The 113,170-nt window shown below is 62.5% G+C and carries 119 protein-coding genes (1 of these 119 cut by a window edge); 34 read left to right on the top strand and 85 right to left on the bottom strand.

Features of this window, described 5'->3' with window-relative positions; all coding sequences use genetic code 11:
* The 5 genes from O148_RS15755 to O148_RS0108640 all read left to right on the top strand — a co-directional run.
* Positions 1–1,705, top strand: partial view of a Pls/PosA family non-ribosomal peptide synthetase gene (locus O148_RS15755; protein WP_051620030.1) — the 3' portion only. 2,237 nt of this gene lie to the left of the window's left edge; the window shows 1,705 of its 3,942 coding nt (coding positions 2,238–3,942); its start codon lies off the left edge, out of view; its stop codon occupies positions 1,703–1,705.
* Complete coding sequence (locus O148_RS0108655; RefSeq protein ID WP_084157225.1) at positions 1,702–3,141, top strand: M1 family metallopeptidase; 1,440 nt, start codon at positions 1,702–1,704, stop codon at positions 3,139–3,141. Before O148_RS15755 ends, O148_RS0108655 begins: the two co-directional genes overlap by 4 nt.
* Before the next feature lie 153 nt (positions 3,142–3,294).
* On the top strand, positions 3,295–3,636 hold the full coding sequence (locus O148_RS0108650; protein WP_026530594.1) for a hypothetical protein: 342 nt from the start codon (positions 3,295–3,297) through the stop codon (positions 3,634–3,636).
* The gene (locus tag O148_RS0108645) at positions 3,633–4,868 is read left to right on the top strand and encodes a cupin domain-containing protein (protein ID WP_026530593.1); all 1,236 of its coding nucleotides are present in this window, start codon (positions 3,633–3,635) and stop codon (positions 4,866–4,868) included. Before O148_RS0108650 ends, O148_RS0108645 begins: the two co-directional genes overlap by 4 nt.
* Positions 4,869–4,934: 66 nt before the next feature.
* Complete coding sequence (locus O148_RS0108640; RefSeq protein WP_026530592.1) at positions 4,935–5,852, top strand: sucrase ferredoxin; 918 nt, start codon at positions 4,935–4,937, stop codon at positions 5,850–5,852.
* A gap of 11 nt (positions 5,853–5,863) precedes the next feature.
* On the opposite strand, the gene O148_RS0108635 is transcribed toward O148_RS0108640, so the two are convergent.
* Genes O148_RS0108635 through O148_RS0108625 form a run of 3 tightly spaced genes read right to left on the bottom strand, consistent with a single transcriptional unit; the run spans position 5,864 to position 7,373 of the window.
* Positions 5,864–6,190, bottom strand: a complete 327-nt coding sequence (locus O148_RS0108635) for a transcriptional regulator (protein WP_026530591.1) — start codon at positions 6,188–6,190, stop codon at positions 5,864–5,866.
* Positions 6,177–6,623, bottom strand: coding sequence for a hypothetical protein (locus O148_RS17545; RefSeq protein ID WP_157374591.1), 447 nt, complete (start codon positions 6,621–6,623; stop codon positions 6,177–6,179). The genes O148_RS0108635 and O148_RS17545 overlap by 14 nt, the downstream gene beginning before the upstream one ends.
* A gap of 57 nt (positions 6,624–6,680) precedes the next feature.
* Positions 6,681–7,373: a 4'-phosphopantetheinyl transferase family protein gene (locus O148_RS0108625; RefSeq protein WP_026530589.1), complete on the bottom strand. Its 693-nt coding sequence runs from the start codon at positions 7,371–7,373 to the stop codon at positions 6,681–6,683.
* 43 nt (positions 7,374–7,416) lie between these two features.
* Between O148_RS0108625 and ppk2 the strand changes: the two genes are divergently transcribed.
* The 3 genes from ppk2 (at position 7,417) to O148_RS15740 (ending at position 10,989) form a co-directional block, all read left to right on the top strand.
* On the top strand, positions 7,417–8,340 hold the full coding sequence (ppk2, locus tag O148_RS15750) for a polyphosphate kinase 2 (protein ID WP_157374590.1): 924 nt from the start codon (positions 7,417–7,419) through the stop codon (positions 8,338–8,340).
* 151 nt (positions 8,341–8,491) lie between these two features.
* Complete coding sequence (locus O148_RS15745) at positions 8,492–9,964, top strand: sulfatase-like hydrolase/transferase (protein ID WP_084157223.1); 1,473 nt, start codon at positions 8,492–8,494, stop codon at positions 9,962–9,964.
* Positions 9,965–10,530: 566 nt separating this feature from the next.
* On the top strand, positions 10,531–10,989 hold the full coding sequence (locus tag O148_RS15740) for an endonuclease domain-containing protein (RefSeq protein ID WP_169737521.1): 459 nt from the start codon (positions 10,531–10,533) through the stop codon (positions 10,987–10,989).
* 121 nt (positions 10,990–11,110) lie between these two features.
* On the opposite strand, the gene pheT is transcribed toward O148_RS15740, so the two are convergent.
* Together pheT and pheS are read right to left on the bottom strand one after the other, a co-directional pair.
* The gene (gene pheT / locus O148_RS0108605; protein ID WP_026530588.1) at positions 11,111–13,627 is read right to left on the bottom strand and encodes a phenylalanine--tRNA ligase subunit beta; all 2,517 of its coding nucleotides are present in this window, start codon (positions 13,625–13,627) and stop codon (positions 11,111–11,113) included.
* A gap of 2 nt (positions 13,628–13,629) precedes the next feature.
* Positions 13,630–14,670 carry a phenylalanine--tRNA ligase subunit alpha gene (gene pheS / locus O148_RS0108600; protein ID WP_026530587.1) on the bottom strand — a complete coding sequence of 347 codons (1,041 nt, stop codon included), beginning with the start codon at positions 14,668–14,670 and terminating at the stop codon, positions 13,630–13,632.
* A 332-nt stretch (positions 14,671–15,002) separates the two neighbouring features.
* Here pheS and O148_RS17085 point away from each other — a divergent pair, with 332 nt between their 5' ends.
* On the top strand, positions 15,003–15,542 hold the full coding sequence (locus tag O148_RS17085; RefSeq protein ID WP_157374589.1) for a hypothetical protein: 540 nt from the start codon (positions 15,003–15,005) through the stop codon (positions 15,540–15,542).
* Between the two features lie 16 nt (positions 15,543–15,558).
* On the opposite strand, the gene O148_RS0108590 is transcribed toward O148_RS17085, so the two are convergent.
* The gene (locus O148_RS0108590) at positions 15,559–16,092 is read right to left on the bottom strand and encodes a GNAT family N-acetyltransferase (RefSeq protein WP_026530585.1); all 534 of its coding nucleotides are present in this window, start codon (positions 16,090–16,092) and stop codon (positions 15,559–15,561) included.
* Positions 16,089–17,093 carry a hypothetical protein gene (locus O148_RS0108585; protein ID WP_026530584.1) on the bottom strand — a complete coding sequence of 335 codons (1,005 nt, stop codon included), beginning with the start codon at positions 17,091–17,093 and terminating at the stop codon, positions 16,089–16,091. The genes O148_RS0108590 and O148_RS0108585 overlap by 4 nt, the downstream gene beginning before the upstream one ends.
* Positions 17,094–17,230: 137 nt before the next feature.
* Between O148_RS0108585 and O148_RS0108580 the strand changes: the two genes are divergently transcribed.
* Complete coding sequence (locus O148_RS0108580; protein WP_026530583.1) at positions 17,231–17,881, top strand: SIMPL domain-containing protein; 651 nt, start codon at positions 17,231–17,233, stop codon at positions 17,879–17,881.
* A 29-nt stretch (positions 17,882–17,910) separates the two neighbouring features.
* On the opposite strand, the gene O148_RS0108575 is transcribed toward O148_RS0108580, so the two are convergent.
* Positions 17,911–18,525 (bottom strand): pyroglutamyl-peptidase I, encoded by a 615-nt coding sequence (locus O148_RS0108575; protein WP_075204331.1) that lies wholly within the window; start codon positions 18,523–18,525, stop codon positions 17,911–17,913.
* A 56-nt stretch (positions 18,526–18,581) separates the two neighbouring features.
* On the opposite strand from O148_RS0108575, the gene O148_RS0108570 reads away from it, so the two are divergent.
* Positions 18,582–18,950 (top strand): bleomycin resistance protein, encoded by a 369-nt coding sequence (locus O148_RS0108570; protein WP_026530581.1) that lies wholly within the window; start codon positions 18,582–18,584, stop codon positions 18,948–18,950.
* Between the two features lie 10 nt (positions 18,951–18,960).
* On the opposite strand, the gene O148_RS0108565 is transcribed toward O148_RS0108570, so the two are convergent.
* Complete coding sequence (locus tag O148_RS0108565; RefSeq protein WP_026530580.1) at positions 18,961–19,404, bottom strand: (deoxy)nucleoside triphosphate pyrophosphohydrolase; 444 nt, start codon at positions 19,402–19,404, stop codon at positions 18,961–18,963.
* A 70-nt stretch (positions 19,405–19,474) separates the two neighbouring features.
* Between O148_RS0108565 and O148_RS15730 the strand changes: the two genes are divergently transcribed.
* The gene (locus O148_RS15730) at positions 19,475–20,749 is read left to right on the top strand and encodes an MFS transporter (protein ID WP_075204330.1); all 1,275 of its coding nucleotides are present in this window, start codon (positions 19,475–19,477) and stop codon (positions 20,747–20,749) included.
* Here O148_RS15730 and O148_RS15725 read toward each other — a convergent pair.
* The 5 genes from O148_RS15725 to infC all read right to left on the bottom strand — a co-directional run bounded on the left by O148_RS15725 (position 20,746) and on the right by infC (position 25,063).
* Complete coding sequence (locus O148_RS15725) at positions 20,746–21,705, bottom strand: cation diffusion facilitator family transporter (RefSeq protein WP_051620027.1); 960 nt, start codon at positions 21,703–21,705, stop codon at positions 20,746–20,748. The two genes, O148_RS15730 and O148_RS15725, sit on opposite strands and share 4 nt — an antisense overlap.
* Before the next feature lie 64 nt (positions 21,706–21,769).
* On the bottom strand, positions 21,770–22,723 hold the full coding sequence (locus O148_RS15720) for a TrmH family RNA methyltransferase (protein ID WP_035745551.1): 954 nt from the start codon (positions 22,721–22,723) through the stop codon (positions 21,770–21,772).
* Between the two features lie 237 nt (positions 22,724–22,960).
* Positions 22,961–23,662, bottom strand: a complete 702-nt coding sequence (gene rplT / locus O148_RS0108545) for a 50S ribosomal protein L20, sunset domain variant (RefSeq protein WP_026530579.1) — start codon at positions 23,660–23,662, stop codon at positions 22,961–22,963.
* Positions 23,663–23,729: 67 nt separating this feature from the next.
* The gene (rpmI, locus tag O148_RS0108540; RefSeq protein WP_026530578.1) at positions 23,730–23,924 is read right to left on the bottom strand and encodes a 50S ribosomal protein L35; all 195 of its coding nucleotides are present in this window, start codon (positions 23,922–23,924) and stop codon (positions 23,730–23,732) included.
* A gap of 44 nt (positions 23,925–23,968) precedes the next feature.
* The gene (gene infC, locus O148_RS15715; RefSeq protein ID WP_240470832.1) at positions 23,969–25,063 is read right to left on the bottom strand and encodes a translation initiation factor IF-3; all 1,095 of its coding nucleotides are present in this window, start codon (positions 25,061–25,063) and stop codon (positions 23,969–23,971) included.
* Positions 25,064–25,425: 362 nt separating this feature from the next.
* Here infC and O148_RS0108530 point away from each other — a divergent pair, with 362 nt between their 5' ends.
* Together O148_RS0108530 and O148_RS0108525 are read left to right on the top strand one after the other, a co-directional pair.
* A complete protein-coding gene (locus O148_RS0108530) occupies positions 25,426–25,842 on the top strand; it encodes a DUF1844 domain-containing protein (RefSeq protein ID WP_026530577.1) in 417 nt (138 codons plus the stop codon).
* Between the two features lie 245 nt (positions 25,843–26,087).
* Positions 26,088–27,089 (top strand): NAD-dependent epimerase/dehydratase family protein, encoded by a 1,002-nt coding sequence (locus tag O148_RS0108525; RefSeq protein ID WP_026530576.1) that lies wholly within the window; start codon positions 26,088–26,090, stop codon positions 27,087–27,089.
* Here the strand turns inward: O148_RS0108525 and O148_RS15710 are convergent.
* The 7 genes from O148_RS15710 to O148_RS0108490 all read right to left on the bottom strand — a co-directional run bounded on the left by O148_RS15710 (position 27,028) and on the right by O148_RS0108490 (position 32,782).
* Positions 27,028–28,314, bottom strand: a complete 1,287-nt coding sequence (locus tag O148_RS15710; RefSeq protein ID WP_051620026.1) for an MFS transporter — start codon at positions 28,312–28,314, stop codon at positions 27,028–27,030. The two genes, O148_RS0108525 and O148_RS15710, sit on opposite strands and share 62 nt — an antisense overlap.
* Positions 28,311–29,165 carry an SseB family protein gene (locus O148_RS0108515; protein ID WP_026530575.1) on the bottom strand — a complete coding sequence of 285 codons (855 nt, stop codon included), beginning with the start codon at positions 29,163–29,165 and terminating at the stop codon, positions 28,311–28,313. Before O148_RS0108515 ends, O148_RS15710 begins: the two co-directional genes overlap by 4 nt.
* The gene (gene priA, locus O148_RS0108510) at positions 29,155–29,919 is read right to left on the bottom strand and encodes a bifunctional 1-(5-phosphoribosyl)-5-((5-phosphoribosylamino)methylideneamino)imidazole-4-carboxamide isomerase/phosphoribosylanthranilate isomerase PriA (protein ID WP_026530574.1); all 765 of its coding nucleotides are present in this window, start codon (positions 29,917–29,919) and stop codon (positions 29,155–29,157) included. Before priA ends, O148_RS0108515 begins: the two co-directional genes overlap by 11 nt.
* 46 nt (positions 29,920–29,965) lie before the next feature.
* On the bottom strand, positions 29,966–30,598 hold the full coding sequence (gene hisH, locus O148_RS0108505) for an imidazole glycerol phosphate synthase subunit HisH (RefSeq protein WP_026530573.1): 633 nt from the start codon (positions 30,596–30,598) through the stop codon (positions 29,966–29,968).
* 1 nt (position 30,599) lies between these two features.
* A complete protein-coding gene (gene hisB, locus O148_RS0108500; protein ID WP_026530572.1) occupies positions 30,600–31,211 on the bottom strand; it encodes an imidazoleglycerol-phosphate dehydratase HisB in 612 nt (203 codons plus the stop codon).
* Positions 31,208–32,350 (bottom strand): histidinol-phosphate transaminase, encoded by a 1,143-nt coding sequence (locus O148_RS0108495; RefSeq protein WP_026530571.1) that lies wholly within the window; start codon positions 32,348–32,350, stop codon positions 31,208–31,210. Before O148_RS0108495 ends, hisB begins: the two co-directional genes overlap by 4 nt.
* Before the next feature lie 84 nt (positions 32,351–32,434).
* On the bottom strand, positions 32,435–32,782 hold the full coding sequence (locus O148_RS0108490; protein ID WP_026530570.1) for a LysM peptidoglycan-binding domain-containing protein: 348 nt from the start codon (positions 32,780–32,782) through the stop codon (positions 32,435–32,437).
* A gap of 298 nt (positions 32,783–33,080) precedes the next feature.
* Here O148_RS0108490 and lexA point away from each other — a divergent pair, with 298 nt between their 5' ends.
* Positions 33,081–33,821 carry a transcriptional repressor LexA gene (gene lexA / locus O148_RS0108485; protein WP_051620024.1) on the top strand — a complete coding sequence of 247 codons (741 nt, stop codon included), beginning with the start codon at positions 33,081–33,083 and terminating at the stop codon, positions 33,819–33,821.
* 9 nt (positions 33,822–33,830) lie between these two features.
* Here the strand turns inward: lexA and O148_RS0108480 are convergent, their stop codons facing one another.
* Positions 33,831–35,864, bottom strand: coding sequence for an ATP-dependent DNA helicase (locus O148_RS0108480; protein WP_240470840.1), 2,034 nt, complete (start codon positions 35,862–35,864; stop codon positions 33,831–33,833).
* A gap of 34 nt (positions 35,865–35,898) precedes the next feature.
* Entirely contained in the window at positions 35,899–37,305 is a 1,407-nt protein-coding gene (gene hflX, locus O148_RS0108475) for a GTPase HflX (protein WP_420805778.1), read from the bottom strand.
* Positions 37,306–37,547: 242 nt separating this feature from the next.
* On the opposite strand from hflX, the gene O148_RS0108470 reads away from it, so the two are divergent.
* The gene (locus O148_RS0108470) at positions 37,548–38,177 is read left to right on the top strand and encodes a class I SAM-dependent methyltransferase (protein WP_026530566.1); all 630 of its coding nucleotides are present in this window, start codon (positions 37,548–37,550) and stop codon (positions 38,175–38,177) included.
* Here the strand turns inward: O148_RS0108470 and dapF are convergent.
* The 7 genes from dapF to O148_RS0108435 form a co-directional block, all read right to left on the bottom strand.
* Entirely contained in the window at positions 38,143–39,087 is a 945-nt protein-coding gene (gene dapF / locus O148_RS15705; protein ID WP_051620023.1) for a diaminopimelate epimerase, read from the bottom strand. The genes O148_RS0108470 and dapF overlap by 35 nt on opposite strands.
* Entirely contained in the window at positions 39,084–40,049 is a 966-nt protein-coding gene (miaA, locus tag O148_RS15700; protein ID WP_035745549.1) for a tRNA (adenosine(37)-N6)-dimethylallyltransferase MiaA, read from the bottom strand. Before miaA ends, dapF begins: the two co-directional genes overlap by 4 nt.
* A 32-nt stretch (positions 40,050–40,081) precedes the next feature.
* Positions 40,082–41,635, bottom strand: coding sequence for a tRNA (N6-isopentenyl adenosine(37)-C2)-methylthiotransferase MiaB (miaB, locus tag O148_RS0108455; RefSeq protein WP_026530565.1), 1,554 nt, complete (start codon positions 41,633–41,635; stop codon positions 40,082–40,084).
* 241 nt (positions 41,636–41,876) lie between these two features.
* On the bottom strand, positions 41,877–43,265 hold the full coding sequence (locus O148_RS17975) for a coiled-coil domain-containing protein (RefSeq protein ID WP_051620022.1): 1,389 nt from the start codon (positions 43,263–43,265) through the stop codon (positions 41,877–41,879).
* Between the two features lie 13 nt (positions 43,266–43,278).
* The gene (locus O148_RS15695; protein ID WP_035745588.1) at positions 43,279–43,770 is read right to left on the bottom strand and encodes a regulatory protein RecX; all 492 of its coding nucleotides are present in this window, start codon (positions 43,768–43,770) and stop codon (positions 43,279–43,281) included.
* Between the two features lie 4 nt (positions 43,771–43,774).
* Positions 43,775–44,836 (bottom strand): recombinase RecA, encoded by a 1,062-nt coding sequence (recA, locus tag O148_RS15690; protein ID WP_035745548.1) that lies wholly within the window; start codon positions 44,834–44,836, stop codon positions 43,775–43,777.
* Positions 44,837–45,035: 199 nt separating this feature from the next.
* Entirely contained in the window at positions 45,036–45,272 is a 237-nt protein-coding gene (locus O148_RS0108435) for a DUF3046 domain-containing protein (RefSeq protein WP_026530563.1), read from the bottom strand.
* Between the two features lie 128 nt (positions 45,273–45,400).
* On the opposite strand from O148_RS0108435, the gene O148_RS0108430 reads away from it, so the two are divergent.
* The gene (locus O148_RS0108430; protein ID WP_026530562.1) at positions 45,401–45,889 is read left to right on the top strand and encodes a MarR family winged helix-turn-helix transcriptional regulator; all 489 of its coding nucleotides are present in this window, start codon (positions 45,401–45,403) and stop codon (positions 45,887–45,889) included.
* A gap of 56 nt (positions 45,890–45,945) precedes the next feature.
* On the opposite strand, the gene O148_RS0108425 is transcribed toward O148_RS0108430, so the two are convergent.
* The 4 genes from O148_RS0108425 to O148_RS0108410 all read right to left on the bottom strand — a co-directional run bounded on the left by O148_RS0108425 (position 45,946) and on the right by O148_RS0108410 (position 50,554).
* Positions 45,946–46,380: a helix-turn-helix domain-containing protein gene (locus O148_RS0108425; RefSeq protein ID WP_026530561.1), complete on the bottom strand. Its 435-nt coding sequence runs from the start codon at positions 46,378–46,380 to the stop codon at positions 45,946–45,948.
* Positions 46,381–46,548: 168 nt separating this feature from the next.
* On the bottom strand, positions 46,549–47,076 hold the full coding sequence (locus O148_RS0108420; protein WP_026530560.1) for a CinA family protein: 528 nt from the start codon (positions 47,074–47,076) through the stop codon (positions 46,549–46,551).
* Positions 47,073–47,654, bottom strand: a complete 582-nt coding sequence (gene pgsA / locus O148_RS0108415; RefSeq protein WP_026530559.1) for a CDP-diacylglycerol--glycerol-3-phosphate 3-phosphatidyltransferase — start codon at positions 47,652–47,654, stop codon at positions 47,073–47,075. The genes O148_RS0108420 and pgsA overlap by 4 nt, the downstream gene beginning before the upstream one ends.
* 113 nt (positions 47,655–47,767) lie before the next feature.
* Positions 47,768–50,554, bottom strand: a complete 2,787-nt coding sequence (locus O148_RS0108410; RefSeq protein ID WP_026530558.1) for an FtsK/SpoIIIE family DNA translocase — start codon at positions 50,552–50,554, stop codon at positions 47,768–47,770.
* A 108-nt stretch (positions 50,555–50,662) separates the two neighbouring features.
* Here O148_RS0108410 and moaC point away from each other — a divergent pair, with 108 nt between their 5' ends.
* Genes moaC through O148_RS0108385 form a run of 5 tightly spaced genes read left to right on the top strand, consistent with a single transcriptional unit; the run spans position 50,663 to position 52,761 of the window.
* A complete protein-coding gene (gene moaC / locus O148_RS15685; RefSeq protein ID WP_075204328.1) occupies positions 50,663–51,211 on the top strand; it encodes a cyclic pyranopterin monophosphate synthase MoaC in 549 nt (182 codons plus the stop codon).
* Positions 51,208–51,708, top strand: a complete 501-nt coding sequence (locus O148_RS0108400) for a MogA/MoaB family molybdenum cofactor biosynthesis protein (RefSeq protein WP_026530557.1) — start codon at positions 51,208–51,210, stop codon at positions 51,706–51,708. The genes moaC and O148_RS0108400 overlap by 4 nt, the downstream gene beginning before the upstream one ends.
* Complete coding sequence (locus O148_RS0108395) at positions 51,698–52,141, top strand: molybdenum cofactor biosynthesis protein MoaE (RefSeq protein WP_026530556.1); 444 nt, start codon at positions 51,698–51,700, stop codon at positions 52,139–52,141. Before O148_RS0108400 ends, O148_RS0108395 begins: the two co-directional genes overlap by 11 nt.
* A gap of 56 nt (positions 52,142–52,197) precedes the next feature.
* A complete protein-coding gene (locus O148_RS0108390; RefSeq protein WP_205618177.1) occupies positions 52,198–52,476 on the top strand; it encodes a DUF6582 domain-containing protein in 279 nt (92 codons plus the stop codon).
* A gap of 18 nt (positions 52,477–52,494) precedes the next feature.
* Positions 52,495–52,761, top strand: coding sequence for a MoaD/ThiS family protein (locus O148_RS0108385; protein ID WP_026530554.1), 267 nt, complete (start codon positions 52,495–52,497; stop codon positions 52,759–52,761).
* Between the two features lie 32 nt (positions 52,762–52,793).
* Here O148_RS0108385 and O148_RS0108380 read toward each other — a convergent pair whose 3' ends face one another.
* The 11 genes from O148_RS0108380 to O148_RS0108330 form a co-directional block, all read right to left on the bottom strand.
* A complete protein-coding gene (locus tag O148_RS0108380; RefSeq protein WP_026530553.1) occupies positions 52,794–53,612 on the bottom strand; it encodes a hypothetical protein in 819 nt (272 codons plus the stop codon).
* 449 nt (positions 53,613–54,061) lie between these two features.
* The gene (locus O148_RS15680; RefSeq protein WP_051620019.1) at positions 54,062–54,487 is read right to left on the bottom strand and encodes an RDD family protein; all 426 of its coding nucleotides are present in this window, start codon (positions 54,485–54,487) and stop codon (positions 54,062–54,064) included.
* A gap of 27 nt (positions 54,488–54,514) precedes the next feature.
* A complete protein-coding gene (locus tag O148_RS0108370; protein ID WP_026530552.1) occupies positions 54,515–56,209 on the bottom strand; it encodes a ribonuclease J in 1,695 nt (564 codons plus the stop codon).
* A gap of 15 nt (positions 56,210–56,224) precedes the next feature.
* On the bottom strand, positions 56,225–57,139 hold the full coding sequence (dapA, locus tag O148_RS0108365) for a 4-hydroxy-tetrahydrodipicolinate synthase (RefSeq protein ID WP_026530551.1): 915 nt from the start codon (positions 57,137–57,139) through the stop codon (positions 56,225–56,227).
* Positions 57,140–57,306: 167 nt separating this feature from the next.
* Positions 57,307–57,609: a DUF4190 domain-containing protein gene (locus O148_RS15675; protein WP_051620018.1), complete on the bottom strand. Its 303-nt coding sequence runs from the start codon at positions 57,607–57,609 to the stop codon at positions 57,307–57,309.
* Positions 57,606–58,085, bottom strand: coding sequence for a hypothetical protein (locus tag O148_RS0108355; protein ID WP_026530550.1), 480 nt, complete (start codon positions 58,083–58,085; stop codon positions 57,606–57,608). Before O148_RS0108355 ends, O148_RS15675 begins: the two co-directional genes overlap by 4 nt.
* A 6-nt stretch (positions 58,086–58,091) precedes the next feature.
* Positions 58,092–58,847 (bottom strand): 4-hydroxy-tetrahydrodipicolinate reductase, encoded by a 756-nt coding sequence (dapB, locus tag O148_RS0108350; RefSeq protein ID WP_026530549.1) that lies wholly within the window; start codon positions 58,845–58,847, stop codon positions 58,092–58,094.
* Positions 58,848–58,859: 12 nt separating this feature from the next.
* Complete coding sequence (locus O148_RS15670) at positions 58,860–60,329, bottom strand: alanine/glycine:cation symporter family protein (RefSeq protein ID WP_035745543.1); 1,470 nt, start codon at positions 60,327–60,329, stop codon at positions 58,860–58,862.
* A 109-nt stretch (positions 60,330–60,438) separates the two neighbouring features.
* Positions 60,439–60,963, bottom strand: a complete 525-nt coding sequence (locus O148_RS15665; RefSeq protein ID WP_051620017.1) for an SRPBCC family protein — start codon at positions 60,961–60,963, stop codon at positions 60,439–60,441.
* Position 60,964: 1 nt separating this feature from the next.
* Complete coding sequence (locus tag O148_RS15660; protein WP_157374588.1) at positions 60,965–61,318, bottom strand: ArsR/SmtB family transcription factor; 354 nt, start codon at positions 61,316–61,318, stop codon at positions 60,965–60,967.
* 40 nt (positions 61,319–61,358) lie between these two features.
* Positions 61,359–62,711, bottom strand: a complete 1,353-nt coding sequence (locus O148_RS0108330; RefSeq protein ID WP_084157219.1) for a M16 family metallopeptidase — start codon at positions 62,709–62,711, stop codon at positions 61,359–61,361.
* A 57-nt stretch (positions 62,712–62,768) separates the two neighbouring features.
* Between O148_RS0108330 and O148_RS0108325 the strand changes: the two genes are divergently transcribed.
* A complete protein-coding gene (locus tag O148_RS0108325; RefSeq protein ID WP_026530547.1) occupies positions 62,769–63,986 on the top strand; it encodes a heparan-alpha-glucosaminide N-acetyltransferase domain-containing protein in 1,218 nt (405 codons plus the stop codon).
* 82 nt (positions 63,987–64,068) lie between these two features.
* On the opposite strand, the gene O148_RS17780 is transcribed toward O148_RS0108325, so the two are convergent.
* From O148_RS17780 to O148_RS0108255, 14 genes are all read right to left on the bottom strand, one after another.
* A complete protein-coding gene (locus O148_RS17780) occupies positions 64,069–64,353 on the bottom strand; it encodes a hypothetical protein (RefSeq protein ID WP_157374587.1) in 285 nt (94 codons plus the stop codon).
* Positions 64,354–64,647: 294 nt separating this feature from the next.
* Positions 64,648–66,924: a polyribonucleotide nucleotidyltransferase gene (locus O148_RS0108315; RefSeq protein WP_026530545.1), complete on the bottom strand. Its 2,277-nt coding sequence runs from the start codon at positions 66,922–66,924 to the stop codon at positions 64,648–64,650.
* 254 nt (positions 66,925–67,178) lie between these two features.
* Positions 67,179–67,448 (bottom strand): 30S ribosomal protein S15, encoded by a 270-nt coding sequence (gene rpsO, locus O148_RS0108310; RefSeq protein ID WP_026530544.1) that lies wholly within the window; start codon positions 67,446–67,448, stop codon positions 67,179–67,181.
* A 307-nt stretch (positions 67,449–67,755) separates the two neighbouring features.
* Positions 67,756–68,730 carry a bifunctional riboflavin kinase/FAD synthetase gene (locus O148_RS15650; protein WP_035745539.1) on the bottom strand — a complete coding sequence of 325 codons (975 nt, stop codon included), beginning with the start codon at positions 68,728–68,730 and terminating at the stop codon, positions 67,756–67,758.
* Positions 68,731–69,300 carry a DUF4345 domain-containing protein gene (locus O148_RS15645; RefSeq protein WP_051620016.1) on the bottom strand — a complete coding sequence of 190 codons (570 nt, stop codon included), beginning with the start codon at positions 69,298–69,300 and terminating at the stop codon, positions 68,731–68,733.
* A 37-nt stretch (positions 69,301–69,337) separates the two neighbouring features.
* Positions 69,338–69,715 (bottom strand): hypothetical protein, encoded by a 378-nt coding sequence (locus tag O148_RS0108295; RefSeq protein ID WP_420805777.1) that lies wholly within the window; start codon positions 69,713–69,715, stop codon positions 69,338–69,340.
* Between the two features lie 109 nt (positions 69,716–69,824).
* Positions 69,825–70,190 carry a hypothetical protein gene (locus O148_RS0108290; protein WP_026530542.1) on the bottom strand — a complete coding sequence of 122 codons (366 nt, stop codon included), beginning with the start codon at positions 70,188–70,190 and terminating at the stop codon, positions 69,825–69,827.
* Complete coding sequence (gene truB / locus O148_RS0108285; protein ID WP_035745537.1) at positions 70,190–71,137, bottom strand: tRNA pseudouridine(55) synthase TruB; 948 nt, start codon at positions 71,135–71,137, stop codon at positions 70,190–70,192. Before truB ends, O148_RS0108290 begins: the two co-directional genes overlap by 1 nt.
* Positions 71,127–71,708 carry a TetR/AcrR family transcriptional regulator gene (locus O148_RS0108280; protein ID WP_026530540.1) on the bottom strand — a complete coding sequence of 194 codons (582 nt, stop codon included), beginning with the start codon at positions 71,706–71,708 and terminating at the stop codon, positions 71,127–71,129. Before O148_RS0108280 ends, truB begins: the two co-directional genes overlap by 11 nt.
* Before the next feature lie 49 nt (positions 71,709–71,757).
* Complete coding sequence (gene rbfA / locus O148_RS0108275) at positions 71,758–72,195, bottom strand: 30S ribosome-binding factor RbfA (protein WP_026530539.1); 438 nt, start codon at positions 72,193–72,195, stop codon at positions 71,758–71,760.
* Positions 72,196–72,288: 93 nt separating this feature from the next.
* Positions 72,289–75,138, bottom strand: coding sequence for a translation initiation factor IF-2 (gene infB, locus O148_RS0108270; RefSeq protein WP_026530538.1), 2,850 nt, complete (start codon positions 75,136–75,138; stop codon positions 72,289–72,291).
* 151 nt (positions 75,139–75,289) lie between these two features.
* A complete protein-coding gene (locus O148_RS15640; protein ID WP_035745535.1) occupies positions 75,290–75,601 on the bottom strand; it encodes a YlxR family protein in 312 nt (103 codons plus the stop codon).
* A gap of 239 nt (positions 75,602–75,840) precedes the next feature.
* A complete protein-coding gene (gene nusA / locus O148_RS15635; protein WP_084157218.1) occupies positions 75,841–76,890 on the bottom strand; it encodes a transcription termination factor NusA in 1,050 nt (349 codons plus the stop codon).
* Positions 76,891–77,433, bottom strand: coding sequence for a ribosome maturation factor RimP (locus O148_RS0108255; RefSeq protein ID WP_026530537.1), 543 nt, complete (start codon positions 77,431–77,433; stop codon positions 76,891–76,893). It lies immediately after the preceding gene.
* Positions 77,434–77,542: 109 nt separating this feature from the next.
* On the opposite strand from O148_RS0108255, the gene O148_RS0108250 reads away from it, so the two are divergent.
* Both O148_RS0108250 and O148_RS0108245 read left to right on the top strand, forming a co-directional pair.
* Complete coding sequence (locus O148_RS0108250) at positions 77,543–78,628, top strand: DUF4439 domain-containing protein (RefSeq protein WP_157374585.1); 1,086 nt, start codon at positions 77,543–77,545, stop codon at positions 78,626–78,628.
* The gene (locus tag O148_RS0108245; protein ID WP_026530535.1) at positions 78,625–79,716 is read left to right on the top strand and encodes an aminoglycoside phosphotransferase family protein; all 1,092 of its coding nucleotides are present in this window, start codon (positions 78,625–78,627) and stop codon (positions 79,714–79,716) included. Before O148_RS0108250 ends, O148_RS0108245 begins: the two co-directional genes overlap by 4 nt.
* A 13-nt stretch (positions 79,717–79,729) precedes the next feature.
* Here O148_RS0108245 and O148_RS0108240 read toward each other — a convergent pair whose 3' ends face one another.
* From O148_RS0108240 to O148_RS17775, 8 genes are all read right to left on the bottom strand, one after another.
* A complete protein-coding gene (locus O148_RS0108240; RefSeq protein WP_026530534.1) occupies positions 79,730–80,512 on the bottom strand; it encodes a TSUP family transporter in 783 nt (260 codons plus the stop codon).
* 9 nt (positions 80,513–80,521) lie between these two features.
* A complete protein-coding gene (locus O148_RS0108235; protein ID WP_026530533.1) occupies positions 80,522–82,327 on the bottom strand; it encodes a proline--tRNA ligase in 1,806 nt (601 codons plus the stop codon).
* 95 nt (positions 82,328–82,422) lie between these two features.
* Positions 82,423–83,313: a GNAT family N-acetyltransferase gene (locus tag O148_RS0108230; RefSeq protein WP_051620015.1), complete on the bottom strand. Its 891-nt coding sequence runs from the start codon at positions 83,311–83,313 to the stop codon at positions 82,423–82,425.
* 30 nt (positions 83,314–83,343) lie between these two features.
* Positions 83,344–84,510 (bottom strand): flavodoxin-dependent (E)-4-hydroxy-3-methylbut-2-enyl-diphosphate synthase, encoded by a 1,167-nt coding sequence (gene ispG / locus O148_RS0108225; RefSeq protein ID WP_026530531.1) that lies wholly within the window; start codon positions 84,508–84,510, stop codon positions 83,344–83,346.
* A gap of 121 nt (positions 84,511–84,631) precedes the next feature.
* The gene (locus O148_RS0108220; protein ID WP_026530530.1) at positions 84,632–84,916 is read right to left on the bottom strand and encodes a YciI family protein; all 285 of its coding nucleotides are present in this window, start codon (positions 84,914–84,916) and stop codon (positions 84,632–84,634) included.
* Positions 84,917–84,925: 9 nt separating this feature from the next.
* A complete protein-coding gene (locus O148_RS0108215; protein WP_051620014.1) occupies positions 84,926–85,426 on the bottom strand; it encodes a hypothetical protein in 501 nt (166 codons plus the stop codon).
* Positions 85,423–86,046 carry a hypothetical protein gene (locus O148_RS15630; RefSeq protein ID WP_051620013.1) on the bottom strand — a complete coding sequence of 208 codons (624 nt, stop codon included), beginning with the start codon at positions 86,044–86,046 and terminating at the stop codon, positions 85,423–85,425. Before O148_RS15630 ends, O148_RS0108215 begins: the two co-directional genes overlap by 4 nt.
* Positions 86,047–86,253: 207 nt before the next feature.
* Entirely contained in the window at positions 86,254–86,784 is a 531-nt protein-coding gene (locus O148_RS17775) for a hypothetical protein (protein ID WP_157374584.1), read from the bottom strand.
* Here O148_RS17775 and O148_RS17770 point away from each other — a divergent pair.
* Positions 86,758–87,222, top strand: a complete 465-nt coding sequence (locus O148_RS17770) for a hypothetical protein (protein ID WP_157374583.1) — start codon at positions 86,758–86,760, stop codon at positions 87,220–87,222. The genes O148_RS17775 and O148_RS17770 overlap by 27 nt on opposite strands.
* A gap of 76 nt (positions 87,223–87,298) precedes the next feature.
* Here the strand turns inward: O148_RS17770 and O148_RS0108200 are convergent, their stop codons facing one another.
* From O148_RS0108200 to O148_RS15610, 10 genes are all read right to left on the bottom strand, one after another.
* Positions 87,299–88,711: a M50 family metallopeptidase gene (locus O148_RS0108200; protein ID WP_026530527.1), complete on the bottom strand. Its 1,413-nt coding sequence runs from the start codon at positions 88,709–88,711 to the stop codon at positions 87,299–87,301.
* Between the two features lie 45 nt (positions 88,712–88,756).
* Complete coding sequence (gene dxr, locus O148_RS0108195; protein ID WP_035745533.1) at positions 88,757–89,953, bottom strand: 1-deoxy-D-xylulose-5-phosphate reductoisomerase; 1,197 nt, start codon at positions 89,951–89,953, stop codon at positions 88,757–88,759.
* Between the two features lie 124 nt (positions 89,954–90,077).
* On the bottom strand, positions 90,078–91,367 hold the full coding sequence (locus tag O148_RS0108190; protein ID WP_026530525.1) for an ABC transporter ATP-binding protein: 1,290 nt from the start codon (positions 91,365–91,367) through the stop codon (positions 90,078–90,080).
* A 19-nt stretch (positions 91,368–91,386) separates the two neighbouring features.
* On the bottom strand, positions 91,387–92,223 hold the full coding sequence (locus O148_RS0108185; RefSeq protein WP_026530524.1) for a carbohydrate ABC transporter permease: 837 nt from the start codon (positions 92,221–92,223) through the stop codon (positions 91,387–91,389).
* A 2-nt stretch (positions 92,224–92,225) separates the two neighbouring features.
* Positions 92,226–93,215 carry a carbohydrate ABC transporter permease gene (locus tag O148_RS0108180; RefSeq protein ID WP_026530523.1) on the bottom strand — a complete coding sequence of 330 codons (990 nt, stop codon included), beginning with the start codon at positions 93,213–93,215 and terminating at the stop codon, positions 92,226–92,228.
* The gene (locus O148_RS0108175) at positions 93,212–94,495 is read right to left on the bottom strand and encodes a sugar ABC transporter substrate-binding protein (RefSeq protein WP_035745530.1); all 1,284 of its coding nucleotides are present in this window, start codon (positions 94,493–94,495) and stop codon (positions 93,212–93,214) included. The genes O148_RS0108180 and O148_RS0108175 overlap by 4 nt, the downstream gene beginning before the upstream one ends.
* 80 nt (positions 94,496–94,575) lie before the next feature.
* Entirely contained in the window at positions 94,576–95,979 is a 1,404-nt protein-coding gene (locus O148_RS15620) for an MFS transporter (protein ID WP_051620012.1), read from the bottom strand.
* Between the two features lies 1 nt (position 95,980).
* Positions 95,981–96,367 carry a fumarylacetoacetate hydrolase family protein gene (locus tag O148_RS18185; RefSeq protein ID WP_276203066.1) on the bottom strand — a complete coding sequence of 129 codons (387 nt, stop codon included), beginning with the start codon at positions 96,365–96,367 and terminating at the stop codon, positions 95,981–95,983.
* A complete protein-coding gene (locus tag O148_RS18180; RefSeq protein WP_276203065.1) occupies positions 96,327–96,851 on the bottom strand; it encodes a fumarylacetoacetate hydrolase family protein in 525 nt (174 codons plus the stop codon). The genes O148_RS18185 and O148_RS18180 overlap by 41 nt, the downstream gene beginning before the upstream one ends.
* A gap of 88 nt (positions 96,852–96,939) precedes the next feature.
* Positions 96,940–98,160 carry an FAD-dependent monooxygenase gene (locus tag O148_RS15610; protein ID WP_035745528.1) on the bottom strand — a complete coding sequence of 407 codons (1,221 nt, stop codon included), beginning with the start codon at positions 98,158–98,160 and terminating at the stop codon, positions 96,940–96,942.
* A 47-nt stretch (positions 98,161–98,207) separates the two neighbouring features.
* Here O148_RS15610 and O148_RS15605 point away from each other — a divergent pair, with 47 nt between their 5' ends.
* From O148_RS15605 to O148_RS15600, 3 genes are all read left to right on the top strand, one after another.
* Positions 98,208–99,020, top strand: a complete 813-nt coding sequence (locus tag O148_RS15605; protein WP_051620011.1) for an IclR family transcriptional regulator — start codon at positions 98,208–98,210, stop codon at positions 99,018–99,020.
* Positions 99,021–99,112: 92 nt separating this feature from the next.
* Complete coding sequence (locus O148_RS0108150; protein WP_026530521.1) at positions 99,113–100,237, top strand: cupin domain-containing protein; 1,125 nt, start codon at positions 99,113–99,115, stop codon at positions 100,235–100,237.
* Positions 100,238–100,240: 3 nt separating this feature from the next.
* A complete protein-coding gene (locus O148_RS15600; RefSeq protein ID WP_051620010.1) occupies positions 100,241–101,044 on the top strand; it encodes a maleylpyruvate isomerase family mycothiol-dependent enzyme in 804 nt (267 codons plus the stop codon).
* Here the strand turns inward: O148_RS15600 and O148_RS0108140 are convergent.
* Positions 101,004–101,417: a hypothetical protein gene (locus tag O148_RS0108140; protein ID WP_026530520.1), complete on the bottom strand. Its 414-nt coding sequence runs from the start codon at positions 101,415–101,417 to the stop codon at positions 101,004–101,006. The genes O148_RS15600 and O148_RS0108140 overlap by 41 nt on opposite strands.
* A 241-nt stretch (positions 101,418–101,658) precedes the next feature.
* On the opposite strand from O148_RS0108140, the gene O148_RS0108135 reads away from it, so the two are divergent.
* The 3 genes from O148_RS0108135 to O148_RS15595 all read left to right on the top strand — a co-directional run bounded on the left by O148_RS0108135 (position 101,659) and on the right by O148_RS15595 (position 102,686).
* Complete coding sequence (locus O148_RS0108135) at positions 101,659–101,886, top strand: hypothetical protein (protein WP_026530519.1); 228 nt, start codon at positions 101,659–101,661, stop codon at positions 101,884–101,886.
* A 96-nt stretch (positions 101,887–101,982) separates the two neighbouring features.
* Positions 101,983–102,177, top strand: coding sequence for a hypothetical protein (locus tag O148_RS0108130; RefSeq protein WP_169737519.1), 195 nt, complete (start codon positions 101,983–101,985; stop codon positions 102,175–102,177).
* Positions 102,178–102,203: 26 nt separating this feature from the next.
* Positions 102,204–102,686, top strand: a complete 483-nt coding sequence (locus O148_RS15595) for a MarR family winged helix-turn-helix transcriptional regulator (protein ID WP_051620009.1) — start codon at positions 102,204–102,206, stop codon at positions 102,684–102,686.
* A 14-nt stretch (positions 102,687–102,700) separates the two neighbouring features.
* Here the strand turns inward: O148_RS15595 and O148_RS0108120 are convergent, their stop codons facing one another.
* From O148_RS0108120 to O148_RS0108090, 7 genes are read right to left on the bottom strand one after another with little or no spacing between them, the layout of a single operon-like run.
* A complete protein-coding gene (locus O148_RS0108120) occupies positions 102,701–103,519 on the bottom strand; it encodes an HpcH/HpaI aldolase/citrate lyase family protein (RefSeq protein ID WP_035745526.1) in 819 nt (272 codons plus the stop codon).
* On the bottom strand, positions 103,516–104,034 hold the full coding sequence (locus O148_RS15590) for a MaoC family dehydratase (protein ID WP_035745524.1): 519 nt from the start codon (positions 104,032–104,034) through the stop codon (positions 103,516–103,518). The genes O148_RS0108120 and O148_RS15590 overlap by 4 nt, the downstream gene beginning before the upstream one ends.
* A complete protein-coding gene (locus tag O148_RS0108110) occupies positions 104,031–104,666 on the bottom strand; it encodes a CoA transferase subunit B (RefSeq protein WP_026530516.1) in 636 nt (211 codons plus the stop codon). Before O148_RS0108110 ends, O148_RS15590 begins: the two co-directional genes overlap by 4 nt.
* Positions 104,667–104,669: 3 nt before the next feature.
* Positions 104,670–105,422 (bottom strand): CoA transferase subunit A, encoded by a 753-nt coding sequence (locus O148_RS0108105; protein WP_026530515.1) that lies wholly within the window; start codon positions 105,420–105,422, stop codon positions 104,670–104,672.
* 35 nt (positions 105,423–105,457) lie between these two features.
* Entirely contained in the window at positions 105,458–106,621 is a 1,164-nt protein-coding gene (locus O148_RS0108100) for an acyl-CoA dehydrogenase family protein (protein ID WP_026530514.1), read from the bottom strand.
* 8 nt (positions 106,622–106,629) lie between these two features.
* Positions 106,630–108,672 (bottom strand): acetyl/propionyl/methylcrotonyl-CoA carboxylase subunit alpha, encoded by a 2,043-nt coding sequence (locus tag O148_RS15585; RefSeq protein ID WP_051620008.1) that lies wholly within the window; start codon positions 108,670–108,672, stop codon positions 106,630–106,632.
* 12 nt (positions 108,673–108,684) lie between these two features.
* Positions 108,685–110,286 carry a carboxyl transferase domain-containing protein gene (locus tag O148_RS0108090; protein WP_026530513.1) on the bottom strand — a complete coding sequence of 534 codons (1,602 nt, stop codon included), beginning with the start codon at positions 110,284–110,286 and terminating at the stop codon, positions 108,685–108,687.
* A 114-nt stretch (positions 110,287–110,400) separates the two neighbouring features.
* Here O148_RS0108090 and O148_RS15580 point away from each other — a divergent pair, with 114 nt between their 5' ends.
* Both O148_RS15580 and O148_RS15575 read left to right on the top strand, forming a co-directional pair.
* Positions 110,401–111,045 (top strand): TetR/AcrR family transcriptional regulator, encoded by a 645-nt coding sequence (locus tag O148_RS15580; RefSeq protein WP_035745521.1) that lies wholly within the window; start codon positions 110,401–110,403, stop codon positions 111,043–111,045.
* Between the two features lie 311 nt (positions 111,046–111,356).
* Positions 111,357–113,170, top strand: a 1,814-nt coding sequence (locus O148_RS15575) for a DUF222 domain-containing protein (RefSeq protein WP_035745519.1), incomplete at its 3' end; no start/stop codon positions are given.

Raw genomic sequence — 113,170 nt, 5'->3', positions numbered from 1 at the left:
GGACCTTTCCGGCTACTGGATCGACGGCGACCTTATTCACATTGGCCCAATCCAAGTTGGTAAGGGTGCGAGCGTCGGCGCCCGCTCCACGCTACTGCCTGGCAGCAAGGTCGGCGCTGGCGCGTACATCGAACCGGGGAGCGCCCTCGTGGGAACGGCGAAACCGGGTATGCACTATTCGGGCTCCCCTGCCAAGCGCAGCGGCCGGGTGAAACCCGAGTGGCCGTCCTCGCGTCCCAAGAAATCCTGGCTGTGGCCGGTCCTCTATTTCGCCTCGTCCAGCGCCCTAGCGTGCATACCCTATGCCGCCGCGGTCCTTGCCGGCGCCGCCGCGGTCCCCTTCCTCGGCGGCACCGATTCGCTGCACAGCGCCATCTGGCGGCTGTTGGCGCTGTCCCCGCTCATCGCCCTCGTCTGGTTTCTCGCCAATGCGCTCCTCATTGCCGGAACCACGAGGCTCCTAGGTCTTGGTCTGAAAGAAGGTCACGTCCCTGTCCGCTCCCGCATCGGCTGGCAGGTGTGGGCCACCGAGCGCGTCTTGGACATGGCCCGCGACCTCCTCTTCCCGATCTACGCCTCCCTCTTCACACCCACCTGGCTGCGCATTTTGGGCGCCAAAGTGGGCAAAGACGTGGAAGCCTCCACGGTCCTGCTTGTCCCGAAAATGACCACGATCGGCGACGGCGCATTCCTTGCCGATGACACCATGGTCGCCTCCTATGAATTGGGCGCCGGATGGATGAAGGTCGCCCCGGCAAAGGTCGGCAAACGCGCCTTCCTGGGCAACTCCGGGATGACCGCGGCGGGCCGATCGGTCCCCAAGAATTCACTTGTTGCGGTGCTCTCGGCGACCCCGGCCAAAGCGAAGGCGGGCACCAGCTGGCTCGGCAGCCCGCCGGTGCGCCTGCGCCGTCAAGCCATTGCCACCGATGACAGCCGCACCTACAAGCCGCCGAACAAACTCAAGGTGGCGCGCGGACTCTGGGAAGTGTGCCGTTTCCTGCCAGTGGCCCTGACCGTGGTCATTGCGATCGGCGTCATGGCATCCATGGACGCGATCGTGTCTCTGGTCGGCAACGCCTGGGGCTACCTTCTCGCGGCGCTGCTAGGCGGCGTAATCATGCTCGCCGCCGGTGCCCTCGCCGCGCTCAGTTCGGTCCTGGCGAAGTGGGCGCTGGTCGGCAAAATCACGGCCGGTGAGCACCCGCTGTGGTCCTCGTTCATCTGGCGCAACGAGGTCGTGGACACGTTTGTGGAACTGGTGTCTGCGCCATGGTTTGCCCGCGCCGCCTCCGGCACCCCGGCGCTCGTGTGGTGGCTGCGCGCTCTCGGCGCCAAGATCGGCAAGGGCGTGTGGTGTGAGAGCTATTGGCTGCCCGAAGCGGACCTCGTCTCCCTCGGCAACGGCTCCACCGTCAACCGCGGGTGCGTGGTGCAGACGCACCTTTTCCATGACCGGGTGATGAGCCTGGATACGGTTACCCTGCAAGACGGTTCCACCATGGGGCCGCACAGTGTGATCTTGCCGGCGGCCACCCTTCAAGAGTCGGCCACCATCGGTCCAGCTTCGCTCGTCATGCGCGGCGAATCGGTGCCGGCGCACAGCTATTGGATGGGGAACCCCGTGGGACCATGGACTTCCGCCCACAAACACTTGGGGGCGTTAGAGGATATCCGCCGCGATCGTGAAAGGGCCAGCGCATGAGCAAAAAGAAGCAACCTCGCCGCAGTGCCCTCGAGCCCCACGAAACCCATCCCAGCACCCCAGCGCCCGGCGCGTTGAGCGCCGCAGCCGGGGACTCGTCGTCGTACCTCCCCGATGCCTACACCCCGCGCAGCGGAAACCCGGACATTCTGGTGGAGCACTACGCGCTGGAGGTGGATTACCGGCTGGCCAGCAATCGGCTGAGCGGCCGCGCGGTCCTGCGGGGGCGGATGCTCGCTAACAGCACCGTGATCACCTTGGATTTGGTGGGGCTCGGGGTGGACAAGGTGAGCGTCAACGGGAGCCGCCCCGCGCGCTTTGCCACGCGCGAGGGGAAACTCGTGATTACCCTGAAGCAACCGCTGGGCGCCGGGGAGCAGGTCAGCCTGGACATCCGCTACTCCGGGAATCCGCGTCCGCGCCGTTCCCGCTGGGGCGCGATTGGCTGGGAGGAACTCACCGACGGTGTGCTCGTGGCGGGGCAACCGATCGGGGCGGCCACCTGGTTTCCGTGCAACGATCATCCGAGCAACAAAGCGACTTTCGATATCAGCATCACCACCGACGCCGACTACCGTCCGGTGTCCAACGGCGAACTCGTCTCGCGGACCCGGGTGGCGCGCGGCGAAACCTGGGTGTACCGGGTGGACGAGCCCATGGCCACCTACTTGGCGACCGTGCAGATCGGGCGCTACGCCGACACTCCCCTCGATGATCGCACCGACGTCCCGATCCGGGTGGCCGCACCGGCTGCGCTCGCGACGGCGGCCGAATGGGCGCTCGTCGACCAGCGCGCCATGATGGATGCGTTCACCGAAATGTTTGGGCCCTACCCTTTTGCACGCTATACGGTGGTCGTGGCCGAGGACCCGCTCGAAATCCCGTTAGAGGCGCAGTCGCTTTCCCTCCTTGGCACCAATCATCTTGGCCGGGACTGGGAATCGCAGCGGTTGATCGCGCACGAACTCTCCCACCAATGGTTCGGCAACGCGGTCACCGCGGGCGCGTGGCGGGATATTTGGCTCCATGAGGGCTTTGCGTGTTACGCAGAGTGGCTGTGGAGCGAGTCGAGCGGAAGTACGACGGCGGTCCAGCGCGCCTTGGGCGCGTGGGACCTTCTCTCTCAACAGCCGCAGGACATTATTGTCGGGGACCCGGGACCGGCGGACATGTTTGACGACCGCGTCTATAAGCGCGGCGCGCTCGCGGTGCAGGCATTGCGTTCCTGGCTGGGCGATGAGCCGTTCTTCGACGTTCTGCGGAGCTGGGTTCGTACGTTCCAATATCAATCGGTGAGTACCGAGGATTTGTGCGCGCTCATTGACAACCACGTCTCCGAGGATGTGCGCTCGGGACGCGCGGCAATGGACGTGCTGCGCCCCTGGCTCTACGAGCGGGACTTGCCGCCGAGCGAGCTTTTGGCCGTGCAAAAGTAGGGCGCCCTGCGGTTCATCGCCGCAAAACGTACCCCGTTCCCAAGCGCGCCTCGGGCAAGTAGCGTAGGTGTTGAGGCACTTCGCCCCACCACGATCAACGCGGATCTAGGGTTCGTTCTGGGTACGCGCTCGGAGGAAAATCAAGGAGGAATCATGTCAGAATCCAACTTCGACCCGAATGAAAATGAAACTGAAGGCCCGGCCGACGGCGGCGCATCCGGCACCCCCGGTGTGCACGACGGCGGCGCCGATGGTGGCGCTGATGGTGGCGCCGACAGCGGAGCCGAAGGTCCGGCCGACGGCGGCGCATCCGGCACCCCCGGTGTGCACGACGGTGGCGCTGACGGCGGTGCTGACGGTGGCGCTGAAGGCCCGGCTGACGGCGGTGCATCCGGCACCCCTGGTGTCCACGACGGCGGAGCCGATGGCGGCGCTGACAGCGGTGCTGACGGCGGTGCTGACAGCGGAGCCGACCGTGAGGCCGACCGCTCTTGAGCACGCCCGCAACTGATCTCCAGCACCCCGGCGACCCGGTAGCACCCCAACTGCAAGGCGCCGGGGTGCTGGAATCACGCCTGATAGACATCCCACGGGACACCTTTGCCCAGGACTATTGGGGCAAGCGCGCGCTCCTGAGCAAAAACGTGGGAGACTTCTCCGATCTGTTTTCCGCCGGGGCCGTTGACGAACTCATTTCCGAGCGCGGACTTCGCTCCCCGTTTTTGCGTGTCGCCAAGGACGGCGAAACGCTGCCGACCTCTTCCTTCACCTCGCCGGCAGGGGTGGGTGCCACGATTGGCGACCAACTGGATGACACCAAATTGTGGCGGCACTTTCGCGATGGAGCGACGCTCGTTCTTCAAGCGCTGCAGCGCACCTGGGCGCCTTTGGGGCAGTTCACCTCCGCCTTGAGCGAGGAACTTGGAAACCCTGTTCAAGCGAACGCATACATCACGCCGCCGCAAAACCAAGGCTTTGACGATCACTATGACGTCCACGACGTTTTTGTGCTCCAAATTGAGGGCGCCAAGCGCTGGCGACTGCACGAACCGGTCTTCGATTCCCCGCTCCGCGATCAACCGTGGACGGACCGGCGCGAGGCAGTTGCCGCGGCCGCCAAAACCGATCCGGTCATTGACGCAGTTCTCGAACCCGGCGATGTGCTCTATGTGCCGCGCGGCTGGCTACATGCGGCAACTGCGCAAGGCGAGGTATCCATCCACGTCACGCTGGGAGTGCACAACTGGACCGGCTACGCCGTGGCCGAAGAACTTGTCCAGGCGGCGCTGGCCTCCCTCCAGGACGACCCGACCATCCGAGGAAACCTTCCCCTGGGCGAAAGTCAGCCTGACGAGGCCACGCTAGAACACATTAGGGAACGCGTACGTGAGGCTCTCCAGGATGCTTCCGCGCGTGACGCCCTGGATCGCATTCGCCGCTCTCAGGCACGCCCCGCTCCTCTTGGCCCCTTGCGGCAGTTGCAGACACTGAATAATTTGGCGGACGACACCCTGCTGTCCTGGCGAGGCGCATTGGATCCGGTGGTACGCGGAAACCGTGTGTACACGCGCCTTGGCTGGTTTGATTTCAGCGACGCCGAACTCGAAAAGCTACGGCCGGTGCTTGACGGATCCCCTGCCACGGTGGAGGACCTCGGTCGAGACTTGGCAGAACGGCTCCTTGCGGCCGGCGCGCTCCTCGCTGGCACCGACGGTACTGCCCAGTGAGTACAGTCCAGTGCGTTCAGTCCAGTGAATGCTGCCCAGTAAGCACAGCCCAATGAATACGACCCAGTGAGTACAACCCAGGATTTTCGGTGCTCGAACGCCGCGCGCGAGCGTGGCGATGCCATTGCCGGGACGGCTCCCCGAGGGAGAGTTTGGATACTGATCGAGTACCGCGGCGGCTGGCCCCGCAACGGCTTTGACGGCGTTGACATCGATTGGCGGGTGCGTGCCGGGGTCGCTGAAGCGGCCGAGCGTCATGGCGCACGCATCTTGCTCATGCGCCGCCCCGGTCGGCGTACCGCCACGCACGGCGGACAATGGGCGGTCCTCCGCTTAGACGCCCCCGGAGACCTGCGGCAAACCTGGGGCAAGTGGAGCCAAGACGCCGACCTCTTGCGTATTTGCGACGCTCTTGACGCGCGTGGCGAATCCCCGACAACTCCCGCGGAGCTTCCCCCGGTGGTTCTGGTGTGCACGCACGGCCAACACGACCTATGTTGCGCTCTCCGCGGCAGACCAGTTGCCGCAACACTGGCCGAACGGTGGCCGGAGCTGATCTGGGAGTGTTCCCATGTGGGCGGCGATAGGTTTGCGGCCAATATTGTGGTTGTCCCGGACGGGGTTTACTACGGCAATCTCGACGTTGAAAGTGCTCTCGGCGTGATTTCAGATCATCTCGATAACCGTATCGGCGGCACCTTTTTGCGCGGTTACACCGACCTGCTCCCGGTGGAACAAGTGGCGATAGCGGCGGTGTTGGATGCGGCAGGTCCCGCCGGCCGATTCGACTACGCCATTGGCGCAGTGGCTCGGGACGCGGCGGTATGGAATATCCAGGTCGAAAGCCGCCGGGAGCCGCATCGCCGTTACGAGGTTCGCATCACCGTCGGCCGCGGCGCGCCAACCCAACTCACCTGTCATGGTTCCGACCGCGCGGTCGCGAACGTATACACCGTCAACTCCGTCGACTCGAATCCTGCGTAGCGAAGCGGTCCTTACTGCTCTACCATCTTGAGCCTTGTGACCTGCTCTTCGGTGCCGTTGATGATCGCCTCGAGTGCCGAAACGTATTCCTTATACGCTTGCCGCCCGGTTTCGGTCAAAGAGATCCGGAGTCGGGAGCGTCCTGCTCTGGTGAGGCGCTCTTCCTCAATATATCCATGCTCCACGAGTTGCGTGAGGTGCTTACTGAGCGCGGATTTTGACAGACCGAGCCGTTTTTGAAGTTCACCGAATTCGACGTAAGAAGCCGAATGGGCTATCGCGCAAATTCTGAGTCGGTGCGGTGCATGAATCACCGGATCAAGTTCAGTGGGAGTCACGGTTAAGAGATCTCCGGTAGCGACGTCCCATTTCAAGAGTTGCCATCAAAGCAAAAGCTCCTGCCACGAGCCACAACCATTGCACGTGTAATCCGATGGCAACTATGGCAGGGATTCCGACCAGGATCAGCATGGCTAAAATGAAGGGAAAGGCAGCATATCCATCTGGCCATACAAAGCCGTAGCCTTTCCTGGCAAATACACTCCAGGCACCGACTGCCATGAGCGAAATTAACCCCAAGATTGTCACCAGGATAGCCGCTGTGCCTGGGAGCAGTTGGGCGACGCATACTGCAGCGAGCAAGACGGCTTGGGTAACAAAAAACGTCCACGGCAATTGGGGGTTCCGAGTTTCAGACTCGGCCCTGCGCGCGACTTCCAACATGGTCTTCGCACCATTGTCGTGTTGTGATACCCCGTGATGTGTTTCCATAAGGGAAACACTAACAATGAGTTTCCGCACTGGCAACACGGGTTGCGCAACCGTACTTCAGTCCTGCGCGGCGAGCGAAATGACGAGCCCGTTGCGGGTCACAATGGGCCCAAAAGTGTCGCGCTCAATGTAGGTGTCCTGAATGCCGTGCTGGCTGAGCGTTTCGGCAAGCTCGCCGTCCTGCACTACGGAAAAGCTGACCGGGTCCCTCCGCAACCCGCTCCCCTCTGCCTTCAACACCGCTTCCTTAATGGTCCACACTCGGGCCAGTCGTTCGCTGCGCTCTTGCATGGGAGCATCCAACACCCATTCAGCATCGGCAAAACTGAGAAATGTCTTGGCCGTATCAGGTAGGGGTTCGCGATCTGTGCGGAAGGCGCCGTCGTACTTATCTGTGATGTCAATGCCCACCCTGGTGAACTCGCCGGACACCAGAACCACTACCGTGCCCTGGTAACTGGAGGCAGAAATGGCGAGCGGAATATGCTCGCCGCGCAATCGGTAGCCGGGACGCCCATGCACGCCCTCACCGTGCTCAGGGCACTGGTAGGCGGGGGTAAGGTCATCTGGATCGACGTCCAGGTGCGTGGCAAGAATCTGGCGCACCAGCCACCGGCGCTGTTCGAAGCGTTCGCGGGCGGCTGAGTTGGTGAAGCGCGCGGCGTATTCGGCCTCGGGCGCGCTCACGTGCGGGGGCGACTCGGCGCTGGTGGGCAATGTGCCGATGCTGACCTGGGAATCGGTGATCATGACGTTCACCCTCTGTTTACGTGGCGACCCTAGCCTTTTCAGTATGAGCGCAGTGCAGTTGAACTCTCAAGGTTTCGCGGTCCTGGATGATGACGATGATGACCCTATTTTGCTGGGGCCGGATCGGGTGCCGGTGGATACCTGGCGGGAGGGGTTTCCGTATTCCGCGCGGATGGATCGGGGCGAATATGAGGCGCAAAAGCGGCTGCTCCAGATCGAATTGCTGAAGCTGCAGCAGTGGATCAAGAAGGAGGGGCGGCGGCTTGTACTGGTGTTTGAAGGGCGCGATGCCGCCGGCAAGGGCGGGACCATTAAGCGATTTACCGAGCACCTGAACCCGCGCGGGGCGCATGTGGTGGCGCTGGAGAAACCGTCGCCGCGCGAGTCGTCGCAATGGTACTTTCAGCGCTACGTTTCGCATTTGCCGGCCGGCGGCGAGATGGTGCTTTTTGACCGTTCTTGGTACAACCGGGCCGGTGTGGAGCGTGTGATGGGGTTTTGCACCGATACGCAGTATGAGCAGTTTTTGACGCAGGTGCCCTTGTTTGAGCGGATGCTCGTGGATGACGGGGTATCGGTGGTGAAGTTCTGGTTTTCGGTGTCGCAACTGGAACAGCGCACCCGGCTTACGATTCGCCAGGTGGATCCGGTGCGGCAGTGGAAGCTCTCGCCAATGGATCTGGCGTCACTGGATAAGTGGGATGCGTACACTCTGGCTAAAGAGACCATGTTTGCGCGGACCAATACGGATTATGCGCCGTGGACAGTGGTAAAAAGCAATGACAAGAAGCGCGCTCGCATCGGGGCGATGCGCCACGTGCTGTCCCTGTTTGACTACGAAAACAAAGATGCCGAACTTGTCGGTGTGCCGGATCCGCTGATTGTCGGGTCGGCGTCGCGAGTATTTGAAAAGGGCGAGAGCGCCGCGCCGGTGTTGTCCTCGACGATGACGCTGAGTGAGGCCTGATCTTTTGGGGGTGCCGGAGCGTGGGGGCACACGTGGTCGGTGTAGCTGGGCGGAGGCACCCAGTCACAAAGCGCACAAGATCGCACACGACTCGCACAAAAGGTAACATGGTTGCCAAGTATTCGGCACCGAAGCCACCGCGAAGGAAACCATGAGCACCTCCCCCACAACTGACCCTGCTCCTGTCACCGAGTCCGCGAGCCCGTCTCTTTCGGGCGGACCCTCCGCAGTCGCGGGGCCGCGCCCCAATGTCATTGTGTTTTTCACCGATCAACAGCGCTGGGATTCTTTGGGAAGCGCGGGGAATCCCAGCGGTTTGACGCCGAATCTGGACTTGATGGCGAAATCGGGCGTGAGTTTTGACGCCGCATGCACCACCAACCCGGTGTGCGCTCCGGCACGCTCGGCGCTGTTGACCGGCATGTACCCGACGCAAACCACCGTGATCACCAATGGTCTTTCTTTGCCTTTGGACATTCCGACCCTCGGCAAGCTGTTCCAGGACGCGGGATACCGCACCGGGTACATCGGCAAGTGGCACCTCGTGGAGGGTCAAGGCGCGGTGGTTCCTCCCGAAGCGCGCGAAGGGTGGGACTTCTGGTTGGCCTCCAATGTGTTGGAGTGGACCTCGGACGAATACCGCACGGTGCTCTATGACGGTGACGGCGCCCCGGTCGAACTTCCCGGATACCGCGCCGATGCCATGACCGATGCCATGATTCGCTTTATTGCGGGTAACGCGGCGCCGGGCGAAGAGGACAAGCCGTTCTTCCTCTTTACCTCCTTCCTGGAACCGCACCAGCAAAACGAGCTCGATAATTACCCGGCTCCCGAGGTGTATCAGGGTGCGTTCAAGGACGCCTGGCTGCCGCCGGACCTGGCTCAGTTGGGCGGCAATTCTCGCGAGCACCTCTCCGGATATTACGGGCAAATCAAGCGTTTGGATGAGTGCGTTGGGCGCGTCCGCGATGTGCTGCGCAGTCTGGAAATTCGTGACCAGACTGTGCTCGCATACACCTCCGACCACGGCTCTCACTTCAAGACGCGCAATAGCGAGTACAAGCGGTCATGCCACGATGGGTCGGTGCGTGTGCCGTTCCTCTTTGAAGGGCCGGGGTTTGTTCGCGGGGCGCACCTGTCCACGCCGGTCAGCACCGTCAGCCTGGGACCAACCTTGCTCGAAGCCGCGGGAATCCCGGTTCCGGATCACATGCAGGGCGAGGCTCTGCGCACCAGCGTGCTGAATCCGCCGGAAGACGCGGCTGTGCTTATCCAAATTTCCGAGTCCGAGTACGGGCGCGCGGTACGCACCTCGCGGTGGAAGTACCACGTGGTGGCCGACCAGCAGGGCGGACCCGAATACCGTGAAGAAGCGCTCTATGACCTCTACGCCGACCCGTATGAACTGACCAACGTCATCGGGAACCCGGGCCACGAAGAGAAGGCCGCCGAATTGAAGGCGACACTCATCGACTTGGTTCGCGAGATCGAGGGCGTGGACGTAACGGTGACCGATCACCCCGACCGCGCGAAACTCAAGCGCCACCAGCGCGGCGCCGACACTCAGGTGCGGATCAATAAGTTGCGCGGTGCCTCCTTTGGGCACCAGGTCCCCTCAAGTTAGCCCAACGCCAGAATCTCCGCATTTCAGCCCCGAATAGGCGTCCGCCGCGGACTGTCAACCGCGAAAGTCCTAGTCAGGTGAGTGCCGACCGCGGGCAGTTGTTCTCCCAACGCCCATTCGGGGCTGAAATGCCGATACCCGTCCATGCTTATCCACAGATCAGCGTTACCCCTTGGGTTCCAATAGCAACTTCGCAATGCTGTATGGATGGGGGCTTGGGGAATTTATAGCCGCGTCGAAATGCGCAATCAAGGGTGGAATCGATATCGCATTGACCAGGCCCTGGCTTCGAAACGTTTTCGCGATTTGGGCCGTTTCGGTATCGCCACCGCAGATACCCCGCCGGAGCTGATCATGGCTGCAGAGTGGTCAGGGAGGCTCACGTGTGTCAGCGCCGCGCCGCAAAGCTCTATGGCCTCTGGACACTTGACGATCCCTTCGCGCACCTATGGTATGGGCACAGTGCACACCGAGACTATGGACACTTTCTCGTTCAGGAGCGCCACTCAAAAAGGCTCAAAGAGACCCTCCCAGCAGCCCCGATCACTTCTCTCCTCGACAGTGTTGTGCACGCGCTCAAATGCCTTCCCACTCGAGACGCCCTGGTCATCGCCGAATCTGCGGTCATCAAGGGCCACGTCCAGCTGGCAACTCTCGATTCCTGCTTGAAATCTCCCCGGGAAGCGGGTGCTCGCAAGGTCGTTGGGCTTATCGATCCTCGGTCGCAATCGGCGCTGGAAACTGTTGCACGTCTCCTATTAGTAGAGGCCGGCTACCGCGTTGAACCGCAATTTGCGATCAAGGGGTTGGGGCACGTGGACCTGCTCGTTGGGGGGCGGCTCGTGGTGGAACTCGATGGTTACGACTTTCACCGCGACAAGAAGAACTTTGCCGAAGACCGCCGCCGCAACAATGTTGCCGCGATGCAGGGTTTTCCAACCCTCCGGTTCACGGCTTCAGACATTTTCAGCAATCCGGGTCTTGTGCTGAATCAGGTTCGCGCAGCTCTCGCCCACAGATCTTGAACATTTCAGCCCCGCTTGAGCACGCGTTGCCGACGGGTGACGGAAAAACCGCCTAGTCAGCGAGTTATAGCAGAACGGCGTATCACACCCCGCGCTTCAACCGGGGCTGAAATGCCGAAAGCTACCGCTGCACCGCCCCGTGCCGCTCTCCGGCCAGTGCCACCGCCGCAGACCGCGCTTCGGACGCCTCATCCGCGGTCAAGGTCCTATCCGCCGCCCGGAACACGAGCCCAAACGCCAGCGACTTCTTCCCCTCATCAATCCCCGCGCCGCGATAGTCGTCAAAGAGGTGCACGGATTCCAGCAACTCCCCCGCCCCCTCGCGCAGCGTAGCCTCGACCTTACCCGAGGGCAACCCCGCATCCACGATCAACGCCACATCCTGCGTCGCCACCGGGTACCCGGACAGCGACCGCGCCACGATCACATCCGGCGACGCCTCGATGACCGCATCCAGATCCACCTCGAACGCGGCGGCACGCGCCGGCAGCCCCTCGGCCTTGACCACGTTTGGGTGCAACTCCCCGGCCACACCAACCACCGCACCGGAGGGTAGCGCCAGGGACGCGGTCCGCCCCGGATGGAACGCCGCATGCGACCCCTGGGAAACCACAAGATCCACGCCTAGAACCTGACCGACCATCCGCGCATAATCCAGCGCATCCGCCCAGTCCCATTCACGCGCGGACACACCCGGCGCACTAGCCGCGGCATGTCCGGCGAGCAGCCCGCCCACCATGCGCGGCTGCGGCGGGATCGAGTCCTCCAACTCGGCCAAAACCTCATCGGCTGGCTTGGCACCGAGCGGCGGCAGCAACTCGCTCCCGTCCTCCCCAGTACCCAAGAACACGAGTCCGCTTTCAAACAGCGCCAGATCCTTGAATCCGCGCGCCACGTTTCGCCGCGCCGCCTCGGCAAGACCGGGCAGCACCGACTGGCGCAAAAACCCGAACTCGGCGCTGATCGGATTCGCGAGCTTCAGCGAAACCGCCCCATCCGGCCCAAACACCTCATTGGCGCTCTCGGACACAAACGGCAGCGTAATCACCTCGACCAGCCCGGCATCCGCCAAGGACTGCGACACCAACCGCCGCTGCTTCTGCTCGCGCGTGTATCCGCGCCCGGCCGGCGGCACCGGCAGACGCGAGGGAATCCGGTCATACCCCACCAGCACCGCAATATCCTCCGCCAGGTCCTCCTTGGCGAGAACATCGGGACGCCAGCTGGGCGGAGAAACCAGCCATCCGCCGTCGTTCTTCTGGAACGTCGCCCCCATTTTGGTGAGCGCGCGCTCCACCTCCGCAACCGTTAGCTCCGCGCCAAAGGTCGCGGACGGATAGCCTTCAGGAAGCACGACGGCGATGGGCGCCTTGACCTCGCCGGCGTCGGTTCCAGCCGGGTCGATGTCCCCGCCCGCCAACTCGGCCAGCAGATTCGCGGCGCGTTGGGCGGCGACGGGCGCGATCAGCGGGTCGACGCCGCGTTCGAAACGCTTGGACGCCTCGGAGGGCAATTTGTGGCGGCGGCGCGTGCGGCCAATCGAGACGGTGTCGATGGTCGCGGCCTCGATGAGCACGTCGGTGGTGGTATCTGAGACTTCGGTGCTCGCCCCGCCCATGACCCCGGCGATGCCGATGGCTCCGGAGTCGTCGGTGATGAGCAGGTCTTCGGTCGAGAGCGCGCGGTCCTTGTCATCCAGCGTGGTGATGCGTTCGCCCTCGGTGGCGCGGCGGACCACGATCGGGCCGCTCAGTTTCGCGAGGTCGTAGAAGTGAAGCGGCTGGCCGAGTTCCAGCATGACGTAGTTGGAGATGTCGACCGGTAGCGAAATGGAACGGATTCCGGCCAGACGCAAGCGCGCGGACATCCAGGTCGGCGTCGGGCGGGTGGGGTCGATTCCGCGGACCGTGCGCGCGACGAAACGGGACGCGCCCGGGTTGCCGTAGATCGGGGCGCTGTCTTCGATGCGCACCTCGTACCCGCCGGTGAGAGAGGCGGGCGTGTCGATGGCGTCGGCCGGATCGTTGAACGGCTCGTCATGAACCTGGGTGTAGGAGCGGGCGATGCCGCGCAGGGAGAGCTGGTAGCCGCGGTCGGGAGTGATTTCGACCTCGGCGGCTTCGTCGCCCAGCCCCAAGAGCTCGAGCGCGTCGGTGCCGACTTCCGGGTCAAGGCCCAGTGTGGAGAGTACGAGGATGCCGTCGTGGTCCTCGCCGATACCGAGCTCGCGCACCGAGGCGATCATGCCGTCGGAGACGTGCCCGTAGGTTTTCCGGGCGGCGATGCGGAAGTCGCCTGGGAGCACCGCGCCGGGCAGTGTGACGACAACCTTGTCCCCTTCGACGAAATTGTGCGCCCCGCAGACGATGCCGCGAACGTCCGCGCCGCCGTCGGCGGCCTGCTCGCCCTCGGGCGCCACGCGCACCTGCGTCCAGTTGATGGTCTTGCCGTTGGACGCTTCCTCTTTCTCCAATGAGAGCACCTGGCCAACCACAATGGGCCCGTGCAATTCGTCGGAGGGACGGTGGATCGCCTCTTCCTCGATACCGACCTTGATCAAGTCCGCGAGCAGTCCCTCGGCGGTCGCGTCTTCGGGCAGGTCAACGTATTCGCGCAACCATGACAGTGGAATTCGCATTCTTAGATCTCCATCCCGAAGTGTGTTGAGAAGCGGACGTCGCCTTCGATCATGTCCCGCATGTCCAGGACCTCGTTGCGGAACATGAGTGTGCGTTCCACCCCCATGCCAAATGCGAAGCCGGAGTACACGTCCGGATCAATCCCAGCCGCGCGCAGCACGTTGGGGTGCACCATGCCGCAACCGCCCCACTCGATCCACTGCGGGCCGCCCTTGGCATTAGGGTGCCAAACGTCCATTTCGGCGCTCGGCTCGGTGAACGGGAAGAAGTGCGGACGCAGACGGATTTGAGTATCCGGGCCGAACATTTGCCGGGCGAAGTGCTCCAGGGTGCCGCGCAGGTCCGCCATGGAGAGCCCCTTGTCCACAGCGAGCCCCTCGAACTGGTGGAACACCGGCAGGTGCGTCGCGTCGATTTCGTCGGTGCGGTACACCTTGCCCGGCGCGAGCACATAGGTCGGCAGTTCCCGCTCCAGTAGTGCGCGCACCTGCACCGGAGAGGTCTGGGTGCGCAATACGAGGTGATCGCTCACCGGGTCGATGAAGAACGTGTCTTGAAGTTCGCGCGCCGGGTGGTCCGGTTTCGTGTTGAGCGCGTCGAAGTTGAACCATTCGTGTTCAAGCTCGGGCCCCTCCGCGATTTCCCAGCCCATGCCGACGAAAATATCGCTGACCTGCTCCTGCAACACCGAGAGCGGGTGGCGCGCGCCAAGTTGATGGCGCACCGGGGCGGCGGTGACATCGACAGCCTCCTCGACCAGGATGCGCTCGGCATTCTCCGCTTCCAGCACCTCGTTGCGGAGGTTGATCGCCTGGTTGACTTGCCCGCGCGCCTGACCCACGAGCTTCCCCGCCCCGGCCTTCTGCGACTTATCCAGCGAGCCGATCGCCCGGTTCGCGAGCGCCAGCGGAGACTTCTCCCCCGTGTGCGCGATCCGCACCGCCTTGAGCTCATCCAGGTTCGCGGCTGCGGCCGTCGCGGCGAGCGCCTCTTCTACGGCGGCGGCAATCGCCTCACCGTCGGTGGGGTTCAGTTCAGACATGAGTACCTACATAGTTGGGTGGCGGGTGCGCGGCGCGGCGTTGATGCACGACGACGCCACTTCAGTTTATGGATTTCGTACAGTTGGCACCAAAACGGTGACGGACGGGCATCTCACTCACCGTTTTCGCACAACTTTGACCCGATCTGGGATCAACTGTGGAAGAGGAGTTCCGCTGACTAGGGCAAACGCCGAGGCCCAGATTCAAAGTTGTGCAGAAATTGCGGCGCCGCGCCTAAACTTGGCGCATGGAGTCCCACGCAACAAGCGAAAACTTCACGATCTCCGAGAGCTTTTTTCGCCCTATGTCCGCGCACGGAGGCGTATGCCTCATGTTTCCCGGCCAGAACTACCCAACAACGATGCCGGTGATGACGTTTCTGAAGCAGGCTCTCGCCGACTCGGGCTGGCGGATCATTGAGGTGTCGTGGGATTTCCCGAAACTCCAGACGCGAGCCGACGCCGTCGACTTCGTGGAGCGCGTGGCCGAGCGGGCCGTGGAGTTTGCCCTGGCGAATTTTGGGCAGCCGCGCAGGCTTCTCCTGATCACCAAGTCGATCAGCACCCTTTTGGCGGCTTGGGCGGCCCCCAAACAGATGTACGGTGTGTGGCTAACGCCACTCATTAGTGCCTCGTGGGGAGACACTTCCGTCTCCGGCGCACTCCGGTCAATGGACCGTCCACAATTATTGGTCGGCACCGAACTCGACGATCTGTCGTGGAGCGAAGTCGATGCGCGAGACACAGGCTGCGACATTCTTGCGTTTTCCGGCGTTAACCACGCTTTCATCGTTCCGGGCAAATGGAAAGAGACACTGGGAGTCGTTGACGACGTAACGTCGAGAGTGCTGGAGTACCTAGACGAAACCTAGATCCGCGCGGCGGAGCTTAGGACAACTCGAGTTTCCACTTGTTGATCTGCAATGTGCGGCCCTGATATTCCTCGCTGGTCTCGCCTGCGGGCTCAAAGCCAAGCCGCCGCGCGATCCTTTCGCTTGCCTCGTTGCCTTCAATCGTCATGAGCCAGAAGTCCCTGACCCCCTCGGCCCGCAATAGCTCCGCAAATTTCAACACGCTTCGCGAGACGTAACCACGTCCGCGCGCGGATTCGAGGAGCGAGTAGAACGTGGACCCACCATCCACCTCTCCGCCAACACCGAAACCGACGGTCCCCTGCGCTACGCCATCTACCCATAGCCCGTAACGCACAGAGCGCCCCTCGCGAAACATCTCACCGGATCGCTCTACCCGAACACGGGCCCGTTCCACGGTCAAATCGGCAGGATAATACGTCCAGCGCGGAACGTCCGGGGTACGAGCGAGGGCCACCTCAAGCTGCGATTCAGCATCGAGAAGGCCCTCGTCGGTGCCCATTGCAATCAATTCAAACTCATCGATCGTAATGCGCTCGGGATAGATCAACGCGGAGGTTCCTCTTCTCGGTTCGGCGTATCAGCACCACCTGCAGCATCAGCATCGGCGCCCTCAGACAGGTCCTCGACCGGAGCCTCTCCGGTTTGGGCGCCCGCCAAGGTCTCGCGCACGGCAGAATCCTTCGACTCGGCCTCGGCGATCAGCTCGTCAACGCTCGGCGTACTCACATCGCCAAGCACCTGATCCACCGACTCGACATTGCCGTCGACACCAGAAACATACACACTGGACTCGGTTTCGACCGCGGCCTCTTCGCCGAGTTCAGGCGACGCAACGGTGCCCTCGGGCACGTCAAGCGTCGGCTCGGCCAAGGTCGGTTCCGCAAATTCTGCGGATCCAGTTGGCGGCAATGGCACCGAATCCGCGGGGGCCGATTCGTCACCGCTCAAATCTGACTCAAAGGTCACACTCGACGCCGACCCCTCGCCAACGTACTCGGCTGGCTCCCGGTCAGGATCGTAGCTCTCCGCATCCACCGAACCGCTTTGATCGACGCTGAATGTTGAGGCTTCGCTCTGCCCGGTTTGCGTAGATTCCTCCACGAGTCCAACGCTCTCCGCCTCGTTCGCCGGAGCGTCGTATGCGGAATCGTCCATGCGGGTGGGCACGGCTTGCGGCTCCAACTCATCCTCGGCCGAATGGGAACCGGCCGGTTCATCGGATTCGACAATCACCGACTCGCTCTCGACGTCCACTTCGTCATTCCGGCGGGCGGCATCGGCGGCGAACACGCCACCCGCTGCGGCGCCCATTCCTGCGGCAGTCGCTCCGGCCGCGGCAGTAGCACCGCCACCCACACCGGCCACCGTTCCTTCCACGGCACCAATTCCAGCACCGGGAACACCGCCCACGGGCGCACCGCCATCCGAGTCCGTCCGCGACGCATCCGAGGAATTCGCCCCCCGATTCTTAGCGGCGAGGGACCACACGATCACTCCAATGACCACGATCGCGACAATAATAAGAAGTGCCCAAATCCAACCGTCCATGATTCCTCCTGAATCCGCTGTTACCTGGTTGTACTGGAATAGGAACGCTGCTTGTCCTGCAATTGCCCAGGCAAATCGCACCGAGGGGCAATACCATTGACCCTAGCAGTGAACACCCGCCATGCCGAGAGGAAAAAATGACTAATTCTTCCACCACAGAGAAGTACGACGGCGTTGCCCCCTCCCCGGAAACCCTCACCGTGACGGGGGCTGGCAGTGCGGCGTCCGTTCCGGACGCCATTATTGTGCGGTTCACGATCGAATCGAAGGCACCCGATGCGCTGGGCGCCTACCAGGGTTCCACCGAGATTTCCGCACGGTTCCTCTCCGAGCTCGCCACGCTCAGCATCCCGGCCAACCGGGTCAAAACCACCAACGCGAACGTCAACGCGAACATGCAATGGGTGGAAGGCAAGGGCAACGTGGTGGACGGCTACCTGGCCACACACCAGCTTCAGGTGCGCCTCAAAACCGATCAGAGCGACACTATTGAAAAGGTCTTCGCGCTGGTCAACAATGATTTGCGCCTGGATTCGCTGTCCTATGCTCTAGACGATGACGCGGCCGCGTACCAGCAGGCGCAAGCGGCGGCGTGGGAGAACGCCGTTGCACAGGGCGAGTACCTCGCCGGTCTCGCCGGCAAAACCCTCGGCGCTCCGCTGGCGATTTCCACGAATGCCGCACCGAGCGGACCGATCCCCATGGGTAAGATGCTCGCCTCCGCCGAGTTCGCCCCGGGCGAGAGCGAAACGACGGCGGCCATCCAGGTCACCTTTGCACTGAGCTAACGCCTCAGAGACACCGCGTCCGGAGTCCATCACTCTTCGCTGCCGGTGCTCAACCTTTCGTCGGCATGTCCGCGCCGCTCCAGGGCACTGCGGGCAATCAGCGCTAACCCGCGCGCCATGGTTTCCACCTCCATCGCCGCGACGGGCGGCACGTGCACAAAACCGGACGCGACCGAGGCCCCGGCGAGCGCGTGCTGCAACTGGTAAAAGAGCGCGTTACACACATAGGTCCCGGCGCTCATCGACGCTTCGACCGGGATACCGGCCTCCCGCATCGCCAGCACGGCGGCCTTGACCGGCAACGTCGAAAAATACGCATTGTCTGCGCCGGCAACCACCGGCTCGTCCAGGGGTTGCGCCCCGGCATTGTCCGGAATGCGCGCATCAATCAGGTTCACCGCGACGCGCTCAATCGACATCGCCTGCCGCCCGGCGGCCAAACCGGTAGCGATAACCACATCGGGTGCGAGCCGGGACACCTCCGCCGCCAGCATTCGCCCGGCCTCGCTAAAAACCACCGGCAGTTCCACGGCCTGCGCGTCCAGCCCCTCTGCCCGCAACAGGTGGGCCGCCAGCCGCGCCGCATCCCGGGACGGGTTGGTGGAATCGGCACCGAAAGGTTCAAATCCGCTCAGAAGAATCACGGAACCCCAGTGTAGTGGTGCTTTCACATTGCCCCAAGCACTTATAGGCTTCAGGTATGCCCCAGATTGATGCGATCATGCCCGTGTTCCCCGTTTCCAATATTGAAGATGCGATTGAGCACTACACCGCGCTTGGATTCACCGTCGAAAAGTACGACGGCGACGAAGCCTACGCCTACGTCAAAAGGGACAACGCGCGCTTCCACCTCTGGGAAGCCCCGGACATTAACCCGGAGGAAAACTTCTCCTCCGCATACCTGCTCGTCGATGATGCGGATGCCCTTGCCCAGGAGTGGACCCGAGTGGTCGAGCACCTTGAGTACGAGAGCCCGGTCAGCCTACCGGTAGACACCGATTACGGTCGCCGCGAAGGCGCGCACGTGGACCCGGACGGCAACCTCCTGCGCTTCGGGCACCGCATCTAGCGCCCCATATCTAACCGCGTGCACCCGCGGCATCCACCACGGCGAGCACAATGGGACGGTCCGCGGGGATCCAAGGCAACCCACCGCCGTCGTGCTTCAATTCCTCCAGCGGCACCCAACGCAACTCATCGTGGTCCTCGAGCGGCTCGGGTGAGCCGGAGGCGATCTCGCACAGCCACACCCGCATGCTTGCCGTTGCGCTAAGCGGCCAGCCAAGCTCGCTGTCCGGGTGCACCACCTCGGCGCCCAGCGCAATATCTACGCCGAGCTCCTCCCGCAACTCGCGGCGCAATGCCTCCGGCCCTGACTCCCCGGTCTCCACCTTGCCGCCGGGGAATTCCCACTGCCCGGCCAAGCGTTCCGGCGCGCTGCGGCGGGCCGCTAAGAGGCGGGTGGGGCTCGCGAGCGAATCGAGAATCGCGGCACCGACAACGGCAATCGTGGCAGAGTTCACAGTGTCAGTTTACGTACCGGGGTCGCGAGGCTTGCGCACCCGCGCCGTACACTGGAAAATTACGACGGCGATGCTCTCCTTCGCCACCCATCCCCCACCCGCTGAGGTACTTTTGCTAAATTCCGCGAGCACTCTTGACCGTAAATACGTGGCACTGGCGATCTTTGCGTTTGCGATCGGCGGTTTCGCCATTGGCACCAATGAGTTCGCCATTATGGGTCTGCTCGATGAGATGCAGCGCGCGCTTGGCGTGTCGACGGCGAATGCCGGTTACGTCATTGCCGCCTATGCGCTCGGCGTCGTGGTCGGCGCCCCGGTGTTTGCCGCGGTGGGCGCGAAGATGCCGCGCAAACGGCTGGTCGTCGGGCTCATGGTGTTTTATGCGCTGGCCAATTTTGTGTCATTTCTAGTCCATGACAGTTACGCGCTGCTCATGGTGAGCCGCTTCCTGTCCGGGCTGCCGCACGGCGCGTTCTTTGGGGTTGCCGGCGTGGTGGCGGCCTCCCTGGTTGCGCCGACCCGGCGCGCGTGGGCGATCTCCATGGTCATGATGGGCTTGAGCGTGGCAAATGTGATCGGGGTTCCGTTGGCCACCTGGCTCGGCCAAAACACGGTGTGGCAGTCCATGTTCTTAGTGGTCTCGGTGATTTCGGCGCTCTGTGTGGCCATGATGCTGCTGTACGTCCCACATGAGCCTGCTCCCTCCGAGGCGAGCATTCGCCGGGAGCTGGGGGCGTTGGGAAAGATTCAGGTGTGGCTCGCGCTGGCAACCGGGGCGATCGGTTTCGGCGGGTTCTTCGCGGTGTACACCTATGTCGCGCCGACGATCCTTCAGGTCACCAAGCTCCCGGATACCATCCTGCCCATCATTACGGCGCTCTATGGCCTGGGCATGGTGTGCGGAAATTATCTTGGCGGGCGGCTCGCGGATTGGTCCATTATGGGGACCGTGTATCTGGTTCTGGGCGCGACGGCCGTCGTGCTGTGCCTGTACAACTGGCTGATACCAATCCCGGTGTTCGCCTTTGTGCTCGTGTTCATCGTGGGCGCGACCGGCTCCTCCCTGGTGCCGGCGCTGCAAAGCCGCCTGTTGGATGCGGCCCCGCACGCGCCCTCGCTGGCGGCGTCCCTGAACCACTCTGCGCTCAACATTGGCAACTTTTTGGGTGCGTATTTGGGCGGTCTGGTCATTGCGGCCGGGTGGGGATTGCAGGCGCCGCCGCTGGTGGGGGCGGCACTGGCGTTGGTCGGTCTCGGGATTGCGCTGATCAGCGGGTGGTTGCCGATGCCCGCGCATCCCGACCACGCGGCGGGTCCGGAGTCACCGCACGCGGCGAGCGTCTAGGGCTTTTGGGGCGCTGGGATTTCGGCGCCCTCATGGGAGCGGTTCTGCGCGCCGTAAATATCCGGTTCCAGGTAAATGATTCTGGCGATGGGTACTGCTTCGCGAATACGGGTCTCAATGGCGTTAATGTGCTCGGCAATGTCGGTTCCCGAGGCGCCGGGCTTGACCGCAAACTTTGCGGCGACCAGGAGTTCTTCGGGGCCCACGTGCACGGTCTTGACGTGGATGAGTTGCGTGCCGTCTGCGGTAATCGCTTTTTCAATGGCTGCGACGTCCTTGGCAGAGGCGGACTCCCCGATCAAGAGCGACTTGATTTCAATGCCGAGCGTTGCAGCGAGGACAACCAGCAGGATGCCGATCATGAGGGTCGCGATGGCATCGAAGACGCCGTTTCCGGTGATGAGGGTCAGCGACACGCCAAAGAGCGCGAAGACGAGGCCGAGCAGTGCGCCAAAGTCTTCAATGAGAATCACCGGCAGTTCCGGCGCCTTGGCGTTGCGGATGAAGCTAATCCAGGATTCGCCGTTGCGCACGCGGTTGGATTCCTGAATGGCGACGCTGAATGAGCGGCTCTCGGCGATAATCGCCCCAATGAGGACCGCGAGCGGAACCCACCACCACGGCCCCTCGATCCCATGCGGTTCGCGGAACTTCTCGATCGACTCATAAATGGCGAACAGGCCGCCCAGCGAAAACAAAATGATGGCGACCATGAAGGCATACAGGTAGCGTTCGCGACCGTAGCCAAAGGGGTGGCGGGTATCGGCGTCGCGTTTAGCCTGCCGAGCCCCGAAGAGAAGGAGAAGCTGGTTGCCCGAGTCGGCCACGGAGTGGATCGCCTCGGCGAGCATTGCCGAGGAACGGGTGAGACCCCAGGCGATGAACTTCAGCAGTGCGATCGTCAGGTTTGCCAGAAGCGCCGCGATAATGGCGCGGTTACCGCCTTGAGTTGCCATGGTTCTCCCCTGTCCTGTGGTGCGATGTTCCCTCGACTACTGTATTGCGGGATCCCGGATGCGCCTAGTTGCCTGGGGCAATTGCTTGCGGTGTGTCCGCGCTCACTGGGTCTTGGCCGGGTTGCTGTGCCCGCGCCGAGGCGTAAAGGCACACCGTGGCGGCGGTAGCGACGTTCAAGCTTTCCGCCGCACCGTAGATGGGGACCGCGACGCGGAAGTCGGCGGCGTCCAGTTCCTCTGGAGCGAGGCCCTGTGCCTCGTTGCCAAGTAGCCAGGCTGTGGCTTGCCCGAGATCGGGCCGCGCTGCTGGGACGGCTAAATCGCCCGCGCGGTCAGGCGTTTCCAGGGCGCCGAGCCGGCGCACTGCGCTTTCGTCTTGTAGGGTGTCCAAGTTGTAGTGGCCGTAGCCGTCGGCGGCAAGTATCTGCATGTCGGCGCCACGCAATTCATCGACGAGCCTATCGAAGGGCACGCCTGCAACCACCGGTAAGTGAAACAGCGAGCCAACCGTGGAGCGCACGGTTTTTGGATTGTACGGGTCCACGCTTCCTTCGGTGAAGATCACCGCGTCCGCGCCGGCGGAATCTGCGGCCCGCAAAATGGTTCCCGCGTTTCCGGGGTCTCGAACCTGGGCGAGCACAGCGACAAGTGCGGGCCGGCGGTCAAGAACGTCCTCGAGGGCGGCGAGGTTCATGGCACAGGCTGCCACGATCCCTTGCGGCGTCACGGTGGTTGCCATTGCCGCTAACACTTGCGGCGTCGCGATCCGGTAGTCGACACCCTCCAGCAAATCCGCAATATCCGGTGTTGCCGCCAACTGCGCCTCGGTGACAAAGAGCTGGCGCACCACCGGCTTGTTGCCGGCATCGATTGCGGCGTGATGCGCCTTGAGCGCCTCCCGCACGGCTTGCGGACCTTCGGCAAGGAACTCGCCGCGACGCGCGCGGGCGGACCGTCCGGAGAGTTTGGCGATGTCACGGACGCGATCGGCCTGCGGGTTGCTCATGATTTCGGGCATGAGGTTTAGTCTAGGTCAGCCGGCCGGCCCCAGCGTCGCGCCGCGCACCAGGCTCCCGGCCAGCCGCCCATGCCGCGCGGAGCCCGTTGGTCGCGTGTCGGCGAGCACTTGGGACATTCTCTCGTCAACGCGCTCGATCTGTACTCACCGTTGGGGCAGTACTCCCCCAAACACACAAGTGCCGCCCTCCCGAATGGGGAGGGCGGCACTTCAACAAGCTGGATTCAGCGCGAAGGATTACTCCTTGATTTGCTGACGAGCCTCGCCACCGGCGGGCTCAAAACCGGCAGCCTTGGCGGACTCGATGGAGTCAAACCAGTATTCGGCTTCGGTCTGCTCGTACCAGGTGGAACCGGGCACGTGGTACTTGTTGGACTCGGCGTTGCCCTTGATGGTGTAACCCTTGGGAGCGTCGCCGCCCTCGGCCTTGACGGCACCCTTCGGAGCGGCGTCGGCGTCCTCCGCCTTTTCTGCCTTGGCTGGCTTCTCTGCCTTCTCGGCCTTGGCCGGAGCGGCCTTGGCAGCCTTCGGCGCGGCAGCCTTGGCAGGCTTCGCATCCTCGGTGCGCGGGGCGTTGACATCTGCAGGCAGTGCGTCCTTGGCGACCTTGACCAACACGGCGAATGCGGCGGCATCGGTCACGGCGAGGTCGGCGAGCATGCGGCGGTCAACCTGAACCTCGGCGGCCTTCAGGCCCTGGATGAGGCGGTTGTAGGTGAGGCCGTTCGCGCGGGACGCAGCGTTAATGCGCTGGATCCACAGGCGGCGGAAGTCGCCCTTGCGCTTGCGGCGGTCGCCGTAGCTGTATACGAACGAGTGCAGCAGCTGCTCCTTCGCCTTGCGGTAAAGGCGTGAGCGCTGTCCGCGGTAACCTTTGGCGCGCTCGAGGATAACCCGGCGCTTCTTGTGGGCGTTCACTGCCCGCTTCACACGTGCCACGTGCGTACTCCTTTTGTTCTGCCCGCGCTTGCCGCGGGACTTCGTTAGTGCCTAATGGCAGTGTGGATTAGAGACCGAGCAACTTCTTGATTGCGCGGGTGTCGGCCTTGGACACAATCTTGTCCGCAGCCAGACGGCGAGTCAGTCGCGAGGACTTGTGCTCCAGGTAGTGACGGCGGTTAGCCTGCTGGCGCTTGAGCTTTCCGGTGCCGGTCACCTTGAAGCGCTTCGCGGTGCCCTTGTGCGTTTTCATTTTCGGCATGAGACCGATTCTCCTTTGTGTTTAGAGGTCAGAGCCTAAGGCTCTTACTCCCCTGCTTTGTCCTGGGACTTGGTGCTCCGCGTGCTCTTCGCCGCGGTGCTCTTGGTCCCAGTGGTCTTGGATGTTGCGCTCTTAGCGGCGCTCGTCTTGCCGGCCGCGGGCTTGGCAGCCGTTGGCTTGGCGGTGACGTTCGACGGCGTTGCCGCCTTGGGTGCCGCAGGCTTGGCAGCCGATTTGGCTGGCTTGGCCGCGGCGGGCTTGGGAGCAGCCTTTGCCGCTGCAGGCTTTGGCGCGGTCTTGCCTGCGCTCTCGGCTTTGCCTGCGCTCTCGGCTTTGCCGGTGCTCTCGGCCTTGCCTGCGCCATCGGCCTTAGTCTTTGCGTCTGCGTTCTCGGCAATCTCGGCCTTGACCTCGGCAATGCTGTCCTCGGTGGCCTTCGCCTCGGCCTGCTTGGCGGCTGGCGATTCCTCGGCCTGCTCGGCCATGGCGGCGCGCAGTTCCTCAGGCATGAGATCCCCCATGCTTTGGGACATGGGTTGACCGTCGCCGGTCACGTCGATGCGACGCTTTGCCTTGGCCTCTGCCTTCGCGTCAGACTTGGCTTTCGCCTCATTCTGGGCGAGGGATTCGGCGCGCTGCGCGGCGCGGCGGGCTTCGGCTCGCGCCTCGGCCTTGTTCTTGATCGGGCCGATCACCATGACCATATTGCGGCCGTCCTGGCGCGGCGCCGACTCGACAATACCGGCCTCGGCAACGTCCTCGGCGAAACGGTTGAGCAAACGAATACCCATTTCCGGGCGCTGCTGCTCGCGGCCGCGGAACTGGATCATGGCCTTGACCTTGTCGCCAGCATTCAAGAAACGCAGGGCGTGGCCGGTCTTGGTCTTGTAGTCGTGGTCGTCAATCTTGAGACGGAAACGAATTTCCTTGAGAACCGTGTTGGTTTGGTTCTTTCGGGCCTCACGGGCCTTGACTGCGGCTTCATACTTGTACTTGCCGTAGTCCATCAGTTTGGCAACTGGAGGCTTTGCCTGCGGTGCAACTTCAACAAGATCAAGGTCAGACTCAGCGGCAAGGCGCATGGCATCTTCAACGCGAACAATACCCACCTGCTCCCCTGCTGGTCCTACCAAACGCACCTCAGGGACGCGGATCTGATTGTTGATACGTGGCTCGCTAATGTGAAACTCCTGTCACTTTTTGCTATCTATGCCGGAAACATCCGGCCAAGGAACCCCGCACAAAAGAAGAAGGCCCTCCTTTGCAGGTGCAAGGAAAGGCCTCGAATAGGGTTGACGAGCGCTGGCTCTATCCCGGATCGCTCCGGGCACAACCTGTACCTGGCAGCTCCGGTTGCCCGGGCCGAACAGGTGGGAGAGGACTCCTCTTGCAAAACTTGCCGCACACACACATCGCCGCCGGAGTTTTTCGCTCTGGCTTGTGCGCGATTTCACGCACGGGGATATGACCGGACAAGTTGGTCTATGACAAGCTTAGCAGTATGAGCACCGAGAGTAATAATTCCGAGCACCGCCACTCCTTTGATGACCCCGCCCACACACATGAGAACGAGGGCGAGTTTGTGGACGTCTCGGGTCAGGTGCGAGACATTGCCGAAGTCCCGGCCGTCGAGGTCATCACCACGACCGCCGTCCACCTGATGAGCGCCGCTGCGATCAAGGTGGGCCTTGCCGAGGGCGAGGATGCCGACGAGTTGAAAGACCTCGACGAGGCGCGCAAGCTCATTATTGCGCTCGCCGGGCTCGTCACCGCGGCCGCCCCGGAAATCGGCTCCCAGCATGCGGGGCCCTTGCGCGACGGGCTGCGTTCGCTCCAACTCGCCTTCCGCGAAGCCTCGGTCGTCCCGGATGCTCCGGGTGCGGGCCCAGGAGAAAAGTACACCGGCCCCGTCAACTAAAAATCGCCTGCCACCTAAAAATCGAGTGTGCAGAACACGCACGCGACACGCCGTTAAAGTGTGCATTATCTGCACAGTCGATTTCGAGTGTGCGCTTACGCGAGGATTTCGATGGTGCGTGGGCGGCACCTTTCGCGGCGCCACCTTCACCTGAAGCACGACGGCGCGTGGTTGCCTTTTGCGCCCACGGCGAGATTGAGTGAGCTACTTCACACCACGCCCCCCTGGCGTGCCAGACTGGCCGCATGCGCATTCTCATCTTGGGCGGCAACGGATTCTTGGGTTGGCATCTCGCCTCGGCCGCGGTGCAGGCCGGTCATGAGGTCACCACGCTTTCACGCGGCACGAGCGGCACCTTCCCCGAAGGCGTCACGACCGTTCATCTCGACCGCGACACCACCGAGCTGACAGAGAACGCGCTTCCGGGAACCTGGGATGCGGCCATCGACGTGGCGAGACAACCGGGTTGGGTGCGGGGCGTCGTCGAACATCTGGGAAGACGGGTACGGCACTACGTCTTCATCTCCTCGCTCAGCGTGCACCCACATACCGGTGCGCGCAGCGGGCTGGATGAGACCGCGGACCTGCTGCCGCCGTTGGACTCGGACCGCATGGAATCCATGGAGTTTTACGGGCCGGCCAAGGTGCGCTGCGAAGCCTACGCGGCGCGGTTCCCCGGAGCGGTATCGATTTTGCGCCCCGGACTGATCGGCGGGCCCGGAGATGTGACCGGACGCTCCGGGTACTGGCCGTGGCGCTTCGCACAGCCCGGCCCGGCTTTGGTTCATGCAGACCAGGGCGGCCCCATGCAACTGGTAGACGCGCGCGACCTCGCAGCATTTGCCGTCAATATCGCCGCCGGGCCTGCCGTCGGCACCGTGGACGTGACCGGCACCGACACCACGACCGAGGAACTTCTGCACCTCGCCGGATCCACCACGCGCAGCACGGTTTCAGCGGATACCGACTGGCTCAATGTCCACGGTGTCTCCCCCTGGATGGGCCCCCGGTCAATGCCGCTCTGGCTGCCGAGCACCGAATATTGGTCCATGTTTGCGCACACCGGTGCCCGCTCCCGCGAGCTCGGGTATAGCGCACGTCCGCTCGCGGACACACTGCAAGACAGCGCAGCAAGTTTTGCCGCCTACGTAGAGAACGCAGCCGGCAGCTCGCTCCCCTCGGGGCTCAGCGAACGCGAGCAGCAGGAGTTGTTGGATGCCTGGCATCGAGAAAGCGGATCCCGGTAACCAGCGCGCAGACCGCCAGCCCGCCGATTCCGGCGGCGAGGAATCCGGCGCCCGGCCCAAAGCCGTCAGCAAATACCCCCGCAAGCGGCGACCCAACCGCGGTGCCGATGGTCAGCGAGGACCCGTAAAGACCCATGGCCTTGCCGCGGTAGCGCTCGGGCACAATTTCCGCGACACGCTCGCTCGCTGCGGCGAGCACCGGTGCGCAAAAGAGCCCGGGCAACATGGACACCGCGGACATGAACACAATGTCTGTGGAAAGCGCCAGCAGCATAGTAGTCGCGCTCATGAGAAGCAGCAATACGGTGGCGCTGATGTGCCGTTTCGTCGCACCATAGATCACCCCGCCAATGGCAGAGCCGAGGCACCAGAACAGGAACACCCAACCGACCTGCACCTCTTGACCGGTTTCCTTGAGCGAGGACACAATGCCGACTTCGGTTCCGGACAGTACGATCGCCGCCCCCAGCGCCACGACGTAGACAAGCACCAGCGGCAGGGTGATCCAGCCAAAGCGCTGCCGCAAGCCACGCTTTGCGGGTGCCAATTTTTCGGCCGGCGCGCCCTCCGGCTCCGGCGTCTCGGTCGCGACGATCGCCTCGATACCCAGCGCGCCCGTCTGCGGGTTCGGGTCCGCGCCGGCATCCGGGAGAGAGGACAGCGGCGGATTCACGGCGTAGAACAGCACCCCGCCGAGCGCGGTCAACGCACCCATCGCGATCAGCGCCGGCACCGTGCCGATAAACACGGCCACCAACGTGCCGATCATGGGCCCAATCATGAACGCAAATTCGGTTGCGATGGAGTCCAAGCTGAATGCTGCGCGCCGGGTGGGCCCCTGGCTCATCGCCGCGAGCGATTGCCGCATCACGGTAAAAATCGGCAACGTCAACAGCCCGCCAATGAACGCCGCCACCATCAGCCCGGGAAGCGGCAGCCACGGAGCAATCGACCACACCAGAACCTCGGCCACAATCGAGGGAATCAGCGCCTTCCGCAACCCTACCGAATCGAGCCGGTGTCCGCGCCAGGGGCCGCCAATCGTCACGCCGATCGTGAACGCGGCGATCACCAAACCGGCCCACCCGTAGCCCAGACCCATCGTGTCCTTGACGTGAAACATCAGCACGAGCGAGATCACTGTTTGCGGCAGTCGGGCCACAAACCCGATCAGCAGCAGCCGGGAAATCGCGGGTTGCTTCAACAACACCGAGTACGTGCTCACCGGGGTTGCTCCTCCAACGGATGGACCGAAATTTCCAGCGAATCCACCATGGTCGCAAACGCTTCATCGCGACGGAGCGCCTCCTGCAACGCCGTCACCGTGGCCTGCGGGTCAGCATCCGGGTCAAGCGTGAGCGCCATCCGCAATTCCGGACCGACGCCGCCACCTGCCACGAGAGTCCCGGCCGCGGTGCGGCTTCCGATACCGCTTCCGGGATGAAGCACGACGGCGATGATCCCCTTGATCCCGCCGGTCACTTTTTCGACGGTGTCCACAATGCGCGGATCATCGTAGGAGGGCTTCCATTCGCGTTGTTGCGCCAGTGCCCACATGGCGGGGCGGCGCACCACAAACGTGTATTCGCTTCCGGGGTTCAAAACCAGTAGTTGCGCCTTCTCTTGCACGGCGGCCAGCGCGGCACGTGGGGCGTAGACGGCCACGGGGCGCGCCTCCGGATGCCACGACTCGAGACTGGCCACATCGCTAAAGATCGGGAGCGCGGCACGCCCGTCCGGTGCGGCAATTGTCACAAGTGCCATGTCGGCGTGTTTGTCGCCGTGCTCGCCCATCTCTTCGGCGCTGTCGCCGGTGATCGCTAAGACCGGAACAAACACGCGGACGTGGGCAAGTGCCGCAATGACTCCGTCTTCACCGCCCGTCCCCTCGGTGAGCCGCGCTAAGGCGTCGATGAGCGCGGTGGGCGCCTCACCGCCGTCGTTCTCAAAATTGTGCAAAGGATTGCCGGGGCCGCTCAGGTCCCGCCCCTCCCACGGCTGGCCCGCAGAATCCGCGGTGTTCAGCGCCGCTTGAATGTGGCCGGGCAGGTGCCGCTCGGGCAAATTAGCGCTCACGGGCGGTGTCCGGAGCACCTGCGACGGCGAGGGCCTGCGGCAGGGTGAAGGCGCCGGAGTAGAGGGCTTTGCCGACAATGGCACCCTCGACACCGGCGGGGACGAGCTCGCGCAGGGCGGCAATGTCATCGAGCGAGGAGATGCCGCCGGATGCCACCACGGGCTTGTCGGTCTTGCGGGCGACCTCTTTGAGCAACTCCAGGTTGGGGCCCTGGAGCGTGCCGTCCTTGGTCACGTCGGTGACGACGTAGCGGGCGCACCCGGCCTTTTCCAGCCGGTCGAGGACCTCCCAGAGGTCGCCACCCTCTTGAGTCCAGCCGCGTGCGGCCAGCGTGGTGCCGCGCACGTCGAGACCGACCGCAATCGCTTCGCCGTACTGGTCGATCGCGCGTTCGGTCCATTCCGGGTTTTCCAGGGCGGCGGTGCCGAGATTGACACGGGTGGCACCCATTTTCATGGCGGCGGCCAGGGACTGATCGTCCCTAATGCCGCCGGAAAGCTCGACCTTGACGTCCAGCTTCTTGATGACTTTGTGCAGGATGTCGCGGTTGTCGCCGCGGCCGAATGCGGCGTCCAGGTCCACCAGGTGAATCCATTCGGCGCCGTCTTTTTGCCACTGGAGGGCGGCCTCCAGCGGGGAGCCGTAGCTGGTTTCGCTTCCGGCCTCGCCTTGGACGAGGCGCACGGCTTGGCCGTCGGCGACGTCGACGGCTGGCAGGAGTTCTAGGCGTGGTTCGGCGACAAAGGGTGACATGTATCTTCTTCGGGTGAGGTGTCGGATGCGGTTCTAGTTTAGGCGTTTAGCCGAGCGTTTCGAGCCAGTTTTTCAGGAGCTTGGCTCCGGCTTCGCCGGACTTTTCCGGGTGGAACTGGGTGGCGGAGAGCGGACCGTTTTCCACCGCCGCAATGAACGGTTTGCCGTGCGTGGTCCAGGCGACCAGAGGGGGGCGGATGGCATCGTGGTTTTGGTCGAAGGTCCAGTCTTGTACGCCGTAGGAGTGCACAAAGTAGAACCGTTCGTCCTCGATACCGCGGAAGAGTTTCGAGCCTTCGGGGGCATCCACGGTGTTCCAGCCCATGTGCGGGACAACGTCCGCGTCTAGACGCTCCACGATACCGGGCCACTCCCCGAGTCCTGCGGTGCGCACGCCGTGTTCGATTCCTTCGTCGAAGAGTACCTGCAGGCCCACGCAGATACCGAGGACTGGGCGCCCACCAGCAACACGGCGCCCAATCAGGCGCGGTGCGTCAACGCTCTTGAGTCCCTCCATGACGGCTTCGAAGGCACCGACCCCGGGGACGACCAATCCGTCCGCAGCCAGAATTTCTTGCGGGTCGCTTGTGAGGGAGACTTCCGCGCCCACGTGCTCGAGCGCGCGGACCACGCTCCGCACGTTTCCGGAGCCGTAATCCAGGACGGCTACCTTGGGCATATCAGAGCGCGCCTTTAGTGGAGGGAACCCCGCTCACGCGAGGGTCCGGTTCGATGGCGGTTCGCAGGGCGCGTGCCAGTGCCTTGAATTGCGCCTCGACAATGTGGTGGGGGTCCCGACCGGATACGAGGGTCATGTGCAGACAAATGTGCGCGTGGAGCACAAGCGCCTCGAAGACGTGGCGGGTCAGCGAACCGGTGAAGTGTCCGCCAATCAAGTGGTATTCCTGACCCACGGGTTCCCCGTGGTGTACCAAGTAGGGGCGCCCGGAGATGTCGACGACCGCGGTGGCGAGAGCTTCGTCGAGCGGAACGGAGGCGTCGGCGAACCGGCGAATACCGGCTTTGTCACCTAGTGCTTGTTTGAGAGCCTCGCCGAGCGTGATGGCGACGTCTTCTACCGTGTGGTGGACGTCAATGTGTGTGTCACCCGAGGCTTGAATACTCATGTCGATGAGCGAGTGTTTCGCGAGGGCGTTGAGCATGTGGTCATAGAACGGGACACCGGTATCAATGTTGGCTTGGCCGGTGCCGTCTAGGTCGATGTCCACGAGCACGGAGGATTCACTGGTTTTGCGTTCGATCCGGGCGGTGCGTTTCTTGGTGTTGGTCATGGTGTGCTCTCTGTTGGGGCGAGCGGGGATGCGGGCGGGGTGGTTTTGCTGATGGTTCGCATGGCGTCCAGGAACGCCGTTGTTTCTTCCGCTGTTCCGGCGGTAACCCGAAGCGTTCCCTCGAGTCCGACGTTGCGGATCAATACGGAGGCATCGAGCAGATCTTGCCAGATGCGTTGCGGATCGCTGACGCCGCCGAAGAGGACGAAGTTCGCGTCCGACTCATAAACGGTGTAGCCCATGTCACGCAGTTCGCGCTCGATCCGGTCGCGTTGGGTGCGGATGTCATCGACAGCGCCGAGAAGTTCGTCCGCGTTCTCCAGTGCGGCGATGGCGACGGCTTGGGTGACGGCGGAGAGGTGGTAGGGCAGGCGCACCAGTTGCAGGGCCGCGACAACCTCCGGGGCGGCGGCGAGATAGCCGAGCCGGGCGCCGGCCAGAGCGAAGGCCTTGCTCATGGTGCGCGAGACGATTAACCGCGCGCGCCCGTCCAGGAGCGCAAGCGCGCTTTGGTCCCGGTCTTGAGCGAATTCGGCGTAGGCCTCATCGATGACCAGAATCCCGCCGGTTTCTTCGGTGGCTTCGTAGGCGCGGCGAATGGTCTCCAGGGTGACCGCCGTGCCAGTGGGGTTGTTCGGCGAACAGATGACGGTGATGGTGGGGGTGTGCTCGCGAATCTGCGCGGCCACGTACTCGCCGCTGATGGTGAAATCCGTGTTCCGGGGCACGGAAATGTATTCGGTGTCGGTGCCGCGGGCTAGCAACGGGTACATCGAATAGGTGGGCTGAAAGCTCAACATGGAGCGCGATGGACCGCCAAAGGCTTGCAGGATTTGTTGCAGAATTTCGTTGGAACCATTTGCCGCCCAAACATTGTCTACCCCGATGCCGTGACCGAGATAGGCGGCAAGCGCCGTCCGCAGTTCTACGGCGTCCCGGTCGGGGTAACGGTTGAGTCCGGAAACGGCCTTTTCGACTCGATCGAGAATGGACTGGGTGACCCGGTCGCTGAGCGGATGCGTGTTCTCATTAACATTGAGCAAGTGGCGGGCATGAATCTGCGGGGCACCGTAGGGCTCCTCGCCGCGCAAGGAATCGCGTAGCGGCAGTTGGTTCATGCGCTGGGTGGTTTCACTCACCACTCAAGATTAGGCGATAGACCGCGCCAAGGCCGAGCCAGCGTGACGTGCGTTACGCGAGATACGCCTGCTCTTGGGATGGAGTTACGGCGCGGGAACTTCGAGCTTTTGACCGGCGAGCAGGTTCGAGGACTCGAGATTGTTGATTTGTGCAATCTCGGCAACGACTTCGCGCGGGTCGCGGTCCGGGCTGACTCGCTCGGCAACCGACCACAGGCTCTCGCCGGACTTCACGCTAACGGATACGGTCTCGGTGGTGGACAGCCCTCCGGTCGATGCCTGGGCGGGGTTCAAAAAGGCTCCGAGCATCATCATGAGCGCGCCGAGTACGAGCAGTACCGGCAAACCGAAAAGCACAAAGCGACCGCGGCGGGTCAGCTTCAAGCGAGCCGGGGCCTTGGTTGACAACGTTGTTGCGATGGTTGCTGACATGATCTTTCCTCTTCTGGATGGGAACCGATCGGCGTTCGATCCGGAACTACCGGTTAGAACACGTATTCGATTCGTTCTATTTCAGTTTTAGCACCTATTCACGAAAAAAGTCCAGACACACTCGAACAAATATTTGATAAATCGTGACTGCGCCCTTACCGTAAAGGAAAAGATGCCTTACCCAGAAGCAGATCATCCGGCTCTGACATTGAGTTTTTGAGCTCGGCGGATCCGCGAAAATACAGGCATCCGGCGCCAACGCAGCGGGTGTGGGCGCCGCCTAACTGAAGGAGAGAACGTGGCGACCGAAGATGTGAACCCAGCCCCTCGCCGTCGTGCACGAAAAGAACCGCGAAGCCTCACGCCGCGGCAGAAAAGGATCCTGGAGTCTATCCAGCGCTCGGTCAACGAGCACGGCTACCCGCCGTCCATGCGGGAGATTGCCGATACCGTGGGCCTCGCCTCGCTCTCCAGCGTGACCCACCAACTCTCGCAACTGGAAAAGATGGGCTATCTTCGCCGGGATCCTAAACGTCCGCGCGCTATGGAAGTCCTGATCCCGCTGACGCTCAACGATGGCGAGGAAATGCCAGAGCTGGATCCCGCCTCCGATCTCACCCGTGCCCCGAGCGCCGTCTCCCTGGCGGAGCTCGGCAGTTCCTCCGATACCGCCATGGTTCCGCTCGTGGGCCGCATTGCCGCCGGCGGACCGATACTCGCCGAGCAGACCGTGGAGGACATTGTCCCGTTACCGCGGGTCTTGACCGGCCACGGCGAACTTTTCATGCTCAAAGTGTCCGGCGACTCGATGATCGATGCCGCGATCTGCGACGGCGATTGGGTTGTGGTGCGTCGGCAAAATGACGCCAGCAACGGCGATATTGTCGCCGCACTCCTGGACGATGAGGCAACCGTGAAGACCTTCCGTCAGCGCGACGGGCACACCTGGCTCCTACCGCAAAACACACAATATGAACCCATCTTGGGCGATCATGCGCAGGTCATGGGCAAGGTCGTCTCGGTGCTGCGCGCGCTCTAGCCGTCCTGATTACTTTTTCGTCTCGCGTGAATCCGGCGCGAGCCGCTCCAGGGCGCTCAAAACCACCGCGCGGTCGGTGGTGCGCCAAAACGGCGGGAGCGCCTTGACCAAGAACCCGCTGTAGCGGGCCGTCGCCAGTCGAGAGTCCAGCACGGCAACAACCCCGCGGTCTGCCATGGCACGGATCAATCGACCCGCGCCCTGCGCCAAACGGACGGCCGCATGGGTTGCCGAGACCGCCATAAACCCATTTCCTCCGGAGCGCTGGACGGCTCGGGAACGCGCTATCCCTAAGGGATCGTCGGGGCGCGGAAACGGGATACGGTCTATCACCACGAGTCGACACGCTGGTCCGGGCACATCGACCCCTTGCCAGAGCGTCATGGTGCCAAAGAGGCAGGTGTCTTCCTCTTCGGAAAACTGTTTCACCAGTGCGGACATGGAGGATTCGCCTTGGCAAAGAATCTCCACGCCGACCTTGCCGCGCAGAGCGGCGGCGGCATCCTCGGCGGCGCGTCGCGAGGAAAAGAGTGCGAGCGCTCCCCCGCGCGAAGCCTTGATGAGCGCACCGAGTTCCTCAATTTGCTCCGGGCTCACACCGCGGCCAGGAGAGGCGAGGTGCTTGGCCACATACAGCATGCCCTGCTTGCCATAGTCGAACGGGCTCCCGACGTCCACGCCCGTCCACTCCGGCGCCGCAGCACCGGCGAGCCCGAGGTCTGCGGCGACCGGCCCAAAAGTGTCTCCGATGGAGAGCGTCGCGGAGGTCAACAGCACGGTGCGATCGGCAAACAGACCATCCCGCAGATTCATGGCCACCGAAAGTGGTGCCACCCAGAGGGTCGCCGGGATGTTTTTGTCGACACCGCCGGTCGAGTAAGTGCCCGGCGGCAACGGGCGGTTGACCCACACCACTTCTTCGCGCGAATCGGCCCCGGTGATGAGCCGTTCGCAGACTTCGATCATTTGCACAAGCTGGCTTTTGGCAACCTGCTTGCCGCCCTCGCTGGCCTCGCCGTCCGTGTCCTGGACCGCGGTGAGCGCCTCGCGGCAGGTCGACATGACCACGGTGAGTGCTTGCACCACGTCATCGGTGGGCCCGGTAGGCAGCAACCCGTCATCGAGTTCGCGCAAGGCATCCTCGAGTCCGGCCGCGGCCGCCGCAAACCCCACAATCGCCACCGAGCAGTTGCGGCGCACGATGGTGTCGGTTTGGCGCACCGTGGCCGCGGAAATGGACGCGCTGGTTGCACTCGTGACCCGCTCGCGCAATTCATGGGCCTCGTCGACGACCACCGTGTCGAATTCCGGGAGCACCCCGGGATTCCCGAAGGCCGCCAACGCCAAGAGCGCGTGGTTGGTCACCACCACGTCCGCGGACTGTGCCCGCAACTTCGCCTTCTCGCTAAAGCAGGAGGAAATCATCGGGCACTTTTGTCCCAGGCATTCTAGCGCGGTGACCGACACTTGACGCCAGGCCCGGTCGCTCACACCGGGGGTCAGGTCATCCCGGTCACCGGTGTCGGTTTCTTCGGCCCACTCGCGCAACCGCACGATTTCTAGTCCCAGGTCGGTGCGCGGCACATAGCCCCCGGGACCTCCCGGCGACACTCCTGCGCCCGAGGCACCTGCGCCCGAGCCCGCGGAAGCACCGGGATCGGGAACCCCCAGTCCGTGATCAGAATCGTCAAAAAGCGGGGCCTGATCGTCGCTCGGGAACCCGCCGCCAACCTTGTGCTGGCAGACATAGTTGCCGCGCCCCTTGAGCAGCGCCACGTCCACCGGTCGGTCCAGTTTGCCCTCAAGCGAGTCCAACAGTCTCGGCAGGTCTCGCTTGACCACTTGCGCCTGCAAGGCGAGGGTTGCGGTCGCGACCACGGCCGGCCGGTCCGCGTTCATTGCGTGCGTAATCAGCGGGATCAGGTACGCCAGCGACTTACCGGTACCGGTACCGGCCTGCACCAGCAGGTGCTCGCCGCTCTCTAACGCTTCCTGCACCGCGGTCAGCATCTGTTCCTGGCCCGATCGATGCGCACCGCCCATCGCCTTTACCGCATGGCGCAGCAGGTCGATCGGCTCAGTCACGGCTCGAATATTCGGCCAGCCCCGCAGCCAACTCCTCGCGGACCTTGACCACGACGTGCGTCCCTTCGGCCTCATGCTCCAGGCTCAGAATCTCGGCATCTTGCGAGTGCAACCGGGAGACCACATCACCGCGATCGTAGGGCACCAGCAGGTCAAGGAGGATATTGGGCCGCGGAATCGTCTCGGCAACGAGCGACTTGAGCTCATCAATACCCGCTCCGGTGCGCGAGGACACCACCGCGGTATGCGGCTCTCGACGTTGGATCCGTTCAATGACCAACGGGTCGGCAATGTCGGCCTTGTTCAACACAATGATTTCGGGAATCTTGGACGCTTCGACCTCGGTGAGCACCTCGCGCACCGCCGCAATCTGCCCCTCGGGATCCGGATGCGAGGCATCGACGACGTGCAAAATCACATCCGACTCGCCAATCTCCTCCAGCGTGGAACGGAACGCCTCGACCAACTGCGTGGGCAACGCCCGCACAAAACCGACCGTGTCCGCAAGCGTGTAGCCAATCCCATCCGGAGTCACCGCGTGCCGAACGGTCGGGTCCAGGGTCGCAAACAGCGCATTCTCCACCAGCACACCGGCATCCGTCAGCCGGTTGAGTAGCGACGACTTCCCCGCGTTGGTGTACCCGGCAATGGACACAGCAGGCACTGAATTACGACGGCGATTGGCTCGCTTTGCCTCGCGCGCGGGCTTCATGCCAATAATGTCGCGGCGCAGCTTGGCCATCCGGTTGCGAATTTTCCGGCGGTCCAGTTCGATCTTGGTCTCACCGGGGCCGCGCGAACCCATGCCGGCACCGGCACTGCCGACCTGTCCACCGGCCTGACGGGACATCGACTCGCCCCAACCGCGAAGACGCGGCAACAAGTATTCGAGTTGCGCCAATTCCACCTGGGCCTTGCCTTCGCGGGACTTGGCATGTTGGGCAAAAATGTCCAGAATCAGAGCGGTTCGGTCAATGACTTTGACCTTGACAATGTCTTCCAGTCCGCGGCGTTGGCTGGGCGCAAGCTCGGTGTCCACGATCACGGTATCGGCCCCGGTCGCGACAACCATGTCGCGGAGTTCCTGGGCCTTGCCGGAACCAAAATAGGTGCCGGGGTCCGGTTTGGCGCGGCGTTGCAAAGCGCCGTCTAGAACCTGAGAACCGGCGGTTTCGGCCAACGCGGCGAGCTCTTGCAGCGAGTTTTCCGCCTCGATGAGAGTGCCTTCATACCAAATGCCGGCGAGCACCACTTTTTCCAGCCGGAGCTGACGGTATTCGACCTCGGTGACGTCTTCGAGTTCGGTGGATAACCCGGTGACCCTACGCAAAGCGTGACGATCGGCAAGATCTTGCTGATCGCCGTCGTATGTGGTGTGGCGAGTAGCGCCATCCTGCAACGCTTGCGCTCGAGGTGAGCGATCGCCGTCGTAATTCTCTGTGTTGCCGCGGCTCAAAATGCGGTCAATGACGTTCTGGATTTCGGCGTTGTCCAGCGTGGTTTCTGGCTCGGATGCGGCTTTGTTTTCGTGTTGAATAGTGAGCTTCCTTGAATGATTGGTGTTTCTCTATCGTAACGCTTTAACGCCTCGCGCGCAGAGTTTATGCCGTGGTTGTGGATAAGTCGACTACAGTTTTTGGCATGGGTGTTGCGGATTCTGGGCAGGAGCACTACTTCACGTCGCGGCCGTTGGCGGAGGAAGAGGTGCGGCCGATATCGGTGCGGCTTGCTGGCGCCGAGCGCTCGCTGGTCTCGGCTTCCGGGATTTTTTCGCCGGATGGCATCGATAAGGGCACCCAGATTCTCTTGGATGCGGTGCCGGCGCCGTCGCCCCGCGGGAACCTTTTGGACATTGGTGCCGGCTGGGGGCCGATTGCGCTGACCCTGGCGTTGCGCTCTCCGGAGGCATTGGTGTGGGCGGTGGATGTCAATGAGCGGTGCTTGGCGTTGACCGAGCGGAATGCGGCGTCATTGGGGTTGGAGAATGTGCGCGCGGCGGCGCCAGAGGATGTGCCCGAGGACGTGCGGTTTGACACGATCTGGTCCAATCCGCCGATCCGCATCGGCAAGAGCGAGTTGCACGGTCTGCTGTTGCGCTGGCTACCGCGGTTGGCTCCGGGCGGGACCACGTGGCTCGTGGTGCAGAAGAATTTGGGGTCGGACTCGCTGCAGCGCTGGTTGGATGCCGAGTTGGGCGCGGAGTTTCAGGTGAGCCGGGAGACGTCGGTGAAGTCTTTCAGGATCCTGAAGGTGCGCCGATGGTCCCGGTAGCTACGATTTCGGCGGGACCGGCGAGTTCCACCTCTTCGCTGCCGTCTCCGGTGCGGTTGCTTTCCGAGGTCTGCAGAAATCTGACCTGCACCTGGCCGCCTGGGACGTTGACATTCCATTCGTTGGGCGCATGTTCGCCCGCCCAATACCGCACCGCGGCCGCGGCGGCGCAGGCGCCGGTGCCGCAGGATTGGGTTTCGCCGACCCCGCGTTCGGACACGCGCATGGTGATGGTGGCGGTGCCGTTTGTCACGAGCGGGTCCGCTGGCACGACGAGTTCAACGTTGGTGCCGTTGTCCGGCTGCGGCTCTACCCGCGGTTGCTCGCGGAGGTCCGCTTTGTCGAGTTCGCTCTGTTGGGCCAGCGCCACTACCGTGTGCGGGTTGCCCATGCTGATGGAGAGAGCTGGGCGCGGCACCTCGAGGGCGTTGATGCCGACAATGACGTCCGAGCCCTGCTCTTCGGCTTCCTGCTTGTAGATGAGAGACCACGGCCCCAGGTTTGCGGCGTATCCGGTGTCGGTGCGGCGCACGTCCTTGACACCGGCGCGCGTGCCGACCGCGATGCTTTCGCCCGGCGGGAGGTCGATGTACCCCAGATCGAGGAGCGCCTGCACGAAGACCCGGACCCCGTTGCCGCACATTTCGGCCAGGGAGCCGTCCGCGTTGCGGTAGTCCATGAACCACTCGGTGGCCTGGATTTCTGCCGCGACCGTTTCCGAAGCATCCTCAGGTCTAAGCTTTTCTGTGCGTACGAGTCGGATTACCCCGTCGGCGCCGATGCCCTTGTGCCGGTCGGTCCACTCCCGGACTTGGCTGGCGCTAATGGTGAGTTCGCCGTCGGCGTCCGGGATGAGGATGAAGTCGTTGCCGGTGCCGTGGCCTTTGAGGAAGGGAATGGGTGCGCTCACGCTTCTAGCCTATCGTTGCCGCGTGCCGAGTGCCGGATAGCTGCTTCGGCGCTGTCGGTGACGTTGGCGGTGACGCTGGCCGCCGCGCGGTGTTCCAACGGGTTGAACCAGGTGACACGCGGATCTGCCCGGAACCAGGTGAGTTGGCGTTTGGCGAATTGCCTGGTGGCACGTTGTGTGGACTCGATGGCTTCCGGTTCGCTCAATTGCCCATCCAGAACCGCAAGGAATTGTCGGTAGCCAATTGCGTGCGGCGCGGTACTCCCCTCCCTGAGACCTTGTCCTTCCAGCGCGGCGACCTCTTCCAAGAGACCGCCGCGCGCCATGTCCAGTACGCGTTGATTGATCCGCTCGTGGAGTACCTCCCGATCCAGGGTGACACCGATCTGGACTGCCGGCGCGGCATACTCCCGTTGCGGCATGAAGGAGGTAAAGGTGCGCCCGGTAATCTCGAAGACTTCAAGCGCCCGAATGATCCGGCGGTTATCCGTGAGTTTGGCCGCCGAGGCAGGGTCCACTTCGTGAAGACGCGTGAGCAGCGCGGCGATCCCGCGCGTTTCGGCCTCGTTTTCTAACCGTGCCCGAACGTCCGGGTCCGTGGGCGGCAGTTCCAGGACATCGAGGGCCGCGCGGACGTAGAGCCCAGACCCGCCCACCAGTATGGGTGTGCGGGCGCGGGCCTGTATTTCCTCGATGGCCCGGCGGGCATCCGCTTGGAATTGCGCCACGCTTGCCTCATCGCGAACATCCATGATGTCAATGAGGTGATGCGCAATGCCGCGCCGCTCGTCGATCGGCAGTTTGGCGGTGCCGATGTCCATGCCGCGATAGAACTGCATGGAGTCGGCGTTGATGATTTCCCCGTCCAACCGTTCCGCGAGGTCTAGGGAGAGCGCGGTTTTACCGGACGCGGTGGGCCCGACAATCGCGACGATGGGCAGGCGCCCGGGCAGGTTAGCCATGGTGGAAACTGCCTGAATTCACGAGGCTGCCGCTAAGAACGCGCGCGAATGCCGGCCCCGGCACCGCCAAGCGTCGGCATACCGAGCGACACCGGGCCACCCGCGGCACCCGCACTCGACGCCCCGCCCACCGGTACACCGCACGATTCTGCCTGGGAGCGATCCCACGCCTCCCCGGACCGAGTGCGCCGCACCGCATATTCGGCGGCCGCCGGGTCAGAGACCAAGTGGAACGCGGCGGCTCCCGTCACAGGCACGGTCACGACGTCCCCCGGACGCGGCACCTCGGCGCCTTCTGGCACGCTGAAGTGGATGAGCCGGAAGTCCTCGGTGCGCCCGCTCAGGCGATGGGTCTGCTCTGCCTTCTTACCGGTAGCCGCCGAGACCAGGACCTGCACCGTTTTGCCGACCTGCTTCTGGTTCTCCTCCGCGCTGATCCGATCCTGGAGCGCGACCAAACGCTCAAACCGTTCCTGGACCACGGCCTTGGGAAGCTGGTCCGGCATGGTTACCGCCGGGGTTCCCGGGCGGATCGAATACTGGAACGTGAACGCGCTGGAGAACCGGGACGCCTCGACAACGTCGAGGGTCGCCTGGAAGTCCTCCTCGGTTTCGCCTGGGAACCCGACAATGATGTCGGTGGTGATGGCTGCGTTTGGGATGCGCTCGCGCACCTTCTCCAAAATCCCCAAGAACTTCTTAGAACGGTAGGAGCGGCGCATATCCTTCAAAACCTTGTCCGAGCCGGACTGCAAGGGCATGTGCAGCTGCGGCATGACATTCGGTGTTTCGGCCATCGCGTCGATCACGTCATCGGTGAAAGCCGCAGGGTGCGGCGAGGTGAAGCGCACCCGCTCCAAGCCTTCGATCTGCCCGCACGCGCGCAACAACTTGGCAAAGGCCCCGCGGTCGCCGAACTCCACGCCATAGGTATTCACGTTTTGGCCCAGCAGGGTCACTTCGACGGCACCGTCATCAACCAACGCCTGTACCTCGGCCAGAATGTCGCCGGGCCGCCGGTCGCGTTCCTTACCGCGCAAGGACGGCACAATGCAGAACGTGCACGTGTTGTTGCAACCCACCGATATGGACACCCAGCCCGAGTGCACGGATTCGCGCTTGGTCGGCAGTGTCGAGGGGAACACATCCAGCGACTCCAGGATCTCTAGTTGCGCCTCGTTGTTGTGCCGCGCGCGCTCCAGCAGCGCTGGCAGAGAACCAATATTGTGGGTGCCGAAAACGGCGTCCACCCACGGCGCCTTCTTGACGATCGTGTCCTGATCCTTTTGCGCCAAGCACCCGCCAACGGCAATTTGCATGCCGGGATGCGCTTCCTTGATCGGCGCGAGGTGCCCCAAATTGCCGTAAAGCTTGTTGTCGGCATTCTCCCGAACCGCACACGTATTGAAGACGATCACGTCCGCCAGCTCGGTCTCCGACGGCACATATCCGGCGTCCTCGAGCAGCCCGGAGATTCGCTCGGAATCGTGCACATTCATTTGGCAGCCGTAGGTGCGCACGGCATAAGTGCGCGGCGCGGCATCGCTCGCGCCGGAAACGTCAGGGGAAATGCTGGTCAAACTCACCGTTAAAGGGTACGCCGTGCGCTCGGCCCCCGGCCAATCCGCGCCTCACACCCCCGTCTCGGCGAGAAGCGAGGGCCGGGTGGTGTTCGGAACCTCGTCCGGGTGCCGCCAAGGAAATGACGTACGACGGCGTTGCTCGCCTCGAGCGCGCCACTCCCCTCCCCGCCCCCTCGTCTATGTAGCGCGACACGCCGAGAAAACCCAGGTTTTCTCGGCGTGTCGCGCTACATAGACGTAAAGGCTAGTACCAGTTGTTTTGCTCGGAATGCGCCCAGGCGGCACAGGGCGAACCGTACCTGTCGCGAATGTATCCCAGTCCCCAATTGATCTGCGTCCGATAGTTCGTGCGCCAATCCGCACCGGCGGTTGCCATCTTGCTCCCTGGGAGTGCTTGCGGGATGCCGTAGGCGTCGCTGTAGGGGTTGTCTGCGGAGGTACGCCAGCCCGACTCGCGATTCCACAGGTTCACCAGGCAGCCGAATTGGTCGCCGCCCCACCCATATGCCCCTAAACGGGAACTGGCATAGGCTTGTGCGGCCGCCGGGTCATCGACCACTTGTGGCGGGGGCGCCGGAGCCGGAGGGGGAGGTTGAGGAGCGGGCGGTTTGGGTGCAGGGGGTTGCGGCCGTGGAGCCGGCGGCTGGGGCTTAGGTTGAGGTTGCGGCGCGGGTGGTGCCGGCTGTTGCGGCCCGGGTTGCGGAGCCGGTTGCGGCTTCTTTGCCCGGTCGCGCTCGTCCTCTTCGCGCTGCTTGCGCTCTTCCTTTTCCTTTTTGCGTGCCGCTTCTTCGGCCTGGCGCTGCTGCTCTTCCCACGCGGCCTGCTGGGCCAGACCGTCAAGCCTGTCCTTTTCCAGCTGGGCGCTGGTCCCGCGCAGTTCGGCAAGCTGAGCCAAGAGCGTATTGCTTTGCTCCTGCTGGGCGGCCACCTTCGCATCGGCGGCGGCCGACGCGTCCTGGGCGATCTTGGTTGCGGCCTGCGCGTCCGAGGCGGCCCTGTCATATTCGTCCTGCGCTGCCTGAGCCTTTTGCGTGAGCGACTCGGAGACGTTCTTTGCCTGGATAGCGGCGGCATAGGAGTTGCTGGATCGATCGGAGATGGTCTTGAGGAAGTTCATCTTGTCGATGGTGGACTTCGCGTTACCGCTCATCATGAGCGTAAAACCGTCGGGTAGCCCGCCAGTTTTGTAGAGTTGAGCGGCAACCTGTCCGGCCTGGCTGGTGGCGGTGTCTGCGCTCTCCTGGGCACGGGCGCTTTTTGCTTTTGCCTCTTCAAGCCGCGCGCGGCTCTTCTCCATCGCACTGACAGCGGCGTCTTGAGCGGTGGCTTTCTCCACGGCGTTATCACCGAGTTTGGCGGCTTCTTCGCGCAAGGAGGAAATCAGTGACTCGATCTTTGCGACTTGAGCTTGAGTTGCCGCGACATCGTTCTTGGCCGCCTGCACTTCCTCCCAGGACGGAAAGTCATCAGGCTGGGTCACAGACGACACGCCGAGCGGCAATAGCGAAGACTTTTGCGATGCGCTCGCTACGATAGGGGTGGATGCGACTAGCGCACCACAAATGAGCGCGGACACGACGCCGCGCACTCCATTAACGTTCAACTTGAACTTGAGCATAACGCTTAAAATCATCACTCAAGTTTCGTTATTCGGCAAGAGCCTCCTGCAGCTTCTCTTCCACCACGCCAATTGCGGTGCCCATCGAGTGTCCTTTGCGCATGAGCATTGACACGAGCCGACGCTTTGCCTTTTCGCGGCCCTCAAAATCTTGCAGCTGCTCCGGGCGCGGCAGTTTCCGGGACACCAACTCCCGCGCCAGTTCAGCCTCATCAGCGGGCTCGATCTCTGCCAGGGTTTCCTCGATGAGGGCATCGTCAACGCCCTTGGCCTTCAGGTCCCGACGCAACGCCGCCTTTCCCAATCCCTTCATGCGGGAGCGGTTCTCCACAAAGCGGTGCGCATAATCTGCATCATCAATAAGCCCGACGCGCTCAAAGCGTTCGACGAGGTTGGCGATGATGTCGCCGTCGACCTCCTTCTCCCGGAGCTTGTCCTCGATTTGCTGACGGGTGCGCGGGGCACCCGTCAGGTATCGAAGAGCAATCGACTTGGCTTCCAGGACGGGGTCCTGTGTCATGGCGCTACGCTCCGGCGCCGTCACCGCGCAGCGGCGTGATGTTGTCCAGGCCTTCGTCCTCGGCCGCGAAGGCACCTACGCCGAGCTTTTCCTTGATCCGGGACTCGATCTCATCGGCAAGGTCCGGGTTGTCCTTCAAGAACTGGCGCGCCTTTTCCTTGCCCTGTCCCAGTTGATCGCCGTCATAGGTGAACCAGGCACCGGACTTCTTCACAAAGCCATGCTCCACGCCCATATCGATCAGGCCGCCCTCGCGGGAAATGCCTTGGCCGTAGAGAATATCGAATTCAGCCTGCTTGAAGGGCGGGGCCATCTTGTTCTTTACGATCTTGGCGCGAGTGCGGTTACCGACCGGCTCGGTGCCTTCCTTGAGCGTTTCAATGCGGCGCACATCGATACGTACCGAGGCATAGAACTTGAGCGCCTTACCGCCGGTGGTGGTCTCCGGGCTGCCGAAGAACACGCCGATCTTCTCGCGCAGCTGGTTAATGAAGATCGCGGTGGTCTTGGTCTGGTTCAGGCGGCCGGTGATCTTGCGGAGCGCCTGGCTCATCAAGCGGGCTTGCAGACCGACGTGGCTATCACCCATATCGCCTTCGATTTCGGCGCGCGGCACCAGTGCGGCCACGGAGTCCACAACGATGATGTCCAGCGAACCCGAACCGATGAGCATGTCCATGATTTCCAGCGCTTGCTCGCCGGTATCTGGCTGGGACACCAAGAGGGCATCGGTATCCACGCCGAGCTTCTTTGCGTATTCCGGGTCCAGCGCGTGCTCGGCGTCGATGAACGCCGCGATGCCGCCATTGCGTTGGGCATTAGCCACGGCGTGCAGTGCCACGGTGGTTTTACCCGAGGACTCCGGTCCATAGACTTCCACCACGCGACCGCGGGGCAGCCCGCCAATGCCCAGGGCCACATCCAGCGAAATCGATCCGGTGGGAATCGTCTCGATGGGGGCCCTGGTGTCATCGCCCAGACGCATGACAGAGCCCTTGCCGTGCTGCTTCTCAATCTGCGCAAGAACGGTCTCTAGAGCCTTCTCACGCTCGGTTGATGCTGCCATTATTCTCCTCGAATTCTTGAATCTCTTCTTCGGCTGAACGCCCGAGTAGACGCTCATCCATGAATGTAGATGCTGGCTCTGACATTGAGTTTTGAAAACGGCGCCTCGGTGGATAACTCGGCCCAAAACCGCTGTTTTTCTTTCCTGTGTAGGAGCATATCCAGATTAGAACGAATATTCGAAAAAGCCTGTCGGCGTGTCACGAGATCGCGTCGCCGGACTTCTTTCCGCGATCCACGCCCAGCCGCCGAGACTCGGGCACCTCTTGCTGATCGCACACCGCATTCCACACCAGGCGGGGCGAGATTCCGGCGGCCAAAGCGGACACGGCCGTGTGCCCCTTGAGCGAGGTTAAATGCAGGCTCTTGGACAGGTAGCCCGAGTAGGCAGCACCAAACTCGTCATCCATCAACAGCCAGAATTCGCTTTCCTTCACGGCCACCACCTTACTCGTCGATCTAGCAGGCCAAAACCACCCGGCCGCCCGGCACTGGGGCGAGCATCGCCGTCGTACTTCTTTGGCGCACCAGCGCCGCCTGCCTTCCGCCAAGTAGACTGAACATCATGCCACAAAGCTCTGACATACCGCCCGAGGTCGAAGCGGCCATCATTGACCTGGAGCATGAGCTGAGCCTTCTGCTGCGGCGCTCGCGCGCGAATTCGCAGCGGCTGGCGCGGCAAATTCACCCGGACATGGATCCGTCTGCCTATGGGCTGCTCATTATTTTGCAGCGCGAAGGCGCCATTCGCTTGACCGAGCTGGCCACTCGTCTTGGCGTCGGCAAGCCGGCCATTAGCCGCAAGGTCGCCGAGCTGGAGGCCCTGGGCGTGGTTCGCAAGGTCGCGGACCCGAACGATGGGCGCGCCCAAGACATCTCTTTGACCGATGAGGGCCTGCGCGCGCTCACCCAGGCGCAAAAGGCTCGGCGCCAAGTGTTTCACGACCTCATGGCCGATTGGGAAGTGAAGGACCTGAACACCCTTTCCGGGTTACTTGGGCAACTCAACGAAACGTATCTGGCCCGGGATCGCTGGGCGAACGAGCTCAAGTAGCAACAAAAATGGGACCCGAGCGAGGGGTCCCATTTTTGGTTCACATGTGCAGTTTTCTAGATCCCGCTGGGAGCGAGCTCCCGGAAGTCATCGCTCAAACCATCGCTCTTTTCGGAAAACTCCTGCGAGAGCTCATGGGGGACGGTGTCTGGAATGGTGACACCCTCCGCTTCGGCCATGCGGTCGCTGACTTCACGCAGCATGAGCGAGAGCGGGATGTTCAGGGCGGAGCATATTGAGGAAAGCAACTCGGAGGACGCTTCCTTCTGTCCGCGTTCTACTTCACTGAGGTAACCCAGTGACACTCGGGCGTGGTGTGAGACTTCGCGTAGAGTGCGTCCCTGACGTTGCCGAACGTCGCGGAGCACATCGCCAATCTCATGCCGTAACAGGACCATTTTTGTATCCTTTACATTCCGCTCGGTGTCATCACGCAACCCTACATCGCGCCAACGGACCACGCCGTTTACGGATATGGGCTGTTTTACCATCTGTATCGCCTTACTCCCTTGGTTCTTCAATCTATCCTAGGTCCAGCGTTGCCGAGCGGCTCGCCCGACTTTTCTCGACATAGTGATTAACTATCGGTCGATTGCTTTTGTTCCCAGGCCGGTGCGCGGGTGCTGGGGCCTGCTCGGCGCAGTTGCCGCACTCACCGACTAGTCCACAATATCGAGACTGCCTGCAAGGATTCTGAGTGCTTCCTCGACGCTTGCCTGACGTATGCTGGCGCGGTCGCCGGTGAGTTTGAGCGGGGTCACCGCCACTTCCTTGGTCACCCACCAAGCCACGCCGATGTAGACGGTTCCCACCGGTTTGCCGTCATGCGCGTCCGGCCCCGCGACGCCCGTGGTGGAAATGGCCACGTCCGCCTCAAGGCGCGCGCAGGCGCCGCCGGCCATGGCCGCCGCCACATCGGGGTGTACCGAACCCTCACGAAGCAGTAAATCACGCGGCACCCCTAGTAGCTTTTCTTTCACATCGTTCGCGTAGGCAACCACTCCCCCACGCAAGGCTGCCGACGCCCCCGGGATATCGGCGAGGGTTGCCGAAACGAGCCCGGCGGTCAGCGATTCGGCGGTGGCGATGGTCAGTTTTCGCTCGGTGGCGGCGCGGATGATTTGGGCGGCGCGGCTCGTGGCCCGGTCTGCTGCGCGCTCTGCTGCGCGCTCTGGGTCGGTATTCACGAGCGCACCAACTTCATTGCCTTCAACACGTAATCAATCCCAGTCACCAAGGTCACAGCAAACGCCGCCGCCATCACAATCGCAGCCGCCCAACCGAGCCACGCCCAGTGCGCGGTCATTGGGAGCAGATAGAGCAGCACGGCGGCAGTTTGCAGGACGGTTTTCAGCTTCCCGCCGCGGCTGGCCGGCATCACCCCATGACGGATCACGGCAAACCGCAACACGGTGATCCCGATCTCCCGCACCAACATGATGATCGAAACCCACCACCACAACTCGCCAAATGCGCTGAGCAAGATGAGTGCGGTGCCCAGCAGCAGTTTGTCGGCGATCGGGTCGGCAATTTTGCCGAAGTTCGTGATGAGCCCGCGGGAGCGCGCCAGGTCGCCGTCCAGTTTGTCGGTATAGATGGCAACACAAAAAAGCACGACGGCGATCCACCGCCAGGCGGTTTGCCCACCAGCATTGTGGTCACCAATGAGGGCCCACGCGAAGAACGGTACGAGCAGGATGCGGATACCGGTGAGAATGTTCGGCAGGTTCCATGCGCTGGTGGTCGGGGCGGGTTCGGCACTCACGTATTCACCCTATCCCCTCCGCGCCGATCCCCCTCCCCTGCCCTCGTCTGTGTAGCGGTTAATGCCCATGTGCCGCGCGCGGATGGGCATCTTCTGCTACACAGTCGAGGGGGTTAGCGGTTGGTGAGCTGCCAGGCGTCCTCGTTGCCCTCGTCGTCGCCGTCGTAATACTCGGTGGCGACGGGTTTGGAATCGATCTCGGCTTGGATGGGATCGTCGTAGCTGGGCGGACCGTCCTGCTGAGAAGGCCCTGCGGCTGCGGGCGGAGCCGGAGGTTCGTCACCCTTGATAGTGGCAAGCACTGTGGCAAGATCGTCTGGTTTGACCAGCACGTCGCGTGCTTTGGATCCTTCCGAAGGACCGACCACGCCGCGGGATTCCAGCAAATCCATCAGGCGGCCCGCCTTCGCAAAGCCCACCCGGAGCTTACGCTGAAGCATGGACGTGGAACCGAACTGGGTAGTGACCACGAGTTCAGTCGCCTGGAGCAGGACGTCGAGGTCGTCTCCGATATCGTCATCGATCTGCTTTTTGGGCTCTTCTACCGCCACGTCCTCGCGGTACTCGACCTGAAGCTGACCCTTGACGTGCTCGACGACCTTATGGATTTCGCTCTCGGTCACCCAGGCACCCTGGACACGCATCGGCTTGGACTCACCCATGGGCAAAAACAGTGCGTCACCCTGGCCGAGCAACTTCTCGGCACCGGGCTGATCGAGCACCACACGAGAGTCTGTGACCGAGGAGGTGGCAAAGGCCATGCGGGAAGGCACATTCGCCTTGATCAGGCCCGTGACCACATCCACCGACGGGCGCTGGGTTGCCAACACCAGGTGAATACCCGCCGCGCGCGCCAGCTGGGTGATGCGCACAATCGAATCTTCGACGTCGCGCGGGGCGACCATCATCAAGTCGGCAAGCTCATCCACAATCACCAAGAGGTAGGGGTAGGGCTTGACAACTCGCTTGGAATCCGGTGGCGGAACAACCTTGCCGTTGCGCACCGCTTTATTGAAGTCGTCAATGTGCTTGTAGCCGTAGTTGGCGAGGTCGTCATAGCGGGTGTCCATTTCCTTGACGACCCATTGCAGCGCCTCGGCGGCCTTCTTCGGATTCGTGATGATCGGGGTAATGAGGTGCGGAACGCCCTCATAGGCGGTCAGTTCCACGCGTTTGGGGTCCACCATGATCATGCGCACCTCGTCTGGCGTGGCGCGCATCAGGATCGAGGTGATCATCGAATTCACAAACGAGGACTTACCGGCACCGGTGGCACCGGCAACCAGCATGTGCGGCATCTTGGCGAGGTTCGCGACCACGAAACCGCCCTCAACGTCTTTACCCACACCCATAACCATCGGGTGTCCGGTCTTGCGCGCGGCATTGGAGCGCAACACGTCTCCGAGCGCCACGATTTCCTTGTCCGAATTCGGGATCTCAATGCCGATTGCGGACTTGCCCGGAATCGGTGAGAGGATACGCACATCCGAGCTCGCCACGGCATAGGAGATGTTTTTGGAAAGGGCCGTGACGCGTTCCACCTTGGTGCCGGGCGCCAGCTCGATTTCGTAGCGGGTGACTGTCGGGCCACGCGAGAACCCGGTGACCTTGGCATCCACACCGAACTGCTCCAACACGTGGGTCAGCGCGTTCACAATGTTTTGATTTGCCTCGGAGTGTTCCTTGGCGGGCGGTCCCGCGGGCAAGTACGCATTGTCAGGGAGCGTGTATGCGACATCCCCGGAGAGCGCGAGTTGCTCGGTGCGCTGCGGGATGGGCTCGGGCATCAGCTGCGGCTTCGCGGTGTGGTCGGCGAGCGTGGCGGCATCCACAATGTTGATCTGCTCCGTCGCCGGTTCGGCTCCCCCGACTCCCGCCCGCGCCTTGAGCGCCGCGGCCTCGGTTTCTGCCTGTGTGGGCCGTTTGACTCCCGGTGGAATCAGTGGCACAGTCGGGGCGTTTGCCGCAGCACGGTCCTCTTCGGAGATGACGGCGGTCTCAAAGGCCTCGTCACCAACGTAGCTTTCGGTGTCTTCTGGCTCGGCTGCTTTCTTTTTGCGCCCGAAAAGTCCCTTGGACTTTTTCTGCCGCTCTCCTGCGGAAGGCGAGTCATCGCCGTCGTACAAATAGCTTTGATCATGGCCACCGCGAGGCGCCTCGGGAACCGGCCGCCCCTCCTGCCCGGTGAGGGACTCGTAGAGGCCGCGCAGGCGCTCGGGGATGCGGTTGATCGGCGTTGCGGTGACAATCAAGATCGAGAAAAACACCACGAGCGAGAGCAGAATCGCCACCGGAATCGGGGTGAATGCGGAGCTGAGCGGACCTGCGGCAAGGAATCCGATCATGCCGCCGGCTTGCCAGAGCGGGCCGAAACCGTCGGAGAGCTGCGGGTTCCCGCCGCCGAGCTGACACAGTCCGGCCCCGGCGACGGTGAGCAGCGTCAGTCCAATGCCGATGCGGTTATTGGCCGCGTTATTTTCGGGGTAGCGATAGAGGCGGACCGCGCCAATCAGCAGGATGAGCGGGAGCGGTTTTGCCATCCAGCCGAAGGTTCCGGCGGCGAAGGCGTGAATCCAGTCCACGGCGGGGCCGGTGAGCGCCCACCATTCGACCATGGCGATGACGAGTGCCAGGAGCACCAGCACCGTGGCGGTGCCATCGCGGCGGACCTCCTTCTCGATTTTCAGGTCCGTGCCGATCTTTCGCACGGCGCCGCCGACCATATGGGAAATGCCCATCCAAAAACCGGTGATCGCCCGTAACGGGAGGGGCAAACGGTCTGGGTCGTGCTGGGTTCCGGAGGAGTTTTTGGACGTGCCGGAGGCGCGCGCCGACGCAGTTGAGGTCTTGCCGCGCGAGCTCGTGGTGCCTTTTTTGGCAGGGGAAGTGCGAGTCGCCATGCTCCCAAACTACCCGTCGATCCCCGATTTTCCGCGCATTTACACGCCTGGAGCGAAGTTTGGCCGCTAGAAAAACTCACTGTCACCGGCACTCGGTAAGCTGGAATCATGAGCGAGGAACTCACACATTTGAACGCCGCCGGCGAGGCCCACATGGTCGATGTCAGCGCGAAGACCGTCACCGATCGCACCGCCGAGGCCGAGGCATGGGTCCACACGACCGAGCAGGTTATTGACAAGTTGCGGGCGGGTACGGTCGGCAAGGGTGACGCGCTCGCGGTGGCCCGGGTAGCCGGAATCATGGCCGCAAAGAAAACCCCCGAGCTCATCCCGCTTTGCCACGGCATCATGCTGACCAAGGCAGCTGTTGAGTTCGAACTTACCGACGCGTCCGTGCACATCCGCACCCGGGTCGCCACCCGCGCCGTCACTGGCGTCGAGATGGAAGCGCTCACCGCCGCGTCCGTGGCCGCGCTCACCATCTATGACATGATCAAAGCGCTGGATAAGTCCGCGCTCATCACCGATATCCGCTTGCTCACCAAAACGGGCGGCAAGAGCGGGGCGTACGACGCCGATGCCCACCCCTCGCGCGCATCTCGCCCTGGTATGGGGAGCCAAGAGACCCCGGCGGCTGCAGGCGACGGTACGTCATGACGGCGCCCGCGGCCGACCTCACCGGCATCTCCGCAGCGATCATTGTGGCCTCCACGCGCGCGGCCACGGGCTCGCGGCCCGATGCCCACGCGGAGGAGCTCTCGCGCACGCTCGGAGAACTCGGTTTAGATGTGCACCCTGCCCGAATCGTGGCCGACGGGGACCCGGTTGGTGCGGCAATCCGAGACGCTCTGGACACCGGAGCGCGTGTCATTTTGACGACGGGTGGCACCGGGCTGACCCCGGATGACACGACTCCGGAACAAACCCGTGCGGTGATTGATCGCGAAGTGCCAGGTATCACCGAGGCGATCCGCGCCAAAGGTTATGCTGCTGTACCAACCGCCCTCTTAAGCCGAGCGGTGTGCGGAGTGGCGGGCAACGCCGTCGTGCTTAATATGCCGGGCTCGCGTGGCGGTATCACGGATTCCTTGGCGGTATTTATGCCTCTGCTTCCCCACCTCTTGGCGCAATTGGATGATGATCATGAGCATTGAGAAGATGCGTGCGCATGGCGCCGTGCAGGAGGGCGAGCTGTCCACGTCCGTTGCCGAGGCGGCCGTTGCCGGGGATGCATTTGGTGCGGTGGTGAGCTTCTCCGGGGTCGTACGCGATCACGATGAGGGGCGCGGCGTGCAGTTGCTGAAGTATTCGGCGCACCCCTCCGCTTCCGAGGTGCTCGCCGAAATTGCCGAGGAGATCGTGCGCGAGTACGCCGAAATGGAGCACCCCGTGCAGGTGTGGGTCGAGCACCGGGTGGGGCAGTTGGCGATCGGGGATGCGGCGCTCGTTGCCGCTGTTGCCGGGGCGCACCGGCGGGAGGCTTTTGCGGCGTGCGCCGAGTTGGTGGAGCGGGTGAAGGAGCGCATCCCGGTCTGGAAAGAGCAGGTGTTTGACGATGGCTCAAGCGAGTGGGTGAACTCGGCGTGAATGGGGGCAGAATGGTGGTACCGGTCCTGTCCGGGTTGGGATTTTAAGGAGGAATGGTGGCAGAAAAAACAACATGGAAGCCGCATGATCTGCCGGCGGGGAAGCTGGATGCGGCCGAGCGGGATGCGCTCCCGGATTCGGTATTCGCGTTTCCCGATGAGCGCAAGGAACCGTTGACCTCCGCGACACACGTGCGGGACGCGCTGGCACGGTTTGATCAGGTCAAGGATGTCTCCGACGCCCAGCGTGATCTGGCGTGGCGCAATATTGTGGCGGCGGCCAAACATTTCGATGTGGACGTGAGCGAGTCGGACTGGCGTGAACTTGGCAAGTGATGTGGCGGCGCAGCGGCCGTGAAAATTCGATACTTTGCTTCCATTGCGGCCTCGGTCGGAGTAGATGAAGAAACCGTTCCGGTCGGCGAGACGGTGACGCTGGCCGACGTCGCCGCCGGAATTGCTGAGCGCTATCCCAACGCGGCGGCGGACAATGTGAAGTCCCCGCGCGAGTTGTTGCCAAGCTGTTCGTACTTGATCAACGGCAAGGCGGCGCGCGGCATGGAGAAGATTGTCACCGACGAAGATACGGTGGACGTTCTGCCGCGGTTTGCTGGGGGGTAAAAGCGCGGGGCCGCGCGGGTGGCAACCGCGTGTTAGTTATTTGACCTTGCGCCACCTCCAAAAAGTATGGCGCGAGAGCGACGAAGTGCTACTAAATAGAATTGGTACGTCTCCTCGATAAACTGCTCATGGCTATGCAACCATTTGGCCTTGGAATCGAAGAATGCCTTTTGTATTGTCGCTCTTACCCCGGATTTAGTCTGAGCACGAAAGTCGTAAATGGCTAGCAACTGCTCTTCAGCGCACGGAGCCTCGCCTATGGTCCGGTAAGCCCCAAAATTTCGCAAAGCCACTTCTTCAGCCGACCAACCGTCTACTTCGACCCCGAATCTACGCATCGTCGCCTCATAAACGTTCCTGCATTTCATCAAGTCATCAGAAACTTCGTCCAAGCGAAATTCTGCGCCAAGAGAGAGCCAGTTGTAGAATTCTTCCACTTGAGTCGCGATCTGCACTGATCCATATATTTCGCTGAGTGCTTCACGCATTGATTCGTCTGGAGTGAAACGAACCTCTATACCCCCCGGCAATTTCAGGTAACCATCTTGCTCTCGTTCTGATGAACTTTTCCGCGCCTGGATCGTCTGAGGGAGATTGCAAATAGCGCCGTCTTCCGGACGGCGCACGCACCCGCTATAGCCCACAGTGGTAGCGTGAAACTCACTTTCGAAGATGTTCGATACCTGAACGACACCACTACTGTCTCTCCGACGCCTGGGAATCGAATCTCCGCCTAGTCGCGTCACTTCCCTTCTATTGAAAATCAAGTGCTCTATTGCCAAATCGATCTCAATTGGCCAGCGGGTCAGGGCAAGCACCATTGTACGGATGGCGGGGATTTGGATTCCCATCAAGGCTTGTCTCCCTTAGAACCCTAGAAGACCCGTGTGATATTCAATCCACAAGCAAATGGTTAGAGTTAATCGACTGTACAGCAAGGCCTAACTCGATAGTCAATATCTTGACGAGACTCAAATTAGCAACCGTTCGACATTCGGCGCTCACACTGTGGGCACATTAAGAGCGGAAGCGTGTTCGTTCACCAGCGCCGGAGGCAGTCTGCGTTGTCTTTTCGGTTCGTCCGCAGAGGTTAATTGCGTCACAGGGATGGGTTGCACTTGGCGCGACAACTATTTGGTGTTCTGCTACCCAAAGAACCGGTAGAGATAAACCGGGGGTCGACCGACACTAGCATCAGAGCGCAGATCCTACGCTTGCAACTTCCGCGCAACTAAGAATGTGGTACGGCGATGGGAACTAAGCAAAAGGCTAACGGTTGCCTTGTGCTCTCACCTGGTGTTTACACCCGTGCAGTAGCCGACGCGGGCACGCGGTGGACCGTGGTGCCCATAATCTTGTCGGCAAACGTTTGTCCGCGAGCATCCCACAGCGGCCACAAGAACCCCACACCCAGCGTCGCATAATCGGCGAGGTGCGCGAGGTTCCTGAGCGCCAGAGTTGTCCGTGGCGCGGGCTCACCTGCCCGGTTGAGAACGCGGACGCCGAGCAGTCGCTGCGCGGGAGACTGTCCATCCCGCGAGAACACTGCGGAGACGAACACCACCGCCGCAAAGGCGATGGCGCTCAGAAGCCACCCCACGGTTCCGTCAGGCCACGACCGCCGAAAAATAAGGGTACCCAGCAACTGCGCAAGGAGCGCGGTCGGCACCAGGACGCCGAGCAGGAAGCCACCTGCCCGGCGCCACCAGTTCGCGCTGCGGTTCACTATTGCGTCCGCTTGGTGGAGTCGGGTCTAAACCTCGACCACCACGGGCATGATCATGGGGCGACGGCGGAGCTTGCGCCCCACCCACTGTCCAATCACGCGGCGCACCACTTGCTGCAATTGGTAGGTGGTGTGATCCCGGTTCTGAGTGACCGCCTCGGTGAGGGCGGCCGCGATCTTAGGCTTGATCTCGTTGAACACCTTGTCATCCTCGGCGACGCCGCGCGCGTGAATGTCCGGGCCAGCCACGATCTTGCCGGTGGTCTTGTTGATGACGGTGACAATGGAAATGAAGCCCTCTTCACCCAAAATGCGGCGGTTCTTCAAGTCCGCATCGGTGACTTCACCGACGCTGGTGCCATCGACATACACAAAACCGACTTCCACCGAACCCACGACCTTGGCCTTGTGGTCGGCCAGATCAATCACGGTACCGTTTTCGGCGACAATGATGTTTTCCTTGGGCACGCCGGTTTTCTCGGCGAGCTTCGCGTTAGCGATCTGGTGCCGCGTCTCGCCGTGCACCGGCATGACGTTCTTTGGCTTCAAGATGTTGTACGTATAGAGCAACTCCCCCGCCGAGGCGTGGCCGGACACGTGCACGTTGGCGTTACCCTTATGCACTACATCTGCGCCGAGCCGCAAAAGCCCATTGATGACCCGGAAGACGGCGTTTTCGTTGCCCGGAATGAGCGAGCTGGCCAGGATCACGGTATCGCCATCGCCAACCTGGACCTTGTGGTCGCCGTTCGCCATGCGGGAAAGCGCGGCCATCGGCTCACCCTGGGAACCGGTGGACATCAAGACCACTTGGTCGTCCGGAAGTTTGTCGACCTCTTTGAGATCCACCAGGATGCCTTCTGGTACGTGCAGGTAGCCGAGCTTTTCGGCAATACCCATGTTGCGCACCATCGATCGGCCCACAAACGCGACCTTCCGCCCATGCTTGGCCGCCGCGTCCAGCACCTGTTGCACGCGGTGCACATGAGAGGAGAAGGACGCCACGATGATGCGTTTCTTGGCATTCGTGAACACGCGATCGAGCACCGGCCCGATCTCGCGCTCGGTGGTGGTGAACCCTGGGACTTCGGCGTTCGTGGAGTCCGGCATGTACAGGTCAATGCCTTCTTCGCCCAAGCGGGAAAAGGCGCGCAGGTCGGTAATGCGGCCGTCAAGGGGCAACTGATCCATCTTGAAGTCGCCGGTGTCCAAGACGTTACCAGCCTCGGTGCGAATGAACACCGCGAGTGCGTCCGGGATCGAGTGGTTAACGGCAATGAACTCGCACTCAAACGGGCCAAAGGTCTCAATGTCGCCCTCCCGCACTGTGAGCGTGTAGGGCTTGATGCGGTGTTCGGCGAGCTTCGCCTCCACGAGTGCGAGTGTCAGCTTGGAACCAACCAAGGCGATGTCCGGCTTGAGCCGCAACAGATACGGAACGGCACCAATGTGGTCTTCGTGGCCGTGAGTCAAGATCACGGCCACCACGTCATCGAGCCGGTCCTCAATATAGGAAAAGTCGGGGAGGATGAGGTCAACACCGGGCTGAGTCTCCTCGGGGAAGAGCACCCCGCAATCCACGATCAGCAGTTTGCCGTTCAGCTCAAAGACCGCCATATTGCGGCCGACCTCGCCTAGTCCCCCCAGCGCGACAATGCGCATCGTGCCCTTGGGCAACGAGGGCGGAGTAACCAAGCGTTCAAATGCTAGTTCTTCAGTCATGAAACGTCTTTCGTCCTAGGGAGTGGGTCGAGACCATCCGGCGGATTCCAAATCCGCCCAAATCTCATCCCGCTCGGTGTCGGTGGCGGGCACCCAAGGCAACCGCACGCCGTCGTTATTAATAATTCCTAAATCTTTGAGAATGGCCTTGGTGGCCACGCCGCCCTGGAGGTGGCTCATGAAAGCGCGTTGCACCGGATCGAGTTCGAGGTGGCGCGCCCGCGCGGTCGCGAGGTCGCCAGCAGTCATCGCGTCCACTAGCGCGCGGTACCCCTCGGTTGCGACATTCGCGCTCACCGAGACGACCCCGGCGGCACCGGCTGCCATCAAAGGCAGGGTGAGGCCGTCGTCGCCGGAGTAGATGGCGAGATCGGTCGTGGCGATGACCTCGGTGGTGGCGTTGAAATCACCCTTAGCGTCCTTGAGCGCGTTGATGCGCGGGTGCTTTGCGAGTTCTTGAATGGTGGCGGTGCTCAGCGGGACGCCGGAGCGGCCCGGAATGTCGTAGAGCATGACGGGGATGGTGAGGGCGTCGGCGACCGCGAAGCTGTGCGCGATCAGACCGCCCTGGCTGGGCTTGTTGTAATACGGAGTGACCAGCAGGATGGCGTCGGCACCGACCGCCTCGGCTGCTTGAGAGAGCTCGACGGAATGCGAGGTGTGATTCGAAGTAGAGCCGGCGATGACCTTCGCGCGATCGCCCACGGCTTCCTTCACGAGTCGATAGAGTTCGATCCGCTCATCATCGTCGAGGGTCGAAGACTCGCCGGTGGTGCCGGTAACAACCAGTCCATCAGCCCCGCGATCCACCAGCCGCTTGGCAAACTCCACCGTTGCCGAATAGTCAACCTCGCCATCTTCGGTGAGAACGGTAACCATGGCCGGAATGAGGGTGCCAAACTGCGCCGCGTACTCGTCTCGAATTGCCATGGCCTTAACGTTACCGTGAGTAAACACATCGCCACGAAAAAATTGCCGGATGAAACTGGTCAGGCGGGTGTAACCGTGCAACTTTGAGCGACCGGCGGCCTAATCCGGGACTGTGACTAGGGCAAACGCAAGAGGACCCGGTCAATGTTGCACAGCACGGAACGCGCTTAGAATCCGGTCGGGATCGGCGAGGGCGAAACCGACTCCAAAATCTCCGGCGCGATCTGCACAAGCGCCAGTGCCGCGGCAATCAGGATCCCGAAAATCACCACATAAATCAGCGTTCCTACCCAGCCGATCACGATCGCCGCAATTGCAAGCCCCTGGCCGCCCTCGCCCGTGCGTTTGATTTGCGAGTACGCGACATGCCCCAGGATCGCGCCAATGAGCGGGACAATGAACGCCGTCACGAATGCACCGATGGCCAGTCCATTCGTGCGCGGCTGGTAATAACCTTGCGGGAAGCTCATGACAGTTCCTTTGCTTGCGGGGCTTGGCGGTAGAGGGATAGTGCGGTGCGCATGGCACTTCGAGCACGACGGCGATCCCCACTTGCGTCGTAGGCAAGACTTAAGCGGTACCAGACACGCCAATTTCCCTCGTCGGACTCGACCTCCGTCTTGTACCGCTCAAATTGTGCGTCCGCATCGGCGCGGACAATCCGGCCGCCCGGCGTACGCGCGAGTGTGTCTTCGGGAAGGCCTCCCTCGGCCTCCAATTGGCGCGCCATTTTTTGCATTCCGGCACCAAAGAGCAACTCCCGAATGAGCAGGTACGCACCCATGATCGGGAGTAGCAAATAGGCGACGCCCATCAGCTTTGCCACCCAGTTCGGATCGCCCAACATGATGAGCGAACTTCTGAATGTCAGAGCCAGGTAGAACACTAGAAGTGCGGTCACAAAAAGGACGCCGAGCTTGGTCTTATTGCGGGAAAACCATTCCATGTTCGGTTAGTCCAAGTCCAAATAACCGTCAAGGCCATACGTCAGGCCGGGACGGTTGACGACGTTTCGGATACCCAACAGAACTCCGGGCATGAAGGAGGCACGGTCAAATGAATCATGGCGAATTGTCAATTGCTCACCCTCGGCGCCGAAGATGACTTCTTGATGCGCCACGAGTCCCCGTGAGCGGACGGCATGTACGCGGACGCCTTGGACGTCGGCGCCGCGGGCACCGGGCAGTTCGTGAAGGGTGGCATCCGGTGACTGGTTGAGACCCGCCCGGCGGCGCTCAGCGGCGATGAGTTCGGCGGTGCGCACGGCGGTCCCGGACGGGGCATCGAGCTTATTCGGGTGGTGGAGCTCGACAATCTCGGCGCTTTCGAAGTACCGGGCAGCCTTTGCGGCAAAGGCGCTGGCCAGTACCGAGCCCAGAGCGAAGTTGGGTGCGATCAGCACACCAACATCCGGGTGGTCCTCCAGCTGTTTCCGCACCGGGACCAACGCCATTTCGTCCCAGCCGCTCGTGCCCACTACGGCGTGCAATCCGTGCTCAATGGCGAACTGCACGTGCTTTTTGGAGGCTTCCGGGGTGGTGAGGTCGACGATCACGGAGGCATCGCCGTCGAGCATCTTTTCCATGGGGTCCGCGCTACCAACGGTTGCTGCGAGCCGGAGGTCTTCGGCGTTATTGATGGCCTTGACGGCCTCCGAGCCCATGCGTCCGGAGGCGCCCAGGACGGCGACGTGTATGGGAGTATTCACCCGTTCAGGCTATCAGCGGAAGTGCTGCTCCTTTTCCAGCTTCTTCCACTCCTGGTAGCCCGGATCTTCGGCCATAAAGCGATCGATTTCGGCCTTGTTGGCGGTGAGTTTCGGATCGTTCTTGAGATAGAGACTGGTCTCGCGGGCCACGAGCCCGGAGAGAATCACCAGACCGATCAGGTTCGGGATCGCCATGAGACCGTTGAGGGAGTCCGCCAGGGTCCAGACTTCCTCAAGTTGCGAGATTGCGCCCACGAAGACCACCGCGGAGAAGACGAGTCGGTAGGGCATGATGCCACGGACACCGAAGAGCCGTTCCACGTTGCGCTCGCCGTAGTAGGACCAGCCGATGATGGTGGAGAACGCGAACAGGATGAGCGCCACCGTTACGAGGATGTGGCCCCAGTCGCCGGGGAGTTGCTGGGCGAAGGCGTCGCCGGTGGCGGTGCCCTTTTCCACACCTTCTTCCTTCCAGACGCCCGAAGTAATGAGCACCAAGCCGGTGAAGGTCACGACCACAATGGTGTCGATAAAGGTCTGCGTCATGGAGACGAGGCCCTGGCGCACCGGGTGGGTCGTCTTTGCAGCCGCCGCCGCGATGGGCGCGGAGCCGAGGCCGGATTCGTTGGAGAAGAGGCCGCGGGCCACGCCGAGCTGCATAGCGATCAGGAAGGTCGAGCCGATAAATCCACCGACCGCGGCGGTGCCGGTGAACGCTTGGCTGAACACCTCGCCGAATGCGGCCGGGATGGCGCCCACATTGGCGATCAGAATGTAAAGCGCGGCAATGATGTAGAAGACGATCATCACCGGGACGAGTGCACTAGTCACCCGGCCAATCGATTTGATACCGCCAATGATGACCGCCGCGGTGAGCACCGCGAGAATGAGCCCGGTGATCCACAGCGGGATGCCGAAGCTCGACTCGACGTTCACCGCGATCGCATTGGACTGGGTCATGTTGCCAATGCCGAACGAGGCGAGGAATGCGAAAATCGCAAAGGAGATGGCCAGGAATTTGCCGAAACCGTTTTTGATGCCCTTTTGCAGGTAATACTGCGGCCCGCCGGATTTTTGGCCGTTGGCGTCGGTGGTGCGGAAACGGACCGCGAGGAACGCCTCGGTGTATTTGGTGGCCATGCCGAGGATGCCGGTGACCCACATCCAGAACAGTGCTCCCGGACCACCAATAAGGATCGCCCCGGCAACACCGACAATATTGCCGACGCCCACGGTGGCCGCCAACGCGGTGGTCAGCGCTTGGAATTGGGTGATGTCGCCTTCGGTATCGGCACCCTTATCCTTGCGGCGGATCAGTCCGAGCATGAGCGCCGGTCCGAGCTTGAAAATCTGCACCAGCTTGAGCCGGATCGTGAGGTAGAGCCCCACGCCGAGAAGCAACGGGATCAGCAACCACGGCCCCCAAATGAATGAATTGACCTCGCCATTGATGTTGCTGAGCGTCTCGAGGAAACTATCCATAGCGCGGTGTGTCCTGCCTCTACCCCGGTTGCGTGTGTGATGCGGGCCACCTTTGGCAGCCTGTCACGATGCTACCGCCCTTTTGTTTCCGGGGTGTGACACGCCACACTTAGCGATAGTGCGGGAACAGCTCGTCCCAGCGCGCATCCCAGACTGGCGCCGCAAACCGACCGGCGCTCGTCTCGGCGCCGAGCCGCTCCGAAAATGCATGCCACCCGGCCGCGTAACCGGTCGCCTGCTGGGCGGTGAGCCCAGAATGGTGCAAGGTCAACTGTGCGCCGTCGCCCTCCCCCGCAATGGTGACGCGTACCCGCGACTCCAGCGTGGATTCATCACTCTCGCCGGGAACAATCCAGCTGACTTCGAGGCGCGACGTCGGCTCGCACACCTCGATCCTCCCCCAACTGCGCTGACTCTCGTCGTCTTCGTTGAAGATGAAAAGGTACTCACCTCCCTCACGCAGATTTCCGCTCACCGGCCCCAGCCACCGCGCAAGGCGCTCCGGCTCCGTGATGGCGCTCCACAGGTCTTCGGCAGTTGTTGCGTACACGTGGGAGATCGTGAAGTCCCGCTTGCTCGAATCTTCCGAGTTCACCCCGACGACGCCGAATTTCGAAACCAGATAATCACTCATGTCACGCTCGCTTTCGCGTAGAGGTTGCCCTGCCTGACGCTTGCGCCCGGCGCTTGCCGCGCGCAATTTCCGTGCCCAACGCATCCAGACGCTGTTCCCAAAATTCCCGGTAGGGATTGAGCCATTCGTCTAGTTCCCGCAGGGCTTCCGGTTCTAAAAAATATGTACGACGACGCCCCTCGGCTTCCACACGCACCGCACCTGAGTCTCGCAACAGTCGCAAATGTTTGGAGATACCCTCGCGGGCAATGGGGAACCGTTCGGCGACGTCCCCTGCCGTCAGCGGCCCCTGGAGCAAGAGCTCAAGGATGGCTCGGCGGGTGGGGTCGGAAACTAGCGTGAAAATGTCGGCCACGCATTAATGTAACCACAAGGTTACGTAACTGGCTAGATACCTATTTGGGCGCGACTACCGTGATGGTGCGTGGCGCGGAGGCGAGCTGCGCGGCTAGCTGCCGCACGTCGTCGAGCGTCACTGCGTTGATGCGGGCAAGGGTTTCATCTAGGTCCACGAACTCGCCGGTGACGAGTTCGGAGCGGCCGAGCCGCGACATGCGGGAGCCTGTGTCTTCCAGGCCGAGGACGATTCCGCCGGAAAGCTGGCCGATGCCGCGCTCGCGCTCGGCCTCGGTGATGCCGTTTTTGGCAAGGAGTTCGAGTTCGGCTTCCATGAGTGCGACGACCTCGTCGACCTTGGCCGGGGACGTTCCGGCGTACATGCCAAAGTACCCCGCGTCCGAGTAGGAGGCGTTGAAGGAGTAGGCGGAGTATGCCAGGCCGCGCTTTTCGCGCACCTCCTGGAAAAGCCGGGAGGACATGCCGGAGCCGAACACAGAGTTGAGGACGCTCATGACGGCGCGACGCTCATCGGTGGCGTTGATGGACGGGCCGCCGATGATGACGTTCGCTTGTTCCACCGACTTCGCGTGGAAGGCGCGGCCGGGTTTTGGCGTGAGTAGCGCTGTGGACGAACTGCGTCTCGGCACGGGTAGCGCGCCGGGTTCGAGTTCCCAGCCGCCGCGCTCCAGTGCCTGCATGACTAAGTCGCACACCACGTCGTGGTCGAGGCCACCGGCTGCCGTCACGACGAGTTCGTTGGGCCGGTAATAGCGTTGGTAATGGTCAGCGACGGCATCGCGGCCGACGGTGCGAATGATGTCTTGGGTGCCCCCGATGGGCCGCCCGAGCGGGTGTTCGCCAAGAACGTCCGCGACAAACTTTTCATGGGCGACATCCGTCGGGTCATCGGCGTCCATCGCGAGTTCTTCCAAGATGACGGTGCGTTCTTGTTCGAGTTCCGCGGGGTCGAGAACGGCGGAGGTGACCATGTCGGCGATGACATCAATGGCCATGGGCAGGTCGGTGTCCAGGACGCGAGCGTAATAGCAGGTGTGTTCTTTGGCGGTGGCCGCGTTGGATTCGCCGCCGACGCGATCAAAAGCCTCGGCGATGTCCAGCGACGAACGGGTGCGGGTGCCTTTGAAGAGCAGGTGTTCCAGGAAATGCGTGGAACCGTACTCCCCCGCCGCTTCATCGCGGCTGCCGACCCCGACCCAGAATCCGATTGTGGCGCTGCGTTGGCCGGGCATGGCTTCGGTCAAAACGCGCACCCCGCCAGGAAGCACCGAGCGCCTGACGATCGGACCGCCGGGTTCTCCCGAAATCAATGTGGGATCCGCTCCGGCCAACTCGACGGCGTGTTGGGCGCGCACAAAGGTGGGCGAAAGCGGTAGTTCAATGGCGGGCACAAGTATCAAGTTTAGTTCACCCAGCTGGGGCCAGCGTAAGCGTGAGAGTATGGGCGCATGTCAACTGCCGCCGATCAGTCGTCCGCACCGTTCACGAGGGGGCGCCCGACTCGCGGCGATTCAGGACGGCTCTTGGGGATTGATGCGGCGCGCGGCCTTGCCCTCCTCGGCATGGTCGCGGCGCACGTGTTTCCACTGCTGGATTCCCTCAACGAGCCGACCCCCACCGCGCTCATTGCCTCCGGCCGGTCCTCGGCACTCTTCGCCGTGGTGGCGGGCATATCGTTGGGGTTGATGAGCGGTGGTCGAAGCATCCCGAGCGGCGGGAAACTCGCCGCGGATTGGCGCGGAATCGCCGCGCGTGCGCTCGTGGTCCTGGTGATTGGGCTGACCTTGGGTCAGTGGGATTCCGGGGTAGCGGTCATCCTGGTGCAATACGCGTTCCTCTTTCTCTTGGCCCTGCCGTTCTTGGGTGTGCGCCCGCAGTTTTTGTTTCCGATCGCCGCAACGTGGCTCGTGGTGAGCCCGATCGTGGCGTACCCGCTGCGCCAACTTGTCTGGGCCGACCCGGCCACCGCGCGACTGGAGGGCAACCCCGACTGGGAAAAACTTCTCGACCCGGCATTCCTGCCCGACGTCTTTCTCACCGGCTATTACCCCGTCATCCAATGGCTCGGCTACGTGTTACTGGGAATCGCGGTCGCGCGGATCGATCTCACGAAAATTCGTGTCGCCGCCACGCTTGCCCTGACCGGCGCGATCACGGCCGCCGTAAGTCTGATCGCCGGTCAAGTCCTCATGTTTAATGCCGGCGGACTGAACGCGCTCAAGTCCACCAGCGAGGGGGCCACCGCCACTTTTGACGCTTACTTCTACGTCACCGCGAGCATGTTCCGGAAGGACGAGTCCTGGTGGTGGCTCGCCGTGCCGACCCCGCACTCTGGATCCATTATTGACTTGTTACACACCTCAGGAACCGCGTTGCTCGCAATCGGGGTTTTGCTACTTGCGGCACGCTACTTGCGCCCACTCATCATCCCGTTGGCCGCGCTCGGCCGCATTCCGCTCACGCTCTACACGGCGCACGTTGCTACCCTCGCGATCCTGAACGAGAACGGCATCATGGTCGAGGACCCACCGCTCTTTTGGTACACCGTGCTCGCCGCGACGATTCTTGGGCTCGCCCTGATGGCACTGCGCTGGAAGGGGCCGCTCGAGTGGGTGACAGCCGCCGCGGCGCGCTTGGCCCGCGGAACGCCTCGACGGATTCCGTGACAGTTTGCCCACCGAAACTGCCACATAATCGATTCGGTGGCAGCAAACGGGTCAAAACTGTCACATAAACTTCGCGAGACCGCTAAAGGTTCTGGAGCAGTCCCAGAATTGGGTACGGCAGCGATCCCAATACAAGCCCCAGCCCTACCGCCAGCGGGATCTGCTGACGCTCCATCGCATAAATAAAGACGCCCGCAATCACCGCGGCCGCGCCAACGAGAAGTAAGGGAAGGAAAGCGAACGGGCTCGCAATAAGCGCCACAGCAAAAGCCACATACAGCCACGGAACGCGAGCCAGCGACCGCCGCCGCGACATTGACACTTGCTCGGGAACATTACCAGGTCTGGGCACGGGCTGAACACTCACCGTCATCGCCTCTTGGGACCAGTTTAGACCTGACTGACGTGCACGTAGGTAGCAGCGGCACGCGCGGCCCGCGGAATGCTCAGATACAGAGGAAAGGGTTCGTGCCGGTGACTGAAGCCGCACCGGGTTCGACCCATAACCGTTATGGGTCCACGGCGCCCCAATCCCAGACCCGGAAAGGGACGTGCCGACCTCCAAGGACGCGGCAACCTGAGACTGACCGGCCCGCTTAACCACAACGGGCGGTGACCCACCCCAAAAAGGTGAGTCACCGCCGTCGTAATTCAGGGGTTTTTAGCCCTTGTAGTCTTCGCCTTCACCGGGGAACGCGGCGTTCTCCGAGAACGTGGCTTCTTCGGAGCCGAGGTCCTTGGGGGCCTCGTCCTCATCCACCACCGGGGCGAGGGAGAGCTTGCCGCGGTCATCGATCTTGGTAATTTCCACCTGGATCTTCTGGCCGACGGAAACGACATCCTCCACGTTCTCCACGCGCTTGCCGCCGGCGAGCTTGCGGAGTTCGGAGATGTGCAGCAGGCCGTCCTTGCCCGGGGTGAGGGAGACAAACGCACCGAAGGTGGTGAGCTTGACGACCGTGCCCAGGTAGCGCTCGCCGACCTCGGGAACTTGCGGGTTCGCGATGGCGTTGATCGCGGAGCGGGCGGCCTCGGCTGCGGAGCCCTCGGTCGCGCCGATCAACACGGTGCCGTCATCCTCGATGGAGATGTCAGCGCCGGTGTCTTCCTGGATCTGGTTGATGATCTTGCCCTTGGGTCCAATGACCTCGCCGATCTTGTCCACCGGAATCTTGACCGAGATGATGCGCGGGGCGAACTCGCTCATGTCATCCGGTGCGTCGATCGCAGCGTTCATGACATCCAGGATGTGCAAGCGCGCTTCGCGGGCCTGCTTCAGCGCGGCTGCCAGCACCGAGGCGGGGATGCCGTCGAGCTTGGTGTCCAGCTGGATCGCGGTCACGAAATCGCGGGTACCGGCCACCTTGAAGTCCATGTCGCCGAAGGCGTCTTCGGCGCCGAGGATGTCGGTCAGCGCGGCGTAACGGGTCTGGCCGTCAACCTCATCGGAGACCAAGCCCATGGCGATGCCTGCCACCGGTGCCTTGAGCGGCACACCGGCGTTGAGCATCGAGAGCGTCGAGGCGCACACCGAACCCATCGAGGTGGAACCGTTGGAACCGAGGGCCTCGGAGACCTGGCGGATCGCGTACGGGAACTCCTCGCGGCTGGGCAGAACCGGAACCAGCGCGCGCTCGGCGAGAGCGCCGTGGCCGATTTCGCGGCGTTTCGGGGAACCGACGCGGCCGGTCTCACCGGTGGAGTACGGCGGGAAGTTGTAGTTGTGCATGTAGCGCTTGACCTTCTCCGGGGAGAGCGAGTCAATCTGCTGTTCCATCTTGAGCATGTTCAAGGTGGTGACACCCATGATTTGGGTCTCGCCGCGCTCAAAGATCGCCGAGCCGTGCACGCGAGGCAGCACCTCAACCTCTGCGGTCAACTCGCGAATGTCGGTCAGGCCGCGGCCGTCGATGCGGACCTGGTCGCGCAGGATGCGCTGGCGCACCACCTTCTTGGTGACCGCGTTGAACGCCGCAGCGATTTCCTTTTCGCGCCCGCCCTCTTCGGTTTCGAACTGCGGTGCGAGCTGCGCCACGATCTCCTCGCGGAATTCGTTGGCGGCGGCTTCGCGCTCTTGCTTGTCCGCGATGGAGAAAATATCGGTGAGGCGCGCGGAAGCCGCGGTTTCCACGGCAGCCAGCACATCGCCGTCGTAATCCTTGAAAACCGGGAAGTCACGCACTTCCTTGCCCGCACGGCGAGCCAGGTCGGCCTGCGCGTCGCAAAGCGCGCGGATGAACGGCTTGGCGGCCTCCAGACCCTCGGCGACAATCTCTTCGGTCGGTGCCTGGGCGCCGTCCTTGATGAGGTTCCAGGCGTTGTCGGTGGCCTCGGCCTCCACCATCATGATGGCGACGTCATCGCCCACAATGCGGCCGGCGACAACCATGTCAAACACGGCGTTCTCAAGCTCTTCATACTTCGGGAACGCGACCCACTGGCCGTCGATGAGCGCCACGCGGACGCCGCCGATCGGGCCGGAGAAGGGCAGGCCGGAGAGCTGGGTGGACATCGACGCCGCGTTGATGGCGACGACGTCGTACAGCTCGTCGGGGGCGATCGAGAGCACGGTCACGACAACCTGCACCTCGTTGCGCAGACCCTTGACGAACGCCGGGCGCAGCGGGCGGTCCATCAGGCGGCACGCGAGGATCGCCTCGGTCGAAGGGCGTCCCTCGCGCCGGAAGAACGAGCCGGGGATGCGCCCGGCGGCGTACATGCGCTCCTCGACATCCACGGTCAGCGGGAAGAAGTCAAATCCTTCGCGCGGGTTGTTGCTCGCGGTGGTTGCCGAAAGCAGGGTGGTCTCGTCATCGATGGTGACGAGGGCGGAGCCGTCGGCCTGCTTGGCCAGACGACCGGTTTCAAAGCGGATGGTCCGCTTGCCGAAACGACCGTTGTCAATGACGGCGTCGGCGTACTGTGCTTCAGTACTCAAAAGAGTTTCCTCCTTGTTTGGGAGCAAACCGCACGCGCGCGTCGAGTTGTTTCGGTCTTCGATCGAGGCCCGCGGGGCGGCGCCGGTGCGCACTTGCTTGTGCGCGGCGCTTCCCGAAGGCCACTACCGAGGACCGCGAAAACTAACGTCGCGGCGCACGGGGTGCTCAAATGAAATTGTGCCCGGGGCGTTTCACCCCGGATGGTGTAATGGCGGCGCTCCCGGTGTTCGGGAGTGCCGCCATCCAAGTTTAGCTATCGACGCAGGCCGAGGCGCTCAATGAGCTTACGGTAGCGTTCGATGTCCACCTCTGACAGGTACCGAAGCATGCGCTTGCGGCGACCGACCAGCCCCATCAAACCGCGACGGGTGTGGTGATCGTGCTTGTGCTCCTTCAGGTGCTCGGTCAGATCGGAAATACGGCGGGAAAGCACAGCGATCTGCACTTCCGGCGAACCGGTGTCACCCTCGTGGGTGGCGTATTCCTTGATGATTTCTTGCTTGATAGCGGCGTCAAGTGCCACGTTTTCTCCTTGCGGTACCGTGCGGCCCGGGTCAGCCAATCACTGCCGGGGTTCCGCGCGCTGCACCTTCCGGCTCGCGACGCAGAAAGATTGGCCGCCACGGACTGCAGCCAAACTCAACGTTCAGTCTACCGTGTCGGCGTGTCGCGGGGAAAATTGCGGGCTTGATGGTGGGGTTTGCGGTGCGCAGTCGAAATCGACTGTGCAGATAATGCACGCTTTAACGGCGTGTCGCGTGCGTGTTTTGCACAGTCGAAATTGGGCACAGTCGAATGGGGCGCGGGGGAAATGGAGGGGTGGGGATTAATTACGACGGCGATGGGCCGGGTTGGTAGCCGCAGGTCGCCAAAATTTCGCGCGCGTGAGTGACATCCTGGCGCATCTGGAAAATCAAATTCTCAATCCCGGTGAACGCGACCATGCCGCGCAACCGTTCCACGAACTCCACCACCACGTGCTTGCCGTACAGGTCAAAGTCCTCGACCGCTTCTTCGGGTCGGTCAATGACGTGCGCCTCGACCTGTCGCGGCACCCCCTCGAAGGTGGGGTTGGAGCCCACCGAAATCGCGGCCGGCCATCGGGTGCCATCCTCTTCAATGAGCCAACCGGCGTACACCCCATCTGCCGGGATCAGCCCGGTGGACTCCGGCGCCAAGTTCGCGGTGGGGAAACCCAGTTCGCGACCGCGCGCGGCACCGTGCACCACTTGTCCGCGCATCCGGTGCGGACGCCCCAGAATGCGTTGCGCCGTGCGCACATCCCCCGCCTCGAGCGCCTCGCGAATCCAGGTGGAGGAGTTGCGGCGCTCCTCGCCGAATTCGGCGACCTCGATGACATCAAAACCGTATGTGGCGCCCAGTTCCTTCATGGTGGAAATGTCGCCGCTATTGTCCTTGCCCCAGCGGACATCATGCCCTACCACCACACAGCATGCGCGCAAAACGTCGACGAACACGCTTTTCACAAACTCTTCGGCGCTTTGCCCGGCAAGCTCCAGCGTGTAGTTCATGACCAAGGTCGCGTCAAAGCCCAGACCCCGCAGCGCCTCGACCTTATCCTCGGTACCCATGATCAGCCCGGGTGCCGCGTCGGGTCGGTGCACCACCGCCGGATGCGGATCGAAAGTCACCACAACGGACTTGACTCCCCGGGATTCGGCTTGCGCTCTAATGGTGTCCAGCACTTGCATGTGGCCCAAATGGACCCCGTCAAAGTTGCCAATGGTCACCACACTGGGGCCGAAGTCGGGGGGAACGTCGGCCAGCGAACGAAACACCTGCAATTACTCTCCTTGAACCAGGGTGCGCTTCATGCCTTCGGTTTTCACGATCCACTGGTACCAGACCAGGATCGCCGGAGGCGCGGCGAGCTCGATCACCATTAGCACCACCAGCAGCAGATGCGGCGCGCCAGAAACCGTGATCGAGTACACCTGGGCCAGTCCGCCGACAAAGACGGCGGCGCAGACAAACCAGAGCATATTCGCCCACTCAAACTTGATCGCAATCGCGACGAAGGCGGCACCGACAGCGGCGAACTGTGCAGCCAAGAATCGGTAATTGGATTCCAGGCTGGCGTTCTCCCCGATATTTTGGGTGTCGGGCAGGGAACGGGTCCCCAAGACAACTTCATACAACCCGATCAAGACAATGACAACACCGACCGCGAGCACCGCGAAACGGAAAGGACTCCACTCATTCTTGTCCAGCTCCGACTTTGGCTCCTCGATGGTCTTCTTGTCACTGTCCGCCTCATCCGCCGGCGCGCTCTCGGGAATGGCGCTATCGGTGGAAAACGGTGTGGACGCCGAGACATCGAACTTCTTCGGGGCGCCCTCTTCGGGTGTGCTCATGGTGTTGCTTCCCTCTCTCTGGGGCAAAATGGTGCGTTTAGCTCATGTTCTCACGATTAGCGTCTGCGCGATTGCGATACAACCACCACAGTCCCACTAGCGGAAGCACGAGTGGCACAAAGCCGTAACCGCGCCCAAAGTAGGACCACACCGAATCATGCGCAAACGCCGCCGGATCCAAGATGCTGAAGAGTCCAATAACAATGACGCCCAGTAATTCCACCCCGATCGCGGACAGCGAGATGAAGAACCAGGTCCGCCCGCGCTTGGCGAGCGAAATCGTGGCAATAATGTAGACCACTGCCGCGAACGCAGAGAGCGAATAGGCGATGGGAGCTTCGGAGAATTTGGTGCCGATTTGATAGCCGGCGCGTGCGGTGGCTGCTGCCGCGAATATGCCGTAAATAGCGACCAATAACCTGCCAAACCCGGACGCCCGCCCCGTTCTCTCCGCTGTGGAAGGGGATGCGGCAGATACCTGCGGTTCCGGGGACGTACTCACAAAAAACTCCTGCGACTGTGCTCTAAGCGGTGGGCGCGTACCAGATCTGGTTCATGCGGGCGACCATCACAATCACGGTCAAGCCCACCGCGCCAAGGACAAGGTTACTCCACCGGGTGCGTTCAATCAGCGACCAGTACACCGCCCCAATGGGCAGGACCATCGCCGTCACCATGTAACCCCAGAATTCGATGGGGTCCCCCTTTGGCGAATTTCCGGCAAAGAGCCCGACAATGGACCCGACGGTATACACAATCAAGCACAGTTCCACTGCCGCGACCGAGAGGATCGTCACATCATTGGGCCCGAGCTTACGAATCGCCGCGCCAATGCAGAGAATCGAGGAAATTAGGCCTACCGCGAGGGTGATCCAAAAATATGCGTCCACTATGCTCCGTCATCTTCTGCAAATACCGTGACCGGTTTGATCTTCCCCGAAGAATGCGATCCGAGCAACGCCACCAGGGCACCGTCGGGGCCGAGCGCCGCGACCGGCGCATCCGCATAGTCGAGGGCGTCCGCGTCGAGAAACTGGCCGTGACGCACGCGCGCCACGTCCCCTTCATCGAGCTCGCGCACCGCGAATAACAGCCGCGCGGCTTCCGCCATCGACATGATGGGCAAATCACCCGCAGCCGCGCGTTCGGCCAACGCGGCCATGGGTAGCGCCTGATCCACCGAAAACGGGCCCACCGTGTGACGGCGAAGCGCTCTCAGATGCCCTCCGGTGCCCAAGTCTGCGCCGAGATCTCGGGCCAAAGCCCGAATGTAGGTGCCAGATGATACGGTCACATCCACGTCGACATCCCAGACCTCGACAGGCCCGCCGGCCCCGGAATCAACCGTCGTCACGCGATGAGAAAGGACCTCGAATGCATCCACCGTAACCGGACGGGACTTGAGCTTGACCTCTTCCCCGCCGCGGACCTTCGCGTAGGCGCGCTTCCCGTCGACCTTGATCGCGCTGACGCTGGAGGGCACCTGCATGATGTCCCCGGTGAGGTTCGCGACCGAGGCGAGCAACGCCGTCGTGCTTAATCCTGCGCTACCGGGCTGGGAGGTGAACTCGCCTTCCGCGTCATCGGTGAGGGTGGTTTGGCCGAGGCGGATGGTGGCCGTGTAGCGCTTGCGCGCGCCGACTATGTGCGTGAGCAGGCGCGTTGCGCCCTGAAGCCCGACGACGAGTACCCCAGTAGCCATCGGATCGAGCGTTCCCGCGTGGCCGACTTTGCGCGTGCCGGCGAGCCCTCGCATCTTGGCGACAACGTCGTGACTGGTCCAGCCCGGGTCTTTGTCAATGAGCAGCAGGCCGCTGGGAGTGCGCTTATCCTTCACCGACGCCCCCTTGGGAGTCTTTGCCCGCGCCGGTAACGATGTTCAGGTTGGAGCCCAAGGTCGTGGCGACGAGTTCGTGAAGTTCCGCGTGCTCGTCAAGGTTTTCCAGGATGCGCGTTGTCACCAGCGCGTTAATGAGCAGACCCGTGGCGATGAACTCCTTCGCCGTCTCGGCATCAAATCTTGCGTTGGTGCGCAGCACACAATAGATTTCGGCCAGTCCGGCGCGGCAAGTGGCGGCAATGTCCGGGTCATCACCAAGCATGAGCGCCCAGGTCAGGAACCTGCCATACGCCGTTTCCTGAGCCATACTCACATACGGGCGACCCACCTGATGCCGATCCGCTCCCGCGGGCAACGGACGGGTAAAAGTCCCGGTGATTTCGTTCAGTGTCTTCTCCAGAGCGGCGAGGAAGAGCTTCTTCTTAGACCCGAAGGTGCGCACCACGTAAGGCTGGGACACCCCCGCCTTGGACGCAATCTCCTCCGTGGTCCCGCGCGCATAACCGTAGTGCGCGAAAACCTCGACGGCCGCGTCAATGAGTTGTTCGCGCCGAGCTTCGGCGCTCATGCGGGAGGGGATGGGTGCGCTCCTTGGCGTTGTGGGGGCGTTGGCAGCTTTACTCGGACTCGGTCTCCTGGCGCTTCTCCTTGTACGGGTTCTCTTCTCCGGCGTAATGTGCGCCTTCGGACTGCGCGGCCAGTTCGGCGTCGCGAGCCTTGGCATCGCGAATCAGGCTCTCCAGGTGTTCGGCGTTGACCGGAACCTCATCTGGGACGAATTCCAGGGTCGGCGTCAGGCGGATGTTCAGGTTCTTTCCGACCTCGGTGCGCAGAAAACCCTTAGCCTTCTCCAGGCCCTTCGCGGCTTCGGCCTTGGCCTCGTCATCTCCCCAGACGGTGTAGTAGACGGTCGCGTGCTGCAAATCATTGGTGACTCGGGCATCGGTGACGGTGAGGTTTTCCACCCGCGGGTCCTTGATGCGGCGTTCAATCGTCTCAGCGACCAGCACCTTGACTCGTTGGGCAAGGCGCGCGGCTCGTGCTGGATCTGCCATAAGTTTCTCCCTTTCTCGCGTTTGACATCCCCGTACCGCATTTTCATCCCCCTATGCGGGGATGTCGATGCGGTACGGGGATGTGAAACGAGTTTAGACGCGAGGCTTCTCTCGCATCTCGAAGGTTTCGATGACGTCGCCTTCCTTGATGTCGTTGAAGGAACCGAGCCCGATACCGCACTCGTAGCCTTCGCGAACCTCGGTGGCGTCTTCCTTGAAGCGGCGGAGCGAATCGATGGTGAGGTTGTCCCCCACCACGGCGCCGTCGCGGACCAGGCGAGCCTTGGAGTTGCGGCGAATCGTCCCGGAGCGCACCAAGGAACCGGCAATGTTGCCGAACTTGGAGGAGCGGAACACTTCGCGGACCTCGGCGGTACCGAGTTGAACTTCCTCGTACTCCGGCTTGAGCATGCCCTTGAGCGCGTTCTCGATGTCATCGATCGCGGCGTAAATGACCGAGTAGAAGCGCATGTCCACGCCCTCGTTTTCGGCCAGTTCTGCCACGCGCTCTGCCGGGCGCACGTTGAAGCCAATGATGATCGCGTTGTCCACGGTCGCCAGGTTGACGTCATTCTGCGTGATCGCGCCGACACCGCGGTGGATGACACGCAACTGGACCTCGTCGCCAACATCGACCTTGAGCAGTGCATCTTCCAGGGCTTCCACGGCACCGGAAACGTCACCCTTGAGGATCAGGTTCAGCGTATCGATCTTGCCCTCGGCAACGGCCTGATCGAAGTCTTCCAAGGTGATGCGCTTGCGGCGCTTCGCCAAGGCGGCGTTACGATCGGCGGCCTCACGCTTTTCGGCGATCTGGCGTGCGGTGCGCTCATCGGTGGTGACCAAGAATGAGTCGCCGGCGCGCGGAACGGTGGAAAGCCCGAGCACCTGGACCGGACGCGAAGGAGTCGCCGCTTCAACGGCTTCGCCATTCTCGTCAAAGAGCGCACGAACGCGCCCATGTGCGGTACCGGCGACGATCGTGTCTCCGACCTTCAGGGTTCCAGATTCCACCAGTACGGTGGCAACCGAGCCGCGGCCCTTATCCAAGTTCGCTTCAATGGCAATGCCGCGAGCGTCCTTGTTTGGGTTGGCGCGCAAGTCCAGCGCGGCGTCCGCGGTCAGCAAGACCGCCTCGAGGAGTTCGTCAATGTGCAGGTTCTCGCGAGCCGACACGTTCACGAACATGGTGTCTCCACCGTAGTCTTCGGGAACCAGACCGTATTCGGTGAGCTGGCCCTTGACCTTGTCCGGGTTCGCGCCTTCCTTATCGATCTTGTTGACTGCCACCACGATCGGCACATTGGCCGCTTGCGCGTGGTTGAGAGCTTCCACGGTCTGCGGCATGACGCCGTCATCGGCAGCGACCACGAGCACCGCAATGTCGGTCACCTTGGCGCCGCGGGCACGCATGGCGGTAAACGCCTCGTGACCCGGGGTGTCGATAAAGGTGATGGCGCGGTCGGTGCCTTCATGCTCGGCGTGCACCTGGTACGCACCGATGTGCTGGGTAATGCCGCCGTGTTCGCCGGCAACGACATCGGAATTGCGGATCGCGTCTAGCAAGCGGGTCTTACCGTGGTCAACGTGGCCCATGACCGTCACCACTGGCGGACGCGGTTGCAGGTCCTCGTCGCTTTCGGCTTCCAGTTCATCTTCCAAGTTGATGTCAAAGGATTCGAGCAGTTCGCGCTCTTCATCCTCGGGAGACACCACCTGCACCTTGAAGCCCAGTTCCTCAGCGAGAACCTGGAAGGTCTCCTCGTCCAAGGACTGGGTTGCGGTCGCCATTTCGCCCAAGTGGAAGAGCACCGTCACCAGCGAGGCCGGGTTCGCATCAATCTTTTCGGCGAAGTCGGTGATCGAGGCGCCGCGACGCAAACGGATAATGGTGTTGCCATCGCCCTTGGGTACGGTCACACCGCCCAGGCTCGGAGCGGTCATTTGCTCCATTTCCTGGCGCTTTGCCCGCTTCGACTTGCGCTGCTTGGACCGGCTACTGCCCTTACCGAAGGCGCCGGCAGTTCCGCCGCGACCGCGGCTTCCCTTGCCAAAACCGCCACCGGCAGGAGCACCACCGGGACCGCCCGGGCCGCCCTGTCCGGGACGGGGACGAGCGCCACCGCCCTGACGAGCACCGGGAGCGCCGGCGCCTTGACGGTTGTCGGGACGGGTACTGGGCATCATTCCCGGAGTCGGGCGGTTGCCGCCGCCGGGACGCTGGCCTTGACCCGGACGCGGCGCGCCGGTACGGCCTTGGCCGCCCTGGCCCTGTCCTGGGCGCGGGGCACTCGGACGCGGACCACCGGAGCCACCCGGACGCGGCATACCCTGCGACGTGGCGAACGGGTTGTTACCCGGACGCGGACCACCGGAGCCACCGGGACGCGGCGATCCTTGACGCGGCATACCTTGAGAGGACGCAAACGGGTTGTTACCCGGACGCGGACCACCGGATCCGCCGGAACCGCCGGGACGCGGCACCGCGTTACCTGGAGTTGCTGTAGCTCCCGAAGACGCGGCGGGCTTCGCTCCCGGCTTGGCCGCCGGGGCAGAAGCTGAGGGCGCCGGGGCGCTCTCCGCGGCCGCATCCGACGTTTCTGGCTTTGCCGCAGGGGCTGGCTTCGCGCCCGGCTTGGGCGCGGAGGAACCCGCCTGAGTAGCCGACGCAGAAGGTGAGGGGCTCGCTTGAGGCGAGGTCTCGCCGTCGTTCTTCTGCGAAGGTGTGGAAGTAGATTTCTTGGCGCTGGCGTTTTCTGCCTTTGGCGCGTCTTCCTTGGGCTTGGCGTCGGGGAACGCATCGCGGAGCTTGCGCACCACGGGCGCCTCGATCGTCGAGGACGCGGAGCGCACAAACTCGCCCAGCTCTTGCAATTTCGCGAGAGCTTCCTTGGAAGTTACACCGAGCTCGCGCGCGAGCTCATGAACGCGGACCTTTGCCACATTTCTCCTCATCTCGGCCCGCGCCGAGGTGAGGCACGAACCGTCTAGTTCTTGAGTTTGCCCATCACGCGGAGGAATTCAGCGCGGGGGCCGGGTGCGAAACTGTGCACAGTTTTCATAGCTGGGCACTCATTGGGCACTCATCGGGTGTTCATCTTTCTGACCCGCTTTCGTTGACTGGTTGACGGTTGTTTTCCGGGAACTTCTGCTCGAGTTCGGCGAAGAGTTCCTCGGTGTCGACTGCGCGCCGGGCGGACCGGGCAACAGCTTTGGAACGTTTGGCGTGGCGGATGCATTCCGAATCCGGATGAATCCAGGCGCCGCGTCCCGGGTGGCGGCGGCCCGCATCGAGCGTGGCTTGAGGGGTGCTGCCAGGGTGTTCAGCGTGAATCGCGACGCGTAGCAGTTCGCCTTGAGGAGCCTTTTTACGGCAACCAATGCATGTCCGGAGCGGTACCTGCATTGAGGGCGTGTCCTTGCCTGTCTTGCGTAATTCAGCTTGCCTCGTGAGCGCACGGCGACGGGAGTGACCCGAGCAGTGAACTTTTCCAGTCTACCCGTGGCGTGCGTCGCGGCAAAGTTGCGCGGGTTGGTGGCTGGCGCCGGGGTCAGCGTGGGGGTCGCCGTGGGCGGGCGGTGCAGTTTGCAGGCCTAAATTAACTTTGCAGGCGCATATATGGGCCTGCAAAGGGAAAATGGGCCTTAAAACTGGTCCAGGCTCGGCGCGCCGGCACCGCCAGCAGCCCCGCCTGCAGCGCCGGCTCCGCCAGCGGCCCCGCCGGAACCGGCACCCGCGTCCGACACAATATCGATCCGCCACCCGGTGAGCTTCGCGGCCAGCCGGGCGTTCTGCCCTTCCTTACCGATCGCGAGCGAAAGCTGGAAGTCCGGCACCACCACGCGCGCGGCTCGCCCGGCCTCATCAAGAATTGTCACCGAGGACACCCGGGACGGCGAGAGCGCGCTGGCAATGAACTCCGCCGGGTTGTCCGAGTAGTCGACAATGTCGATTTTCTCCCCGCCAAGCTCGCTCATGACGGCCCGCACACGCGCACCCATCTCGCCAATGCACGCGCCCTTGGCGTTGATTCCGGGCACGTTCGCCTTGACTGCGATTTTGGTGCGGTGCCCCGCCTCGCGGGCCAGTGCCACAATCTCCACTGACTTATTCGCGATCTCCGGAACTTCCAGTTCAAAGAGTTTGCGCACCAGCCCCGGGTGAGAGCGGGAAAGCGTGATCGACGGACCCTTAATGCCGCGGTGCACATCCACCACGTAGGCGCGCACACGCGAACCGTGCGGGTAGGTTTCACCAGGCACCTGCTCGGGCGGCGGGATGACGCCTTCAATGGTGCCCAAATTGACCTGCACCATGTTGGGGTTGTTGCCCTGCTGAATCAGCCCGGACACCAACTCGCCCTCCTTGCCGCGGAACTCGCCCAAGATGGCCTCGTCCTCGGCATCGCGCAGTCGCTGCAAAATGACTTGGCGCGCGGTGGACGCGGCAATGCGCCCAAAGCCGGATGGCGTGTCATCAAACTCGCCGATTTTATTGCCCTCTTCATCGACCTCGGCGGCCCAAATCGTCACGTGCCCGCTCTTGCGGTCCAGCTCGGCCCGCGCGTCTTGAATCGCGCCGGGCGTCTTGTGATAAGCCACCACAAGCGCCTGTTCGATGGTGGGCACCAGCAAGTCGAGGGAAATCTCGCGCTCGCTTTCCAGCATGCGCAATGCGCTCATATCAATATCCATTTAGGCCTCCTCACCGGCGGCCGACTGGCTGAAGTCAACTTCTACGGTGGCGCGCTTGATGTCACTGTACTTAATGCGTACCGGATCCCCCGTTTTGGGCTTCGTGCCCTTTTTCCGCGGCAGGTCCGGCACCAGCACCACGGCGTCCTCGCCGACTTCTTGCAAGCGACCCACAACCACCTCGCTGTGGTGCAGCTTGACCTTAATAATGCGTCCCAGGTTCCGTTTCCATTGGCGCGGTTCGGTCAACGGCCGGTTGAGACCGGGCGAGGAAACGTCGAGGGTATATGGGCGAGCGTCGGTCTGATCGTCAATGGCATCGCCAAGCCGATGGGACAGTTCCGCAATCGCGTCCAAACTGACGCCGCCGGTTTGATCCTCCGGCAAATCCACCACAACGTGGACTGTCCGCTCCGTGCCGGCCACGGAAATATTCACGTCTTCCAGGTACAACTGTGCATTCTCGACAATGGGAGCGATGATCGTTCTCAGGCGTGTGGTCTCGGCGTCGTCGTAAGCCTTGTCCCCTGGGTGAGCCGCCATGGTGCCTCCCTCGTATTGTGCTTTTGCTCTTTATAGCCTAGCGACATTTTCAGGCTTGCGTGGCATCGCTTGAGGGCGCAGGGGGCCAAATCATGAAAAGATCGAGTCCGTGAACACAGGCAAGCACGGTCCCGCTCGGGTGATAACGAGTTTTGGCCGCGCGTGTCGGCGCCTGGCTTTGGGTGCGATTGTGCTGGGCCTGGTGCTGGCACTCGGCATCCAGGTGAACCCGTTAGACGATCCAGGCCCGCAGTTCACTCCGGCCCAACAAGCGCAACTTGATGCGTCCGGTGCCGCCCGAAAGGCGGCGCAAACGGCCGGTTCGCTGGGGCTTGAGCGGGTTGCCTCGCGGCTTGCCGAGCAGGCGGAGTTGCTTGCCCTTCCGGGGATGAAGAACGACGGCGGCGCCTCACCCTCACCGACCGCCTCACCGGATGGCGGGGGTACTTCGCCGGGGGTTTCGTCCACCCCCGCTTCCAGCAAACCGGAATCTCGCGAGAGTTCCACCCCTCCGACGCCCACCGCAAAAGTAGATTTGCCGGCGTTCTCGGAACAACTCATGTCCTTGGCCAAAGACAATGTGGCTCGCGCGCTTGACGCCCCGCGCGATACAGCCCGGCTGTTTGCCGCCATTGCCGCAAGTCAGGGAGCGCTAGCGCGGTCCATCAACCCGAAGATCACGCCGTTGTCGCTGCTCGCTTCCAGCGCGGCTCAGCCCACCGGGCCGGTGTGTTCGGAGAAGCTTGACGAGCCGACGCTGTCCCAACTCGTGAGTGCCGAGCACAAGGCCGCCTACGCCAACGTCTTGCTCCGAAACGAGTTGCCGGAGGCAAGCTGGGGCGAAACCGATGCCCGCATTCAGCGTCACCAAACCGCGGCCCGCGAACTTGGCGCCTATGCCAATGCCACCTGCCGTTTGGTTCCCGCCGTGGATGCCGCATATGAGGTGGGCGAAGGACGGGCCGCCAGCGTGCTTCAGACCGTGGAAAACCAACTGACGAGCCTGTATGCAAACGCGATCTCCCTCACCGATTCCACCGATCGTCGGCGCATGCTCCAGTCGTTTTTGACTCAGGCGAACGCCTCGCTTTCGCCCTCGAAGCCCGAAGACGTTCCCGCGGCTATCGGTCTCGATACCGATGACGCCTTAGCCACACCGACTCCCTCCGCATCAGAAACCACGGATGGTTCATGATGGACATTCCGCAGCCGCTCGTGGACCGCTATCGCGAAATCGGTTCCGGTCGAGCGTGGCTCAAAAAGTTGCCCCGGTTGATCGATGCCGCCTGCGAACGCTGGTCATTAGTGGTCGACACTGACGCGATGATAAGTTCTACCGGAGGCGAAGAGGATAAGACTCCGTGGACCGGGTATAGCGGCATTGCCATTCCGGTACTTACCGCCGAAAGCGACGCGGATCACCTGGCGGTGCTGAAAATTTCCTACCCCCACGATGGTCTTGCCGTTGACCATGAGGCGCTTCGACTCTGGGATACCCCCGGCGTGGTCAAGCTCCTCGATCTGGATAGCTCTCACCACGCCTTTTTGATGGAACGGCTCGATGGGCACCGCTCGCTTACCGACCTGCCCATGAGTGACGCCGTGGCCGTCTGGGGCGAGGTCTCACAAGCAGTCGCGATCGATACCCGCAGCATTGACTGGACATCGTCGGAGCTGGAGTTGCTGGATAAGATTCCACGCCAAGGCGACGTCGCGGCCGGGCTGTTGCGCGACATTTCCGAGCGCTGGGAGCGGTTGGAACACCCGCTGGAACCGTGGCTCTATCAGCATGCCGTGGATTTTCTCGGCGGCTGGTTGCGCGAGGGCGGTCGCAGCGATGCGTTAATCAATACCGATATGCATTTTGAAAACATTCTCGCCCGTCACGAAGGCGACCCGCTCGCGCCGGGGTGGGTCATGATCGATCCGCAAGTATTGATCGGCGAGCCGGAATTTTCCCTGGCTCCTCTCCTGTGGAACAGGATTGCCGAATATGAGAGCGCCGATCCCGTCGCGGATGTTCAGGCCCGTGCCGCGCGCTTTGCAGCTGCGGCGGGTTTCGACCTCGATTTGGCGCTTAAATGGTCGGTCGTGCGGAACCTGGATAACGCCCTCAAGGAAATCGATGAGTCGCAAACCCGCGCCGCCAATGCGCGCGGCTCCGGCTCGGATCAGTCGCGGCGAATGAGCCAGTGGGCCGAGCGCAGCGTCTGGGTGGCGGCCGCTTCGATGGGCCGGCTCCATCCCAGGCTCGGCGAGCACACGTCCTTCCCACCCCTCTAGCCTGGACGGGGGCTCAGGCGCCGGTCGCGATGTCCCAGCCGAGCTTAATAATGAGTGCAAACACCACCACGAGAAACACGATCCGAATAAACGCGTTCCCGCGCGCGATCGCCATCCGCGAGCCGATATAACCGCCCACCAAATTCCCGGCACCGAGGATAAGCCCCAGCACCCACAACACCGCACCGTTGGGAATGAATAGAATAAGCGCCCCGAGGTTGGTGGCGACGTTGATCATTTTCGCTTTGGCGCTGGATTCCAGGAACGAGTACCCCAGCACGCTCACCAGCGCAATGACCAGAAATGACCCGGTTCCCGGGCCAATGAGCCCATCGTAGAACCCGATCGCCAGACCGATGAGCACGGCTAAACCATAATGCTTTCGTCCGCGGTGCTTCAGCGCCGACACGGCCCCGATCGAGGGCCGGAAAGCGGTAAACAGCGCCACCGCGATCAGCGCCACCACGATGATCGGCTTGAACACGCTTTGCGGCAGATGTAGCGCGACGATCGCCCCGCCGAAACTCCCCAGCAGTGCCACACATGCCATGGGAATGGCGGTCGCCAAGTCCGGTGAGATACGCCGAAAGTAGGTGACCGCACTGGTGGAGGTACCAAAGATGGAGCCGAGCTTGTTGGTGGCGAGCGCCTGCACCGGCGTGATCCCGGGGACCAGCAGGAGCGCGGGCAACTGCAACAGTCCCCCGCCGCCAACCACGGCATCGATCCATCCCGCGGCCAGCCCGGCCACAAGGACCAGCAGTATCAGCCCGAGGCTCAGCTCAACCGCACCCACGGCGCCGAACTACCGCGCGATGCTGGAGCGAATTTCTGCGGCCGCATCAAGGAAGGGAACCTCGCGGGATTCGCCGCTCGCCCGGTCCTTGATTTCGATCTTGCCTTCTTGCAAGCCGCGACCCACCACCACGATCAGCGGAACGCCGATGAGCTCGGCGTCGCCGAATTTCACTCCCGGGGACACCTTGCGGCGGTCGTCAAAGAGCACCTCGAGTCCAGCGTCTTCCAGGTCGGTAGCCAACTCCGCGGCCGCGGTGAAGACTTCCTCATCCTTCCCGGTCGCGACAATGTGCACGTCGGCGGGGGCGACGGCAGCGGGCCAGATCAGGCCACGCTCGTCATTGTTCGCCTCGGCAATCGCGGCGAGCGTGCGCGTCACACCGAGACCGTAGGAGCCCATGGTGACGGTCACGAGCTTCCCGTTCTGATCCAGCACCTGCAGCCCCAGGGCATCCGCGTACTTGCGGCCGAGGTTAAAGACGTGCCCCAACTCGATACCGCGGTGCGTGGTGAGCGGGCCGGAACCGTCGGGGGCTTCGTCGCCGTCGCGCACCGAGGCGGCCTCAACCACCCCGTCCCAGGTGAAGTCCCGTCCGGCGACCAGGCCGAAGACGTGCTTGCCGTGCTCGTTCGCGCCGGTAATCCAGGTGGTTCCCGAGACAACGCGCGGGTCCACTAAATAGGGGATGCCAAGCTTCCCTTCGGCGCCCAGCACCGCGGCGTCCAAAGACAGCCCGGGCCCGATGTACCCCTTGACAAGTCCCGGGTTCTTCGCGAGATCCGCATCATTGGCGGCTTCCACCGCGGGCTCGCCGGCAACGCCGACCAAGGGCCCGATATTGGCTTCCAGCCGCTTCAGGTCCACGTCCCGATCCCCCGGCAACCCGACCACCACCAGGGACCGTTCGCCATCCGGGGAAACCACCGCAAGCACCACGTTCTTCAGCGTGTCTGCGGCGCTAAACTCACGTGCCAACTCGCCGAGTTCCTCGCCCAACCCGTTCGCAGCCGCGACCAGCGTCTCAATCGTGGGCGTATCGGGTGTGTCCAACACTCGCGCCGCAGGCGCGGCAGAAAAATCGCTCTCGTGAGGCGCGCGTGTGGTGACCGCCTCTACGTTAGCCGCGTAACCGCCGTCGGACATCACAAAGGTGTCCTCCCCGGCAGGCGAGGGGTGCAGGAACTCCTCCGAACGCGAACCGCCCATAGCCCCCGCAGTCGCGGCGACCGGCACCACCGGCAGGCCGAGGCGCTCGAAAATGCGCAGGTAGGCGGCGCGGTGCGCGTCATAGGCGGCGTCCAGGCCCTCGTCATCGACGCTGAACGAGTAAGAGTCCTTCATGATGAACTCGCGGCCGCGCAACAGCCCGGCGCGCGGACGGGCCTCGTCGCGGTACTTGGTCTGGATTTGGTAGAGCGAGAGCGGCAGGTCCTTGTAGGAGGTATACAGGTCCTTGACGAGGAGCGTGAACATCTCCTCGTGCGTGGGCGCCAGCAGATATTCGGCGTCTTTGCGGTCGGTCAGCGTGAAAATATTGTCGCCATATTCGCTCCAGCGGCCGGTCGCCTCATAGGGTTCGCGCGGCAATAGCGCGGGGAAATGCACCTCTTGGGCGCCGAACGCGTCCATTTCCTCACGCACGATATTCTCCACGCGCCCGAGCACCTTCAGCCCGAGCGGCAACCACGAATAAATACCCGGGGCGGCGCGGCGAATGTATCCGGCGCGCACGAGCAGCTTGTGGCTCGCGATTTCGGCATCGGCAGGGTCATCGCGCAGCGTGCGCACAAAGAGCGTGGAAAGTCGAAGCACCGGTGAGGGTTCCTATCTGGGCGTTCTAGCCGTTCTGGGCGGGCGAGTGTTCGTAACTAATCTAGTGCCTCGCGCGCGCGGGCGCTAAGCGGCCGCTACAGGAGGATGGTCGCGAAGGTGCCGATCTGCTCAAAGCCGAGCTTGCGGTACAGCCCGAGCGCGGGCGTGTTGTAGTGATTGACGTAGAGACTCACCGTATCCACCTGGCCCAGTGCATGAATGACGACGGCGGTGAGGCACCTTTGCGCGATACCGGCGCCTCGGTGCTGGGGTGCTACCCAGACGCCATTGATTTGGGCGACCTGTGCGGAGACATTGCCGAGTTCGGCCTTGAAAATGACGTCCTGGGTTTCGGGGTCTCTCAGGAGGTAGGAGTAGCCGCGGTCGATGCGATCGGCGATGCGTTCCTCGTAGCTGCGGCTGCCGTTGGCGACCGGCGAGTAGCCGACCTCCTCGGTGAACATGGCGACGGCGGCGGGGAAGAGCTGGGGCAGGTCCGCCCGTGTCGCTTGGCGGAGGTCCGGGTGGGGTGTGGTGTTTTTCGGTGGTGTGCTGGTGGCTAATAGGGGCTGGTTTTCCCGGATAGCGAAGGGCTCTTTGCTGCTCTGGTAGTGCTGCCACATGGCGAGCGCGCTGCGTTGCGGGCCGAAGATCGAGACCGGGCGGAAGTTGTTGCGGTTGGCGTAGCGGGCCCAGAGTTCGCCGGAATCTTGGGCGTCTAGCGGGACGGCGTTGGCGCCGAGCCAGCACACGTCGACAAGGTGTTGCCCGTGGAACCGGCCGATGATGCTGGGGCCGTGCGGGCTCGAGAAGAAGGTGGGGCGTTCGGCGAGGTGGCCCTGGATGAATACCCCGTTAATGGGGTGTTGATCCAGGAGCGCGTAGAGCTGGGGTTGGTCCTCGATGGTGAGGGCGCGGACGGTGGGCCCGCTCTCAGACTGCCCGCGCGCGCCGGAGCGTTCGGCGCTTTCGGTGAGCTTTCCCATCTTTGCCGTTGCGCTCGTTCTCTGGTGTCGCTAGCTGACCGTAACCATGGGCTTGCCGGGGGCGGCATCGCCGTCTTCGCCGGTGTCCATCGTCTCCGCCAATCGCATGGCCTCGTCGATGAGCGTTTCGACGATCTGATCCTCGGGTACGGTTTTGATGACCTCGCCCTTGACGAAGATTTGGCCCTTGCCGTTGCCGGAGGCGACGCCGAGATCTGCTTCGCGCGCTTCACCCGGTCCGTTCACGACGCAACCCATAACGGCCACGCGCAACGGAACTTCCATGCCTTCCAGTCCCGCGGTGACCTTATCGGCAAGCGTGTAGACGTCCACCTGCGCGCGGCCGCAGGACGGGCAAGAGACAATTTCCAGCTTGCGCGGCCGCAAATTCAGGCTCTGCAGGATCTGGTTGCCGACCTTGATTTCCTCGACCGGCGGGGCGGAGAGGGACACCCGGATCGTGTCACCAATGCCCTGGGAGAGAAGCGCGCCGAATGCGGTGGCTGACTTGATGGTGCCCTGGAATGCGGGGCCAGCTTCGGTGACGCCCAAGTGCAGCGGCCAGTCGCCGCGCTCGGCAAGCAGTTCATAGGCGCGGACCATCACGACCGGGTCATTGTGCTTGACCGAGATTTTGAAGTCGTGGAAATCGTGCTCTTCAAAGAGCGAGGCTTCCCAGACGGCAGACTCTACGAGCGCCTCGGGAGTGGCCTTGCCGTATTTGGCCAGCAAACGCGGGTCAAGCGAGCCGGCGTTCACACCGATGCGGATGGAGACTCCGGCGTCGGATGCGGCTTGCGCGATCTCCTTGACCTGATCGTCAAATTTGCGGATGTTGCCCGGGTTGACGCGGACTGCCGCGCAACCGGCGTCAATCGCCGCAAAAACATACTTGGGTTGGAAGTGAATGTCCGCGATGACCGGGATCTGGCTCTTCTTGGCAATGATCGGAAGAGCGGCCGCGTCATCGGCGCTGGGGCAGGCCACGCGCACAATGTCGCAACCGGATGCGGTCAATTCCGCGATCTGTTGCAGGGTGGCGTTGATATCGGTGGTCGGTGTGGTGGTCATCGACTGCACCGAAATGGGGAAATCGCTGCCGACTCCCACCGAGCCGACCTTAATCTGACGTGTCTTCCGACGGGGCGCCAATACGGGCGGCGGTGCTGCGGGCATTCCCAAGTTGACCGAGGTCAAGTCATCCTCCAAAGAGTTCGCACGCCCGCGCTCGACGGTCGTGCTGAGTCTGAGCTTCCATTATCCCCCGCAAACCTGGCAACGAAGCCAAGCTATCCAGGAGAGGGCGCTTGAAACGCCGCTAACCTGCAAACGCACCAATCGCCGGGGTCCATTCCTTGACGCTTACATCCGCGACGCAACCGGCCTTGGCGTACGGGTCTTCTGCCAGGAGCGCGCGCAACTCGTCTTCATCCGCTGTGACGAATATCAAGAGCGCGCCGGTGTTATCCGCATACTTTCCGGCAGACAAGACGGTGCCCGCATCTGCGAGGTCTTGGAGCCACGCGCGGTGCGTGGCGCGGACTTCGTCGCGGGTATCCAGCGTTTCGGGGGCATAGGCATAGGTCACCGCAAAAGTTTTCATGACCTCAGATTAGACGAGTTGCAGGGCAAAGATGCCAATCACGGCGATGAATGACGCCCAGAGGATTGAGGCGAGGGTCCCGACGATGAACCGTTCTGACTCCTTGGGAGAATTGACGAGTTCCGGGTACCGGCCCAGGGCTTTGATCGCGACGACATAGGCGATCGCGATGGGTTGACCTGCCAAGATACAGAGCACGACGGCCGCGCGCTCCAGGATGCCGATGATGCCTCCGGCACGCAGCGTGGTCTCGATCTCTTCTTGGTCGAGAGCCGCGTCGGCGTCTGATTTCTCGGGCGCAGCCGTTTTTTCTTGCCACGGGTCTGCCAACTCGGTGGTGTCAGCGGCAGGGTCGGGGCTGGCGGCTGGTTTTTGAGCGCGGGCGGCGTATTTCAAAAAGAAGCGGGTCACCGGCCACCCGAGACCAACCGCGATGACATAGGTCAGCACTAGGATGATTCCGCCGACGATCCACTGGATCCCCTGCCAATAGGGAAATTCAAAGTTCATGATGCTGAATCCTCCTGGTTAGCCGTCTCATCTGTCAGCCCCAGTAAGAAGCCTAGAGCGTCGCGAGCGTTTCGTGCCTCGTCAAACCCGGCGCGTTGGGCCGCGCTGCTCACTGCCTGGGCGCTCAAGCCGAACCGTTTGGCAACCGGCTGCCGCGCGCCGTCGTAATTCTCTAAGGCATCCACGTATTCCCAGTCCCGCGTGCCGCGCTCGGCGAGCAGGCGAACCCACAGGGCAAGCGCGCTTTCGGCGCGCCGGGCGCTCGTGGAGGCATCGCCGTCGGCCTCCAGCGCAAAACGGAGGGTGTTGCCTTTCTTCTTGGCGCGATCGACGGCGGCGCGGGCGCTGATGAGCGCCGGGCCGCTGCTCTCCCGGGCGTTTTTCGGAAGCGGCTGGTTGACGGGGCCGATGCCGATGCCGACGTACCAGTCCCCCAGACGTGTTGCTGTTTCGAGGGTGTCGAGGACGGCGGCCGGTTGGTCCAGGATGCCCTGGATTTCATCCCCCGCGGTGCGCTGGAATGCGCGGACCGTGGGAATGTTATTGAGGGCGTCGAGAAGCGCGGGGACTTTGTCGGTCGAGGTCCGGCTGCGCCGCTGGTCTATGGTCAAGACAAACATGTTTCAACCGTATTGCATTGATCACCACAAATCAACCCCTCCCCCTTGATCAAATTTAAGCGTCGTTCTCGGTTTTCAGCACCCTATACGGTGCTGAAAACCGAGAACGACGCTTAAATCTGCTGGGATAGCGGGGGGATGGTCCTACACAATTACCGGAAATCGCCCGAATTGACGAACTTATCCACAATGGAATAGCTATGGCGACTACAGGCAGCCGTGAAAGCCCACACTTGGCACATGACAAACCAAATACCTCACGTCTTTTCGGCCAGCTACAACCCGTTCAGCCCAGTCTCGTTTGACCGAGTTGCTCAAAAGACACGAACCGGATCCATCACCAAAATCCATCGCGGCAACTACGTATACACGGACGAAATAGTCGATGCCTCCCCCGCCGACAGCCATCTTCTCAAATTGAGAGCGCTGCAAAGGCGCGGGGTTCATGATGTGGTCGCGGTCGGCAAGTCCGCCGCCTTGTTGTGGGGTTCGTGGCTTCTGCGTCCTCCGACACGCGTCCTTATTCAGAGAACAAGCCAGGGCCAGCACAATGGGGATGGCTATGCCAGACGAACCATCCCACTTAAGTGCCCGGAGATCGTCGAGATAGATGGCGTTGCGCGCCTTGGTCGGCTCGACGCGGCGCTCTCGGTCATATCCACAACACAGTTCACCGAAGCGGTCATGACCACTGATTGGTTGCTTCGGGAAATGGAAATCAACGACGGCATTCCCCACGCCGAGACCCTCCGGTTGATCCGCGCAGGCATGCGACGCCTGGACTCCGGTGCGAAGATGGAGCGCGCGAATGACGCCCTTGCTTTCGGTTCCAGCCTTTCAATGTCGGCCGGGGAGTCTTTGGGGAGAGTCCAAATGTATGACGCGGGGCTCGACATCCCCGAACTACAGGTGCGCTTTGAGGACGGCCAAGGACTGATTGGCTACGCAGACTACTTTTGGCGCCTTGCCCGAGTCATCGGCGAGTTCGACGGCAAGATCAAATACGTGGACCCCGCTTTCCGTAACGGTCGAAGCGCCGACCAGGTCGTCTTTGACGAGAAGGTTCGCGAAGACCGATTGCGCGCGCTCGGGTTCACCGTGGTTCGCTGGACCTGGTCAGACCTGAAACAGCCGGGCGCCCTGGAACGCAAACTCCGCGCCGCCGGCGTCTCCTGACTCAATTTTCAGCGCCGTTAAAGGTTTTCAGCGCCGTATAGGACGCTGAAAACCTAGGGAGGCGCTTAAATTTGCTTTAGAAGAGGCGGACGGGCTTGACGATGTCGGCGTAGATCAACAGCGCGCCCATCGCGAGCATCAGCCCCGCGACCACATATGTCACCGGGAGCAGCTTCGTCATATCGAACGGCCCAGGGTCGCGCCGGCGGAACACCTTCGCGAAGAACCGCCGCACGCCCTCAAAGAGCGCCCCCGCGACGTGCCCGCCATCCAAGGGCAACAGCGGAATCAGATTGAACACGAACAGCGCCAAGTTCACCGAACCGATCAGCATCAGCACCGTCGCCACCCGGTTCTGGAACGGGATCTCCTCCATCGCCGAGATCTCACCGGACAACCGCCCCACACCCACCACGGACATTGGGCCATTCGGGTCACGGGCCTGATCGCTAAACGCGGCCACACCGATCTTGTAAATACGCTCCGGCAGGTTCACCACCACCCCGCCAATGCGCGCCAACTGGTCGCCAATGATCCCGGGAATCGCGGTCACCGGCTCGGTCATCATGACGGAAGTCGGCCCCACGCCGATGAACCCGACATCAGAGTATTGGTAATTTCCAGACGAGTCCCGCACCCCAATACCGTTCGCGTCCACATCCGGCCGGGTTTGCAACAGCGGTGTGATCTGGGCGCTCTGCCGCTGCCCGTCGCGAATGAACTCCATCGTGACCTGGCGCCCCGCGTTCTCCCGGATCGCCCCGGTCAACGATGCCCAGGTCGGCGTCTGGACACCGGCAAACGACACAATCTGATCGCCCGGCTTCAAACCGGCCTGGCTTGCCGGGGCCAGCGGATCGTTTGGCCCGCACGTCGCCGGCGCGGCGTCCTGCGCGGCGTCGGCCTTCACTTGCACCACGCACTCGTTGACCGATTGCACCGTGGTGGTCGGCTTGAGCGTCCCAAATGTCATGAGCACCCCGCCAATAATGAGCGTGCCCAAAAGCAGATTCATGAGCGGGCCGCCCATCATGATCACAATCCGCTTCCAAATCGGCAGCTTGTAAAACATCCGGTTCTCATCCCCGGGCTGCAACCGCTCCGCCTCGGCCTTGCGCGCGTCCGAGGCCAGCTGCTGAAACATCCCGGTGCTGGATTTGCGCACCACCGGCGCCGCGCCGGACCCGGCCGAATCGCCCACGGAACCCGCGGCAACCAAGGGGGCATCGCCGTCGTTCTTCTTCTGCTCCTCCGGCGGAAACATGCCGATCATCGAGATGTACCCGCCAAGCGGCAACGCCTTGACGCCGTACTCGGTCTCCCCGCGCTTGCGCGAAAAAATGGTGGGCCCAAACCCGATCATGTATTGCGTGACGCGGACCTTGAAGAGTTTCGCGGGCACCAAGTGGCCCACCTCGTGCAGCGCAATGGAGATGGCGATGCCGAGGGCGACGGCGAGAATGCCGCCAAGAAAAAGCACAACAGTCACAGATCAAACTTCTTTCGGATCGGATGCGTTGCTAAGAATACTCGCCTAGTCTTGGTTCTCGCTGTCAGCGATCCCGGCGCGCACACCCATCCGCTCCTGCGCGAACTCGCGGGCCCAGCGATCGGCAGCCAACACGGACTCCAGCGTCAGCTCCCCGCTTGGCGTGTGCGCCCCGAGCGCCGCGGAAATCACATCGGTAATGGACCCAAAATCGAGCAGCCCCTCGTGAAACGCGTCGACGGCTTCCTCATTGGCCGCGTTGTACACGGCCATGTACGTGCCACCACGCGCCGCCGCGCCCTTCGCGAGCGTAACCGCCGGGAACACCGCGTCATCCAGCGGCTCAAATGTCCATTCCTGCGCGCGCGTCCAGTCCACCGGCAGCGCGGCCCCGGCGAGACGATCCGGCCAATTGAGCCCGAGCGCGATCGGCAGTTTCATGTCCGGCGGGCTCGCCTGCGCGATCGTGGAGCCGTCAATGAATTCCACCATCGAATGAATGACCGACTGCGGGTGCACCACCACCTCGATCGCGTCCAGCGGCACGTCAAAAAGCAGGTGCGCCTCAATGACCTCGAGCGCCTTGTTGACCATGCTCGCCGAATTCGTGGTGACCATGCGGCCCATGTCCCACGTCGGGTGCGCAAGCGCCTCCGTGGGCGTCACGCGCTCCAGCTGCTCGCGCGTGTACCCGCGGAATGGCCCGCCGCTCGCGGTCAGAATGAGCTTTTTAACCTCGGCGTGCGCGCCGGAGCGCAGCGCCTGGGCAATGGCCGAATGCTCTGAATCGACCGGCACAATCTGCCCGGGTTTCGCCGCGCGCGTGACCAACTCGCCGCCAATAATGAGCGACTCCTTGTTCGCCAGCGCAAGGCTTGCTCCCGCGTGTAGGGCAGCGAGGGTGGGTTCCAAACCGATGGCCCCGGTAATGGCATTGAGCACGACGGCGATGCCCGCCTTCCCGGCAACGCTCGCCGAGGCGTTGCCTCCGGTGAGAATCTCGGGCCGGTAGCCGGCATTGCCGGAGTGCGCTTGAATGAGTGCGGCGAGAGCGTCGGGGTCGCCGTGGTGGATCGCGAGCGTTGCGGGCTCGAACTGCGCCGCTTGGCGGGCGAGCAGATCGAGGTTGGAGCCGCCTGCCGTCAGGGCTACGACACGGAATGTATCTGGGTTCGCGGCGACGACCTCGAGTGCTTGGGTACCGATGCTCCCGGTTGACCCCAAAATCGTGACCGAGCGCATCCGTTCTCCCTCAATGTCGTGCCGTGGCGCCGCCGCCGGGGGACCTCGTCCCCTCGTCTATGTAGCGCGAAATGCCCATGTTAGCGCGAACATGGGCATTTCGCGCTACATAGACGAGGAGGGGTTAGGCGGATTCGGGTTGCGCTTCGCGTTCGGCTTGAGCTTGCGCCTGATCGACCTTTTGAGCCTGCGCGATCTCGTCGGCGCGGTCCTCCGCGGCTTCGGCGGTGAGCCGTGCGCCTTCTTCGGCGTCGCGGGTCAGGTTCTCCCCGGTCTCCGGATCAAAGAGGTGCACGCGACGGGTGTCGACCCAGATTTCACCGGTGCGGCCGCCTTTGAGTCTGCTTGCCGCATCGAGGGACACCACGACTTGCGGGCGCAACTCGTCTGCGTCCATTTCCTTGGCGAGATCGGTCAGAACCTCGCGCATGGCGGGTTCGGGTTCAAAGGTGATGTACCCGTACTGTTCGTTGCCGAGCCATTCGGTGTGGGTCAGGTCTGCATTGAACGTGGACCCGCGCGGTTTGATGGCCTCATCCACCAGGGAGGCGTCCTCAAAGGCCTCGGGGCGAATGCCGAGCAACACCACGTTCTTGCCCGTCGCTTTCTCTGCTTTCTCTTGAGGTATCGCAAACTCGCCAAGTGGGGTACGCGCCGTCGTACCTTCTATAGTGGCGGGCAAAAAGTTCATGGAGGGCGAGCCAATAAACCCGGCCACAAAGAGATTGATCGGTTGTTCGTAGAGTTCGCGGGGGGAGGCTACTTGTTGGAGCACGCCCTTTTTGAGCACTGCGACGCGATCGCCGAGGGTCATGGCTTCGGTTTGGTCGTGCGTGACGTAGACGCTGGTGATGCCGAGGCGGCGCTGCATCTGCGCAATTTCCGAGCGCATTTGGCCGCGGAGTTTCGCGTCCAGGTTGGAGAGCGGCTCATCGAAGAGGAAGGCGTCCGCCTGGCGAACAATGGCGCGGCCCATCGCGACACGCTGACGCTGACCGCCGGAGAGGTTGCCGGGTTTGCGTTGCAGGTGGTCGGTCAATTCCAGTGTTTTCGCGGCCTGGGTGACCAGACGGTTGACCTCCTCGTCACTGTGCCGGCCCTTAGCTAGGCGCAGCGGGAAGGCGATGTTTTCAAAGACCGTCAGGTGCGGGTAGAGCGCATAGTTTTGGAACACCATGGCAAGGTTGCGATCGCGGGGCGCCTTGTCATTGACGCGCTCGCCATTGATCAGCAGATCGCCGCTCGTGATGTCTTCGAGTCCCACAATCATGCGCAGCAGGGTGGACTTGCCGGAACCGGAGGGGCCCACCAGGATAATGAATTCGCCGTCCGGGATGTCGATGGAGACGTCGTTGATGGCGGGGTAACCGTCGCCGTAGGTTTTGACGATGTTGTTCAGGGTGATGGATGCCATGATGAATCCTTTCTTCGCGCTAGCCCTTGACTGCGCCTTGGGTCAGCCCAGCCACAATCTGACGCTGGAAGAGCAATACGAGTACCACCACGGGGATGGTGACGATGATGGCGGCGGCCGAAATGGCGCCGGTGGGGGCCTCAAATTGGGAGGCGCCGGTGAAGAACGCGAGCGCCGCCGGAACGGGTCTGGCCGCGTCCGTGGAGGTGAGCGAGATCCCGTAGACGAAGTCATTCCAGGCGATGAAGAACGCGATGATGGCGGTGGTGAACACGCCGGGCGCCGCGAGCGGAACGATCGCCTTGCGGAAGGCTTGCCACGTGGTCGCGCCGTCGACCTGGGCCGCTTGCTCCAATTCCCACGGGATTTGCCGGAAGAACGCGGCGAGGGTCCAAATGGAAATCGGCAGCGTCAACGAGAGGTACGGGATGATGACGCCGAGCCAGGTGTCGTAGAGGCCAATGGTGCGCCACAGGTTGAACAGCGGGGTCACGATGGAGATGACCGGGAAGATCGAGACGGCAAGGGCCGTGGTCAAGATGATTTTCTTTCCCGGGAAGTCCAGGCGCGCAATGGCGTAGGCGCAGAGCGTTGCCAAGACGACCGCCACAAAGGTGGAAATCAGCGCGATGCCGACCGAGTTGCGCAGCGCCGTCAGGAACAGTTCTTGGGCGTCGCCGGCGAGGATCAGCTGGTAGTTGTCCCAGGTGCCGCCGCTGGCCGGGAGGAAACCCGGGGTGGTCAGATCGGAGGCGGACTTAAAGGAGATGGCCAGGATCGCGGCGACCGGGAAGAGCGCGTACACAAGCACGGCGACGGTTATGACCGTCCACGCCACTTTCATTTTGGTACTCATGCTTACTTCTCCCCTCGAGCGCCGGCCAAATCAACCTTGAACACCTTGATCGCAATGAAGGCGATCAGAAGGACGCACAGGAACAGGAGAACCGAGATCGCCGAACCCATACCGATTTCGAGCCGGCCGATGGACGTTCGGTAGGCCAACAGCGAAAGCACCTCGGTGTTGTTGGCGCCCTTGGTCATGATGAAAATGTTGTCGAAGATGCGGAAGGCGTCCAGTGCGCGGAACAGGACGGCCACCATAATCGCGGCCTTCATGTTCGGGATGATGACCTTGCGCATTTGCTCCCACCAGGTGGCGCCGTCCACCTTGGCCGCCTCGGTGAGTTCGCTGGGCACTTGGGCCAGACCGGCCAGCAAAAGTAGCGAAATGAACGGCGTGGTCTTCCAGATCTCCGAGGCCATGATGACGAACATCGAGGTGCCGAAGTCCGCGAACCAGTTCAGGTCCGGGGTGATTCCCGGGATCCACCCGAACCACTGGTTGACGAAACCGGAGTTGATGTCGAAGGCGTAGAACCAGGCGAAGGCGCTGACCACGGTGATGATGCCGTAGGGCACCAGGATCGCGGTGCGGAGCAGGCCGCGCAACGACTTGATCGCCTTGTCCATCACCAGGGCCAGCGCGAAACCGAGAATCAGCTCTACCACCACGGTGACCACGGTGATCAGGAGCGTGACGCCGAGGTCCCGCCACCAGACCGGATCGGAAAGGATCACGCCGTAGTTGGCGAGGAACACAAATTCGCGGTCATCGGGCGCTGTGAGGCGGTACTTAAAGAGCGACTCGTACACGGCCTGCAAAATGGGATACAGGGTGACCAGCAGCATGATCACGAAGGCCGGACCGGCGAGAATCCAGCCGAGCCGGGCTTCGGATTTTGCGCGGTCGCTCTTGGTCGCCTTGCCAGGCTTGCCCGCGGCGCCGGGCCCGTCAACCGGTTGTCCGGATGAGCGTCGGCCGTGGGTCGGTGTAGCGGTGCTCATAGCAGCCTCTCCCCTCGAAGCACTGCAGTGATGAAGTCTTGGGATTCCTTCGGTGTGGTTGCCGGGTCAACTTGCGACGGCGGGGCCCACGTTTGCTGGATACCGGTGGAAATCTCGTTGTAATACGGGGTTTGCGGTCGCGGCACCGCGAGGTCGAGGGATTCGCGGATGGTGTCTGCCATCGGGAACAGTTCCTTGACTTTCGCGTCATCGAAGGCGTCCTTGTTAGACGGTGCGTTGCCGTTGGTGACGAAGTATTCCGTCTGGTTCTCCGGCTTCACAATGCATTCAATGGCCTTGTAGGCAAGGTCCGGGTTTTTGCTCTTCGCCCCGACGCCCAGGTTGATGCCGCCGAGCGGCGGAGCGCTGGGAGTGTTGGCGTCGACGCGGGGGTAAACAGCCCAGCCGATGTCATCCAACAAATCCTTGGGCAGCGCGCCCTCCTCGATTGCGCCCTTGGTGGCCGGCCAAATGAAGTTGTAGTTGACCATGAATGAACCCTTATCCCCTTGGAACAGGCTCATCGAGATGCCCTCATTCATGGTGGGAAGTCCCGGGCCGCCCAGTCCTTCCTTGCCAATGGTGCCGATGATCTCGGCGGCTTTCCGGCCCGCCTCAGAATCCAGCCCCAATTGGATTTCCGATCCCTTGGCGCCAGGGTTTTGGATGATTTGTCCGCCTGCGGAGGCAATGAGCGCGTTGACCCACACCGTCATGGACTCGGCGCGGGCACCTTGCACCGCCAGGTACTTGTCCTGAGACTTGGCGGCGTCCATGATTTGCTGCCAGGTGACGGGCTTGGACATGTCCAGGCCCGCCGCCTCGGCAACGGACTTGCGGTACCAGAGGATCTGGGTGTTGGCCCAGAACGGGACGGTCACGAATTCGCCGTTCCACTTCGCACCGTCTAAAGCGCCTTGCACGACATTCTGGGTAGTGCGCTGAACCACGTCCTCGGGGACGGGAGCCAGAAATCCGGGCTCGGCCAGCTCGGGGATGAACGGCGGATCCAGGCTCATGATGTCCATGGTCGTGTCCCCGGCCGCCAACCGTCGCGCCAATTGCTCGCGCTGGGACGCGGCATCATTGGGCAATAGCGAGGTTTCGATCCGGTACTCGCCATTGGCCTCGGCTGTGCACTTCTCGGCCAGCACCGCCTGGCCGCCGTCATCCGGGTTGATGTACCAGGTGAGCGTTGGTGTGGCGTTCGTGGTCGCGCAACCCGAGAGCGCAGCCGTCAACGCAAAGGCCGAAGCTAACCCCCAAGCCACCCGTTGCATTCTCTTTGCCGGACGGGTACCCACCGCGACTCCCCTCTCACTGTGCGAGTGACATCTATGTCTTTCTTTAGACCATATGCCTACTTGGACATAGATTCCACCCTCTTGACATTTGCCGCATCACGGGTGCGCAAAAACCGGACAATCGCAATCGCGATGCCGCCAATAATGAGCGCCGGCACGAACAAGTAGTAGAGCGAACCGGGTACAAACCTCGCGTCAATGAGCACGCCGGCGACGATGGGCGAAACAATGGCGCCCACACGCCCCATGCCGATGATGAGACCCACCGCCGTGGAACGGATCCGCGGGGCGAAACTGATCGGCCCCACGGTGAACATGCCGGCTGTCGCCGCCGAGGTGAACAACCCCATGACTCCGGCAATCAGCAACGCAGAACCCACCGCTCCCAGGGAAGGCGGGAATATGCTGAACGCCGCCGCGGAAAGGAGGAAGGCCGCGATCAGTGCCACGAACGGCCCGAACTTGTGTGCGCACGCACCAAAGAGCAGGGTGCCCGCGATACCGCCAATACTGAACGCGATACCGGCGCTGATGCCATCGGCGGGTGTGAACCCTTCGGCGGTGCCAACTAAGCGCGGAGTCCAGGAGTTTGCGAAGTAAAAGCTGCCCATGAGCGTGAAGAACCCGACCGAAAGCAACACCACGGTACGCAAATTTCCTTGGGAGAAAACTTCGCGCCACCGGCCGCCAGAGCCCGTGCCAGAGCCCGCGCCCGCGCCCGCAACCACCCCAGGGCCCCCAGACCCCGGAACCGGCGGCAGTTCGCTGACCGCGTCCACACGCAACCGCCGCAGAATCCCATTGACCTTCTCCAGCGCCCCTGGCCCCCGCTTGGTCAAGAGGTAATCCAGCGACTCAGGCATGAACCGCGCCACGAGTGGCAAGAGAATAAGCGTCACCACGGCGCCGAACGCGAACGCCGCGCGCCACCCGAAATTCGCAATAAGAATGCCGGAGACAATCCCGCCGAGCGTTCCACCCAAGGGCTGCCCCATGGTGTAGATGCTCAGCACAAAGGACCGCGCCTTGGCCGAGGAAAACTCGGAGGCAATGACGTTCAGGCAGGCCTGCAACGTCCCGACAGCCAGCCCGGTGATCAACCGAGCCACCAACATGACCTCGAAACCCGGCGCGAACGTCGCCAGCGTCATGCCCACCGTAATGGTGGCCACGCAGAGCATGACTACCTTCTTACGGCCAATGACATCGGCCAGCGAGGACACAAAAATCGACCCGATCGCCATGCCGATCAGCGCGGTGGAGAGCAAAATGCCTAGCTCCGAGGCGCTCAGCCCCCACTCATTGGTAATGGCCGTTGCGCTGAACGCCATCACCAGGACGTCGAATCCGTCCATCATGTTCAGGGCCACGCACAGCGAAATTGTCGCGTACTGCACCCCAACCATCCGGCGCTTATCCAGCGATTCGCGCAGCCCTGGGCCGCCCCCGGTGCCGCTCATTTCAGCCCACCACTATCGTGGCCGGCACGGGCCGGTCGGCGTAGGCAATCGCGTCCGCCGCGCTCACCGACACCGACAGCGTCCCAATGTTCTCGATGTCTAAATCGATGGTGTCGCCATCGCTCAACGGCCCCACACCGGCAGGGGTTCCGGTCGCAATGACGTCTCCGGGCTCCAAGGTCATCACCGCGCTCGCGTAAGCAATCAACTGCCCCACGCTGAAAATGAGCTCGCTCGTGTTGGTCTCTTGACGCATGTCACCGGAGACGGTGCAACGCAAATCGAGCCCATCCGGGTCCTCAATCTCGTCGGCGCTGACAATCCATGGCCCGAGCGGCGAGAACGTCTCAAACGACTTGCGCGTGGAGCGGTCTTCGGTCGATCGCACGGTAATGTCCAGGATGCCTGGTGTACCCCAACACATACCCAAGCGCATCCTCGGCCCGCACATTGCGCGCCCGGCGCCCGATCACCACGGCCAGTTCGCCCTCCTGGTCGGTGCGCTTGTCCAAGTACGGCAGTTTCACCGTCCCGTGCGGGCCAATGACCGAGGAGTTCGCCTTCAAAAAAACCCCATATTCGGCAATGGTTTTTTGCTCGCTCATTTCAACCTTGTGATCCAGATAGTTCACGGGGGCGGCCACAATTTTCCCCGGAACGCCTAACGGCGCCGACAGTTGCACATCATCCACCAGATCCGCTTCATCGAGCTCAAGGCGTTTGAGCGCCGCGAGGTCGCCGCCTCGACGCAACCACGCCATCCAGGGATCGGCCGATTCCGCCTCGCTAAGCCCTAGCTGCTCGGTGACGTCATAGGTCTTCTCCTCGGCAATGACCAGCGCGCGCCCATCATTAGCTACCGCGATTTTCATGTTTTCCTTTCGGGTTGGTGCCCGGGTATGGGCAGAGGTACGACGGCGTTGCACGCCTTAAGCGCCGCACCTCCAGTTGACGTGGGGTTTAGCGAGCGCCTGCGGAGGCGAGTGCGGGCTCGTTTTGGTAGATCCATGCGGCGTAGGAGTAGTCCTGGGTAGGAATGCCGCGCAAGAGTTCGTTGCGCAGCGACCGCCCTACACCGGAGATGTGGCATATTTCGCCAAAGGTGCGGGCACCGGTCTGGATGGATGCGGAACGCGGAATGCGCTCGGACTGATACATCTCGGCCAGGGTGTGCCACTCGGTTGCCGAGGTCGGCACGCGGACTCCGCTCAGTTTTTCCAGGGCGCTTGCGTCTTCGAGAGCTTGGCAGCATCCTTGCGCAAGGTATTGCAGCATGGGGTGGGCGGCGTCCCCGAGCAGCACCATTTCATCGGTGGCCCAATTTGAAATGGGTGCTCGGTCAAAGAGCGGCCAGCGCCGCTGTTTGCTCACATATTCCAGCGCAACTTTGACCTGCGGGTGTGTAGCGTCAAAGGCTGCCGTGAGTTCTTCGACCGTACCGCAGTTTTCCTCGCCGGCAATGAAACTTTCGGAACGGAAAGTAGCAACCTGGTTGAGAAGTGTGCCCTGGCGGAGCGGGTACTGCACAAGGTGCATACCCGGTCCCATCCAACAGACCACGTCCTTGGCGCGCTGATCGTCTGGCATCTCTTCAATCGGAATAGTGCCCCGATAGGCCACGTAACCGGATGGAATGGGTTGGTCGTCACTGACCAGAGTGCGCAGTCCGGACTTGAGCCCATCGGCGCCGATTACGTAATCCGCGTCGATGGAGCGCCCGTCGGCAAATGTCGCCACCACCCGCTCACCGTCGCGTTCTATCGAATCGACGTGGGCGTGAGTGAGCAGTTCGACACCTAAGCGCCGACACTCCTCGAGCAGGATGGAGTGGAGATCGGTTCGGTGGATGACGACATATGGCGATCCGAATTGATCGGTGAGTTCCTGGCCGAGGCTATGTGCCAGGAGCACGTCGGCGCTAACCGCATCCCGAAATACCATCCGCTCGGGTTGAACGCCCACGCCCAACACCTGATCCATGAGCCCCCAGTGTCCAAGGATGCGAGTCGCGTTCGGGGCCAGTTGGAGGCCCGCACCGATTTCGCCAAATTCTTCCGCCTGTTCGGCGACTGAGACGCTCACCCCGGAGCGAGTCAACGCGACTGCCGCCGCCAGACCCCCGATGCCGCCACCGACTACCAATACGTGTGCGCCGTACGCGCCTTTGCGTTGTTCAATCATGAATCCACCATGTGACCGTCGCCACGTTCTTGCTATAAGATTCCGTAATGCAGAATCAACCGCTCCCGACAAAACCCGTTCACGGCATCGGCTCGCTCGATCGCGGCCTCACGCTGATCCAACTCTTGCGCGATGAGGGGAACCTGCGGGTCATGGATGCTGCCGAATACCTCGGCGTCTCGCGCTCGAGCGCGCACCGATTACTCACCACGCTGTTATTCCGCGGGTTCGCGGCCCAGCGCGATGACCACATTTACACGCCCGGCCCAGCGCTCATGGAACCTCCGGCAAACTTGGAATGGAGCAGGCGATTGCGCGAGATTGCCCGGCCGCACATGGAGGTGCTCTCATTGCGGGCCGGGGAGAGCGCCAACCTCAGCGTTTTGGTGGGGACGAAGACTCGCTTCTTGGACACCGTTGTCGCAGCCAACGTCACACATACCAATGACCGCCAGGGCGTGGTGATGCCCGCACGGCGGACGTCCGGGGGAAAAGCTTTACTGAGCCAACTGGACGATGATGCGCTCAAAGAACTGCTGTGCAGCCCGCACCCCATCACCCAGGTCGCCGAGCTCGGCGCTACGGAGTTCACCGCGTTCCTCAAGGACATCCACCAGGTTCGCGAGCGCGGATTTGGCATTAACTTTGAAGAGACCGAGCGCGGCGTGGCGGCGGTGGGCGTCGCCATTTTTGATGCTGCCGGGAGCGCGGTCGGCGCAGTCTCGGTGTCGACTCGAGCGGACCGGTTCCGCGGCAAAGTCGAGTCCAACCTCATTTCGCTGCTGCGCGATACCAGCATCCAGATTGGCCGCGATTTGAAGAGCCAGAACATTCTGATTACGCGCAAGAACGGCGATTGATTCCGTATTACGGAATCTTCTTCAGGCAGCACCGACGCGCTACCTAGGCTGGAGAATCACCACGTGAATTCAACAAGTCAAAGGAGACCACGGTGAGCACGAGCAACGTTGAGAGCGTAGACACCGAGGGCCAGCCGGAGCCGAGCCCAGAGTTGGACCGCCTGTATGAGGACTTCGCCGCTATCAGCACCACTCCGCTGTGGACGCAGCGTGACGATCTCATGCCGGAGACCCCCTCCCCCAAGGCGATTCCGTACGTCTGGAAGTGGAAGCAACTCACCGACATTGCTCAGCGCTCCGGCGAATTGGTGCCCGTGGGGCGCGGCGGCGAACGGCGCGCCATCGGGTTGGCAAATCCGGGTCTGGCGCCGGAGGCGTACTGCACACCAACGCTGTGGGCAGCCATTCAATACTTGGGGCCGTACGAGACTGCACCGGAGCATCGGCATTCACAAAACGCGTTTCGCTTTGTCGTGGAGGGCGAGGGCGTCTGGACGGTCGTCAATGGCGACCCGGTCGCGATGCGGCGCGGCGACCTGCTGATGACTCCCGGGTGGTTCTTCCACGGCCACCACAATGACACGGATCAACCCATGGCCTGGATTGACGGCCTGGACGTCCCGCTGGCCCACGATCTCGACTTCGGTTTCTTTGAGTATGGCTCTGAGCGCGTCACCGACGAAGCCTCCCCGGACATTTCGCGTTCCGAAATGCTCTGGGCGCACCCGGGGCTAACGCCGCTGTCCGCCCAACGCTCCCTACCCAGCACGCCGATTGCCGCCTACCGGTGGGAATACACCGACCGCGCACTGCGCAACCAATTGGAACTTGAGGACGCAGGCCACCCAGCGACGGTAGAGCAGGGACACGCCGCGATCAAATACACCAACCCCACCAACGGCGGAGACGTGCTGCCTACAGTGCGTTGCGAATTCCACCGTTTGCGCGAGGGAACCGCCACGGCCGTACGCCACGAGGTGGGTTCCTCCGTCTGGCAAGTTTTCGAGGGACGTGGCACCGTGCGGCTCGGAGATGAAGCACGCGAGCTCGAAAAGGGCGATCTCTTTGTGGTTCCGTCCTGGGTTCCCTATTCGCTCGAGGCGGAGACCGGGCTCGATCTCTTCCGCTTCAGCGATGCTCCCGTGGTGGAACGGCTCAATTTTGCCCGCACCTACGTCCCGGGTGTGGACCGTCCTGAAGCCCCGCAGGAGCGATAGGTCATGCCCGCTCGCACCGATCTGGTCAGAGACGAGCGCATTGTTGCGGACCTGCTCTTGGCGCGTCGAGGCACAGCCTTCTTCACGCGACTAGTCAACGATCTGAGCGATGAAGACTTGTATCGCCCCAGCGGGCTTCCGGGCTGGACGAGGGCGCATGTCTTAGCGCACATTGGCTATAACGCACGCGCCCTGAGCAACGTGGTGGCCCACGCGCATTTGGGCGAAAACGTTGACATGTACCCCTCGCGCGCCTTTCGGGACAACCAAATCGATTTTGGTGCGACGCTGAATCCCACGGCGCTGCGCAACCTCCACTTCCACGCGCTAGTGCATCTGAACGTGGAATGGAGAGATCTGCCTGAAGAAAGCTGGGGTCAAGAATTCACGACCTTGACCGGGGACCAGGTGGCTGTCGCGAAAACGCCGTGGACGCGTGCCCGCGAGGTGTGGGTCCATGCGGTCGATTTGGGGAACGGAGGTCGATTTCGGCAGTTCCCAATCCCCGTTATTGAACGCATTTTTCGGGAGGCGGTTGAGCGTGTGGCCCCGGCGAACCCCAGAGCCGAGGGGGAAGCGCCCGTCACAGTGGTGCCGCTGGATCGCCCAGACCTCGCCGCACAACTTGGTGCCGCGAGCAGCGCGGACAATGGGCCCGGTGCCCTCACCGTTGAGGGAACTCTCGCCGATCTCACCCAATGGATTACCGGACGCGGCGCGTTAGACCTGAAGGTGTTCCGCACCGATGAAAGCGGTAAACACCGAATCAGTGCCCCGCTACCCACTCTTGGCTCGTGGCTTGGGTAAAGATTTCAGCTCGAGAGTGAGTGGTGGGCGCGTGGTAGGTGGCTGGCGTCGAGCTCAGGGGTGTCTGCGCCGCCATCGGCAACCCAAAGATGTTTTTCATTGCTCGAGAGACAACTAAGGCACGTAGCTGGCGGCGATGGACGTCCTTCATCGCCTCCCGGCACAGCAGTTCGGTGCGGTACATCGCACAGTCAACCCTTCGCGGGTCGACATCATGAACGGGTTTCCTGCTGGCCTGGCATATGAGAAAGATAATGTTCTCGCCCTGCATCCGGTACTTGACGTACGCCATCATGTTCCCGTCTTCATAGAGCTCATAGCGAGAATTGACGGAATTGTCGAACACCTGGTGAGGGCTGGATAAGCGACGCATGGCATACTCCGAACGGTCTTGATGTGGTACGTCTCGAGACCAGCCAAGCTGCTTCAGCCGGATAGCTAGTTTAACTAGCTACCAATCAGAATAGCCCTCTGCGGCGCCTTGGGCAAACATATCCGCGGATGAATTTTCCTCCCGTTATTCTCGCTTGGCAAGTCCTGCCGATACGCGCAGGAGAGTGTTTCAGTGAGAACTACCCGGAAACTCCGGGCGCATCCGCAAAGGAGTGAGAGCGATGACACCCCCCACCAATAACGATCCATCGACCATTGACCCAGATCTGCCCAACGTGGATCCCGACCTTGACCCCACGGCAGATCCGGATCTCGACCCCGATCGCGAGGGCGGCTCCCCGGATGGCCCCACTGGGCCGATCACGGATCCCGACCGCGAGCCGGTTGACCCCGGGCAGGATCCAGACTCTGACGATTCCAATGACGAGAGCATTCTTCCGGGAAGCTAAGTGAATCATTCGGCGGGGCGCGTGGGCAAAATCGGCGAGATTCCTCGCCTCAATTACCCGCGCCCCGCCGATTTTCCCGCGGAGTACAGTGGAGATATGAGCGAGTTTGCTTATCGCCGCATCGACACGCAAAGCACGTCGGAGCTGACCGTCATCGAAGCGAAAACCATTGCGGAAGCAATGGACTGGGCAAGAAGTCATGAAGAGTTCTTCCCCGATGGCGACGTTCAAATTTTCCAACGCATCGAGCCCGAGAGCATGTGGACTCTCGTCCCCCGAAATCCCTCATAAACGGTCATGGAACTACACCGATACCCATGTCACTAGAAATCATCCACGCACAATGGCAAGAACACCCGGAGGACCCCGGACTCATTGCCCTGGATCGCTTGCGCACGTTCCGCGATGTCGAGTTTTCGGCACGTGAGCGGGCGCGCGAACGGCTGGCCATCGGGCCGAAAGATCTCGCCGCACTGCGATATTTGCTCACCGCGGCCGAACATGACAAATCGGTGTCGCCCACAGAATTGAGCGAGCATCTCGGCATCACGTCCGCATCCACGACTAGTCTCATTCGGCGCCTGGAGGACGCGCGACTCGCCGAACGGACCCCGCACCCGAGAGACGGGCGCGGCCAATACATTCGTGCCACCGAGAGCGCAGTTGCGCAAATGCAACCCACGCTGGAAGAGGTCGCCACCGAACTGGTTTCGCTCGCGAGTCGATTCAGCCGCGACGAACTCGTCTCGGTGGCGCGCTTCCTCGGCGGCGTCATCGCAAGCTTTGAGAAGAGTACCTAAAACGGACGGCGAATTTAGCTAGCCGGCTTCGCTCGGCGCACCACCGATTCGGCGTGCCGCAAAATGGGCCCATCCACCATGGAGCCTTGGTATTCGAAGACCCCTTGCCCGCTGGCCCGAGCCGCGTCAAGCAACGCGCGCGCAGTGGCCACTTCCTCGGCACTCGGCGCATAGGCTTCACGAATGACCGCCACTTGGTTCGGGTGGATGGCGGCCTTTGCCGCAAACCCTGAGGCAACCGCGTCTTCTGACTCGGCGCGCAGACCCTCCAGGTCCGGGATGTTCACAAAGACGGAATCGATCGCGGCCTTGTGTGCGCTCCCGGCGGCGATCAATACCTGCGAGCGCGCGTATTTCGCGACTTCCCGATACTGCCCATCGGGAAAGCGGCTCGAGGTGCCCCCGAGCGAGGCCACCAAATCTTCGGCCCCCCACATCAGTGCGACGACGCCGTGCACGTCCGCGATGTCCGTGGCGTTCGCAACTCCTCGGGCAGTCTCGCACAACGCCGTGACGGCGAACCCGGAGAGTCGCTCGAAGTCTGAGACCTGTTCGGCCTTGGCGAGCATCAGCTGGTTGTAGTCCGTGCGGCGTAGGGCGTTGAGGTCTTCTATGAAGTCATCGGTTCCAGCCGGGTTGACCCGCACAATTGTTCGCGCGGGGTCGAGCGGATTGGCGACGAGGTCCTTGCGGGCCTGGGCCTTCGCGCTCTTGGCGACGGCGTCCTCTAAATCGAGGATGACCGCGTCGGCACGCTCGGCCGCCTTGGTGTAGCGTTCGGGCCGATCCGCCGGGCAAAACAAGATTGCCGGACCCAGTTCAAAGGCACTCACGAATGTCCCTCCCAGGACTCGTCTTCCGCGCTCTGACCGGTGGATTCCTGCGCCTTCATCAGAACGGTCCGTTCCGCTTGCGCAACAACCTCTCCGGATTGATTCCGGCCAATCAACCCAAATACCACGATCCCTTGCCCGGGCCGCGACTTCGACGGCCGTTTGGAGAGCACCTCGGATTCGGCGTAAAGCGTGTCCCCGTGAAACACCGGTTTGGGGAAAACCACCTTGTCCAGGCCGAGCTGGCCGATGATGGTGCCCTGGGTCAGTTGCGACACCGACAGGCCCACCAGCGTCGAGAGGGTCAGCATCGAATTCACGAGCCGCCGCCCAAAAGGTTGGCTCTCGCTAAACGCCGCGTCCAGGTGCAACGCCTGGGTGTTCATGGTCAGGGTGGTGAAGAGGATATTGTCGGCTTCGCTCAGCGTGCGCCCCGGTTGGTGGCGATAAATGACGCCCTCTTCCAGCTCGTCAAAGTACAGTCCGCGCTGGGTAATAATCCGCTTTTCGCTCATGAGGCGACCTTCAGAGCTGCACCGGTCTTGGCCACCACGTCCTCGACGCTCACGCCCGGAGCGGTTTCGCGCAATACCAGTCCCCCGTCAGTCACGTCGATCACCGCAAGATCGGTGATGATCGTGTCGACACATCCCTTGCCGGTCAGCGGCAATGTGCACCGTTCGACGATCTTCGGGTTTCCTGCCTTGTCCACGTGATCCATCATGACGATCACGCGTTTGGCACCCCATACCAGGTCCATTGCACCGCCCATGCCCTTGACCATTTTGCCCGGAATCATCCAGTTCGCCAGATCCCCGTTTTCTGCCACTTCCATGGCACCCAGGACAGCCAAATCCACGTGCGAGCCGCGAATCATCCCGAAGGACTCGGAAGAGTTAAAGAACGCCGCGCCCGGATTCACGGTGACCGTTTCCTTACCGGCGTTGATCAGGTCCGGATCGACCTCATCCTCGGTGGGGTACGGCCCCACACCGAGGATGCCGTTTTCCGAGTGCAACACCACTTCGACGCCCTCGGGAATGTAGTTCGGAATGAGGGTGGGCATCCCGATACCAAGATTGACGTACTGGCCGTCTTCGAGTTCCTGGGCAACCCGCGCCGCGAGCTCTTGCCGTGACAGTGCCATGTGCTACGCCTCCCGTACCGTTCGCTTTTCGATCCGCTTTTCCGGATTCGGAGTGTGCACCACGCGCTGCACAAAAATACCCGGGGTGTGAATGAAGTTCGGGTCCAACTCCCCCGGTTCCACGAGTTCTTCCACCGAGGCAATGGTGATGCGCCCGGCGGTGGCACACAGCGGATTAAAGTTCATCGCCGACTCATGGAAAATGAGGTTGCCGTGCCGGTCGCCCTTCCAGGCGTGCACCAACGCGAAATCCGGGGTCAGCGATTCTTCCAGCACGTAGTGCTGGCCGTTGAATTCCCGAGTCTCTTTCGGTGCCGATGCGATGGCTACTTGGCCATCGCCGTCGTACTTCACGGGCAGACCCCCCTCGGAAATCTGGGTGCCATACCCCGCTGGTGTGTAGAACGCGGGGATGCCCGCTCCCCCGGCCCGAAGCTTTTCGGCGAGCGTGCCCTGCGGGGTGAGTTCCACCTCGAGTTCACCGGCCAAATACTGGCGCGCGAACTCCTTGTTCTCACCCACGTAGGAGGAGATCGTGCGGCGGATACGGCCGGATTCGAGCAGCACGCCAAGACCCCAGCCGTCGACTCCGCAATTGTTGGACACGGTGACGAGGTCGGTGGCGCCCTGATCGTGCACCGCGTTAATGAGCGTTTCGGGGATTCCGGAGAGGCCAAAGCCTCCGACGGCGATGCTCGCCCCGGTGCCAATGTCCGCCACCGCTTCGGCGGCGGTGGCATAAACCTTGTCAATCATGAGTGCCTTTCTTGCCGTGAACCGTGTCCGGGTTTTTAGAGTCCGAGCGAGCGGGCGATGAGCATGAGCTGAACTTCGGTGGTGCCTTCCCCGACCTCCAGGATCTTGGAGTCCCGGTAGTGGCGGGCGACGGGGAATTCGTTCATGAAGCCGTACCCGCCAAAGACTTGGGTGGCGTCGCGGGCGTTGTCCATGGCCGCCTCTCCTGCCACCATTTTGGCAATTGCGGCCTCAGTTTTGAAGGGCTTTCCGGCGAGCATTCGCGCCGCCGCGTCATAGTAGGCCAGGCGCGCGGTGTGTGCGCGGGCGGCCATGCGGGCGATCTTAAACTGGATGGCCTGGTAGGAGCCAATGTTGTGCCCGAACGCCTGGCGCTCCTTGGCGTACTGGGTCGCGTATTCGACACAGCCCTGCGCGGCGCCGGTCGCGAGCGCGGCGATGGCGATGCGGCCCTCGTCCAAGATGGAGAGGAAGTTGGCGTAGCCGCGGCCGCGGGTGCCCAGGAGATTGGCTTCAGGCACGCGCACGTCGGAAAGGCTGAGCGGGTGGGTGTCCGAGGCGTTCCAGCCGACCTTGTTGTATGCCGGGCGCGCTTCAAAACCGGGTGTATCGGTGGGCACCAAGATGGTGGAGATTTCCTTCTTGACGGTACCGTCCGGGCGTTCTTCTTGACCGGTGACAGCGGTGACGGTCACCAGGCGGGTGATGTCGGTGCCGGAGTTGGTGATGAACTCTTTTGCGCCGTTAATAACCCATTCGCCGTTCTCTAGGCGCGCGGTGGTCTTGGTGCCACCCGCGTCGCTGCCGGCTTCCGGCTCGGTCAGGCCGAACGCACCGAGCGCTTGGCCGCTGGCCAGTTGCGGGAGCCACTCTTGTTTTTGCTCTTCGGTGCCGAATCGGTAGACGGGCATGGCGCCAAGGGACACTCCTGCTTCCAGGGTGATCGCGACGGACTGGTCTACGCGCGCGATCTGCTCCAGCGCAAGGGCGAGGGCGAAGTAGTCGCCATCCATGCCGCCGTACTGCTCCGGGAAGGGCAGGCCGAACAGCCCCATTTCAGCCATTTGCTTTTGGATCTCGTAGGGGAAGGTGTGCTCTTCATCGTGCTTGGCGGAGACCGGGGCGATCACGGTGTCTGCGAACTCGCGGACGGTGTCGGAAAGGTCTTGGTACTCTTCTTCGAGCTGAAAATCGGGCATGGTGTCCTCTAGTTGGTGGGGTTCTCGGATGAGTCTGGGGTGTCGGCGGGCGCCGCGGGCGCGCTGGGCTCGGCGGGTTCGGCGGGTTCGGCGGGCTCGGGCGTGGCCGGCGTCACGGTCGCGACCACCTGGTCGCCGCGCACCACGTCGCCGGGCTTGACGCTGATCGTTACGGTGCCGTCGATTTCGGCGCGCATGTGGTGCTCCATTTTCATGGCCTCCACGGAGGCCACCACTTGCCCGGCGCTCACGGTTTGCCCGGATTCCACGGCAACCGCCACGACCGTCCCGGGCATTGGCGACCGAACGTCCGGGCTTGCCGAGCCGGGTTGGTGAGTGGCGTCGTCGAGCATCATGTCAACGAGTTCCGCGCGGCTCGGCGCGGCAAAATGTCCGGCGAACCCGGCGGTTTTCAGCCAAATATCCGCGCTCGTGGAATCCTCGGTGGCGCCAATGTTCTGCTGCACCACCGCGACGCCATCCGGCGTGCCGCTGTCCGCGCCCGGCACGGTAACGCGGTGCCGTTGCCCGTCGCGAACCAGCGTGACGACGCCCGGGCGGGCACCGGCAAGTTGCCAGCCATCGGCGGCGAACCAGGGGTCGCCCGCGTGCTCCTCGGCACTCGAGCGACGCGCGTCGACGAGCGCCTGCGCGGCAAAGTGCAGCGCAGACTCGGGCAATTCCTGCGCGGTCATGGTGTCCAGTTTGCGCTCGATCAGCCCGGTGTCCAGGCGACCGGCCTGCACGTCCGGGTCGGCGAGAAGCGCGCGCAAATAGTCGATATTGGTATCGACGCCGAGGACCGTCATGGTGCTGAGCGCCTCGTCGAGCCGGGCCAGCGCCTGCGTGCGGTCCGGCCCCCAGGCAATGACCTTGGCGAGCATCGGGTCATAGTGCGCGGAAATTTCGAGCCCGTCCACGAGCGCGGAATCGACGCGGATGCCGGGGCCGGTCGGCTCGTCGAGGTACTGGATGGTGCCTGTGGAGGGCAGGAAATCCTTGGCCGGGTTCTCCGCGTAGACGCGCGCTTCCACGGCGTGGCCCTGAAGTTCGACGGCGTTGCTCGCCAAATCGAGCGGCTCGCCTTGCGCGATCCGCACCTGCTGTTCCACCAAATCGATACCGGTCACCATTTCGGTCACCGGGTGCTCGACCTGGAGGCGAGTGTTCATTTCCATGAAGAAGAACTCGTCCGGGTTCTCGTTGGAAAGCAGGAATTCAACCGTGCCCGCACCCCAGTAGTCCACGGATTTCGCGGCGGCGACGGCGGCTTGGCCCATGCGTTCGCGCTGCTCTTCGGTCAGGAGTGCGCTGGGTGCCTCCTCGATGACCTTTTGGTGGCGGCGCTGCAGCGAGCATTCGCGTTCGCCCAGGTGGATGACGTTGCCGTGTTTATCGGCGAGGACCTGGATTTCGATGTGTCGCGGGGTTTGGACCAGGCGCTCAAGGAAGAGGGTGTCATCGCCGAAGGATTTCGCGGCGACACGGCGCGCGGTTTCAATGGCTGGCTTCAGCTCTGTGGCGGACTGGACCGCTTCCATGCCCTTGCCGCCGCCGCCCGCGCTCGGTTTGATGAGGATCGGGTAGCCGATGTCTGCGGCGGCTGCTTCGAGTTGCGCGTCGGTGAGGCCGGGCTCGCTGATCCCGGGGACTACCGGCACGCCGTGTTCCTTGACGTGGTTTTTGGAGCGGATTTTGTCACCCATGAGGTGTAGCGAGTGGACGGACGGGCCGATGAAGGTGATTCCGGCTTCGTTCAGGGCGCTGGCGAAGTCCTGGTTTTCGCTCAGGAAGCCGTAGCCGGGGTGGACCGCTTGGGCGCCGGTGTCTTGGGCGGCGCGCACAATGTTTGCGATGTTCAGATAGGACTCGGTGGCCGGCGCCGGGCCGATATTGACCGCCTCGTCGGCGAGCTGGACGTGCTTGGCGTTCGCGTCCGCGTCCGAGTAGACGGCAACGGATTGGATGCCCATGGTGCGCAGGGTTTCGATGATGCGGCAGGCGATTTCGCCGCGGTTGGCGATCAGGACCTTGGTGAATGGTGTGCTCATGGTCTTTATCCCCTACATCCTGAACAATCCGAAGTTGGACTCGGGCAGATCTTCCTTGGTGACCACGTCCAGCGCCATGCCGAGGATGCGGCGGGTGTCTTTCGGGTCGATGATGCCGTCATCCCACAGGCGTGCGGTCGAGTAGTACGGGTTGCCCTGGTTCTCGAACTGCTCGCGGATGGGTTGGCGGAATTCCTCTTCTTCCTCTTGGCTCCACTCTTTGCCTTGCGCTTCGAGTTGGTCGCGTTTGACGGTGGAGAGGACGCCGGACGCTTGGGCGCCGCCCATGACGGAGATACGCGCGTTCGGCCACATCCAGAGGAATCTTGGCGAATACGCCCGGCCGCACATGGAGTAGTTCCCGGCGCCGAAGGAGCCGCCGATCACCACGGTCAGTTTGGGAACCCGCGTGGAGGCGACGGCGGTGACCATTTTCGCGCCGTTTTTGGCGATGCCCCCGGCTTCGTAGTCTTTGCCGACCATGAAACCGGAGATATTTTGCAGGAAGATGAGCGGGATGCCGCGCTGATCGCACAGCTCGATGAAGTGGGCGCCTTTTAGTGCGGCTTCGGAAAAGAGAACGCCGTTGTTGGCAATGATGCCGACCTGGTGGCCGTGGATTTTCGCGAATCCGGTGACAAGGGTTTCACCGTAGAGTTTTTTGAATTCGGCGAATTCGCTGCCGTCGACGAGCCGGGCAATGACTTCGTGGACGTCATAGGGGGCGTTCACGTCGACCGGGACAACCCCGTAAATTTCGTCTTCATTGGCGGTCGGCGGAATGACGATGTCATCGAGGCCAAAGTCTTGTTCGGGGAGCGTGGAAATAATGTCGCGCACTATTTGGAGAGCGTGTTCATCGTTTTCGGCGAGGTGGTCGGTGACGCCGGATTTGCTCGAGTGCATGAGGCCGCCGCCAAGTTCTTCCGGGGTCACGACTTCACCGATCGCCGCCTTCACGAGCGGCGGGCCGCCGAGGAAGATGGTGCCCTGTTCCTTGACGATGACGGTCTCATCACTCATGGCCGGGACGTAGGCACCGCCGGCGGTGGAGGAACCCATGACCGCGGCAATCTGCGGAATTCCTCGGGCGGACATATTGGCTTGGTTATAAAAGATGCGACCAAAGTGCTCTTTATCGGGAAAGACCTCGTCCTGCATGGGCAAGAATGCGCCGCCGGAATCGACGAGGTAGACGCAGGGAAGGTTGTTTTCGGCGGCGATTTCTTGCGCGCGCAGGTGTTTTTTGACGGTCATCGGGAAATACGTGCCGCCCTTGACGGTGGCGTCATTGGCGATCACGAGGATGGGCTGGTTATGCACCAATCCAATCCCGGCGACGACCCCGGCGGCCGGAGCGTCATTGTTGTACATCCCGTTGGCGGCGAGTGGCGCGATTTCTAGGAATGGGGAATCGGCGTCGAGGAGCTGGGCAATGCGATCGCGAGCGAGGAGTTTCCCGCGGGCCACGTGCTTTTCGCGCGATTTTTCCGGGCCGCCCAAGGCGGTTTTCGCAAGGTGCTCGCGAAGTTCTGCGGCAAGCTCTTTTTGGGCCGCGGCGTTGGCGAGAAATTCAGGCGCGTCGGGATCCACCTGGGAACGAAGAGTTTGCATCCAGTGCGCTTCCTGGTCGATGCGGCCACCGTTAGCCGCGAATTTCAGTTAGTCTTTACTAACTGAAATAAGGCTAGTAGCTTGACTCACAGATGTCCACCTTGAGGGAAAAGCATGGAAAAGCACGACGGCGGAGCCCTCGCCTCCCCGGTTCACCTCACCGAGCGCAGCGCTGCTAAGGCGCAACGCCGGGAGGCGATGTTGAGCGCGGCGGCGGAGTTATTTGCCGAGCATGGTTACAACGGGGTTTCCATTGAGGACCTGGGAGCGGCGACCGGTGTGAGCGGGCCCGCGGTGTATCGGCACTTTGCAGGGAAGCAGGCGGTGTTGGGGGCGCTCTTGGTAGATGTATCCGTGGGTTTGTTGGACGGAGCGCGCGCGGTGGTTTCGCGAGCCCTTGACGCTTCTGAAACTTTGCGGGAGTTGGTGCGCTTTCAGGTGGCGTTTGCTTTGGACAATGCCGCGGTGATTCGAGTTCAAGATCGAGACTTGAACGCGTTGAGCGAGGATGACGTCAAAGAGGTTAAGAGTCTCCAGCGCGCCTACGTGGACGTCTGGGTTGATGCGCTGGTTCAGCTTTTTCCCGGCACCGAGCGCGGCCAAATGCGTCAGCGTGCGCAGGCGGTGTTTGGGCTGATCAACTCCACTCCGCACACCTTGCACCGCAGGCAGCGCGGGAGTGAATCGGCTGCCGGCCGACAGTTGGGCGAGATGTTGACGAGCATGGCCTATGCTGCGCTCAGCGCTCCAGTTTCTTAAAATAGGAGCGAAATATTTACGCTTTTATGCCAGACCGACTCACCCCAGCGGTTTAGCGATAATTCTCACCTGGTAGCGCAACAGTAGCATCCGGCTCTGACATTGGGCTTAGATGCGGGTCGTCTTCCCTGTTGGCGGGCCGAATCTGCACGAAGTGAAGTCGCTGGGTGCGCATGGGGTGACGGTCGCTGGGGTGGATGCTCCTCCACAGGGAAAAATTTTTAGGAAATTTTCCGAAGTTATCCACATTTGGGGTTTTTCGGGTGCTCAATGTCAGTGCCGGGTTATAGCGTGGTGTTATGACGTTTCCTATGGCACAGACAGAGCTCGGGGTCCGCACCAGTGCGGTCGCCCGGCTCGCCTGTGGCATGGAAAAGCTCATGGACGAGTTTCAGCAGGATCTTCGGAACCCTCACGGCACCGTGCCCACAGTTCCGGCATCACCATCCACCTCGACCGCGGCCCGCGGCGCGCTTAGCCCGGATGCGTTCAAGCGCGACGCCCTGGGTGCGGTGAAGTTGTTGGAGCGTGCTCAGGTGCAAGTAGAGGCAGCAATGCACCTGGCCGCGGGTGTCGCGTTGAGCGTGGAGGCCGAGGAGCAAGAACGACTCCTGGACCTTCCCCTGGATGAGACGATCGGGGGGAACAAAGGACGTCGCGGTTCGGGGCGAGGGAAACATCAGGATGCGTTCACCGTCACTCCACCTACCAACGCGAACACTAACGCGGCTACGGGCCCATTGGCTGGGGCCAACCCCACCGGCACTAACTCCACGGGCACTGACTCTTCCAACTTAGCCGCCGATCCGGCGTCCAGTGCTGGGACTGGGTTCCCTAAGGGTTCGGCGTTTTTCCCGGGGTTTGATTCCCGGGATGTGGAGGACTCCGAGGTGGCATTTCCGCGGGTGTGGTGCGGCGTGTCCGTGAGGGCGATGGACGAAGCGCTCTGGGGTCTCGGCAGTGAGTTGGCGCTCTTGTGGGGTCGGAGCGAGTTCGTAACGACCGGGATGCTGATCGACACCGCGACCTTGTCCCGGCTCCCGAAACTCGAAGCCCGGTTCATCACAGGAATGTTGAACAGCCGATTGGTGAAAACCGCGGTAAAACACTGTGTCGGGCTGACCGATGAGCAAGCCGCTGAATATGACGCGCGGGTGCATGAGTTTATTTTCCCGGCGAAATATGATGTGACCGGTCAATACCCGGTCAGATCCGCCAATGATGTGGCCAAGTTCGCCGAGATCACGCGGAACCGGTTACACGCTGAGCCGCTGGCGGTGCGGGAGCGGCGGGAGATGAAGCACCGGTACGTGTCGATCACGAATGAGTCGAACGGGATGTGCTCTATCAGCGGGTTGTTGCCGGCGATAGCGGCGCACCGGTTCATGAACACCCTCACCGATTTCGCGATCACCGCCAAAACCGAGAACGACACTCGTACGTTGAAACAATTGATCGCCGATGTCTTCACCGACCTGATCACCCATAACTACAACCAGTCCTACCCGAACACCCCACCCAACCCAGCGGGGACCAGTGGCGCGGGCCCAGACGCGAGCCAGAGCACGGACGAGGCTGAGGGGACCAGTGCGCCCGGAGCCGATTCTGGACCCACAGCCGAACCTGGGTCGTGGCCACCACGCGACCAAGAACCAGCAGACACTGGTCCTAGCCGCTCAGCACCGACTGAGCGACTCTCCTACGACTCGATCCATGACTTGTTCAACCACACCACCACGCCCGAAACCGGGTTCCAGGGGACAACTGCGCCCGAAACCGGTGGTGAGGGGACACGTGTGCCCGATCCTGGAAACAGTTCGGCACCTGAGAACGACTGGGAGCGTGAGGAGTGTTACTGGGTTGACCCCGACGGCGTGATCCACGAACACCCCGCGAATCCTGGTGACGCGTCAGTGCAGCCTGACACCAGGAACGGCGCCGAGGCTTCGGAGGCCACCTGCTCCGCTGGCGGCGCAGAACCAGAAACTGCCTCGGGGTCGCGGTCGGGGTTGCGCGGTGAAGCGAAAATCTTTGTGACGATCCCGGCCACTACTCTGGCGGGGTTGGATGAGCAGGATGGGATGCTCTCCGGGTACGGTCCCATCCCCGCCGACGCGATCCGCGA

Source organism: Haematomicrobium sanguinis DSM 21259 (genome assembly GCF_000688395.1).
Classification (GTDB): domain Bacteria; phylum Actinomycetota; class Actinomycetes; order Actinomycetales; family Micrococcaceae; genus Haematomicrobium; species Haematomicrobium sanguinis.
Note: the sequence above shows the minus strand (reverse complement) of the source record. Positions and strands in the feature narration are given on the sequence as shown.

Bases quoted from the DNA above. Each gene is read 5' to 3' on its own strand.
- O148_RS0108655 (WP_084157225.1), top strand. From the start codon at position 1,702: ATGAGCAAAAAGAAGCAACCTCGCCGCAGTGCCCTCGAGCCCCACGAA.
- O148_RS0108650 (WP_026530594.1), top strand. From the start codon at position 3,295: ATGTCAGAATCCAACTTCGACCCGAATGAAAATGAAACTGAAGGCCCG.
- O148_RS17545 (WP_157374591.1), bottom strand. From the start codon at position 6,623: ATGGAAACACATCACGGGGTATCACAACACGACAATGGTGCGAAGACC.
- O148_RS0108625 (WP_026530589.1), bottom strand. From the start codon at position 7,373: ATGATCACCGATTCCCAGGTCAGCATCGGCACATTGCCCACCAGCGCC.
- ppk2 (WP_157374590.1), top strand. From the start codon at position 7,417: ATGAGCGCAGTGCAGTTGAACTCTCAAGGTTTCGCGGTCCTGGATGAT.
- O148_RS15745 (WP_084157223.1), top strand. From the start codon at position 8,492: ATGAGCACCTCCCCCACAACTGACCCTGCTCCTGTCACCGAGTCCGCG.
- pheT (WP_026530588.1), bottom strand. From the start codon at position 13,627: ATGCGAATTCCACTGTCATGGTTGCGCGAATACGTTGACCTGCCCGAA.
- pheS (WP_026530587.1), bottom strand. From the start codon at position 14,670: ATGTCTGAACTGAACCCCACCGACGGTGAGGCGATTGCCGCCGCCGTA.
- O148_RS17085 (WP_157374589.1), top strand. From the start codon at position 15,003: ATGTTTCCCGGCCAGAACTACCCAACAACGATGCCGGTGATGACGTTT.
- O148_RS0108585 (WP_026530584.1), bottom strand. From the start codon at position 17,093: ATGGACGGTTGGATTTGGGCACTTCTTATTATTGTCGCGATCGTGGTC.
- O148_RS0108580 (WP_026530583.1), top strand. From the start codon at position 17,231: ATGACTAATTCTTCCACCACAGAGAAGTACGACGGCGTTGCCCCCTCC.
- O148_RS0108570 (WP_026530581.1), top strand. From the start codon at position 18,582: ATGCCCCAGATTGATGCGATCATGCCCGTGTTCCCCGTTTCCAATATT.
- O148_RS15730 (WP_075204330.1), top strand. From the start codon at position 19,475: ATGCTCTCCTTCGCCACCCATCCCCCACCCGCTGAGGTACTTTTGCTA.
- O148_RS15725 (WP_051620027.1), bottom strand. From the start codon at position 21,705: ATGGCAACTCAAGGCGGTAACCGCGCCATTATCGCGGCGCTTCTGGCA.
- O148_RS15720 (WP_035745551.1), bottom strand. From the start codon at position 22,723: ATGCCCGAAATCATGAGCAACCCGCAGGCCGATCGCGTCCGTGACATC.
- rpmI (WP_026530578.1), bottom strand. From the start codon at position 23,924: ATGCCGAAAATGAAAACGCACAAGGGCACCGCGAAGCGCTTCAAGGTG.
- O148_RS0108530 (WP_026530577.1), top strand. From the start codon at position 25,426: ATGAGCACCGAGAGTAATAATTCCGAGCACCGCCACTCCTTTGATGAC.
- O148_RS0108525 (WP_026530576.1), top strand. From the start codon at position 26,088: ATGCGCATTCTCATCTTGGGCGGCAACGGATTCTTGGGTTGGCATCTC.
- priA (WP_026530574.1), bottom strand. From the start codon at position 29,919: ATGTCACCCTTTGTCGCCGAACCACGCCTAGAACTCCTGCCAGCCGTC.
- hisH (WP_026530573.1), bottom strand. From the start codon at position 30,598: ATGCCCAAGGTAGCCGTCCTGGATTACGGCTCCGGAAACGTGCGGAGC.
- hisB (WP_026530572.1), bottom strand. From the start codon at position 31,211: ATGACCAACACCAAGAAACGCACCGCCCGGATCGAACGCAAAACCAGT.
- O148_RS0108490 (WP_026530570.1), bottom strand. From the start codon at position 32,782: ATGTCAGCAACCATCGCAACAACGTTGTCAACCAAGGCCCCGGCTCGC.
- O148_RS0108480 (WP_240470840.1), bottom strand. From the start codon at position 35,864: ATGGGCGGTGCGCATCGATCGGGCCAGGAACAGATGCTGACCGCGGTG.
- O148_RS0108470 (WP_026530566.1), top strand. From the start codon at position 37,548: ATGGGTGTTGCGGATTCTGGGCAGGAGCACTACTTCACGTCGCGGCCG.
- miaA (WP_035745549.1), bottom strand. From the start codon at position 40,049: ATGGCTAACCTGCCCGGGCGCCTGCCCATCGTCGCGATTGTCGGGCCC.
- O148_RS17975 (WP_051620022.1), bottom strand. From the start codon at position 43,265: ATGATTTTAAGCGTTATGCTCAAGTTCAAGTTGAACGTTAATGGAGTG.
- O148_RS15695 (WP_035745588.1), bottom strand. From the start codon at position 43,770: ATGACACAGGACCCCGTCCTGGAAGCCAAGTCGATTGCTCTTCGATAC.
- recA (WP_035745548.1), bottom strand. From the start codon at position 44,836: ATGGCAGCATCAACCGAGCGTGAGAAGGCTCTAGAGACCGTTCTTGCG.
- O148_RS0108430 (WP_026530562.1), top strand. From the start codon at position 45,401: ATGCCACAAAGCTCTGACATACCGCCCGAGGTCGAAGCGGCCATCATT.
- O148_RS0108425 (WP_026530561.1), bottom strand. From the start codon at position 46,380: ATGGTAAAACAGCCCATATCCGTAAACGGCGTGGTCCGTTGGCGCGAT.
- O148_RS0108410 (WP_026530558.1), bottom strand. From the start codon at position 50,554: ATGGCGACTCGCACTTCCCCTGCCAAAAAAGGCACCACGAGCTCGCGC.
- moaC (WP_075204328.1), top strand. From the start codon at position 50,663: ATGAGCGAGGAACTCACACATTTGAACGCCGCCGGCGAGGCCCACATG.
- O148_RS0108400 (WP_026530557.1), top strand. From the start codon at position 51,208: ATGACGGCGCCCGCGGCCGACCTCACCGGCATCTCCGCAGCGATCATT.
- O148_RS0108395 (WP_026530556.1), top strand. From the start codon at position 51,698: ATGAGCATTGAGAAGATGCGTGCGCATGGCGCCGTGCAGGAGGGCGAG.
- O148_RS0108380 (WP_026530553.1), bottom strand. From the start codon at position 53,612: ATGGGAATCCAAATCCCCGCCATCCGTACAATGGTGCTTGCCCTGACC.
- O148_RS0108370 (WP_026530552.1), bottom strand. From the start codon at position 56,209: ATGACTGAAGAACTAGCATTTGAACGCTTGGTTACTCCGCCCTCGTTG.
- dapA (WP_026530551.1), bottom strand. From the start codon at position 57,139: ATGGCAATTCGAGACGAGTACGCGGCGCAGTTTGGCACCCTCATTCCG.
- O148_RS15675 (WP_051620018.1), bottom strand. From the start codon at position 57,609: ATGAGCTTCCCGCAAGGTTATTACCAGCCGCGCACGAATGGACTGGCC.
- O148_RS0108355 (WP_026530550.1), bottom strand. From the start codon at position 58,085: ATGGAATGGTTTTCCCGCAATAAGACCAAGCTCGGCGTCCTTTTTGTG.
- O148_RS15670 (WP_035745543.1), bottom strand. From the start codon at position 60,329: ATGGATAGTTTCCTCGAGACGCTCAGCAACATCAATGGCGAGGTCAAT.
- O148_RS15665 (WP_051620017.1), bottom strand. From the start codon at position 60,963: ATGAGTGATTATCTGGTTTCGAAATTCGGCGTCGTCGGGGTGAACTCG.
- O148_RS0108325 (WP_026530547.1), top strand. From the start codon at position 62,769: ATGTCAACTGCCGCCGATCAGTCGTCCGCACCGTTCACGAGGGGGCGC.
- O148_RS15645 (WP_051620016.1), bottom strand. From the start codon at position 69,300: ATGAGCACACCCGAAGAGGGCGCCCCGAAGAAGTTCGATGTCTCGGCG.
- O148_RS0108280 (WP_026530540.1), bottom strand. From the start codon at position 71,708: ATGAGCGCCGAAGCTCGGCGCGAACAACTCATTGACGCGGCCGTCGAG.
- rbfA (WP_026530539.1), bottom strand. From the start codon at position 72,195: ATGGCAGATCCAGCACGAGCCGCGCGCCTTGCCCAACGAGTCAAGGTG.
- O148_RS15640 (WP_035745535.1), bottom strand. From the start codon at position 75,601: ATGCAGGTACCGCTCCGGACATGCATTGGTTGCCGTAAAAAGGCTCCT.
- nusA (WP_084157218.1), bottom strand. From the start codon at position 76,890: ATGGATATTGATATGAGCGCATTGCGCATGCTGGAAAGCGAGCGCGAG.
- O148_RS0108255 (WP_026530537.1), bottom strand. From the start codon at position 77,433: ATGGCGGCTCACCCAGGGGACAAGGCTTACGACGACGCCGAGACCACA.
- O148_RS0108245 (WP_026530535.1), top strand. From the start codon at position 78,625: ATGATGGACATTCCGCAGCCGCTCGTGGACCGCTATCGCGAAATCGGT.
- O148_RS0108230 (WP_051620015.1), bottom strand. From the start codon at position 83,313: ATGGGAAAGCTCACCGAAAGCGCCGAACGCTCCGGCGCGCGCGGGCAG.
- O148_RS0108220 (WP_026530530.1), bottom strand. From the start codon at position 84,916: ATGAAAACTTTTGCGGTGACCTATGCCTATGCCCCCGAAACGCTGGAT.
- O148_RS0108215 (WP_051620014.1), bottom strand. From the start codon at position 85,426: ATGAACTTTGAATTTCCCTATTGGCAGGGGATCCAGTGGATCGTCGGC.
- O148_RS15630 (WP_051620013.1), bottom strand. From the start codon at position 86,046: ATGTTTGTCTTGACCATAGACCAGCGGCGCAGCCGGACCTCGACCGAC.
- O148_RS17770 (WP_157374583.1), top strand. From the start codon at position 86,758: ATGGAAATCAACGACGGCATTCCCCACGCCGAGACCCTCCGGTTGATC.
- dxr (WP_035745533.1), bottom strand. From the start codon at position 89,953: ATGCGCTCGGTCACGATTTTGGGGTCAACCGGGAGCATCGGTACCCAA.
- O148_RS0108190 (WP_026530525.1), bottom strand. From the start codon at position 91,367: ATGGCATCCATCACCCTGAACAACATCGTCAAAACCTACGGCGACGGT.
- O148_RS0108185 (WP_026530524.1), bottom strand. From the start codon at position 92,223: ATGAGTACCAAAATGAAAGTGGCGTGGACGGTCATAACCGTCGCCGTG.
- O148_RS0108180 (WP_026530523.1), bottom strand. From the start codon at position 93,215: ATGAGCACCGCTACACCGACCCACGGCCGACGCTCATCCGGACAACCG.
- O148_RS0108175 (WP_035745530.1), bottom strand. From the start codon at position 94,495: ATGCAACGGGTGGCTTGGGGGTTAGCTTCGGCCTTTGCGTTGACGGCT.
- O148_RS15620 (WP_051620012.1), bottom strand. From the start codon at position 95,979: ATGAGCGGCACCGGGGGCGGCCCAGGGCTGCGCGAATCGCTGGATAAG.
- O148_RS18180 (WP_276203065.1), bottom strand. From the start codon at position 96,851: ATGAAAATCGCGGTAGCTAATGATGGGCGCGCGCTGGTCATTGCCGAG.
- O148_RS15610 (WP_035745528.1), bottom strand. From the start codon at position 98,160: ATGATTGAACAACGCAAAGGCGCGTACGGCGCACACGTATTGGTAGTC.
- O148_RS15605 (WP_051620011.1), top strand. From the start codon at position 98,208: ATGCAGAATCAACCGCTCCCGACAAAACCCGTTCACGGCATCGGCTCG.
- O148_RS15600 (WP_051620010.1), top strand. From the start codon at position 100,241: ATGCCCGCTCGCACCGATCTGGTCAGAGACGAGCGCATTGTTGCGGAC.
- O148_RS0108140 (WP_026530520.1), bottom strand. From the start codon at position 101,417: ATGCGTCGCTTATCCAGCCCTCACCAGGTGTTCGACAATTCCGTCAAT.
- O148_RS0108135 (WP_026530519.1), top strand. From the start codon at position 101,659: ATGACACCCCCCACCAATAACGATCCATCGACCATTGACCCAGATCTG.
- O148_RS0108130 (WP_169737519.1), top strand. From the start codon at position 101,983: ATGAGCGAGTTTGCTTATCGCCGCATCGACACGCAAAGCACGTCGGAG.
- O148_RS15595 (WP_051620009.1), top strand. From the start codon at position 102,204: ATGTCACTAGAAATCATCCACGCACAATGGCAAGAACACCCGGAGGAC.
- O148_RS15590 (WP_035745524.1), bottom strand. From the start codon at position 104,034: ATGAGCGAAAAGCGGATTATTACCCAGCGCGGACTGTACTTTGACGAG.
- O148_RS0108110 (WP_026530516.1), bottom strand. From the start codon at position 104,666: ATGGCACTGTCACGGCAAGAGCTCGCGGCGCGGGTTGCCCAGGAACTC.
- O148_RS0108105 (WP_026530515.1), bottom strand. From the start codon at position 105,422: ATGATTGACAAGGTTTATGCCACCGCCGCCGAAGCGGTGGCGGACATT.
- O148_RS0108100 (WP_026530514.1), bottom strand. From the start codon at position 106,621: ATGCCCGATTTTCAGCTCGAAGAAGAGTACCAAGACCTTTCCGACACC.
- O148_RS15585 (WP_051620008.1), bottom strand. From the start codon at position 108,672: ATGAGCACACCATTCACCAAGGTCCTGATCGCCAACCGCGGCGAAATC.
- O148_RS0108090 (WP_026530513.1), bottom strand. From the start codon at position 110,286: ATGCAAACTCTTCGTTCCCAGGTGGATCCCGACGCGCCTGAATTTCTC.
- O148_RS15580 (WP_035745521.1), top strand. From the start codon at position 110,401: ATGGAAAAGCACGACGGCGGAGCCCTCGCCTCCCCGGTTCACCTCACC.